This is a genomic window from Moritella sp., from assembly GCF_013215705.1.
Classification (GTDB): Bacteria; Pseudomonadota; Gammaproteobacteria; order Enterobacterales; family Moritellaceae; genus Moritella.
On sequence record NZ_JABSQR010000019.1, the window covers coordinates 1 to 106,254 of the forward strand.

76 protein-coding genes, 4 tRNA genes, 2 rRNA genes and 1 riboswitch are annotated in these 106,254 nt (G+C 41.4%); of the genes, 24 read left to right on the forward strand and 58 right to left on the reverse strand.

Annotation, left to right across the window (positions count from 1 at the left end; genetic code table 11):
- Nucleotides 1-445: 445 nt before the first annotated feature.
- The 4 genes from HRT96_RS13530 to prlC all read right to left on the reverse strand — a co-directional run bounded on the left by HRT96_RS13530 (nt 446) and on the right by prlC (nt 7,416).
- The gene (locus tag HRT96_RS13530) at nt 446-1,156 is read right to left on the reverse strand and encodes a PAS domain-containing protein (protein ID WP_293157591.1); all 711 of its coding nucleotides are present in this window, start codon (nt 1,154-1,156) and stop codon (nt 446-448) included.
- Nucleotides 1,157-1,299: 143 nt separating this feature from the next.
- Nucleotides 1,300-2,064 (reverse strand): class I SAM-dependent methyltransferase, encoded by a 765-nt coding sequence (locus HRT96_RS13535; RefSeq protein WP_293157594.1) that lies wholly within the window; start codon nt 2,062-2,064, stop codon nt 1,300-1,302.
- Between the two features lie 112 nt (nt 2,065-2,176).
- Nucleotides 2,177-5,161 carry an EAL domain-containing protein gene (locus tag HRT96_RS13540; RefSeq protein WP_293157597.1) on the reverse strand — a complete coding sequence of 995 codons (2,985 nt, stop codon included), beginning with the start codon at nt 5,159-5,161 and terminating at the stop codon, nt 2,177-2,179.
- A gap of 215 nt (nt 5,162-5,376) precedes the next feature.
- A complete protein-coding gene (prlC, locus tag HRT96_RS13545; RefSeq protein WP_293157599.1) occupies nt 5,377-7,416 on the reverse strand; it encodes an oligopeptidase A in 2,040 nt (679 codons plus the stop codon).
- Nucleotides 7,417-7,671: 255 nt separating this feature from the next.
- Here prlC and gorA point away from each other — a divergent pair, with 255 nt between their 5' ends.
- From gorA to HRT96_RS13590, 9 genes are all read left to right on the forward strand, one after another.
- Nucleotides 7,672-9,027: a glutathione-disulfide reductase gene (gorA, locus tag HRT96_RS13550; RefSeq protein WP_293157601.1), complete on the forward strand. Its 1,356-nt coding sequence runs from the start codon at nt 7,672-7,674 to the stop codon at nt 9,025-9,027.
- A 241-nt stretch (nt 9,028-9,268) separates the two neighbouring features.
- Complete coding sequence (locus tag HRT96_RS13555; protein WP_293157604.1) at nt 9,269-11,293, forward strand: methyl-accepting chemotaxis protein; 2,025 nt, start codon at nt 9,269-9,271, stop codon at nt 11,291-11,293.
- Nucleotides 11,294-11,469: 176 nt separating this feature from the next.
- Nucleotides 11,470-12,375: a DMT family transporter gene (locus tag HRT96_RS13560; protein WP_293157607.1), complete on the forward strand. Its 906-nt coding sequence runs from the start codon at nt 11,470-11,472 to the stop codon at nt 12,373-12,375.
- Between the two features lie 235 nt (nt 12,376-12,610).
- Nucleotides 12,611-14,401, forward strand: coding sequence for an aminopeptidase P family protein (locus tag HRT96_RS13565; RefSeq protein ID WP_293157610.1), 1,791 nt, complete (start codon nt 12,611-12,613; stop codon nt 14,399-14,401).
- A 108-nt stretch (nt 14,402-14,509) separates the two neighbouring features.
- The gene (locus tag HRT96_RS13570) at nt 14,510-15,391 is read left to right on the forward strand and encodes a Dyp-type peroxidase (protein ID WP_293157613.1); all 882 of its coding nucleotides are present in this window, start codon (nt 14,510-14,512) and stop codon (nt 15,389-15,391) included.
- Between the two features lie 26 nt (nt 15,392-15,417).
- Nucleotides 15,418-15,954: a dihydrofolate reductase family protein gene (locus HRT96_RS13575; protein ID WP_293157616.1), complete on the forward strand. Its 537-nt coding sequence runs from the start codon at nt 15,418-15,420 to the stop codon at nt 15,952-15,954.
- A 241-nt stretch (nt 15,955-16,195) separates the two neighbouring features.
- The gene (locus tag HRT96_RS13580) at nt 16,196-16,651 is read left to right on the forward strand and encodes a hypothetical protein (RefSeq protein ID WP_293157619.1); all 456 of its coding nucleotides are present in this window, start codon (nt 16,196-16,198) and stop codon (nt 16,649-16,651) included.
- Nucleotides 16,652-16,665: 14 nt separating this feature from the next.
- Nucleotides 16,666-17,175, forward strand: a complete 510-nt coding sequence (locus HRT96_RS13585) for a copper chaperone PCu(A)C (RefSeq protein WP_293157622.1) — start codon at nt 16,666-16,668, stop codon at nt 17,173-17,175.
- Between the two features lie 19 nt (nt 17,176-17,194).
- Nucleotides 17,195-17,845 (forward strand): SCO family protein, encoded by a 651-nt coding sequence (locus HRT96_RS13590; protein WP_293157625.1) that lies wholly within the window; start codon nt 17,195-17,197, stop codon nt 17,843-17,845.
- 17 nt (nt 17,846-17,862) lie between these two features.
- Here the strand turns inward: HRT96_RS13590 and HRT96_RS13595 are convergent, their stop codons facing one another.
- Nucleotides 17,863-18,321 (reverse strand): Lrp/AsnC family transcriptional regulator, encoded by a 459-nt coding sequence (locus HRT96_RS13595; RefSeq protein WP_293157628.1) that lies wholly within the window; start codon nt 18,319-18,321, stop codon nt 17,863-17,865.
- Nucleotides 18,322-18,538: 217 nt separating this feature from the next.
- Between HRT96_RS13595 and HRT96_RS13600 the strand changes: the two genes are divergently transcribed.
- Both HRT96_RS13600 and HRT96_RS13605 read left to right on the forward strand, forming a co-directional pair.
- Nucleotides 18,539-20,320 (forward strand): ATP-binding protein, encoded by a 1,782-nt coding sequence (locus HRT96_RS13600; protein WP_293157631.1) that lies wholly within the window; start codon nt 18,539-18,541, stop codon nt 20,318-20,320.
- A gap of 52 nt (nt 20,321-20,372) precedes the next feature.
- Nucleotides 20,373-21,725, forward strand: a complete 1,353-nt coding sequence (locus HRT96_RS13605) for a sigma-54 dependent transcriptional regulator (RefSeq protein ID WP_293157634.1) — start codon at nt 20,373-20,375, stop codon at nt 21,723-21,725.
- A 93-nt stretch (nt 21,726-21,818) separates the two neighbouring features.
- Here HRT96_RS13605 and HRT96_RS13610 read toward each other — a convergent pair whose 3' ends face one another.
- Genes HRT96_RS13610 through HRT96_RS13620 form a run of 3 tightly spaced genes read right to left on the reverse strand, consistent with a single transcriptional unit; the run spans nt 21,819 to nt 24,869 of the window.
- Nucleotides 21,819-23,180 carry a TRAP transporter large permease gene (locus HRT96_RS13610; protein WP_293157637.1) on the reverse strand — a complete coding sequence of 454 codons (1,362 nt, stop codon included), beginning with the start codon at nt 23,178-23,180 and terminating at the stop codon, nt 21,819-21,821.
- Nucleotides 23,181-23,183: 3 nt separating this feature from the next.
- The gene (locus HRT96_RS13615; protein WP_293157640.1) at nt 23,184-23,807 is read right to left on the reverse strand and encodes a TRAP transporter small permease; all 624 of its coding nucleotides are present in this window, start codon (nt 23,805-23,807) and stop codon (nt 23,184-23,186) included.
- A gap of 54 nt (nt 23,808-23,861) precedes the next feature.
- Complete coding sequence (locus HRT96_RS13620) at nt 23,862-24,869, reverse strand: DctP family TRAP transporter solute-binding subunit (RefSeq protein ID WP_293157643.1); 1,008 nt, start codon at nt 24,867-24,869, stop codon at nt 23,862-23,864.
- A gap of 461 nt (nt 24,870-25,330) precedes the next feature.
- On the opposite strand from HRT96_RS13620, the gene HRT96_RS13625 reads away from it, so the two are divergent.
- Nucleotides 25,331-26,251, forward strand: coding sequence for an EamA family transporter (locus tag HRT96_RS13625; protein WP_293157646.1), 921 nt, complete (start codon nt 25,331-25,333; stop codon nt 26,249-26,251).
- Nucleotides 26,252-26,313: 62 nt separating this feature from the next.
- On the opposite strand, the gene thiH is transcribed toward HRT96_RS13625, so the two are convergent.
- The 20 genes from thiH to murB form a co-directional block, all read right to left on the reverse strand.
- Nucleotides 26,314-27,435 (reverse strand): 2-iminoacetate synthase ThiH, encoded by a 1,122-nt coding sequence (gene thiH, locus HRT96_RS13630; RefSeq protein ID WP_293157649.1) that lies wholly within the window; start codon nt 27,433-27,435, stop codon nt 26,314-26,316.
- A 23-nt stretch (nt 27,436-27,458) separates the two neighbouring features.
- The gene (locus tag HRT96_RS13635) at nt 27,459-28,268 is read right to left on the reverse strand and encodes a thiazole synthase (protein ID WP_293157652.1); all 810 of its coding nucleotides are present in this window, start codon (nt 28,266-28,268) and stop codon (nt 27,459-27,461) included.
- Complete coding sequence (gene thiS / locus HRT96_RS13640) at nt 28,269-28,466, reverse strand: sulfur carrier protein ThiS (RefSeq protein ID WP_293157655.1); 198 nt, start codon at nt 28,464-28,466, stop codon at nt 28,269-28,271.
- 102 nt (nt 28,467-28,568) lie between these two features.
- Nucleotides 28,569-29,339, reverse strand: a complete 771-nt coding sequence (locus HRT96_RS13645; RefSeq protein WP_293157658.1) for a HesA/MoeB/ThiF family protein — start codon at nt 29,337-29,339, stop codon at nt 28,569-28,571.
- A 1-nt stretch (nt 29,340) separates the two neighbouring features.
- Nucleotides 29,341-30,816 (reverse strand): thiamine phosphate synthase, encoded by a 1,476-nt coding sequence (gene thiE / locus HRT96_RS13650; RefSeq protein WP_293157661.1) that lies wholly within the window; start codon nt 30,814-30,816, stop codon nt 29,341-29,343.
- A gap of 7 nt (nt 30,817-30,823) precedes the next feature.
- A complete protein-coding gene (thiC, locus tag HRT96_RS13655; protein WP_293157664.1) occupies nt 30,824-32,842 on the reverse strand; it encodes a phosphomethylpyrimidine synthase ThiC in 2,019 nt (672 codons plus the stop codon).
- Nucleotides 32,843-32,973: 131 nt separating this feature from the next.
- Nucleotides 32,974-33,075: riboswitch (TPP riboswitch) on the reverse strand.
- Between the two features lie 322 nt (nt 33,076-33,397).
- Nucleotides 33,398-37,681: a DNA-directed RNA polymerase subunit beta' gene (gene rpoC / locus HRT96_RS13660; protein ID WP_293157667.1), complete on the reverse strand. Its 4,284-nt coding sequence runs from the start codon at nt 37,679-37,681 to the stop codon at nt 33,398-33,400.
- A gap of 100 nt (nt 37,682-37,781) precedes the next feature.
- On the reverse strand, nt 37,782-41,819 hold the full coding sequence (rpoB, locus tag HRT96_RS13665) for a DNA-directed RNA polymerase subunit beta (protein ID WP_293157671.1): 4,038 nt from the start codon (nt 41,817-41,819) through the stop codon (nt 37,782-37,784).
- Nucleotides 41,820-42,052: 233 nt separating this feature from the next.
- Nucleotides 42,053-42,418 (reverse strand): 50S ribosomal protein L7/L12, encoded by a 366-nt coding sequence (gene rplL, locus HRT96_RS13670; protein ID WP_067048316.1) that lies wholly within the window; start codon nt 42,416-42,418, stop codon nt 42,053-42,055.
- 47 nt (nt 42,419-42,465) lie between these two features.
- Nucleotides 42,466-42,969 (reverse strand): 50S ribosomal protein L10, encoded by a 504-nt coding sequence (gene rplJ, locus HRT96_RS13675; RefSeq protein ID WP_293157675.1) that lies wholly within the window; start codon nt 42,967-42,969, stop codon nt 42,466-42,468.
- 371 nt (nt 42,970-43,340) lie between these two features.
- Entirely contained in the window at nt 43,341-44,039 is a 699-nt protein-coding gene (gene rplA / locus HRT96_RS13680) for a 50S ribosomal protein L1 (protein WP_293157678.1), read from the reverse strand.
- An 8-nt stretch (nt 44,040-44,047) separates the two neighbouring features.
- Nucleotides 44,048-44,476 carry a 50S ribosomal protein L11 gene (rplK, locus tag HRT96_RS13685; RefSeq protein ID WP_067048320.1) on the reverse strand — a complete coding sequence of 143 codons (429 nt, stop codon included), beginning with the start codon at nt 44,474-44,476 and terminating at the stop codon, nt 44,048-44,050.
- Nucleotides 44,477-44,661: 185 nt separating this feature from the next.
- Entirely contained in the window at nt 44,662-45,204 is a 543-nt protein-coding gene (gene nusG, locus HRT96_RS13690; protein ID WP_067048322.1) for a transcription termination/antitermination protein NusG, read from the reverse strand.
- 4 nt (nt 45,205-45,208) lie between these two features.
- The gene (gene secE, locus HRT96_RS13695; RefSeq protein ID WP_019442535.1) at nt 45,209-45,586 is read right to left on the reverse strand and encodes a preprotein translocase subunit SecE; all 378 of its coding nucleotides are present in this window, start codon (nt 45,584-45,586) and stop codon (nt 45,209-45,211) included.
- A 331-nt stretch (nt 45,587-45,917) separates the two neighbouring features.
- Nucleotides 45,918-45,993, reverse strand: a tRNA-Thr gene (locus tag HRT96_RS13700).
- Between the two features lie 5 nt (nt 45,994-45,998).
- Nucleotides 45,999-46,073, reverse strand: a tRNA-Gly gene (locus HRT96_RS13705).
- A 19-nt stretch (nt 46,074-46,092) separates the two neighbouring features.
- Nucleotides 46,093-46,177, reverse strand: a tRNA-Tyr gene (locus HRT96_RS13710).
- Nucleotides 46,178-46,205: 28 nt separating this feature from the next.
- A tRNA-Thr gene (locus HRT96_RS13715) sits at nt 46,206-46,281 on the reverse strand.
- A 149-nt stretch (nt 46,282-46,430) separates the two neighbouring features.
- Nucleotides 46,431-47,390, reverse strand: a complete 960-nt coding sequence (gene birA, locus HRT96_RS13720; protein ID WP_293157686.1) for a bifunctional biotin--[acetyl-CoA-carboxylase] ligase/biotin operon repressor BirA — start codon at nt 47,388-47,390, stop codon at nt 46,431-46,433.
- Nucleotide 47,391: 1 nt separating this feature from the next.
- On the reverse strand, nt 47,392-48,441 hold the full coding sequence (murB, locus tag HRT96_RS13725; RefSeq protein ID WP_293157689.1) for a UDP-N-acetylmuramate dehydrogenase: 1,050 nt from the start codon (nt 48,439-48,441) through the stop codon (nt 47,392-47,394).
- A 65-nt stretch (nt 48,442-48,506) separates the two neighbouring features.
- On the opposite strand from murB, the gene HRT96_RS13730 reads away from it, so the two are divergent.
- Entirely contained in the window at nt 48,507-48,947 is a 441-nt protein-coding gene (locus HRT96_RS13730; protein ID WP_293157692.1) for a GNAT family N-acetyltransferase, read from the forward strand.
- A gap of 66 nt (nt 48,948-49,013) precedes the next feature.
- Nucleotides 49,014-50,072: a 3-deoxy-7-phosphoheptulonate synthase gene (locus HRT96_RS13735; RefSeq protein WP_293157695.1), complete on the forward strand. Its 1,059-nt coding sequence runs from the start codon at nt 49,014-49,016 to the stop codon at nt 50,070-50,072.
- A 378-nt stretch (nt 50,073-50,450) separates the two neighbouring features.
- Here HRT96_RS13735 and glpX read toward each other — a convergent pair whose 3' ends face one another.
- The 3 genes from glpX to HRT96_RS13750 all read right to left on the reverse strand — a co-directional run bounded on the left by glpX (nt 50,451) and on the right by HRT96_RS13750 (nt 54,196).
- Nucleotides 50,451-51,467, reverse strand: coding sequence for a class II fructose-bisphosphatase (gene glpX, locus HRT96_RS13740; RefSeq protein WP_293157698.1), 1,017 nt, complete (start codon nt 51,465-51,467; stop codon nt 50,451-50,453).
- A 120-nt stretch (nt 51,468-51,587) separates the two neighbouring features.
- On the reverse strand, nt 51,588-53,504 hold the full coding sequence (locus tag HRT96_RS13745) for an MOSC N-terminal beta barrel domain-containing protein (protein WP_293157701.1): 1,917 nt from the start codon (nt 53,502-53,504) through the stop codon (nt 51,588-51,590).
- A gap of 47 nt (nt 53,505-53,551) precedes the next feature.
- Nucleotides 53,552-54,196, reverse strand: a complete 645-nt coding sequence (locus HRT96_RS13750) for a lysoplasmalogenase (RefSeq protein ID WP_293157704.1) — start codon at nt 54,194-54,196, stop codon at nt 53,552-53,554.
- A 208-nt stretch (nt 54,197-54,404) separates the two neighbouring features.
- Between HRT96_RS13750 and HRT96_RS13755 the strand changes: the two genes are divergently transcribed.
- Nucleotides 54,405-54,551: a hypothetical protein gene (locus HRT96_RS13755; protein WP_174216931.1), complete on the forward strand. Its 147-nt coding sequence runs from the start codon at nt 54,405-54,407 to the stop codon at nt 54,549-54,551.
- 35 nt (nt 54,552-54,586) lie between these two features.
- On the opposite strand, the gene HRT96_RS13760 is transcribed toward HRT96_RS13755, so the two are convergent.
- The gene (locus tag HRT96_RS13760; RefSeq protein ID WP_293157707.1) at nt 54,587-56,209 is read right to left on the reverse strand and encodes an ATP-binding protein; all 1,623 of its coding nucleotides are present in this window, start codon (nt 56,207-56,209) and stop codon (nt 54,587-54,589) included.
- 269 nt (nt 56,210-56,478) lie between these two features.
- On the opposite strand from HRT96_RS13760, the gene HRT96_RS13765 reads away from it, so the two are divergent.
- Both HRT96_RS13765 and HRT96_RS13770 read left to right on the forward strand, forming a co-directional pair.
- Nucleotides 56,479-57,861: a DEAD/DEAH box helicase gene (locus tag HRT96_RS13765; RefSeq protein WP_293157710.1), complete on the forward strand. Its 1,383-nt coding sequence runs from the start codon at nt 56,479-56,481 to the stop codon at nt 57,859-57,861.
- A gap of 122 nt (nt 57,862-57,983) precedes the next feature.
- Nucleotides 57,984-58,895: a DUF808 domain-containing protein gene (locus tag HRT96_RS13770; protein WP_293157713.1), complete on the forward strand. Its 912-nt coding sequence runs from the start codon at nt 57,984-57,986 to the stop codon at nt 58,893-58,895.
- Nucleotides 58,896-58,992: 97 nt separating this feature from the next.
- On the opposite strand, the gene HRT96_RS13775 is transcribed toward HRT96_RS13770, so the two are convergent.
- The 7 genes from HRT96_RS13775 to HRT96_RS13805 all read right to left on the reverse strand — a co-directional run bounded on the left by HRT96_RS13775 (nt 58,993) and on the right by HRT96_RS13805 (nt 67,864).
- The gene (locus HRT96_RS13775) at nt 58,993-59,529 is read right to left on the reverse strand and encodes a YaeQ family protein (protein ID WP_293157799.1); all 537 of its coding nucleotides are present in this window, start codon (nt 59,527-59,529) and stop codon (nt 58,993-58,995) included.
- A 171-nt stretch (nt 59,530-59,700) separates the two neighbouring features.
- Nucleotides 59,701-62,214 carry a trimethylamine-N-oxide reductase TorA gene (gene torA, locus HRT96_RS13780; RefSeq protein ID WP_293157716.1) on the reverse strand — a complete coding sequence of 838 codons (2,514 nt, stop codon included), beginning with the start codon at nt 62,212-62,214 and terminating at the stop codon, nt 59,701-59,703.
- A gap of 13 nt (nt 62,215-62,227) precedes the next feature.
- Nucleotides 62,228-63,421: a pentaheme c-type cytochrome TorC gene (gene torC / locus HRT96_RS13785; protein ID WP_293157719.1), complete on the reverse strand. Its 1,194-nt coding sequence runs from the start codon at nt 63,419-63,421 to the stop codon at nt 62,228-62,230.
- 31 nt (nt 63,422-63,452) lie between these two features.
- Nucleotides 63,453-63,617, reverse strand: a complete 165-nt coding sequence (locus HRT96_RS13790) for a napE protein (protein WP_293157721.1) — start codon at nt 63,615-63,617, stop codon at nt 63,453-63,455.
- Nucleotides 63,618-64,184: 567 nt separating this feature from the next.
- The gene (msrQ, locus tag HRT96_RS13795) at nt 64,185-64,763 is read right to left on the reverse strand and encodes a protein-methionine-sulfoxide reductase heme-binding subunit MsrQ (protein WP_293157723.1); all 579 of its coding nucleotides are present in this window, start codon (nt 64,761-64,763) and stop codon (nt 64,185-64,187) included.
- Between the two features lie 2 nt (nt 64,764-64,765).
- Nucleotides 64,766-65,788: a protein-methionine-sulfoxide reductase catalytic subunit MsrP gene (gene msrP, locus HRT96_RS13800; protein ID WP_293157726.1), complete on the reverse strand. Its 1,023-nt coding sequence runs from the start codon at nt 65,786-65,788 to the stop codon at nt 64,766-64,768.
- Nucleotides 65,789-65,914: 126 nt separating this feature from the next.
- The gene (locus HRT96_RS13805) at nt 65,915-67,864 is read right to left on the reverse strand and encodes a DNA topoisomerase III (protein WP_293157729.1); all 1,950 of its coding nucleotides are present in this window, start codon (nt 67,862-67,864) and stop codon (nt 65,915-65,917) included.
- A 267-nt stretch (nt 67,865-68,131) separates the two neighbouring features.
- On the opposite strand from HRT96_RS13805, the gene HRT96_RS13810 reads away from it, so the two are divergent.
- Both HRT96_RS13810 and HRT96_RS13815 read left to right on the forward strand, forming a co-directional pair.
- A complete protein-coding gene (locus HRT96_RS13810; protein ID WP_293157732.1) occupies nt 68,132-70,630 on the forward strand; it encodes a hypothetical protein in 2,499 nt (832 codons plus the stop codon).
- Between the two features lie 3 nt (nt 70,631-70,633).
- Complete coding sequence (locus tag HRT96_RS13815; protein WP_293157735.1) at nt 70,634-71,638, forward strand: endo alpha-1,4 polygalactosaminidase; 1,005 nt, start codon at nt 70,634-70,636, stop codon at nt 71,636-71,638.
- Here the strand turns inward: HRT96_RS13815 and pelG are convergent.
- The 8 genes from pelG to HRT96_RS13855 form a co-directional block, all read right to left on the reverse strand.
- A complete protein-coding gene (gene pelG / locus HRT96_RS13820; RefSeq protein ID WP_293157738.1) occupies nt 71,633-73,003 on the reverse strand; it encodes an exopolysaccharide Pel transporter PelG in 1,371 nt (456 codons plus the stop codon). The two genes, HRT96_RS13815 and pelG, sit on opposite strands and share 6 nt — an antisense overlap.
- Complete coding sequence (gene pelF, locus HRT96_RS13825; RefSeq protein ID WP_293157741.1) at nt 72,984-74,498, reverse strand: GT4 family glycosyltransferase PelF; 1,515 nt, start codon at nt 74,496-74,498, stop codon at nt 72,984-72,986. The genes pelG and pelF overlap by 20 nt, the downstream gene beginning before the upstream one ends.
- Nucleotides 74,495-75,463, reverse strand: coding sequence for a hypothetical protein (locus tag HRT96_RS13830; protein WP_293157744.1), 969 nt, complete (start codon nt 75,461-75,463; stop codon nt 74,495-74,497). Before HRT96_RS13830 ends, pelF begins: the two co-directional genes overlap by 4 nt.
- Nucleotides 75,426-76,763 carry a PelD GGDEF domain-containing protein gene (locus tag HRT96_RS13835; RefSeq protein ID WP_293157747.1) on the reverse strand — a complete coding sequence of 446 codons (1,338 nt, stop codon included), beginning with the start codon at nt 76,761-76,763 and terminating at the stop codon, nt 75,426-75,428. Before HRT96_RS13835 ends, HRT96_RS13830 begins: the two co-directional genes overlap by 38 nt.
- A gap of 12 nt (nt 76,764-76,775) precedes the next feature.
- The gene (locus HRT96_RS13840) at nt 76,776-77,306 is read right to left on the reverse strand and encodes a hypothetical protein (RefSeq protein WP_293157750.1); all 531 of its coding nucleotides are present in this window, start codon (nt 77,304-77,306) and stop codon (nt 76,776-76,778) included.
- Between the two features lie 14 nt (nt 77,307-77,320).
- Nucleotides 77,321-80,587: a tetratricopeptide repeat protein gene (locus tag HRT96_RS13845; RefSeq protein WP_293157753.1), complete on the reverse strand. Its 3,267-nt coding sequence runs from the start codon at nt 80,585-80,587 to the stop codon at nt 77,321-77,323.
- A 62-nt stretch (nt 80,588-80,649) separates the two neighbouring features.
- On the reverse strand, nt 80,650-83,421 hold the full coding sequence (locus HRT96_RS13850) for an endo alpha-1,4 polygalactosaminidase (protein ID WP_293157756.1): 2,772 nt from the start codon (nt 83,419-83,421) through the stop codon (nt 80,650-80,652).
- A 401-nt stretch (nt 83,422-83,822) separates the two neighbouring features.
- A complete protein-coding gene (locus HRT96_RS13855; protein ID WP_293157759.1) occupies nt 83,823-84,293 on the reverse strand; it encodes a hypothetical protein in 471 nt (156 codons plus the stop codon).
- Between the two features lie 97 nt (nt 84,294-84,390).
- Between HRT96_RS13855 and HRT96_RS13860 the strand changes: the two genes are divergently transcribed.
- The gene (locus tag HRT96_RS13860) at nt 84,391-85,221 is read left to right on the forward strand and encodes an NAD(P)H-binding protein (protein ID WP_293157762.1); all 831 of its coding nucleotides are present in this window, start codon (nt 84,391-84,393) and stop codon (nt 85,219-85,221) included.
- Here HRT96_RS13860 and HRT96_RS13865 read toward each other — a convergent pair.
- A complete protein-coding gene (locus tag HRT96_RS13865; protein ID WP_293157765.1) occupies nt 85,202-85,567 on the reverse strand; it encodes a nitrous oxide-stimulated promoter family protein in 366 nt (121 codons plus the stop codon). The genes HRT96_RS13860 and HRT96_RS13865 overlap by 20 nt on opposite strands.
- A gap of 215 nt (nt 85,568-85,782) precedes the next feature.
- Complete coding sequence (locus HRT96_RS13870; protein WP_293157768.1) at nt 85,783-87,822, reverse strand: protein-disulfide reductase DsbD domain-containing protein; 2,040 nt, start codon at nt 87,820-87,822, stop codon at nt 85,783-85,785.
- Between the two features lie 215 nt (nt 87,823-88,037).
- Between HRT96_RS13870 and HRT96_RS13875 the strand changes: the two genes are divergently transcribed.
- Together HRT96_RS13875 and HRT96_RS13880 are read left to right on the forward strand one after the other, a co-directional pair.
- Entirely contained in the window at nt 88,038-88,427 is a 390-nt protein-coding gene (locus tag HRT96_RS13875; protein WP_293157771.1) for a SirB2 family protein, read from the forward strand.
- Nucleotides 88,428-88,436: 9 nt separating this feature from the next.
- Nucleotides 88,437-88,946 carry a tellurite resistance protein gene (locus HRT96_RS13880; RefSeq protein ID WP_293157774.1) on the forward strand — a complete coding sequence of 170 codons (510 nt, stop codon included), beginning with the start codon at nt 88,437-88,439 and terminating at the stop codon, nt 88,944-88,946.
- Nucleotides 88,947-89,006: 60 nt separating this feature from the next.
- On the opposite strand, the gene rplY is transcribed toward HRT96_RS13880, so the two are convergent.
- On the reverse strand, nt 89,007-89,294 hold the full coding sequence (rplY, locus tag HRT96_RS13885; protein ID WP_006032712.1) for a 50S ribosomal protein L25: 288 nt from the start codon (nt 89,292-89,294) through the stop codon (nt 89,007-89,009).
- A 517-nt stretch (nt 89,295-89,811) separates the two neighbouring features.
- Here rplY and HRT96_RS13890 point away from each other — a divergent pair.
- A complete protein-coding gene (locus HRT96_RS13890) occupies nt 89,812-91,500 on the forward strand; it encodes a DUF342 domain-containing protein (protein ID WP_293157778.1) in 1,689 nt (562 codons plus the stop codon).
- A gap of 99 nt (nt 91,501-91,599) precedes the next feature.
- On the opposite strand, the gene HRT96_RS13895 is transcribed toward HRT96_RS13890, so the two are convergent.
- Entirely contained in the window at nt 91,600-92,835 is a 1,236-nt protein-coding gene (locus HRT96_RS13895; protein ID WP_293157781.1) for a cystathionine gamma-synthase family protein, read from the reverse strand.
- Between the two features lie 97 nt (nt 92,836-92,932).
- Nucleotides 92,933-93,394 carry a transcriptional regulator AsnC gene (asnC, locus tag HRT96_RS13900; RefSeq protein WP_006032709.1) on the reverse strand — a complete coding sequence of 154 codons (462 nt, stop codon included), beginning with the start codon at nt 93,392-93,394 and terminating at the stop codon, nt 92,933-92,935.
- A gap of 271 nt (nt 93,395-93,665) precedes the next feature.
- Between asnC and miaA the strand changes: the two genes are divergently transcribed.
- Nucleotides 93,666-94,589 (forward strand): tRNA (adenosine(37)-N6)-dimethylallyltransferase MiaA, encoded by a 924-nt coding sequence (miaA, locus tag HRT96_RS13905; RefSeq protein ID WP_293157784.1) that lies wholly within the window; start codon nt 93,666-93,668, stop codon nt 94,587-94,589.
- A 96-nt stretch (nt 94,590-94,685) separates the two neighbouring features.
- On the opposite strand, the gene HRT96_RS13910 is transcribed toward miaA, so the two are convergent.
- The 6 genes from HRT96_RS13910 to HRT96_RS13935 all read right to left on the reverse strand — a co-directional run.
- Complete coding sequence (locus tag HRT96_RS13910) at nt 94,686-95,921, reverse strand: dicarboxylate/amino acid:cation symporter (RefSeq protein ID WP_293157787.1); 1,236 nt, start codon at nt 95,919-95,921, stop codon at nt 94,686-94,688.
- A gap of 187 nt (nt 95,922-96,108) precedes the next feature.
- On the reverse strand, nt 96,109-98,136 hold the full coding sequence (recD, locus tag HRT96_RS13915) for an exodeoxyribonuclease V subunit alpha (protein WP_293157790.1): 2,028 nt from the start codon (nt 98,134-98,136) through the stop codon (nt 96,109-96,111).
- Nucleotides 98,133-101,705 (reverse strand): exodeoxyribonuclease V subunit beta, encoded by a 3,573-nt coding sequence (gene recB / locus HRT96_RS13920; protein ID WP_293157793.1) that lies wholly within the window; start codon nt 101,703-101,705, stop codon nt 98,133-98,135. Before recB ends, recD begins: the two co-directional genes overlap by 4 nt.
- Nucleotides 101,705-105,097 (reverse strand): exodeoxyribonuclease V subunit gamma, encoded by a 3,393-nt coding sequence (gene recC / locus HRT96_RS13925; RefSeq protein WP_293157796.1) that lies wholly within the window; start codon nt 105,095-105,097, stop codon nt 101,705-101,707. The genes recB and recC overlap by 1 nt, the downstream gene beginning before the upstream one ends.
- Before the next feature lie 346 nt (nt 105,098-105,443).
- Nucleotides 105,444-105,559, reverse strand: a 5S ribosomal RNA gene (gene rrf, locus HRT96_RS13930).
- Nucleotides 105,560-105,697: 138 nt separating this feature from the next.
- A 23S ribosomal RNA gene (locus HRT96_RS13935) occupies nt 105,698-106,254 on the reverse strand; the annotation flags it as partial.

Genomic DNA, 106,254 nt, shown 5'->3' on the forward strand with positions numbered 1-106,254 from the left:
ATTACATTGATATAATATTTGGTCATTATATCTCTGCAAGTGCTCACACAGATTGCTTGAATAAATTGTTAAAGAGCGTTGACCTTGACGTCTCGCGTCGTAGTCAGGCTGCGTATAATACGGCAACCAGCTTTGAAGTCAAGAACATATTTGAACTTTCTTTCAAGAGGTTTAAAGCGAAACATTCGAATCCCTTAAACACCTTTACTTAGCGGCTGTTGCCGTGTCAGTGAGGTCGCATTATAGAGATCTTCACTTGGTTGGCAAGTTTTATATGTCGCATTAATTCATAATGGTTGATCTGTATGATAATACTACACACGGTGTGTATTAAGTGTCGGATAACAAAACCAAAGTAAAAAAAAGGTGATTATTTATACAATAATCACCTTCTACAACGCGTATATACATCTTCTTTATATACACAATCTAAATGTATGGCTTATTACAGCTCTGCTTCATCCGATTTTATTTGGCGTATATATAAGTACACAGTATGTTTCGAAATATTAAGTTTATCAGCAACCATGTTGATCGCATCTTTAATATCAAAAATACCTTGCTGATGTAATGATATAACGATGTGCTTATTTTTAGCATTATTCGCGATATCAGTACGATTGTTAATATCAGTAATTGTTTCTTCTACAGAGCGGTCAACCAACTCTTCGACTGTTGTCGCAAAATTCTCAGAAGATAGTTCAGTCTCTCTTGCTTCAGGCGTAGGTAAAAGCTCCTGAACAAAATCAATAAACGATGCACCAATATTAATGTTAATACAAATTAAGCCAATAGTTTTTTCTGAACGGTTTTTGATTGCGATCGTCATAGAGCGCATCATTTGGCCATCTTTCGTCTGCGTAAAATACGCTTTAGAACATTGCTTATTTTGTGCAGATATATCTTGTAGCATCTTAAGTGCTAAATCGGTAATAGGTGAACCTTCAACACGACCTGTATTAAAACCATTCTCAATCTTAATAACAGAACGATCTACACTTTCTAATGAGTGTAGGATCACTTCACATTGCTTACCAAATAAAGCAGCAATACCTTCGATAACACCATCATATGATCTTAAAAGACGATGATCTTCATCTGTAAACGTATATGAACTTGTCAATTCATTCTCAATACTATCTAGTTCAAGTAGCACAACTATCCCTCGTCTATAGTTAGGCCCATTGGGGTCGCCAAGTTAGCATAGCTAAACATTAAAAACCTTGAGCCTGACTCCATATATTATATTAAAATAAAATATCTACCCGATATTAATAACTACCTAGCAAACAAAATGAGTTATTTCATTGCTTGCTTTATATAAACATCAAAGCGATTTTTTTTTGTTTCAATTGCCATACTTGGTTCCGCATTTGCGATATGTTCAGCATAATCAGGACGTTTAACAACAACACGCTTCGTTGCAACACGCATTGCCGGTTCAAACAAACCATCTGCATCTAAATCTGCGCCAACTAATGATTGAAATACGCGCATTTCTTTTTTCACTAACGCTGATTTCTTCTTATGTGGGTACATAGGATCAAGGTAAACCACATCAGGAGAAATGCCCAAACCTTCTAACTCGGATAAACTAGATGCAAACACCAATTTTAATCGTGTTGCAATCCAACTACCTATTTCTTCATCTTGCTCTGCACGCTTTAATCCATCTTCTAGTAATGCCGCAACGATAGGTGAACGTTCCAACATCGTCACGTTACAGCCTAAAGATGCTAATACAAATGCATCGCGTCCTAAACCGGCGGTGCCATCAAGTACTGACGGTGTCACGCCTGATTTTAAACCCACTGCTTTTGCAATCGCTTGCCCTTTACCACCGCCGTATTTACGACGATGATTCACGGCGCCACCAGCAAAATCAACATACACAGCGCCGAGTTTCGGTTCATCGAGTTTAAATAACTCAAGGCCCTTATTCGAATATACTAATTGAAATTGAGCATCGGCCATAGGTTCAAGAGAAAATCCCCACTGTTTAGCAAGTCCTGCAATGTGGTCAGAAAAGAGTGGTTCTGTTGTGATTATTTGTATGCTGTTCATGTAAGCCTGATAAGATAAGATTTAATTATTCGGGTTAGAATGCCTATATTAGCAAAAAATTCGAATACAACCTAAATTCAGTTGATGATAAAATGAAGATAGTGAAGGTTATTTAAAAAACGCTTTTATTTTGAGTGATAAACTCGAGTAGCTCATGCAATGGAATAGGACGACACAATAGAAAGCCCTGTGAATAGTCACTTTGTTTCTCTCGTAAGTAACTTAATTGCGCTTGTGTTTCCACGCCCTCGGTGACGACTTTCATCCCTAGATTATGCACAATAGTAATGATGCCATCTAACAATAAGTTATCTTGTTGGTTCTCTGGAATATTCATTATAAAACTACGATCAATTTTAACAATATCCGCAGGCAAACTACGGAGATAATTTAATGATGAATAACCAGTACCAAAATCATCGATCGCGATTTTTACACCCGCTTGTTTTAACGCATTAATACGTTGCATATACTGACCGTCCATATCCATCAGTAAACTTTCGGTGATCTCCATAGTTACCGAGCCATAAGGCAGGTTATGTGAAGATATCACCTTCAACCATTCTGACGCTTGCATATCAATCGTCTTAAATTCCAAACTGGAACGATTAATACTCATTTCCATATACGGAAAGCCTGCTTCATGCAATATGTTCAGATCACAACATGCCTGATCGAGTACATATTCGCCCAAGCTTTGGATAAGTCCGCCCTCTTCAGCAAGCGGAATAAACTCAGCGGGTGAAATAAAACCTCTATCCGGATGCAGCCAACGAACTAAAGCTTCTAGTTTATCTATTTTACCCGTAACGTTATCAACAATAGGTTGATAATAAACGTCAAGACTACCGTGTTTTATTGCTTCCGCTAATTCAACAACGGTTTGATGTTTAAGGATCGCAGCATCACTTAACGCCTGTGTAAAAGAGACACATTGATTACGACCTTTACGCTTGGCTTCAAATATTGCTTGTTCTGCACTTTGCATTAATGCTTCGACCGATAACCCATCTTCAGGGTACATAGTAATACCGACCGATGCGGTTATATAACGCTGCTGATTTGAGAGTTGATAAGCTTGCGCAAATACACCTTGTAACTGTTTCGCATAAACTTCTGCTTGGCGCTTATTGACCACATCAGGGATAATGAAGGCGAATTCATCTCCATCAATACGGGCAAGAAAATCACTATCTCTACTACGGTATTTTAGTCGTTCAGTCGTCTCTTTTAATAAGCGATCACCAGCCATGAAATCTTCTGAATTATTTATTGATTTGAAGTCATCAAGATCAATGTAAATGATGGCAAATTTTTGGTCATGTTTAGCTGATTTATCGATAATATGACGCATCTCAGCACTAAAATATTGGCGGTTAGGTAAACCGGTCAGCGTATCAAAGTTAGACTGGGTAATAATCTGCTGTTCTGTTTTCTTGTCTTCGGTCACATCACTAAAAACGGCAAAGAAATATTTAAGCTTATCGCCTTCTTTAATACTCGACAGAGTCACTTGTTGTGCAAATATCTCGCCAGCACGGTTACGACTCCAGATAACACCTTTCCATTCATTGTGCTTTAGCAATGCTTCGGCTATATCATGATAGAACTGTTCATCATGGACACCTGATCGTAATAAATCATGCGTACGCCCTATCGCATCTTCGGCGCTATAACCTGTGATAGTTTCAAATGCCGGATTAACATCAATAATTTTTTCATTGGCATCACACAACATAATGCCTTCAGCACTGTGTCTGTATACACTTTCAATAATAGACAGACGTTGCCGATTATCTTGTTCTTCAGTGATATCTTGAATGGTATTCATAAAATACTGAATATTATTAGCATTATCTCTTATCGCTGTCACCGTTAACTTCGTCCATAATATACTGCCGTCACGATGACGATAGCGTGTATTAAGGGTAAAGTTATTACGCTTATTGGCATATATTTCTTGATAGTACTCTTCAAACTGTTCTTTATCTTCATCAAAATATAAGTGTAAGCTACTGGTATTCAACGTACCTTGCTCACGTAAACGATGAAAATCTTCCAATTCATAACCAAACATGTGACATGCTTGTTTATTTACCCATTTAATTTCACGATTAGCATTAAGTTTAATTAATCCTACCGGTGTTGTGGCTAAAACAGTTTCAAGAATACGCTCTTGCGCTGATGCTCTTTTCTTGGTTAATTCTTCAGCTGTAATATCCTTACTGATGCAATCAAGGCGATACACTTTCCCTCTTTCATCGGCAATAGGATAGATATCACTTTGGATACGCTTGGAATTTCCCTTTAATGTGGTGATATTAAAAATAGTGCGTATCGAGGTTGTTGAGTTTGATGCCATCGCAGATTGAAAATCACGTAATACACTAGGTTTATCAAAAAAATCAACCAAGGCTAATAACGCATCAAATTGATTAATCTCTTTGACGTTATCCGTTTCAATAATATTCGCCACAGAGTCAGAGCATTCTAATCTATCTTGCTCTATAAAATAGCTCCAACTGCTTAATCGACCTTTGGCTATATTGTCTTCCAACCACAAAGTATACGCACTCAACTCCGCTGGCATATCGGAAGTAGTAGCCGTTATCGGTAGCATGTTAATTTGTTTAGGTTGGAGTTCTCTTTCTAAAAAACCAGACACTAACCGGATTAAATTTAATTCGAGTTTATGTTTAGACAGTTTACGAGGGAAAAATGCAGATAAAATACCAATAGCTCTTCCGCATGAATCATTAAGGCGGATACCTAAATAAGCTTCAGCGTGCCATTCATGTAATTGCGTTTGTTCTGGAAATCGAGGTACTAAACCTTGCTCATATTCAGCATAGCCATGTTGATAAGCTGCAAAACAAGGCATGGATTTAAAATCGATAACAACATCAGCATCAAGAACACCTTGTTGTAGACAAGACAAAATAGATAAGTCAAAAGTTTGAGGACAAACAGTCGCGACATAAAGCGTATCAATACGCAGTAATGACGCTAAATTAGTCAGAAAAAAATCAAGATGATTAGTTTCCAACAATTGTGTCGTATCAATATTTATATCACTAAGTGTGAGAGTTTCAACCATACATCCTTATCCACAAATTCGATTAGTTTAGCTGCAGTAGATTGATATCCTTTTCAATTATTACCATAGCTCATCTAAAACTATGGTAATACTTTAGCACTAAAAATAAAGTGGTAAATATCACGCGGAGATAATACACAATTTACCACTATTTTAAAATCAAAACCGAACGATAACCTCTACAACCTATCAGTTATAGCAAGTTATCCATTGCGTTAGCTAATGCCAGAATGATTTAATAACGCATACGTGCTTGGTTTACGTCCGCGGAACTTCACAAATAATGACATTGGCGTATCGCTACCGCCACGTTCAAGTACGCAACGCATAAAGTCACGACCTGTCTCGGCATTAAAAATACCTTCGTCTTCAAAACGAGAGAATGCGTCAGCGGATAACACTTCAGCCCATTTATAGCTGTAATAACCGGCTGCATAACCACCAGCAAAAATATGTGAAAAACCATTTTGGAAACGATTAAATTCTGGTGCCGATAATACCGATACCTTGTCTCTTACCGAATTTAATACCGATTGAATATTTGAACCTTGCGCGGGGTTATATTCCATGTGCATACGGAAATCAAATAAGCCCAATTCAATTTGGCGTAACATGCCCATTGCTGAGTTAAAGTTCTTCGCGGCTAATAGTTTGTCTAACATAGCTTGTGGTAATGGTTCATCGGTTTCGTAATGACCCGAAATAAACGCCAGTGCTTCTTCTTGCCAGCACCAGTTTTCCATAAACTGACTTGGTAGTTCAACAGCATCCCAAGGCACACCGTTAATACCCGATACCGCAGCCGGGATCACTTTAGTTAACATGTGATGCAAACCATGGCCAAATTCATGGAATAACGTGGTCACTTCATTATGGGTAAATAGCGCAGGTTTATCACCCACCGGTTTATTAAAGTTACAGGTTAAGTAAGCAACAGGTTTTTGTAATTCGCCATCGGCTTTAATACGATGCGTTAGGCAATCATTCATCCAAGCACCGCCACGTTTATGTTCACGCGCGTACAAATCCAGATAAAAACTACCGCGTAACTCGCCCTCGTCATCAAATATCTCAAAGAAACGCACATCTTTGTGCCAAGACTCTACACCAAGCTCTTCGATAATATTTAGGCCAAATAAACGCTTAACCACTTCGAACATGCCTTTGACAACGCGATCTTCAGGAAAATACGGACGTAGTTCTTCATCAGAGATGGTGTATTTAGCTTGTTTTAACTTTTCAGCATAAAATGTCAGATCCCATGCTTCTAATTTTTGCGCCATAAAGTTATCTTTGGCAAAAGCTTGGATTTCAGCTAATTCAACTTCTGCTTGAGAAAACGACTTATCGGCAAGGTCAGATAAAAATTCTATTACTTGCGCTGGTGTTTCGGCCATTTTAGTGGCTAATGATTTTTCGGCAAAGTGAGCAAAGCCTAATAATTCCGCAAGCTCATGACGCAGTGCAATGATCTCGTCCATTATCGCCGAATTATCCCATTTACCTGCATTTGGACCAACATCCGATGCACGAGTACAGAATGCTTCGTATACTTCACGGCGTAATTCTCGATTTTCAGAATACATCATCACCGGTAAGTAGCTTGGGAAATCTAAGGTAAATAGATAACCCGTTAATGACTTACTTTCTGCCGTTGCTTTGGCGGCTGCTTTTGCAGACTCTGGTAAACCGATAAGCAGAGCTTCGTCAGTGATCTCTTTCTGCCAACCTAACGTGGCATCCATGACATTATTACTAAATGTTGATGTTAACTGAGATAAACGTTTACTGATTTCACCATAACGCTGTTTGTCATTATCAACTAAATCAATCCCAGATAATCTAAAATCACGCAGTGCATTGGTGATCACTTTTTGCTGCGCTGTTGATAACGTGGCGAATTCACTGCTGTCATGTAAACGCTGATACGCTAAAAACAAAGCTTGGTTCTGCCCAACCTTAGTTTGGTATTCAGACAGTAATGGTAAGCAAGCATCATGGGCTTCACGTAATTCATCACCGCTCACCACTGCATTTAAGTGGCCAATAGGCGACCAAACACGTCCTAACCGATCATCACTTTCTTCTAAAGGCGCAACCAAATTAGCCCAAGTAACAGTATCTTCATTCGCTAATACGTTAACAATAACCGCTTCACAATCGGCAATTGCCTGCGTTACGGCAGGCACAATATGCTCGGGTTTAATACTCGCAAATGGGGGTAAACCTGTCATAGTCAAAAGTGGGTTAGTCATAGAGTCATCCTATTTATAATGATATTAATTAGTTAATGCGGCTATAAAATGATAATTTCAAGTATAGCGAGTAAATATCGGGAAACGCTTTACGCATAACATTTTGCATTGATAGGTAAAAGTAATGGCCGTGAATGGCTTTACCTACTAATAATATCTGTCAATTCAGTTTAAACTGTGTAATTAACTTTATTAAAAACAAGGCATGAACTTAGACATATAATAAGTTCATCTCCTCAATTAAGGACTATAAATATGTCACAGCATTTTGATTATATTGCCATTGGTGGTGGTAGCGGCGGTATTGCATCTGCAAACAGAGCGTCAATGTACGGTAAAAAAGTGGCCATCATCGAAGCCAATGCGCTGGGCGGCACTTGTGTTAATGTTGGTTGCGTACCGAAAAAAGTGATGTGGCATGGCGCTCAGATCGCCGAAGCAATGCACCTTTATGCAAAAGACTATGGCTTTGATGTTGAAAATAAAGGCCTTGATTGGGGTAAATTAGTTGCTGCTCGCGAAGCTTACATTGGTCGCATTCACACCTCTTATGACAATGTACTGGGCAACAACAAGGTTACTGTGATCAAAGGTTTTGCTACCTTTGTAGATAAAAACACAGTAAGCGTAAATGGTGAAACGTACACCGCCGATCATATCCTGATCGCAACTGGTGGCGCACCAACAATTCCGAATGTACCTGGCGCTGAGCACGGTATTGATTCAAATGGTTTCTTTGAGTTAACAGAACAACCAAAACGCGTTGCAGTTATCGGTGCCGGTTATATTGCGGTTGAACTCGCAGGCGTATTACACGGACTCGGCAGCGAAACACATTTATTTGTGCGTAAAGAATCGCCACTGCGTAGCTTTGATCCAATTTTGATTGATACGCTGGTTGAGGTAATGAATACCACAGGTCCAAAATTACATACCCATTCAGTACCCAAAGAAGTCGTGAAAGAAGCAGATGGCTCTATCACCTTACATCTTGAGAATGGCGAATCACAAAATGTTGATACCCTAATCTGGGCTATCGGTCGTCATCCTTCAACAGACAAAATAAACCTTGCAGTAACGGGCGTTGAAACCGATGACCGTGGTTACATCAAAGTAGATGAATACCAAAACACCAATGTTGATGGCATCTATTGTGTGGGTGATATCATGGCAGGTGGTGTTGAGCTAACACCTGTCGCTGTTAAAGCGGGCCGTCAATTGTCAGAACGCTTATTTAACGGTAAAACCACCGCTAAAATGGATTACAACCTGATCCCTACCGTGGTATTTAGCCACCCACCGATTGGTACTATCGGTTTAACAGAAGCAGAAGCCATTGCCCAGTACGGCGAAGACAACGTAAAAGTATACCAATCTGGTTTTACTGCTATGTATACCGCAATTACTTCAAACCGCCAGCCTTGTAAAATGAAATTGGTTTGTGCCGGTGAAGAAGAAACCGTTGTCGGTCTACACGGCATTGGCTTTGCTGCTGACGAAATGATCCAAGGTTTTGGTGTCGCGATGAAAATGGGCGCAACCAAAGCAGATTTCGATAGCGTCGTTGCCATCCACCCGACTGGCTCAGAAGAATTTGTGACAATGCGCTAGATCTAACTCGTATTCTGGTGTGCATATAATTGCTATGCGCACCAACTTTCCCTCTTTCATTTCAATAATATTCTTTATCTCGCTATAGAGATCACGAAACGACACCTTCCTTGTTAAATACGTACACAAAATACTTAACATTCATTCAACAACTAGATATATTACTCATGCTTTGGCATTAGTCATTTAACCATACTTAGAAGACTAACTATTCACTCACCATATTGATAAGGATATTTTTATGGGCACATTATTACAACCAATCACCTACCTGATTAGTCGATTATCATTTCAGAAAAAGTTTGGATTAGTTGTCTTGCTACTTGCTACACCGATTGTATTTTTTTCATTTACAATTATCTCGCAAACCCAAAAAGATATTGCTTTTGCAGAATCAGAACTGCAAGGTTATCAACTACTGCAAGCCTTACCAGAGGTTGCCAACAAGCTGATTGATTATCGCCATTTGCTCAGTGTAGAAGTCGCAGAGCTCGAACCAGGTGATGACAAAATACAACAAGCACAAGTGCTCGCAGAAAACACCTTCAATCAATATTACCGCAGCTATACCGCGGCAACTGGATTACAATTATCGGCGTTTGATAAGATCACGACCGATTGGCAACAACTCAAAGCAGACAGTGATTTTTTATTACCAGAAGAGATTTTCTACGCTATCGATTTGATGTTAGAAAACCTGCGTATCGGTACCCGTGAGATCAACAGCGAAAGTAAATTATTGTTTGATTCACAGCTCAGTAGCTATTACCTGATTAATTTAACCCAAAGTCAGTTGCCAAAATTAACCGATTTCGCTTATCAAGTAACAGACAAAGCCGCTGAAACAGCCGCGTTTGCCGCGTTTACAGCCAACAGCTTCGATGATTTAAGTCGCCGCATTGATCAACTTAGTATTATCTTTTCTGCAGCCGACAATGATGTGCAAGTATTAGTGGCAATTAATCCTGATTATCGCAACACCTTAATCACACCTCTCGATCAGATAAAAACCACCATGGCAACCCTCGAAGACCTACTCGACCGCCAGTTAATCAATACCGTATCCGCCGAGATCAAAATTGATCCAAATACCCTTTATCGTTTGGGTGAAGCGTTACGGATCAAAATCAATAATTTGTATCAAGTTGCCTTTCACACGCTCGGTAATGAAATAACCGTTAGACTCAGTGAAAAAAACAGCGAGCTAAATATTTTTTACACCATACTGATCGTCTTATTCGTGGTTTGTGTGGTGATCTTATTAAGTATTTATATCTCACTAACAGAGACTCTTCGCAGTATCAGTCAAGTCGCCCAAAATGTATCAAATGGCGACCTGTCGCAAAATGTGAAGATTGTCAGCAATGACGAACTGGCTATTATTGCCCAACACTTCAACAGCACCATTGATGGCATGCGCACGTTAGTCAAGCAACTCAATAGCAGTGCCGTTGATGTGCATAGTTCAGTCCAGGACATTAAAGATAAAACCAACTCAGCAGAAACCACCATTACTGCACAACAAACGGAAACCCATCAAATAGCGGCGGCAATAAAACTGATGGCGGCCACATCAACGGAGATGGCCATTAATGCCAATGATGCAACCTGTGCCACACGTGATGCAGAACGGGCTGTTTTAGAAGGTAAACAAGTTGTTGACCAAACGATCATCGCCATTAATGCCATTGCTTCAGAGGTACAAACATCAAGTGAAACCATCCAGAAACTGGAAAATCATTGCACCGATATTGGGGGTGTGGTTGAAGTGATCAGGAGTATTGCCGACCAGACTAATTTGTTAGCACTCAATGCTGCGATTGAAGCTGCCAGAGCCGGAGAGCAAGGTCGAGGTTTTGCCGTGGTAGCCGATGAAGTGAGAACGCTAGCAAGCCGTACACAGCAATCGACGAATGAGATCCAAGTGATGATTGAGCGTGTCCAAGCTGGCGCGAAAGAATCCGTAAAAGTGATGGCCATAGGTAGAGAGCAAGCCAACATGGGCGTAATGCAGGCCAAAGAAGCCTCAAATACTTTTGAAGCCATTACCTTATCCGTCGATAAGATCGTTTCACTCAATAACCAAATAGCCAGTGCGATTGAAGAACAAAGTCTCGCCGCAGAAGAAATAGAGCGTAATGTCAGTAATGTATCAGCGGGAGCAGACTCTGCTCGCGCGGTCGCGACAGGAGCGACCCAGTCCGCACATAACTTGTTAACCGTGGCAGATAAATTATCGGAAGTAGCCGAGGAATACGTTTTTTAAAATCACCGTATTAGCACTCTTGGATTAAGTAAAGTGGTGGCTTGAGCGTGTTTTTATTGCTTTAAGCTACCACTTATTTATTTGAATATAATTTTCCAGCATGAAACACTAGATCTGAATAAACTTGCCGATTACACTGCTAACACGCATTTTCCTCCCCCTCGAAATTGGTACTCATGAAAAATCAAAAAAAGGCAATGCTGTTCGGCTTGATAGCGGTATTACTCTGGTCCACGGTGGCCTCTGCATTTAAAATTACCCTTAGCCATTTTGCGCCAATTCAAATGGTTTTAATTGCCTCACTGACCAGTATCGTTTTATTACTGGGAATTGCCTACCAACAAAAAAAACTGCACCTACTCAAGCAATACTTTATCAAACAACCGTTGTTCTATTTAACGCTTGGGATAATTAATCCATTTCTCTATTATTTAGTGTTGTTTAAGGCTTATGACTTATTGCCCGCATCACAAGCGCAAGCATTAAATTACACTTGGGCAATCACCCTCACATTATTGTCAGTGCCTTTCTTAGGGCAGAAGATCCGGAAAAAAGACTGGGTGGCTATCTTATTCAGCTATACCGGGGCACTAATCATTGCCACTAAAGGTGATCTGTTAGGGCTGAATTTTGAAAGTCCACTTGGGGTGGCACTGGCATTATTAAGCACCTTGATTTGGGCCAGTTATTGGATCGTTAATGCCAGGAATAACAATGATCCTATCGTTAGTTTATTACTTGGATTTTTATTAAGTCTCCCGTTTACCTTCGTCGCTACCGCATTACTCGCTGATTTTAATTTTGACTCCATAGAGGGGATCCTTGGTGCGATTTATATCGGTTTTTTTGAAATGGGTATTTCATTTATATTGTGGTTAATGGCCATTAAATTAGCGACGAATACCGCGCAAGTCAGTAATCTTATCTTTATCTCGCCGTTTATATCACTCTTCTTACTCAGTCGAATTGTGGGTGAAGAGATCCACCCATCAACCTTTATCGGCTTAGTGACCATTATCGTGGGGCTCGTGATCCAACAAATTAACTGGCGTAAAAAACGTCGTACCGTAACAGCGAAATAATAGCGACACTCGGTGGCTGATAACCAAGTTCAGCCACCAGCAACGTTAAATGAAGCAGTAAATAGTGACTTAATCGCAATTTAATTACTGAAAATATCACAATCCCCATTACCTCCTCTTGCATATCTAAAGCCTAACAGGTTAATGTTTCAGTATTATCTCTTTCTATAACCAGAACATGAACCTATAAAATGCAGAATATCGCGTCAGGTGACATGACAAACCGGACAGCAAGATGCCTCAAGCAATAGAACAGAAATTAGCAGCAATACGTGCACATATGGATGCCGCAAACTTAGACGCATTTATCGTTCCCCGCGCAGATGAATACCTTGGCGAGTATGTACCAGCACATAACGAACGTTTATTATGGTGCAGTGACTTTACCGGCTCTGCAGGCACAGTCATCATTTTAAAAGACCGCGCCGCCATTTTTACCGATGGTCGTTATACTATTCAGGTTAAGCAGCAAGTTAATGGCGAGTGTTTTGAGTTTTATCATCTTATCGACACACCACATGTTGCTTGGTTAAGTGAACAACTGTCCGCTAATGCCAATGTCGGTTATGACGCCAAAGTACATAATTTAAATTGGCATAACGCCAGCAAAAATACCTTAGCAGATAAACAAATAAACTTAGTGGCAGTCGATGCTAACCCAATTGATTTAAGCTGGTCAGATAGACCGACACCAACAGAAAATGTAGGCCTGTTACTCGACGAGCAATACACAGGTCAATCCAGTTTAAAAAAACGCCAACAGATCGGCGTTGATATCGCCAAGCAAGGTGCTGATGCAGTTATTATCAGCGCGTTAGATTCTATTGCTTGGTTATTAAATATCCGAGGTAAAGACATTCATTGTTTCTGCGTGATCTTAGGCAGTGCGGTATTACGTAAAGATGGTTCCATGACGTTCTTCACCAATCCAGCGAAGATCCCGGCAGGTTTCCAGGAACACGTTGGCGCAGGTGTCGAGATTGTTGATGAAGCACAAGCAACAGCCACTTACCAAGCCCTAGGTGAGCAACAACTGCAGGTATTGGCCGATCCAGAAGCATCAAATGCATTTAGCCAGTTAACCGCACAACAAGCTGGTGCCACCCTAATTGCTGGCAATGATCCAGTCGCATTACCAAAAGCGTGTAAAAATGCCGTTGAACTTGCGGGTATGCGTGCCTCACATATTCGTGATGGAGCTTCTGAAGTACGCTTCCTAAATTGGCTAGAAACAGAAGTAGCCGCGGGCCGTTTGCATGATGAAGCCTATCTGTCTGACAAACTGACAAATTTCCGCGCATCGAACGAGAACTTCGTTGAATTAAGTTTTGACACTATTTCGGCTGCTGGTGCTAACGCCGCAATGTGCCACTACAATCATAACAATGGTGTACCAGCACAGTTACCAATGGACAGCATTTACTTAGTTGACTCTGGAGCCCAATATCTTGATGGCACAACCGATATCACCCGTACCGTTGCGATTGGGTCACCAAGTGCCGAACACAAAAAAATGTTCACCCTGGTATTAAAAGGTCATATCGCACTGGCTAAAATGAAGTTCCCAGCAGGCACTAACGGTGGTCAGTTGGATTCACTGGCGCGTCAATTTTTATGGCAACAAGGTTATGACTATGACCACGGAACTGGACACGGTGTTGGCTGCTTCTTGAATGTACACGAAGGTCCACACCGTATTGGTAAGAACTCGAACGGCGTAGCATTAGAGCCAGGCATGGTGGTATCCAATGAGCCGGGTTACTACAAACAAGATGAATACGGCATCCGTTGTGAGAATCTAATTTATGTGGTTGCTAAAGATAATGGCCATGATGGTAAAGTATTTTACGAATTTGAAACATTAACACTGGTTCCTTTTGATTTGCATCTGATAGATCAACAACGACTCTCACAAGACGAAGTAAACTGGATCAATGCTTATCACACGCAAGTACGTGCCGCATTATCACCATTGTTAACCGGTGCTGATTTACACTGGTTATCTCAGGCTACACGCACTATTTAAGTTTATACCCAAGCTAGTCTCTGATATAGCATCTTGAAGTAACTTGGGTATATATATTCTATAACCAATCTAAGCGATTAGATTGGTTATGCATTAAAAGGAGTTGGCATGACCCAACCACAAAACGCTATTTTTAACGAACAAAGTCAAAGCTACCATCATTTAGAGTACAAATTTAAAGACGATGTTTATTTAGCAAACATTCAGAGTGCACTGCAAACGGCACTATGCAAACGAACCGCTGACATGAACATTGTTGTTGCTTTTGGTCGTAACGCCACCAATACCCTATTACCTGATTTACAACTTAACGCATTTGACGACTTTACCGAGATAGCGAGTCCGCATGGAAAAAAAGCCATCGCTAGTCAAGGTGATGTCATGTTTTGGATCCACAGCGACAATGCCAGCCATACCTTAGAGCAAGCATTTCATATCCAATCAGCGCTAAGTAAAATTGCCGATAACCAGTTGGATATTTCCGGGTTCCAGTACCATAAAAACCGTGATTTAATTGGTTTTGTTGATGGCACAGCCAATCCCAAAGAAGATGCGCGCCAATTAGCCTCACTGATCCCCGAAGGTCAGCCAGGCGTGGGTGGTAGCTTCGTGTTATCACAAAAATGGGTACATGATTTAGCAAGCTTCAATGCGATGCCAGTACCGGAACAAGAAGCAGTTGTAGGCCGTACCAAAGAAGATGATATCGAGTTATCCGGCGATGCGATGCCAGCGAATTCACACGTTAGCCGTACCGACGTATCGGGCATGAAAATATACCGTCGTAGTTCACCTTATGGTAACGCATCCGAACACGGACTATACTTTTTAGCATTCGCATGTGAACAATTACGCTTTACCACTCAACTACAACGTATGTACGGAATACCTGATGGCATCACTGATAGACTCATTGATTATTCAGATGCAGTAACAGGATCATACTGGTTTGCCCCTTCTCAAACAGAACTAGATACATTGATGAATTAACTTACATACAACCGGGAGCGATGATTATGTCTAACGTAATTTTGTATATAGCGACTAGCCTTGATGGCTATATTGCCAAAATGGACCATGACATTTCATGGCTCTCAAATGTAGAAGTAAAAGGTGAGGATTATGGCTATCGAGATTTTTTCGATGGTATCAGTGCCGTCATTATGGGTAACACATCCTTTCAGGTCATCAAAGATTTTGATGATTGGCCATACGCCGACAAGCAATGCTTTGTCGCTTCTCACTCACCCGATATTACCCCGAATGATAACGTTACTTTTATTACCGATCCTGCAGCAACGATCAAACAATTAAAAGCCAGCTCGAAGGGGAATATTTGGTTACTTGGGGGCGCAAACTTGGCCGATTCCTTATTACGTCTTGATCTTGTAGATGAATTAATGTTGTCCACCATTCCTATCTTACTCGGCAACGGTATACGTTTATTTAACGCCCCCCTACCAGAACTAGGGGTCACACTATTATCCTCTCAATCCTATCGGTCGGGACTGATACAAACACATTATAAGATAATCAAGAACAACAAAAATTAATGATAAATACTCACGCTATCAATACGGTTGATGCCAAAAATATAGTTAACGGCATCGCCTTGCTTCGGGCTAACAATCTTTCCCTCCCTTTAAATACCGTCAAAACAAGTGCTAACCTACGCTTTCCTATATTTACAGTTTATCTACATCAAAAAATAAAGTAATATTATGTTATTCATCGTTTTATTATAAAACGAATATCCTTTTTCGAATCTAATTATAAGTATAAGAGTCTTTATCCATGTCTAAATGGTTAACAGCTGGTGTGAGTATTATCTCTATCGCCGTAGTCGGTTATTTCAACGTCTTCTATCAGCCCCAGCAGGATCTCAACCGCATTCAATTACCACTGCAGCAAGACTGTCGTGTTAATCAACAAGAATGTCAGGTTCAGTTAACGCCAGAACAAACAATTTCGCTGTCGATCACACCATTCAATGCAAAGCCGATGACGCCATTATCGATAAATTTAAACGGCACTCGCATTGATAATGCCAGCATTACGATTAACGGGATGAATATGAGCATGCCCGGCTTTCCTACCGCACTGAATGCGATTGAGAAGGATAAATACCACGCTGAGACAGCGCTAGCGATCTGCGTATTAGGTGAAATGTTATGGCAAGCAGATTTAACCATCACAGTTGCTGGTCAACCTTATTTGATACCGTTTCAATTTACCACGACGACTAATTAACTCAGGACAAAATAATGCAAAAATCAATAATAACCACACTGATCGCGACTGCTATCTTTTCCGCAGCACCGACGTTTGCAGCTGAAAAAACTAACATCATGATCATGGATGCCTGGGTTCGTGCAGCGCCATCATCAGCAAAAGTGCAAGCCGCTTTTTTCAACGTGATGAATCACAATAATAAACCAATCGTGATCACCAATGTTGAAGCACAAGGTTTTGGCCGTAGCGAGCTGCATTTATCTGGCAAAAAAGACGGCATGATGACAATGCAAAAGCAGCAGCAAATAACGATCCCTGCAAACACTATTTTTCAGTTTAAGCCGGGTGGCTACCATGTGATGTTATTAGAACCAAGCAAGATCGCAGCGCCGGGTGAAGTGGTTAATGTATCGTTTACGTTATTAAATGGTGAAACAATCACTGCTAAAATGCCTGTTAAGCGTGACAACAGTCAAGCTAAAATGGATCACAACAAAATGGATCATAGCAAAATGGACCACGCGAATATGAAACATAATTAGTTTCGACAAAGGGACTCGAATGAAAAAATCTAAGGCTATCATCGCTGCGGGTATTATCGGCCTTAGCGCGCTTGGCGCTCTGGTTGCCAATAATATGCAACAGCCAAGTTTACCGACATTCACGACAGCTTACGCACAACCTCAGCAAGTAACCCTGCCAGATGTCGTTCTCGGCAATAATCAAGTACACACTAGTGCCTTGTTTAAAGATAAATGGTCATTAGTATTCTTCGGTTATGCTAGCTGCCCAGACGTTTGTCCGACCGAGCTATACAATCTCAATAATATTGCAAGCATCATGACTGCGGCTGGTAAAACCATGCCACAAGTGGTCTTTATCTCTGTCGACCCACAACGAGATAGTAATGAGATGCTGACCACGTACGCGCAATTTTATAACGATGAATTCATCGGGATCACAGGTGAAACCAGCGAGATAGATAAATTAGTGGCTAGCTTTGGGGTTATTTATCAAAAAACGTTTTTAGCTAATAATGGTCAGTATGTCTCTGTGCCTTACAGTAGTCCAATTCCAGAAGACCAGCGTGAAAGCTATTTGATTAACCATTCTTCTCGATTATATTTAGTTAATCCAGCAGGAAAGTATGTAGCGGCATTTGCACCGCCCCATAGCGCGAGAAAAATAGCGGCAGACCTGCTTAAGTTATAATAATGCAGAGCTCGTTATTAAGAGATCGGTAATTGCGTCGTATTTTTTAACCTTTCCATGGCAAAGGACGAAGTCACATCGGTTAAACCATCGACACAATTAACCAATCGTTTATAAAACACATCAAATGCCGCCATGTCTTTTACTAATACCTTCATCATGTAATCGTATTCTCCGGCCATACGATAAAACTCGATCACTTCAGCAAACTCATTGACACTAACAACAAATTTCTTAAACCAACTATCACTGTGATTTTGAGTTTTGATATTAACAAAGGCGGTCAGTGCGAGGCCGAGTTTTTGCTCATTAAGTAAAGCCACACGGCGTAAAATATAGCCATTATCTTCTAAACGTTTTAATCGTTTCCAGCAAGGTGAGACCGTTAAACTTACTTTGTCGGCAAGATCAGCAATTGACAGCGATGCATCGCGCTGCAACAAATCTAAAATCAATTTATCCTTCGAATCTAACATAGTGAAGTAATTCCTTTCTTTAAAAATCCAATTAAGGACATTCTAATCTCAACCATCGTGCTTGGTAAATAGTTTCGGGGATAGTTGCGGTACACGTAGGATAAACCGCTTAATAAATAGATAAAATAACACTAGAATAAGTACCTGGCTCGCACTCTGGCCGCCATTGATTGGAAATTTAACCATGTTACGTTATTGTATGCCTAGAGGTGTAATAATGTTAATAACACGAAAGTTTTTGATTGCTTGTTATCTCATCAGTGTAATTATTTTATCCACCTGGGTTTGGCGATCCGGTTACGCTAAATTAGTCAGCCAAAGCAATCAGCAATTAGATATTTTTGCGGCTCACTTACAAAGTCAATTACAACGCTTTGACGCGATCCCCAGATTACTGTTCGATCAAAAATTAGTGGTAGCAAGCTTACAAGATACCGACAACGCGCAACTGCAAGCAAAAACCAATCGTTATTTAAACCATGTTAACAATACCATTAGCGCGTCAGATACTTATCTTATCGATCTTAATGGCACCACCATCGCCGCCAATAACTGGCGCGATGAACAAACCTTCATAGGTAAAAACTTTGCTTTCCGTCCTTACTTTCAGCAAGCCGTTAGCGGACAACAAGGCCGCTATTTTGCGTTAGGCACGACATCGGGACAACGCGGGTATTATTTTTCCTCTCCCGTTATCAACGCAGATAAAATTATTGGTGTTGTCGTGGTGAAAATGGATCTATCAAAAATTGAAAAAGAGTGGACCGGCAAACAAGCTCACTTTATGGTGACGGATGATGACAATATTATTTTCATCTCGAATACCCAGTCATGGCTGCTGCATAGTTTAACGCCGCTGAGTACCGAAAAACGACACCAAATAACGCGTAGCCGCCGTTATGGTGACAAGGCAATAGCCGCCCTAAATTTCTCAGGTCCGCTCGAGGATAACCCCACACTATTACAGCTAACGACAAGTAAACCGTTTGCGACTAATTATCTTTCCATCAGTAAATATATGCCCGCAGCGGGCTGGACGGTAAGAGTATTCGCCCCATTAACCGCGATCTTCATCGATATTGCTATTGGCATGGTATTACTGTCACTCGTTTTTTGGTTGCTCAATTTACGCTTAAGATTATCCATGCATAAACGTCAGCGCGACCAGGACAAAGAAGTACAGCGCATCAAAACCAAGCACAAATTAGAACAAGAAGTTAAACGCCGCACCGCAGATCTAAATAACGAGATCATTGAACGGCAGAAAATGGAACAAACCCTGCGTGATACCCAAAAAGAACTGATCCAGACCGCTAAGTTAGCGGTATTGGGTCAGCTGTCAGCGAGCATCAGTCATGAATTAAATAACCCACTCGCCGCCATCCGTAGTTATGCCGATAATGCTTTGGTATTTTTACAACGCGAACAACATCAGTCAACTCAAGATAATCTCCAACGCATTATTCATTTAACTGAGCGCATGGCAAAAATAAGTTCACAGTTAAAATTTTTCGCCCGTAAATCCAGCGGTGAATTGCACACAGTGCCACTGCGGAATGTGATTAACATGGCCGTCGAGTTAGTCAAACCACAATTAAAAAATAACCAGATCAGTATTACTGTGGATGACGCCAACATTGATGTTCAGGTTAATGTCGACCAGGTACAGTTAGAGCAAGTGCTGGTGAATTTATTATCCAATGCCATGCAAGCGGTTGAAGACGCCAGTGAAAAAAACATTCATATTATTTTGTGCCGACATCAAGAGCAAGTCATTGTCCAAGTTGATGATTCAGGCTCAGGCATAAACCCAGCAAATTTACCGCAACTGTTTGATCCATTTTTTACCACCAAGGACACAGGTCTCGGTCTGGGTTTATCTATATCCCACAAAATAATGCGTAATATGCACGGCAATATTAAAGCAGAAAACCGCCCTAATTCCGGAGCCAGATTCAGCCTTAGCTTGCCTATCGCAGTAATCACCGAGCTAGCATAAAACAATGACAGTGCCATCACAGCGCTATTACAAGACAAGCATAGGATAAATAATGAGTCAGGTTTTTTTTATTGATGACGAAGAAGATCTACGGTTCGCTAATCAGCAAACCCTAGAACTTGCTGGAATTAGCGTAACCTGTTTTGCCGATGCTGAATCAGCGCTCACTCAGCTAGCGGTAGAAACACCTTTAGTGGTGATCACGGATATCCGTTTACCCGGTTTATCTGGTCATAAATTATTGCTAAAACTGATGCAACAAGACCCTAGCCTACCGGTTATTTTAATTACTGGGCACGGTGATATTTCACTTGCGGTACAAGCGATGCAGGATGGGGCTTATGATTTCATTGAGAAGCCATTTGCCTCAGTACGACTCACAGAATCGGTAAAACGCGCTATCGAAAAACGCATGTTAACCGAAGAAAACAAAACCTTAAAAAAAGCCCTGCAAGCCAAAGAAACACTGGGTCCTCGGATCATAGGTACCACTCAAGCGATTGTAGAATTACGTGAAATGATTACCCAAATTGCTGATACTCCTGCCGATATTCTATTATTTGGGGAGACAGGTACCGGTAAAGAACTCGTGGCCCGTTCGCTGCATGAACAAAGTAGCCGTCGAACCCATAATTTTGTCGCCATCAATTGCGGCGCAGTACCAGAAAACCTCATTGAAAGTGAATTATTTGGTCATGAAAAAGGCGCTTTTTCGGGTGCATCAGGCAGGCGTATTGGCAAATTTGAATATGCCCAAGGCGGCACTTTATTTCTCGATGAAATAGAGTCAATGCCCATGCAGGCGCAAATAAAACTATTACGTATCTTACAAGAACGTACCCTCGAACGCCTTGGCTCGAATAAAGAAATACCACTGGATATTCGTATTATTGCAGCCACTAAAGTCGATCTAAAACAAGCAGCCAACACCGGGGTATTTCGCCAAGATCTGTATTATCGCCTTAATATAGTAACCCTAAACTTACCACCGCTGCGCCAACGTTTCGATGATATTCAAAGCCTGTTCCATCATTTCTTATTGGTTGCTGCTGCCCGGTATAGTAAAGCCGCCCCAGCATTACCACCTCAAGATGTACAAACATTGCTTGCGCATGATTGGCCAGGTAATGTGCGTGAGTTAAGGAACGCTGCCGAGCGCTATATATTGCTGGGTAAACTCACCGGTCTAAACTCGGTTAACGAAGTCCAAGTAACATTGACGAAAAACTTATCCGAGCAAGTTGAAGCCTTCGAGAAAATTCTGATTGAACAAGCGCTAACAAGCTGTAATGGCAGTATAAAAGACACGATGCATCAGCTTAACTTAGCGCGTAAAACCTTGTATGACAAAATGCAAAAGCATCAAATCGATAAACAAGCTTTTAAAGAACAGGCTGTTAAATAACGATCTATGCAGCAATAACCTGTAAAAAAGCACAACTAAAAATGGCCAGCATAGGCTGGCCATTTTGTTATTACCTTAGTACTGACTGACACCTTAACGAATTATCAATTCAGGTCCCATCATCAAGGTTGGTAACCACGTTGATATCCAAGGTACATACGTCACCATGATTAAGAATACTAACATCAATGCCACCCACGGCATCACCGCTTTCACCACTTGCAGCATCGACATATTGGCGACACCCGAGGTAACAAACAGATTCAAGCCCACGGGCGGTGTGATCATGCCAATTTCCATATTCACCACCATAATGATACCAAGATGGATCGGATCAATACCGAGTTCTAATGCAATCGGAAATACCAAGGGCGCGACAATAATCAACAAACCCGATGGTTCCATAAACTGACCACCAATCAAGAGTAAAACATTCACCACGATCAAAAATGTAATAGGTCCAAGACCGGCACTTAACATGGTTTCAGTGATCATTTGTGGAATACGTTCTTCGGTTAATACATGCTTCAAAATTAATGCATTAGCAACAATGAACAACAACATGATGGTCATTTTACCGGCATCAAATAAACTTTTCTTGGTATCTGGATGACATAATACGTGCAGTGATTTAACGATCACCGATTGACTGCTTTTCTTATCGGCAAAAGGCCCCATGTCTTTATACACAAAGTTAGCAATCACAAACGCATACACAGCAGCAACTGCCGCCGCTTCTGTCGGCGTAAAGATACCGCCGTAAATACCACCGAGAATAATAACAATTAACATCAACCCCCACGATGCATCCTTCGCTGAACGAAAAACTTCACTCCAACCAACAAACGGTTGCGCGGGTAATTTTTTAACTTTCGCGGTAATAAAAATCGCGATAATAAGCATCAGTCCCGCTAGCATTCCCGGAACTACACCCGCTAAAAACATGCGGCCAACAGATACATCCGTAGCGGCGGCATACACCACCATCACAATGGAAGGCGGAATTAAGATGCCTAAGGTACCAGCATTACAAATAACCCCGGCAGCAAACTCTTTGCTGTAGCCATTTTTAACCATACCTGCGATAACTAAACTACCGATAGCGACAACCGTTGCTGGTGATGAACCAGACAACGCTGCGAACATCATACACGCGACCACAGAAGCAATCGCTAAACCGCCAGGGAACCAGCCAACGATAGCAATGGCAAAACGAATGATGCGCTGAGCAACACCACCAGTGGACATAAAGGTCGAGGCCAAAATGAAAAACGGGATCGCCAATAAGGTGTAGTGGCCAGCAAACGCATTAAATAATGTTTGTGCAACAGATGCTAAGCTAGCATCGGAATTAACCAGCAAAAACAGGATACTTGATAAACCAAGTGACACCGCAATTGGCACACCGAACATCATGAACCCGATGATCATCAATAACAATACAACTAAAACCATAACTTAATCCTTGTTATCTTCTTGTTCTAATACCGCCAACGCTTCTTCAGCTTCGTGACTTGCGATCACACGGTCAATTTTATTAGTAAGCACTTGCCATAACAGCTGTGCAAACCTAAATGTCAGCAATGCAGTACCTAGCGGTAAGGAAAAATAAGGAATAAAACGAGGTAATTTTTCATAACGTTCTCCCTCATTAAACCAATCGGAAAGGAACTGTAAGAATTCTGGCATCGGAATATCATCGGTTTCATACCATGCTTGATCAGTAATAAACGGATACCAATAATTCCACGATCCGATCAATAACAACACAGAGAAAAGTAAGCACGCACTTACTGCGATAACGGCATAAATTTTACGTAATTTCACTGACGCTATATTAATTAAAATATCAACGCCGATATGAGAATGTTTTTTTACCCCGTACGAAGCCCCCACTAACACTAACCAAGCAAATAAAAATACGGTTAATTCTAACGCCCATAAAATATTGCCATTAAATAAATACCGAAACACCACATTGGCAAAAGTGAGCAAGGTCATCACACCTAATGACAGGGCAATATTCAGCTCTTCAAGGTTGTCGGTGACACGCCCTAAGCGCGTCCATAATCCATTATTCATACTGGTTCCCTTCGATTAGCTTAACGCGGCATAAATCACTTATGCCGCTTGGTATTATGATTTATTCGACGCTAATGCTTTCTGGATCAAGTCACTACCAATATCTTTCTCGAACTTAGACCAAACAGGTTGTAGCTTAGTAACCCAAGCTTGACGTTGTTCTGGCGTTAACGTACGTACAACGCCACCAGCCGCGATAATATTATTTCTATTTTCATTATTAATACGCGCAGATTCGGCATTACGTGTTGCAGTTACCTCTACAATAATTTGACGCAGTTGCACTTTTACATCGTTCGGTAATTTAGCCCACCAGCGGTTTGACGTAACCAATAGATAATCAAGAATACCGTGATTGGTTTCGGTTACACCGTCCTGAACTTCGAAGAATTTTTTGCCATAGGTATTCGACCAAGTATTCTCCTGACCATCAATAACGTTGGTTTGTAGACCGCCGTATACTTCTTTGAATGACATTTTTTGTGGGTTAGCTCCAAGCTGCTCAAACTGCGCAACCAGTACATCAGATGCCTGAACTCGGAATTTCAAACCTTGGGCATCTTCAGGAGAAATAAGTGGACGGTTAGCTGACATTTGCTTCATGCCATTATGCCAAAATGCTAAGCCCTGCAATCCACGGCGGCGCATTGAATTTTTCAATTTCTCACCGGATTCAGAGTTTTGAAAACGATCAACAGCATCAACGTCATCAAACAGGAAAGGTAAATCAAAAATGCGGAATTTTTTGGTGACTTTCTCAAATTTAGACAGTGACGGTGCCGCTAATTGCACATCACCGCTTAATAATGCTTCAAGCACTTTATTATCATCGTAAAGTGTTGAGTTAGGGAAAACTTGCATACAAGCTTTACCATTCATCTCTTTATTTACTCGTTCCTCAAGTAATGACGCAGCAATACCTTTCGGGTGCTTACTCGTATTCGTCACATGACTAAATTTAATTACGATCTCACCCGGATCACACGCACCTGAAGAGGCTTGAGCCGTAAAAGTGGTCATGCTCGCCAGTACTATCGATATTGCCGTAGCGTATTTAAACATAATAATCTCCATATAATTATAACGTTGTTAACCAAGAAAAAACCGCCCAATTAACAGTGTGATAACCATATAGCAACCATTAGTCCACATTTTAATTTTAAAATAAAAACCCTAAACAACAACATCTTAACAAAGGCGTAGCACTAAGCACATGCTGAAAATGGGTGTGTTCTCACCCATGATAAAGATGGGTTTGGGGTAAATACCGCCAATCTAACCTTGAATTTGAACTGTCGATAAGTTTAACCAGTCTACGAACGTTTTATTGCAAAAAATGCGATATTGAAAAATAAATACAGTGATAAAAATAGGTAGTAAACCAATTATTTTCACAATTTAATATATATGGAGTATTTATTACCTGTTTAATATTGTTTTAAAAGGAAATAGGAAAGCATATACCTCAACAAAAGGCATAGAATTATCGTATTGAATATCCCAGCTTATATAGAGATCATCTTATGAATACAAAACTCGTCGCCACATTATTATTTGCATCTGTATGTTTGATCTGGGGTACTACCTGGATGGCAATGGAAATTGCAGTACATTCAATACCACCAATTACAGCAACAGGATTACGCTTTGCATTAGCTGCACCGCTATTAATTTTAGCTGCTCGCAAGCTCAATATCCCGTTGATGTTCCCTAAAGGTAAAAAACTTGAATTTGCGTTAATCAGTGTGTTTTATTTTGCTGCACCATTTACCTTAATGATTTTTGGTGAGCAATATATTTCATCAGGCTTAGCATCAATTATTTTTGCCACTATGCCGGTTGTAGTATTAGCGTTTGCGGTATTAGTACACCGCCAAAAAGTACACATTCATCAGGTCGCTGGTCTTGCCATTGCTTTGTTCAGCTTAATTACAATTATTAGTAATGAGATGGGCGTGAGTGCCAATGGTAGCCTGATTGGTGTTGGTGCATTAGTGCTAGCCGTATTAATGCATGCGACGATTTATACCAGTGTACAAACGCGTTGTCAGGGTATTCACGTACTGACGTATAATGCACTACCGTGTCTTGTTGCTGCAGTACTATTATTGACTGTTGGCGTATTCACAGAGCAACCAGACTTTAGCACATTCACATCAACATCTTGGTTATCGGTTATTTACCTTGGCGTTATTGCTGGTATTGGCGGCATCATGGCTTACTTCCAATTAAATAAAGTAGCAAGTCCGTTTCAAGCATCAATCTGTTTTCTTGTGTTCCCTGTTATCGCGCTTGGCCTAGACAGTGTAATCAACGGCAGAACGATTAGCCACGAATCATTAATCATGATGATAATGCTAACGGCAGGTGTTTTACTGTGTAAATTACCGATTGAATTAATCAGTAAACGTTTCGCGAGAACAGCGGTAAACGTAGAAAAGTAATAATCATCACTAAATAATAAACATAGGCTGTATTCACATTCGTAAGCGCAGCCTATGTTCCGTTATTTCAGTGCCGTTAACGACCGGTCCCAATCTTTCCAAACCACTTCTAAGCCCATGGTTTTGACTAGCTCTGCCATTTCACTTGGTGAACGGTCATCATCAATTTCAAACTGCTCTAAAGCTTTCTCTGTATCGTCAGAATAACCACCGGGTTGGGTTTTCGAACCCGCACTGATAGTCGTTATGCCCAAGGGAATAACATTGTCACGAAAATGCTCGGACTCTCGAGTCGATAACGATAATTCCACATCCGGATTAAACAATCTATAAGCACAAATCAACTGTACTAATTGGCGATCATTCATAATCGACTTCGGCTGAAATGCACCTTCACACGGTCTTAAACGTGGGAAAGAAATTGAATACTTGGTTTGCCAATAACGTTTTTGCAAATAATCTAAATGCGCAGCAACATGGAAACAGTCGGTACGCCATTCATCCAAGCCAATTAATGCACCTAGCCCCATTTTATGAATACCGGCTTTGCCTAACCGGTCTGGAGTTTCAATTCGATATTTAAAATCGGACTTCTTACCTTTGAGATGGTGCTCGGCATACGTCCGGGGATGATACGTTTCTTGATACACTAAGACTGAATCTAACCCCAATTCTTTTAGTTCTTCATAATCGGCTTGTTCTAATGGCTGCACTTCCAAGGATAAATGCGAGAACTGCGATTTCAATTCATTAAATACCTGACGAAAATACGGCATCCCCACTTTACGTTCCGACTCACCCGCCACTAATAACAAATGATCAAAACCCATTTTTTTAATCGCTCGCGCTTCACTGTTTAACTGCTTCATATCCAGCGTAGTACGACGAATTTTGTTATGCATCGAAAAACCACAATAGGTACAAATATTAGAGCACATATTAGAAAGGTATAACGGCACATAGAATTGGATAGTATTACCAAAACGTTGGCGAGTTAACTGGACACTACGTTGGGCCATCTGCTCTAAATAAGGTTCTGCCGCAGGTGAAATTAAGGCTTGAAAGTCATCCAGATCGAGTCGAGACTTCGATAATGCTCGTTCAACATCTGCTGCCGTTTTGGCATAAATAGATAAGCGAATATCATCCCAATCTAATTTTTGTAATTGCTCGTAAAAGCTCATATTTAACCCTTAAATTGGCGTTATTACAGATCTAAAAATGCCGTCAATGGACTAGAAGCAACCGCAGTCTGCGCCTGACTACCTAACCCAGCTAAATAAGCTTGGCGACCAGCTTGCACGGCTAACGCAAATGCTTGACTCATTGCCACTGGATCTTTAGCCACCGCAATCGCAGTATTAACCAGTACCGCATCCGCGCCCATTTCCATGGCTAACGCCGCATGTGAGGGCGCGCCAATCCCGGCATCAACAATCACAGGGACTGTCGATTGCTCAATAATAATCTCTAAGAACTCTGCCGTGAGAATACCTTTGTTTGAACCAATCGGCGCACCTAATGGCATGACGGCAGCAGTACCTACGGCTTCCAGACGCTTACACAATACCGGGTCGGCATGAATGTATGGCAACACATGGAAACCATCTCGCGCTAATTGTTCTGTGGCCTTTAAAGTTTCAATAGGATCAGGTAGTAAATATTTAGGATCCGGATGAATTTCTAATTTAATCCAATTGGTTTGCAATGCTTCACGTGCTAATTGCGCAGCATATACCGCTTCTTTGGCATTACGCGCACCAGATGTATTGGGTAATAAGTGCATGCCTGCTGCAATCAAAGGCTTAAGAATATCATCCTCTTGATTAGCTAAATCAATGCGTTTTAATGCCATTGTCACTAACTGGGATTGAGATGCAATCAAGGCAGCAGCCATTATGTTTTGATCGCTAAACTTCCCCGTACCGGTAAACAACCGTGATGAAAAGGTTTTATCGGCAATGATAAGCTCATCGCTTGGTAATAAGAATGCTGGGTTTAACGTTGTTACTGACATTTAGCCTCCTGCAATAGCTTGAAATAAAGTCACTTGATCATTTTCTGACAACTGAAAATCTCCCCATTTTTGACGTGTTATAATGGCTTGGTTCACCGCTACCGCAATGCCTTTTCCCGGCTGTTCTAATACTGTCAATAATGACGTAATAGTCGTCACCGCGAGGTTGTGTATTTCATCGTTAATGATTAATTTCATCTTATCTTCCTGTCCCTCAAATCCAAATATTAAGCCATGAGGTTATTTAATTAACGGCTTAGTTTTACTATTTATATTCAGCACTTATATTTCATATTGGTATTAGCGACCTGCACACACAGCGCAGTCGGGATCTTTCATGACTGAGAGGTGCTGCCATTGCAAGGTTTTACCATCAAAACGCATTAACCGATTTAGTGAAGACAGCGGCATGCCGGTTAAATATTTAATCGCTTCCAATGCCTGCAAAGAACCAATAACCCCGACCAACGGCCCAAGCACACCCGAAGTACTGCAATTATTGACTTCCACTGTATCTTCGAAAGGATATAAACAGTGGTAACATGCCGAATCAGCTTGTTGGGCGTTAAACGCGATCAGTTGCCCTTCCATGCGAATACCCGCCCCGATTATTAACGGTAGTTTCTGGGTCACACAGATCTTGTTTATCGCTTGCCTAGTCGGCATGTTATCGCTGCAATCAATGACTAAATCAATTCGGGTCAACATGTCTGCCATTTCATTGTTCGCACTATCGAGGGTTAACCGCTGTGCGATCGTGGTGACATTCACATGGGGATTAAGCTGCGCTAACGAGGCTTTTGCCGCGCTAACCTTAGTTTGCTTTAACTGCTGCTGCGTAAAAATAATTTGTCGTTGCAGATTACTTAACTCAACATGATCATCATCGGCTAAAACTAAATGGCCAACACCAGCAGCAGCCAAATACAGAGCAACAGGCGCACCAAGGCCACCCACACCGACAATCAATACGTTGGCATTGCGCAATGCTAATTGTCCCTGTTCGCCGATGTCACCAAGCAGTAAGTGCGCGCTATAACGCATATATTCCTGATCACTTAATCCGGTCATATCAACAACTCACAGAGGTTAAGGATGATTGCGGTTCAACGATCGCCAATAAATCGGCAATGGCTTGCTTATAATCGTCAGCACAAGTGATCGCCGTGACCACGGCGACACTACCCACCCCTGTCGCAGCAACTTGCGGTGCACGCGCGATGCTAATACCGCCGATGGCCACTAAAGGATAATCCTGCATTAAGTCAGCATAACGCTGTAAACGTCGTAATCCCTGCGGTTTTGATGGCATGACTTTGGTGACTGTCGGATAGATATGACCGAGGGCGATATAACTCGGTTTTATCTGATGGGCACGTAATATTTCATAATAACCATGTGTGCTCAGACCTAATTTCAATCCTGCCTTTTTGATTGCCACAAAATCAGCGATGAGCATATCTTCTTGACCTAAATGCACGCCATAAGCACCATGTTCAATCGCTAATTGCCAGTAATCATTGATAAACAACCGTGCTTGATATTGACGGCCTAATGCCACAGCCGCTTTAATATCATCAACCACCTCGGTTGGGGTTTTATCTTTAATGCGTAATTGCAGGGTCTTCACCCCTTGCTGCAATACTTTTTCTAACCATGCCACTGTATCCACCACCGGATACAGTCCGAGTCTGTTCGTATCACAAGGCGCAAAATCATAAGCCAATTGCATTTGCTGTGCTAAGCCCAGTTGATCGCCCAATCCTGTGTTCGGTAATACAACCTGTGGGAAATCACGGCGATCGGTAGGCCATGCGTCTGCGATTTGATTTAAGTAAGCTCTGGCTACCACCAATGCATCATCAATGGGATAATCTTGGGCGATCACCGTTGCCAATGCCGAAGAAAACATACCACTGTTTTCATCTTTGCTTGGTGGCGTTAATGTCGCGCTTGCTGACGATAATAAGATTTCATGTTGTCCGTCAATATAAACATCGAGGGCGATAGATTGCGGCTTATTATCATGATGGCAATTAACAGTAAGCGCTTTCGCACAAACTCCTTTGACACCGACACTCAGTAGTGTGTTGATCGCTTGTTTCGTCGCACTGAATAACTTCGCAGCGTCAGTTCCGCCTTGCTCTTGCGGTAGGATCAATACATCCACGATCGGTAATAAGCGTATTTTAATCGTATTAATCAGCACTGTGTCTGTCGATTCAGCCTTTGCCATATCGGATAATGAAATGGATAACGGCTCATAGATAACACTGAGTTCTGGATGTAGTTGCTTATAAGCTTGTAAAAAACCAGCTAATATCTCCACATGCGAGGTTGTCGCTATCACCCCTATTTTAATGGCAGATGCCACAGGTGCGGCAGTCAATATCGCTAACTCAGCAGCAAAATCAGTATCAGATAACAGTGTCGTCGATACATGATAACCACTCCCACCCAACGCATTAATGGTATTAATATCGGCTTGAGTAGCAGCATTATCGCGAGCATCAAGGCTCGCGATAGTCCAAATAATGGCTTGAGTCATTAAGTTATTATTCCACGTTCTCAGTTGTAGATTCAGGCACACGACCATTTACCGCATCATGTGTTGGTGGCAGGTATAATTCAGCACCGTGCTTTTTAAATTCTTCCGACATCATCTGCATTCCCGCTTGAGCATCAATGACAACCACTTCATCGAGCAATTGAATACTGATTTTTTCTTGCTCGGCAGTGTAATCACGGACATCTTGTGAGATCTTCATTGAACAGAATTTTGGTCCACACATAGAACAGAAATGCGCAACTTTACCGGATTCTTGGGGGATATTTTCATCGTGATAAGCGCGTGCAGTATCAGGGTCTAATGCCAGATTAAATTGATCATTCCAACGGAATTCAAAACGCGCTTTCGACATGGCATTGTCACGGATTTGAGCACCCGGGAAACCTTTCGCTAAATCAGCCGCATGCGCAGAGATCTTATAGGTGATCATGCCTTGCTTAACGTCTTCTTTATTCGGCAAACCTAAATGTTCTTTGGGTGTCACATAACACAACATGGCACAACCGTACCAGCCGATTTGTGCCGCACCAATACCCGAAGTAAAATGATCGTAACCAGGAGCAATATCAGTCGTCAATGGACCTAAGGTATAGAAAGGCGCTTCATGACAAATATCGAGTTGCTTTTCAACATTCACTTTAATCATGTGCATTGGGATATGACCGGGGCCTTCGATAATAACTTGTACGTCTTGCTCCCACGCCACTTTCGTTAACTCACCTAAGGTTGCTAATTCAGCAAATTGGGCTTCATCATTGGCATCAGCTGCACAACCTGGACGCATGCCATCACCTAACGACAGAGATACATCGTAGGCTTTACAAATCGCGCAGATCTCTTCGAAATGGTCATAAGCAAAGTTTTCTTTATGATGGGTCAAACACCATTTCGCCATGATCGAACCACCACGTGACACGATCCCGGTAAGGCGTTTTGCCGTCATTGGTACATAACGCAACAATACACCCGCATGAATAGTGAAGTAATCAACGCCCTGCTCTGCTTGTTCGATCAAGGTATCGCGGAATACTTCCCAAGTAAGATCTTCAGCGATCCCATTTACCTTCTCTAACGCCTGATAGATCGGCACTGTACCGATTGGCACCGGTGAATTACGCAGGATCCACTCACGAGTCTCATGAATATTACGGCCTGTGGATAAGTCCATTACCGTGTCAGCACCCCAGCGTGTCGCCCACACTAGCTTCTCGACTTCTTCTTCAATCGACGATGTCACCGACGAATTACCAATATTGGCGTTTACTTTAACTAAGAAGTTACGACCGATGATCATCGGCTCAGATTCTGGATGATTGATGTTGGCAGGGATGATCGCACGACCACGCGCCACTTCATCACGGACAAATTCAGGCGTGATCTTTTCCGGAATACTGGCGCCAAAATCATTACCTGCATGCTGTTTTAATAACAGCTCATTATGGATCAACTCTCGACCCATGTTTTCACGGATCGCGATGTATTCCATTTCCGGGGTGATGATGCCTTTACGGGCATAATGCATCTGGGTAACGTTTTGACCGCCAATGGCTTTGAGTGGTTTTGGTAGATGTTCAAAACGGATATGATCAATACCGTCATCAGCAAGACGTTGCTGAGCAAAGTGCGACGTCACTATTTCTAATGCTTCAACGTCGTTACGCTCTGCGATCCATCCCTGTCTTAATTTTGGTAAACCTTGATGTACGTTTATTTCAATCGCAGGATCAGTATAGGCACCTGATGTATCGTAGATTGGAATCGATTCATTTTGCTCATAAATCGGATCGTCTTTACTGCCAGCAACTAACGTCTCATCAAGATTAATCTTGCGCATCGCGACTTGGATATCGTCACGGCTACCTGTGAGATGAAATTTTTCTGAATTAGGAAACGGTTGGCAACTGAGATTGTTAATAAACTCTTGGGCATTTTCGCGATTTTCACGACGTGTAGGTTTTTTTGTTTTGCTGGTTTGGTTAACATTGGTAGTAGACATAGCATTCATTCCTTTCTAATAAGATGATTGCTTGTCGTTGAGTATGTGTGGAGAGTAGTGATACAGATATGGTGATTGTTTATGTTATCAAAGCCGCCTTAAAATCCCTCTGGCAAACCTAGAATCGCACTCACATTATTGTATTAATCACTCTTGTTTCCTTACGCAGGTATTAGCCTGATCAGGTTCCACGGATCCCATATTTAAATGGTCTCAGCCCTAAAGCACTCCGACAAGATGCACGAGTATAGACTAAAATGTGAAGTGGAAACAAGAGTAACCGTGATTAATCCTCTCTTTCTACTGGTTTTGTACAGGTCATATCTGACAACGAAGGTCGATCTGCAGAGCCATTAATACTGATTGCGCATTGTTGATGATAGTCAGTAAAGTAACTAATAAGCATTTTCAACAGGCATAAAAAAATCCCCAAGACTATCGAAATAGTATTGGGGATTTGTGTTAGCTGTAAAAGACTACAACTTTATCTACTCAATATAAAAGGAAAAGTATCAGTGGGTCTGTGACTCTTCCTTTTTACTTTAATTGCATTCAGCAAATCAATTAAAGGTTATTTAGTAGGTTCGCTAAGTTCTGTTCAGCTTCATCAGTCGTAATTTCTTGCATTACTTCTTCTACTTTACCAGCACGTTTTTTCGCACGATCTTGGTGATAAGAGAAGCCTGTACCTGCAGGAATTAGACGACCAACGATAACGTTCTCTTTCAGACCACGAAGGTCATCAATCTTACCATGAACAGCAGCGTCGGTTAGAACACGTGTTGTTTCTTGGAACGATGCAGCTGAGATAAATGATTCAGTTGCAAGAGACGCTTTAGTAATACCCATAAGGATGTGCTGATACACGGCTGGTTGCTTGCCTTCAGCTACTAGCTGACGGTTAGCAATTTTCAGACGTGAAACTTCAGCTTGCTCACCTTCTAGGAAGTGACTATCACCAGCAGAGATTACGTTAGCTTTACGTAGCATTTGACGAACGATAGTTTCAATGTGCTTATCGTTAATCTTTACACCTTGTAAACGGTATACTTCTTGAACTTCGTTCGCGATATAGTTCGCAACATGGCTAATACCACGTAGACGTAAGATATCGTGTGCTGATTCAGGACCATCGGCGATAACTTCGCCTTTATTGACCTTCTCACCTTCGAACACGTTCAAGTGACGCCATTTATGGATCATCTCTTCGTAAGCTTCAGCACCATCAGTCGGTGTGATAACTAGACGACGTTTACCTTTAGTTTCTTTACCGAAACTAATAGTACCTGAGATTTCCGCTAAGATAGCAGCATCTTTAGGCTGACGAGCTTCGAACAGATCCGCTACGCGTGGTAAACCACCCGTAATATCACGTGTTTTCGAGCTTTCTTGAGGAATACGCGCTAACGCTTCACCAATAGTCACTAATGCGCCATCTTCTAAGTTAACGATTGCATTTGAAGGTAAGAAGTATTGTGCAACAACTTCAGTACCAGGAATGAATAAATCATTACCTGCTGCATCAACAAGCTTAACCATAGGACGTAAATCTTTACCAGCGGCAACACGTGCTGCAGGATCCAGAATTACCGTGCTAGATAGACCCGTTAGATCATCCGTTTGCTTAGTAACCGTAATACTCTCAATTAAGTCAACAAACTTAATTTGACCAGCCACCTCAGTGATGATTGGATGAGTATGCGGGTCCCAGTTAGCAATAATGTCACCAGATACAACAGCTGCGCCGTCTTTATATTCAACAACAGAACCGTAAGGTAATTTATGGCTTTCTTTAGTACGACCGTTTTCATCAATAATCGTAATTTCTGATGAACGTGACGTAATAACCAGCTTGCCTTCTACATTCTCAACGTATTTCTCGTTGTGGAATTTAATCGTACCCGTGTTTTTAACTTGGATATTATTTTCTGCAGAGGCTCTCGATGCCGCACCACCAATGTGGAATGTACGCATCGTTAACTGTGTACCAGGTTCACCAATTGATTGTGCTGCAACAACACCAACGGCTTCACCTTGACCAACCATAACACCACGTGCTAAATCACGACCGTAACAAGCTGCACAAACACCGAAGTCATTGTCACAAGTAATTACAGAACGTACTTTCATTTGATCAACTGAGTGCTCTTCTAAGAAATCACAAAGTTTTTCGTCAAGCAATGTATTACGTGGCAATATTACTTCACCAGTACTTGGATTCACAACATCTTCAGCAACAACACGACCAAGAACACGATCGCGTAGTGGTTCAACAACATCACCACCTTCAATATGAGGAGTAATGATTAGACCATTTTCAGTACCACAATCAATCTCGTTAATCACAAGATCTTGTGCAACGTCAACAAGACGACGAGTTAGGTAACCCGAGTTTGCTGTTTTAAGTGCTGTATCGGCTAGACCTTTACGTGCACCATGCGTTGAGATGAAGTACTGAAGTACGTTTAGACCTTCACGGAAGTTGGCAGTAATTGGTGTTTCAATGATCGAACCATCTGGTTTCGCCATCAGACCACGCATACCCGCTAACTGACGAATCTGAGCGGCACTACCACGAGCACCAGAGTCGGCCATCATGTAAATACTGTTGAATGATTTCTGTGTCTCAGTATCACCTAAAGAGTTCACTCTAGTTTCCGTAGACAAGTTATCCATCATTGCTTTTGAGATGTGCTCATTGGCACGCGCCCAAATATCAATCACTTTATTGTAACGCTCACCCGCAGTAACAAGACCAGACTGGAATTGTTCTTGGATTTGAGTTACTTCAACTTCAGCTGCTTCAATTAGCGTTTTCTTCGCATCCGGAATAACCATGTCATCGATACCAACTGATGCACCAGAAAGCGCAGCATAATGGAAACCGGTGTACATTATTTGGTCAGCGAAAACAACAGTATCTTTCGGACCTAATAGACGGTAACAGTCATTCAGTAGCTTACCAATCTGCTTTTTACCTAACGCTTCGTTAGATACTTTCAGGAACCAGTTAGCTGGATTCGCTGCAAGTTTAGCTTCTTCTTCAGCAGATAAAGTTTTGATCGGATCAATTAATGCGTATGGTAGACCCTTAGGTGCTACTAAAGAAAGAATCGCACGACCAACAGTGGTGTTTTTCAGTTCAGTGCGAACTGTAACTTCACCAGTGTCTTCATCTTTAAGATGTTCCGTAATACGTACTTTAACACGTGCATGTAGTTCAACTAGGTGGCTACGATAAAGCTTTTCAGCTTCTTCAGGGCTACCTAGTACCATGCCTTCACCCTTAGCGCCAACGCCAGAACGAGTCATGTAGTAAAGACCTAATACAACGTCTTGAGAAGGTACGATAACCGGTTCACCATTCGCAGGTGAAAGAATGTTATTCGTAGACATCATCAGTGTACGCGCTTCCAATTGAGCTTCAATTGTTAACGGTACGTGTACAGCCATCTGATCGCCATCGAAATCGGCGTTGTATGCAGAACATACTAATGGGTGTAACTGAATCGCTTTACCTTCAATTAGAACAGGTTCGAATGCTTGAATACCAAGTCTGTGCAGTGTTGGTGCACGGTTAAGCATTACTGGATGTTCGCGGATCACGCCGTCTAGGATATCCCAAACTTCAGGGCCTTCACGTTCAACCATTTTCTTAGCGGCTTTAATCGTTGTTGCAAAACCAAGTGATTCTAATTTACCGTAGATGAATGGTTTGAATAACTCAAGTGCCATTTTCTTAGGTAAACCACATTGGTGTAAGCGTAACGTTGGACCAACTGTAATTACAGAACGACCAGAGTAATCTACACGTTTACCGAGTAGATTCTGACGGAAACGACCTTGTTTACCCTTGATCATATCAGCAAGAGATTTAAGAGGACGTTTGTTAGAACCTGTAATCGCACGACCACGACGACCATTATCTAATAGCGCATCAACAGATTCTTGTAACATACGTTTTTCGTTACGTACGATAATATCTGGAGCAGCTAAGTCTAATAGACGTTTTAGACGGTTGTTACGGTTGATCACACGACGGTAAAGGTCGTTTAGATCAGAAGTAGCAAAACGACCACCATCTAGTGGTACTAATGGACGAAGATCTGGCGGTAATACCGGCAGTACGTTCATGATCATCCACTCTGGTTTGTTACCAGAGATAGCGAATGCTTCCATTAATTTAAGACGTTTAGTGATCTTCTTACGTTTAGTTTCAGAGTTTGTAGTCTCTAATTCTTCACGCATTTCTTCAATGTCTTGGGTTAGGTTTAGATCTTGTAACAAAGAAAGTACAGCTTCAGCACCCATCTTCGCATCAAATTCATCACCCCATTCTTCTAGGTTGTCAAGATACTGCTCTTCAGTCAGCATCATGCCACGCTCTAGCGAAGTCATACCTGGTTCGATAACAACATATGATTCGAAGTAAAGAATACGTTCGATATCACGCAGTGTCATGTCTAGTAATAGACCGATACGAGACGGTAATGATTTCAAGAACCAAATGTGTGCAACAGGAGACGCTAATTCGATGTGGCCCATACGGTCACGACGAACTTTAGTTTGCGTTACTTCTACGCCACATTTTTCACAGATAACACCACGGTGTTTCAGACGCTTATATTTTCCGCAAAGACATTCGTAATCTTTTACTGGGCCGAAAATACGCGCACAGAATAAACCGTCACGTTCTGGTTTGAAGGTACGGTAGTTGATGGTTTCTGGCTTTTTAACTTCACCAAAAGACCAAGAACGGATCTGCTCAGGTGATGCTAGACCAATCTTGATACCATCGAACTCTTCGGTCTTACCTTGCTGTTTTAGAAACTTTAATAAGTCTTTCACGTTTTTCTCCACTGGGAGTGAAAACTACGCAGCCTCAACTCACAGAATGAGTCGAGGCGCAATGCTAATTCAAAAGTTTGAATAATCTCTTAATAAGAGCTTATTTCTTACCTTTGTTTTCATCTAGTTCGATGTTGATACCCAATGAGCGGATCTCTTTCAACAATACGTTGAATGATTCAGGCATACCTGGGTCCATACGATGATCGCCGTCTACGATGCTCTTATACATCTTAGTACGACCGTTCACGTCATCAGACTTAACAGTTAGCATCTCTTGTAGAGTATATGCTGCACCGTATGCTTCCAGAGCCCATACTTCCATCTCACCGAAACGCTGACCACCGAACTGAGCTTTACCACCCAGCGGCTGCTGAGTAACTAGGCTGTAAGAACCGGTAGAACGTGCATGCATCTTGTCATCAACCAAGTGATTCAGTTTCAGCATGTACATGTAACCAACGGTAACTGGACGTTCGAATAGATCACCAGTACGGCCATCGTATAACTCTAATTGACCAGATTCTGGTAAATCAGCTAGTCTCAGCATTTCTTTGATTTCAGCTTCTGCAGCACCATCAAACGCCGGTGTTGCCATTGGCAGACCTTTACGTAAGTTGTGCGCAAGAACACGAACTTCCTCGTCAGAGTAAGTTGATAAATCAACTTTCTGATGCGAATCACCGATGTCGTATGCTTTTTGCATAAACTCACGGATCTTAGCAAGATCTTGTTGCTCTTTGATCATGTTATCGATTTTAGTACCGATACCACGAGCAGCAAGACCCAAGTGAACTTCAAGTACCTGACCGATGTTCATACGCGATGGTACACCCAGCGGGTTCAGTACGATATCAACTGGCTCACCAAACTTATCGTGCGGCATGTCTTCAATAGGCACGATTGTTGAAATCACACCTTTGTTACCATGACGACCGGCCATTTTATCACCCGGTTGGATACGACGTTTAACAGCTAGATATACTTTAACGATCTTAAGTACACCTGGTGCTAGGTCATCACCTTGGGTAATTTTACGGCGTTTGATATCAAACTTAGAATCAAAGTCAGCTCTTAGCTCATCATGTTGCTTCGCTAAGCTTTCTAATTGAGTCTGTTGTTCTTCATCAACAAGAACCATCTCTAACCATTGACCACGAGAAATAGCAGTAAGTTGCTCTTCTGTTTTGCCAGCAGCTAATAGTAAGTTTTTAACGCGACCGAATAAGCTCTCTTCGAAGATAGATAATTCTTCAGTTAAGTCTTTTTTCGCTTCACGTAATTGCATCTGCTCGATGTCTTGTGCACGTTTATCTTTATCTACGCCATCACGGGTAAATACTTGCACGTCAATTACAGTACCGTAAACAGAGTTAGGTACACGTAATGAACTGTCTTTTACATCAGACGCTTTTTCACCGAAGATAGCTCGTAGAAGCTTTTCTTCAGGCGTTAATTGTGTTTCACCTTTAGGGGTTACTTTACCTACCAGGATATCACCCGGCTTAACTTCAGCACCAACATAAACGATACCAGACTCATCTAGCTTAGATAATGCGCTTTCACCCACGTTAGGGATATCCGCAGTGATCTCTTCGCTACCAAGTTTAGTATCACGAGCAATCGATGATAACTCTTGAATGTGGATAGTCGTTAGACGATCTTCTTTTACAACACGTTCAGATACAAGAATTGAATCTTCGAAGTTGTAACCATTCCAAGGCATGAATGCGATACGCATGTTTTGGCCAAGTGCTAATTCACCTAGGTCTGTTGAAGGACCGTCAGCAAGCACGTCACCTTTAACCACAGCTTCACCAGTTAATACTGTTGGGCGTTGGTTAATACATGTGTTTTGGTTCGAACGTGTGTACTTAGTTAGCGTGTAGATATCAATACCCGCTTCACCTGGTACCAGTTCTTCTTCGTTAACTTTAACGATGATACGACTTGCATCAGCATAGTCGATTGAACCGCCACGTAGCGCAACAACAGTTACACCAGAATCGATTGCTACCGCGCGTTCAATACCAGTACCTACTAATGGCTTATCAGCGTTTAGTGTTGGTACGGCTTGACGTTGCATGTTCGCACCCATCAATGCACGGTTAGCATCATCGTGTTCTAGGAACGGAATTAGCGATGCCGCCACAGAAATAATTTGCTGTGGAGATACGTCCATATACTGGATGTTATCCGCTGACATAAAGGTAGTTTCACCTTTATGACGACATGGGATAAATTCATCTTGTAACATACCGTTTGTATCGATAGTCGCGTTAGCCTGTGCTACTGCATACAGACCTTCTTCGATAGCCGAAAGGTATTGAACGTCATTAGTGACTTTACCGTTGATTACTTTACGGAATGGCGTTTCTAAGAAACCATAATCGTTAGTACGGGCAAATACAGCTAGTGAGTTAATTAGACCAATGTTTGGTCCCTCTGGAGTCTCAATCGGACATAAACGACCGTAGTGAGTTGGATGTACGTCACGTACCTCAAAACCAGCACGTTCACGTGTTAGACCACCAGGCCCTAAAGCAGAAATACGACGTTTGTGCGTCACTTCTGACAATGGGTTATTTTGATCCATAAACTGAGACAGTTGTGATGAACCAAAGAACTCTTTAATCGCAGCTGAAATCGGCTTAGCATTGATTAAATCTTGTGGCATTACTGCATCAAGATCACCAAGACTTAGACGTTCACGAACAGCACGTTCTACACGAACTAAACCAACACGGAATTGGTTTTCTGCCATTTCGCCAACTGAACGAATACGACGGTTACCAAGGTGATCGATATCATCAACCTCGCCTTTACCGTTACGGATATTAATCAAAGTTTTCATCACTTCAACAATATCTTCTTTATTCAGGATGCCAGAGCCAGTATCTTCTTCGCGGCCAATACGGCGGTTGAACTTCATACGACCAACAGTAGATAGGTCATAACGTTCTTCTGCGAAGAATAGATTATTAAATAATCCTTCTGCCGCTTCACGCGTTGGTGGTTCACCAGGACGCATCATGCGGTAGATTTCAACTAACGCTTCAAGTTTGTTAGTAGTTGAGTCAACACGTAATGTGTCAGACATGTAACTACCTACATCAAGGTCGTTCGTATAAAGAACATCAATTACCTTGATACCAGCTTGAGACAATTCAGCCACAGACTCGAGTGTTAGTTCAGCATTCGCTGCAACAATCACTTCGCCTGTTTCTTCATTGATATAATCTTTAGAAGCTACTTTACCAGCGATATACTCTAATGGTACTTCGATTTCGGTTATGCCGGCTTTTTCAAATTTCTTGATATGACGAGCAGTAATACGACGACCATTTTCAACGTATACTTCACCGTTAGCAACGATGTCAAATACAGCTGTTTCGCCACGTAGGCGTTCCGGCAGTAGTTCCATCAATATCTTGCCATCTTTCACTTCAAAACGTGTAGTGTCGAAGAAGATTGCTAAGATTTCTTCCGTCGTAAACTCAAGTGCACGAAGAATAATTGATGATGGTAATTTACGTCGACGGTCAATACGAACGAATAAGCAATCTTTCGGATCGAATTCAAAGTCTAACCATGAACCACGGTAAGGAATAACGCGTGCGTTATATAGTACTTTACCTGATGAATGAGTTTTACCTTTGTCGTGATCGAAGAATACACCAGGACTACGGTGTAACTGAGATACGATTACACGCTCTGTACCATTAATAACAAAAGTACCAGTATGAGTCATTAATGGGATTTCGCCCATGTAGACTTCTTGTTCTTTGATATCTTTAATAGTACCTGCTGGTGCATCACGATCGTATAATACAAGACGTAATTTAACACGCAGCGGTGCAGAATAAGTAATACCTCGGGTTTGACATTCTTTAACTTCAAATACGGGTTCACCTAAACGGTACGATACATATTGAAGTTCAGAAGTTCCAGAGTAACTTTTAATAGGGAACACGCTACGGAATGCTGCTTCCAGGCCGTATTCACCTGTGTGATCCATTTCTAAAAACTTTTTAAAAGAGCTCGTTTGGATAGCCAACATTTGCGGCTTAGCCACAACTGGTGCACTTTTACCAAAGTCTTTACGGATACGTTTTTTTTCGGTATTAGAGTAAACCATTTGGTTCCTCAGCTCGCTGATAAGTGACCCACTCTGCCCTGAATAAGGACAGCTCTAACAACATCATTATATGTTTTTTATCCTGTCTCGACCAAATGAATTGGGCTAAACAGTGCGCAGAATTTTGGTTGAAATGATGTGAAATATCCAAACATCCTATAGCGCAAAAAGGCCGGCGATTAAAGAATCACCAGCCAATGCCTTATGAGGGCAATAATCTATTTAAGAATAGACTATTTGATCTCAACAGTACAACCAGCTTCTTCTAGAACTTTCTTAAGTTCTTCAGCTTCAGCTTTTTCTACAGCTTCTTTAACAGCTACAGGTGCAGATTCAACAACACCTTTAGCTTCTTTAAGGCCTAGACCTGTAGCAGCACGTACAGCTTTAATAGCTTTAACTTTGTTTTCGCCGAAAGAAGCAAGAATTACGTCGAATTCTGTTTGCTCTTCTTCAGCAGCAGCAGCAGCGCCGCCAGCAACAACTGCAGCAGCAGCTGATACGCCGAATTTTTCTTCCATTGCTTCGATTAATTCAACAACTTCCATAACAGAAAGTTCAGCAATTGCGTCGATGATTTGGTCTTTAGTAATAGACATGTGTCATTCCTAGTATTGTAAAATTTATTTTAGACAAAGCAGCTAAATTAAGCAGCTTCTTGCTCTTTTTGATCGCGTAAAGCAGCCAATGTACGTACAAGTTTGCCAGCTGATGCTTCTTTCATAGTCATCATTAACTGAGCAATTGCTTCGTCGTATGTTGGTAGTGTTGCTAGTTTATCAATGTTTTCTGCACCGATAAATTCGCCTTCAAATGCTAACGCTTTAACTGTGAAAGATTCTTCTTGTGCAGCGAAGTCTTTTAATAGACGAGCTGCAGCACCTGGGTGCTCATTAGAGAATGCGATCAGAGTTGGACCGGTAAATACTTCGCTAAGGCACTCAAATTCAGTACCTTCAACAGCACGCTTCATAAGAGTGTTACGTACTACACGGATGTAGACGCCATTCTCACGAGCTAGCTTGCGAAGACCAGTCATTGCACCTACAGTAACGCCACGTGAATCAGCAACTACTGCAGAAAGCGCAGCCTTGGCAGCTTCGTTGACTTCAGCAACAATTGCTTTTTTGTCGTCGAGACCTAATGCCATGGTCTATACTCCTGGATAAAACCGATAAAATCGGTATTAAAAATTTCCGACCAATATCTTGCCTTAGCAGTCACATCAGTCGAACCATTACGGCTTGGATTCCAGAAAAAATAAATTCTTCAGAGGTCCTGCACCATCTACGTAGGAAAGATCAAGTATTAACTAAAATAGCCGATCATGATTAAGTCATTCTTACAGAGTAAGCACAACTCCTACGGTCTTGGACGGAAGCAAGTAACACTAAGTATTAAACTTGATGTACCTACTTCAACCCACATTTTTTGCTCATCGGTTAATATTAATAAATTAGTATTAACCGACCAGCTAAATTTAAGGAACCAAATTATACTAAATAATTTCGTTCCTGTAAATTATTTAGTCTCTACAGTTGCAACATCAACAGTTAGACCAGCACCCATCGTAGTAGATAGGCTGATCTTCTTGATGAATTGACCTTTAGCAGAAGCAGGCTTCGACTTAGTCAATGCTTTAAGTAGAGCTTCAAGGTTTTCTTTGATGTTACTAGCTTCAAAATCCACTTTACCGATAGTAGTGTGGATGATGCCAGCTTTGTCGTTACGGTAACGAACTTGACCAGACTTAGCATTTTTAACTGCAGTCGCAACGTCAGGAGTTACTGTACCAACTTTAGGGTTTGGCATTAAACCACGTGGACCTAGGATTTGACCTAGTTGACCAACAACACGCATAGCGTCTGGAGATGCGATAACAACATCAAAGTTAAGCTCACCGGCTTTAACTTGTGCAGCTAGATCTTCCATACCTACGATGTCAGCGCCAGCAGCTTTAGCCGCTTCCGCGTTAGCACCTTGTGTAAATACTGCAACACGTACGTCACGACCAGTACCGTGTGGTAGCACAGTAGCGCCACGAACGTTTTGGTCAGATTTACGTGAATCAATACCTAAATTGATAGAAACGTCGATGCTTTCTTTGAATTTAGCAGATGCTAATTCTTTAAGAAGTTCAACTGCTTCAGTGATTTCATATTGCTTAGTTACTTCCACTTTTTCGCGGATAGTACGCATACGTTTAGAAAGTTTAGCCATGTTCAGTATTATCCTTCTACGTTCAAGCCCATTGAGCGAGCTGTTCCAGCAATAGTGCGAACCATTGCATCTAGATCAGCGCCCGTAAGGTCTGGTTGTTTAGTGTTTGAAATCTCTTCCAGCTGAGCGCGAGTAACAGTACCCACTTTATCAGTGTTAGGACGACCAGAACCAGACTTGATACCTGCCGCTTTCTTAAGTAAGAAAGATGCTGGAGAAGTCTTTGTAACGAACGTAAACGAACGATCAGAATAAACTGTGATAACAACTGGAGTAGGTGAACCCTTCTCTACAGAATCTGTTTTTGCGTTAAACGCTTTACAGAATTCCATGATGTTAACACCGTGTTGACCTAGTGCAGGACCAACTGGTGGACTAGGATTCGCCATACCAGCTGAAACTTGCAGCTTAATATATGCAGTAACTTTTTTAGCCATTTTAATTTACCTTAAATATGGGTGCGAACGCTGTATCCGACATGAATACTAGCTTCCCGAAAAACAAGGGCAGCGAATTATAGATATAATCGCTGCCCTTGCCAAGCATTTTGTTGAAGTTTCATTCAATAAAACGCAATCTTTATTGTTTTGAACTTTACCATTAACCTAATAGGTTAATGGTATTAGCCTTTTTCTACTTGACCGAAATCTAATTCAACCGGTGTAGAACGACCGAAGATCAATACAGAAACTTTTAAGCGACTTTTTTCATAGTCAACTTCTTCAACCACACCATTAAAGTCAGCAAATGGGCCGTCAGATACACGAACCACTTCACCCACTTCAAATAACGTTTTAGGACGCGGCTTATCAATCGCGTCCTGAAGACGGTTAAGAATGCGGTCAGCTTCTTTTTGGGTGATTGGAGCTGGACGCTCTTTAGTACCACCAATGAAACCAAGTACACGCGGTAAACTGCTTACCAAGTGCCATGATTCATCGTTCATTACCATTTGAACTAAAACGTAACCAGGAAAGAACTTACGTTCACTCTTGCGACGTTGACCGGCACGCATTTCAACAACTTCTTCCGTTGGAACAAGTATGTCGCCGAAATATTCTTCCATTTCGTGGATCTTAATATGTTCAAGTAATGTTTTTTGAACACGACCTTCAAAACCGGAAAAGGCTTGAACTACGTACCATCTCATTTTCTGTTCAGACATGAACTTATACCTTTACATCTGTGATAAATGCAACTACACGAACTAGAATACCATCTAGTCCCCATAGCACTAACGCCATAATAGCGGTAACAACTAATACGATAAGTGTAGTTTGGATCGCCTCTTGGCGCGTAGGCCAAACTACTTTACGTACTTCTGTTCTTGATTCAGATGCAAATTCAAGCGCATTGCGCCCTTTACTTGTCTGCAATGCAATGCCACCAGCAATAACAGCGGCAATAATTACAGCAACTGCGCGGATTAACACTGATTCTTCACTAAAAATATTGTTACCAATAACTGTGCCAATTAGAATTATCGCAACTAGTACCCATTTTACGGTTTCTAGTGCTTTTCCTTGGTTTTCAGTATTTGAAGTCATACTACTAACCTGTACCTTAAGACAAAAAAATCCGCTGTTACACGGTGATGGCAGTGGCAGGAGGAAGAGAATCGAACTCACAAACATCAGTTTGGAGACCGCCTTTCTACCAATTTGAGCTACCCCTACAAACGGAGCACCTAATTATAGGGGCTTTCATTTTTCATGCAAGTCATTCGTAAATAATTATGAATAATATTTGAATTACAAATAGCTTAAATAGATTATGATTAAATTTGTTTTTGATTTTTTTTAACGTGTGGTTATTTTTAAGGCGTAGTCATTTGATATGAAGAATAAACAGAAGAAGAAAACAATTAACCTGAAAAAATGGTGCTGATACCCAGAATCGAACTGGGGACCTCATCCTTACCAAGGATGCGCTCTACCGACTGAGCCATATCAGCGAATTTGGAGCGGGCGGCGGGAATCGAACCCGCATTATCAGCTTGGAAGGCTGGAGTAATAGCCATTATACGACGCCCGCATGCGTCTTGAATACAAAGTGGTGGAGGGAGAAGGATTCGAACCTTCGAAGGCTGAGCCGTCAGATTTACAGTCTGATCCCTTTGGCCACTCGGGAACCCCTCCACATATTGTACTTCAGTAACGAGTTAAATGGTGCCGACTGCCGGAGTCGAACTGGCGACCTACTGATTACAAGTCAGTTGCTCTACCTACTGAGCTAAGTCGGCGGCGTCACTTAACGAGGAGGGATATTAGAGTAAGCCCCTACCTCTTGCAACCTTAATCGATAAAAACCAGTTTTTTTTTATTTACATGGCGAATTATTAGCCATTTCGACTAAGCTTCGACTCGAAAACATGAATAAAATCCATTTTGGTTATATTTCAGCGCGTCGCAATGATACTTCACCACCAACGAATGGGCTAATAACACCGTCAATTTCTAACAATAATGCGCCACTATGATCGATCCCTTTCGCGATACCGTATTTTTTCTTGTTACCTATAGTCAATACCACAGGGCTATCTCTAAACGCATCACAACAATTCCACTCTTCAACAAAGTGTCCAAAACCAAACGACTCGAAATCAGTCAAAATTTTGATTAAGTGAGTTAAATAAGACGTCGCTAATGCATTACGATCAAGCGAGTGCGGTAATTGTTGATTGATATCAGTCCAAGCTTGGTCTATCTCTAGCCCTGCTTGCAATGGCATATTAACGTTAAGCCCCAAGCCGATGACTAAATGGCATTCACCACCAGCAGTAGCAATGATTTCGACCAGTACACCTGCAATCTTTTTACCATCCACATACACATCGTTCGGCCATTTCAATTGGGTATTAACAATACCCAGGTCGGTGAGTGTGCGTGCAACAGCAATGCCGATGACTAAACTTAAACCGGAGGCAGCTTGGATCCCAGCATCTAAACTCCAGTAAGTACTGGTATAAAGGTGCGAGCCATAAGGTGACACCCATTTTTTACCACGGCGTCCGCGCCCGGCAGTCTGATATTCGGCAAAGCAGCTGTGGCCTTTCTGTAATAACGCGGCTTTATCTAATAAATGCTGATTGGTCGAGCCTAGCACTTGATGGCTCTCGACAGTCACACCACTCCCTGCAGCAATCTGCTCAGCATCGAGTAATTGCAGCGGAGCAGATAGTTTATAACCTTTACCTGTCACCTTAAATACATCTAGGCCTATTGTTTCTAGTACCTTGATCTGCTTACTCACGGCCATGCGGCTTACACCGAGCGTTGCACCTAACGCTTCACCCGAATGAAACTCACCATCAGCAAGTAAGCGAATAAGTTGCTGCCGTGAAGTCGTCATATTAACCACGACACACCTCCGCTAAGTTAGTCTCTCCGTCACGCCCCATAAATCTAACCTCATGCTGTAATTCAACACCAAAGCGTGTCTGCACTGTAGTTTGGATATGTTTCGCTAACGCGACAATATCACCCGCTGTCGCAGTTCCCGTATTGACAATAACCAGCGCTTGCTCGGTATGTACTTGCGCGCCACCTTGTTGATAACCTTTTAGTGCACATTGGTCTATCAACCAACCCGCGGCTAATTTTATATCACCACCGGCTGGATAATGCGGGATATTGGGATGCAGGGCGACGATTGCGTTAAATTGTGCTTTATTGATGATCGGGTTCTTAAAGAAACTGCCCGCATTACCCAGTTTATTGGGATCGGGTAGTTTTTGTTGACGCGTCAGGCAAACCTGTTTAAAGATCGCCAATGCCGAGGTTTTATCCCCTAAACTCGCTAACGGGCCATAATTTATTTTGGCAATCCAAGGTTTGTGTAATTTAATACCGACAGCGGTGATCACGGCGCTATTTTTAAGTTCACCTTTAAAAATACTGTCTCGGTAGCCAAATTGACATTCTGCTGGTGCATACCGATGTACCGTTAGAGTCTCAATATCAAGTACATCAACATAATCGCAGACATCCTTCAATTCAACACCATAAGCACCAATGTTTTGTACTGGCGCGGCACCGACGACTCCCGGGATCAACGCTAGATTTTCTAATCCATCATAACCTTGAGCCAATGTCCATTGCACAAATTCATGCCAATTTTCACCAGCTGCTACGTGTAAGTACACCGCATCCTCAGCCGCTTCATTCACTGTGATACCCGTTAAGAAAATACGAATAACGAGTCCATCAAAGTCATCACAAAATAACAAATTACTGCCGCCACCCAGAATTAAGCGCTGGGGCGCGGGGAGTTGCAGCGCTAACTTAAGCTCACTTAACGTCGTCACTGTGACGAACTGCGAGGCATAAGCATCAACTCCAAAACTGGTATAGGGTTTTAAATTGTGATTTTTTAGTATTTGCATGAAATAATTAACACTCATAAGGCATAATTCCCTGCAGATAGTAACGTATCTGCAGGCAAAACCGAATAATAAAAGGTCACGAGATGCAGTTTCAATGGTTAAATAAAATAGAGAACCCGCTAGTTAAGCCCTTCTATAAGCAATACCTACCCTATTCAAGACCCAATAAAGCCGAGCATATTGCCGTTTTAAAAGATAATAGAAAACAGGGCAATACCATTATCGCCTGCGCGAGACTGCGCCCTATCGGTGAGTTATCTTTATTAACAGGGATGTTGGTATCGCCCGACTACCGTGGTCAACAACTCGGTCATCAATTATTACGCGATATGCGCCCGCACTTTGAGAATAATAAGACCTTTACTTTTGCCCTGCCTCATCTTGAACACTTTTATCGTCAGCATGATTTTTATCCCACAGCGCAAGCGCCAAACGATATCCAACAGCGTTTTTTAGCCTATCAAAAACAAGGAAAAACACTGCTGTTATTAGGCTTTGATGATTCTAATCAAGCTGACATCTGATTATCTTTATAATAATATGAAATTACGTTAAGCTGATCACAGCCCATAATTAGATTAATAGACATCATGACAATTAAAACAGACGAACTTAGAACTACCTATATCGACCAGGTGATCACTCCAAGTCAACTGGTTAAAGAGTTTCCATTATCTGATAATGCCGCACAGCAGATCATCAACAGTCGTCGTGAAATCGAAGCGATTATTGCAGGCAAAGATAACCGCCTGCTGGTTATCATTGGCCCTTGCTCAATTCATGATACTAGCGCCGCCTTAGATTACGCTCGCCGTCTAAAACCATTGCAAGAACAGTACAAAGACAGCTTAGTCATTGCAATGCGTGTGTACTTTGAAAAACCACGTACCATTGTGGGCTGGAAGGGTTTGATCAGCGACCCTGATTTAAACGGTAAATACCAAGCGAATAAAGGCTTACGTTTAGCTCGTAAACTGTTAGTTGATATCAGTGAAATCGGCTTACCAATCGCTACCGAATTTTTAGACATGGTCAACGGTCAATACATTGCGGACTTAATTAGCTGGGGTGCCATTGGCGCGAGAACCACCGAAAGCCAAGTGCACCGTGAAATGGCATCCGCGTTATCTTGTCCTGTGGGTTTCAAAAACGGTACTGATGGTAATACCAAAATTGCCATTGATGCAGTACGTGCAGCACAAGTATCACATATATTCTACTCGCCCGATAAAGATGGTTTCATGACGGTATACCAAACCCACGGTAATCCATTTGGTCATGTGATTTTACGTGGTGGTAAAGAGCCGAACTATGACAAATCACACATCGACGTGGCGACCAAAGCATTAAGTGATGCAGGTTTAACACCGTCTGTCGTGGTTGATTTTAGTCACGGTAATAGCCAAAAGCTCCACACCAATCAGCTACTTGTTGCTGAAGATGTGATGGCGCAAATGCGTACCGGTAGTATGCAGATTTCAGGTATTATGGCTGAAAGTTTTATCGAAGAAGGCAACCAAGCCGTTGTAGCTGGCAAACCGCTTGTTTATGGTAAGAGTATTACCGATGCTTGCCTCCATTGGCAAGATACTGAAAAATTACTGGCAGACCTTGCCCAAGCAGCAAGTGATCGCATCGCCATCGTATAAGCTCAGTACTATACCCATGGCCATTCAAAATGCTAATTCAGAGGCCAGCTTGAACACCAGAATAAGGCGCAATATGCAGAGAATGGTTATTCCCTTTTCAAATATTGCAACGCAGTGCTGGTTTTCAAGCTGGTCTCCCGCAGGGCAAGGCGAGAGGTAACCATCTTCGGTGTTATGAAGTCTTGATTTAGAATAACTAGATCATCAACTTCATGCCTTGAATCTGGTCACCTCTCGACTTGCTGATTTCTGCATTTTGAATGGTCATGGGTATATAATAGAATCAGTATTACATATAGACCATGCTAAAAAGCCGCGTTCATCACGCGGCTTTTTGTTATCTCATCAATCACGCTTCTAATTTTATAAAATGATGTATTATAAAATGATTTTTTGTAAATCTGCACTTTTTCGGTTAAGCATATGCGTTGATTGAATACGACGAATGGTGCCCGACTTACCACTAATAACCAAAGTTTCCGTCGTGGCAATATTACCTTTACGTTGCACACCTTCCACCAGATCGCCTTTAGTGATCCCTGTTGCGGCAAAAATTACATTATCTGTTTTCGCTAATCTATCCAATGGTAAGATCTCACCCACCACCAAACCGAGCGCCTGACAACGTGAAATTTCAATTTCACCTGCCGCGCGGTTTTCAGGAGTATCTCCTTTGACATCATGGCGTGCTAATAATCGCGCTTGCATGTTGCCACCCATTGCCCGAATAGCCGCGGCTGAAATTACCCCTTCTGGCGCACCACCGATACAATACATCATATCGACGTCACTATCTGGCATGCAGCACAAGATAGATGCGGCAACATCACCATCAGCTAATGCAAATACCCGTACGCCCATGGCTTGCATGGCTTTAATTTTATTATCGTGACGAGGTTTGGCTAACGTAACAACGGTTAACTCACGAATATCTTTATTCAATACTTTAGCAACATTACGAATATTGTCTTCCAGCGATAAACTTAAATCAATGGCGTCTTTAGCGCCTGGGCCAACCACTAATTTTTCCATATACATGTCAGGTGCTTTTAGAAATGCGCCTTGTTCACCGACAGCCAATACGGCCACAGCATTAGATTGCCCCATTGCCGTCATCCGCGTACCTTCAATCGGATCAACGGCAATATCAACTGCGTCAGCGCCGGCTATTTGGGTGCCGACTTTCTCACCGATATACAGCATTGGCGCTTCATCGATTTCGCCTTCACCAATAACAATTTCACCATCAATGTCGATTTTATTTAGCATCACACGCATGGCTTCAACAGCAGCTCCATCAGCAATATTCTTATCACCGCGGCCTAACCATTTATAACCAGCAAGAGCAGCGGCTTCAACAACACGCGAAAATTCAATGGCAAGTGTACGATTCATCTCTTAATTCCTATATATAAATAGGTACACTTTAAAGTACCACCTACTTAATTACAATTTGAGAGTCTTAATATTTAAATCTAATATCTAAAACTAAGCACTCCCAATACAACAGCATCATTATGCGCTAATCACCACATCCGTTTGTGGAATGCAGCTACACGCTAATATCTTCTTCGCCTTTTTACCATCATCCGTCAATGCATGGTCGGCAAGCACGCGCACTTCACCGGACTCTAACGTCACTCGGCAAACGCCACAATAACCCGCACGGCAGTTATAGGGAATGTTGACACCATTTTTTTCAGCTTGTTCTAATAACGTGGTTTTGTTATCACCAACAAAACTGGTATCCCAACTATCCAATAAGATAGTCACTGGTTTACCTGGGGTATCAGAATGTTTATGATCGCCAAAACTCTCTTGGAACTGCTGGTCAGCAGGCACATTCAATGCCGTGAGTGCAGTCGCCATTGTCGTCATAAAGGTTTCTGGACCACAGACATACGCAGAGCGGTCGCTAATATCACGCACCACATCAGCCAACATTTGCTGATCAACACGTCCTCTTAAACCACTCCAATCGCTGTGGATACTTTCCCCCGTCAGAGTCAGTACCAAGCGCATATTGGTATGTTGACGAGTCAGTAACTGTAACTCATCAAGGGCAATCAAATCCGCAGAGGTTTTAGCACTGTAGAAGAACACGATGTCTTTATCACATTCAGTATCCGCATAATAACGCGCCATCGATAACATCGGGGTGATGCCACTCCCCGCTGACAGCAGTAATAACTTGTGCGTCGTCGCAGTAAACGCATGGAAAGCGCCACGTGGTGATGACGCCCCTAAACGACTGCCAACCGTTAAATTGTCATTCAACCAATTCGATGCTTTACCATCAGGTACGCGTTTTACCGTAATAGCTAATAAATCAGGTCTGCTTGGTGAAGATGACAAGGTATAGTTGCGCATCACCAGATCCTGACCAATTTTTAAATTAAGGGTAATAAATTGACCGGGTTTATAATTTAATAACGCGGCAGGTTCAACACGAAAACGAAAAGTTTTAGTATCTGGCGTTTCATCAATAACCGCGACACAACATAGCTGTCGGGTTTCACCTTTACCCCATAAGGTTTTGGCTTGTTGCACTGCGGGGTGTTTCACTATCGCTTTGGGCGCTGATACCACGGATTTCTGTTTAGGTCGATGGTCGGCATAAAACTTCGGCTGGTGATACTCCAATACTTCGATACTGTCGCCAAGCTTAATCTCGGCCGTATTATGACTAATCAAATTTTGGCCGAAATCAATCCGACCATCATTATCTTTACGGAATAAATTCAATGTTTTAAGCGGTTCTTTGTCGTCAGCAAAACGGGTTTCACCAGGACTCAAGGTTGTAAAAATACAGCGCTCACAAGCTTTAACTAATTCAAATTCAGCATCACCAATTTTGATCCGTTTCCAAGTATCTTCAGCAAAAGGCTCACAACCCGTGACCACCAAATTAGTCCGAAATTGACGCATGTCTATTGCTCGCGAGGTGCTACGGTTTAGTTCATCGAGGGAGGCTTGTGAGATTAATAACAGCGGGTAACCATCAGCAAAACCGACTTGTTTATCAACGTTAGCAACTTGGCGTGACGATTTGTCGCCAAAATAAAGTAACTGGCAGTCAACGCCCAAAAACTTAGTTAACCATCGATTCATGTCATCACTGCAGCGTTGCCCTTGAATAGCCGTCCCCCAAACAGTGACATCCGTATAATCTTGTTGCAGCTCTTTAAAGATGAAAGCAATCGGGGGCATGTGTGGCGCAGAAAGCATAATACCTTGCGCAGAAACTTCAATCTTGATGGTCGATATTTTAGGTTGAGTTCGACCGGTAATAAAGTGTCCTTGCATGTCACTAATAATAAAGCGGCGATCATGCTCTAAGCCCATTTCACTGACTTGAGAATGCGTTAAGTTAATTGCTTTTGCCGATTTTAATGGATAAATAGCAAGTGCTGATAATTTTATTTTAGCCACGAATTAATTCCCTTACTGTAACGACGTTAACACCTTCAGATAACTGGTCATATAACTGAGAGCGCAATAAAATACTGAGCAAGATAATAGCTTACAATAATAACGCCATAAGCACTATGGAACTGTTTTTTAAATCTATCGAATGCCAGGGTCGCATCTGAACACAAAAATACTAGCGCACCAATAAAAGCATAAAGACTGGCGGTATTATCCAAGCTAAAGTAACGTTCGCCACTGATCCACGCCATGACCACGATGATACTCATATACACAAAAACAGGCACTTTCATTGCCGCTAACGATGGCCATAGTATGGTTAAATACACCATTGCTATGATGGTTAAGGGCAAGATAAGCGCCCAAGAATAACTCAGTTCAACGTGCATCGAGAACGCAATAATATACGTAAGGTGAGCTACCAAAAAACTCAATAAACCGGGAATAAATCTATCTTTGGGTAACATAAGAAATATATCGCCCAAGGTTGAGAGCAATAAACCCAGTAAGATCAGCCAGACATAATCATTAAGTTCAGGCGCTAGATACCAACACAGTGCAGTGATCGCAAGTGTCGTGACGGGCTTGAATACATAGAATAACCATTTTCGGTCTTGGTAAGCACCATACAGATGCAGCAATGCACACACAGAAATAATCACAGAGCTCATCATTAACGTCGTTGTAAGTTCCATTTTGACTCTTCCATTGCATCGAATAAATACTCGATTCTGAGTCATTTCCATCATCACATACAAGTATTAAAATGCGATATATGTGCGCGGGTTAACACTTACAAACATAACAACCTGTAATATTACTAAAATAGTAGACAGAAATTAGCGAACTAGTCTAATTTATTCACTCATAAAACTTCTCATAGCACGGATGGAGATTATCACCATGGAACAGCAACAAGCATTACACAATCATCTTATCGCGATTGAAATGTATATTTGCCATTTAGGTAAAACATTTGAAGAAGCTTGTGAAGAACTGGATCTTGATATTACTGACCAGCTTGCCCTAAAAAGCATGATGGTGGCATAGGTAAGCCGTAAATAGCTGAAAATGCTCGGATAACGCTATTCTTCTGAACCGGTTTTAATTTTTTTATTGATCGGTAATACTACATCGGAGAGTGGCATTTCAAAACCGAGCACACGTACAGTCTCGTCAATTAAGGCTTGTTTGGATATCGGTTTATTAATACAGCCTTGCATCTCTGCATGTTTGCACTTCACTAAATCAAACTTAGCCGTATCTTCAGCCAGTGCAATGATGGGGGTGTTATTATTATCACTGCTACCAGAACGCAGCACTTTCGAGGTCGCAATTTCATCAGTCCCCGGTATCTGCATATAAATAACATCAAACTTATACTTAGGAATAAGTTCTAGTGCTTCTAAACCTGTATTTGCGGTAAATACCTGCATGTGTAGTTGCATCATCGTTTGCTGAAAGACAATCTGATTGATCTTATTATCCTCAACCAATAATACTTTTAATCCCGCTAATTTATCAACGGCGAGATCATTGCTGCCGACAATATGCTGGGTTCGTAATTGATAAGCTCGAGGTAATCTTAAATTTATTTTAAACTGTGCGCCGTCGCCTAATGTGCTGTCGACTTGTAAGCACCCATGCATCAAATTAATGAGACGTGAACACGTCGGTAAGCTTAACCCCCCGCTTGGCAAATTATTTGATTTATGATGATAAGCCTGTTGCTTGCTATCAAATAAATCCGCCAGTTTAGTCGCTGGTATGCCGATACCAGTATCACTGATAGTAAATACCAGTTCCGCCATTTCATCCTGCTCATTCGTGCCATCAACATTTGTACAATCAACTTTAAGCTCAACAAATCCTCTATCAGTAAATTTCAACGCATTGGCAACTAAATTTATTAAGACTTGCTGAAGACGAACAGGATCACCAATATAGAAACGATGTAAATTCTCGTTATAATTCAAGCTAAAACGTACGCGTAAGTTATGACAGATTAATGGACGAAGCGAGGTATAAACTTGATCAAGTATGGCTAATAAGTCAAACCGTACTTTTCCTAACTCTAAATTCCCTGACTCTATTTTAGAATAATCAGCAACATCGTTAAGCACCATCTGCATGTGATTGGCTGAGTGTTTCATTAATTTCAAATATTCCATCGACTTCATGCCTTGCTGCATTTCACACAATAACTCCGCAGTGCCTAAAATACTATTCATTGGCGTTCGAATGTCATTCGTTAAGCTCTCGACAAACTGTTGTTTTGACTTCGCCAAAAGCAATTTATTTACCTTAGGTTCAGTCATGGTTTGAAGCTGCGAATTTAATAACTCCACCACCCCATCTAACTCAATATAAGGCGAACTAAATCGTTCATAATGATGGTCATTATTCGTCGTTACCGCTTGGCATCTTTGTTGCAGAACCGCCAACGGCTGAGAAACTAATTTGTGTAGTACGAGCTTGGAGATAACCAGTGCGGCAAGTAATAGCGGTAATACCACAAGCAGTATATTGACTTTAAGCGTCGTCAATAACTCGGAGTGTAGTGGTGCGGCTTGTTGACTCAGCACTTCAATAGTAATAAATATACTGGCAATCACCGCGGCTAGCATAACGAGCAGTAGCGTTCGTATTTTGTTAAATAACGAAGATTGTAAAATGACTTTACCTGAATCAACCTTGTTTGCCCGCATAGCATATATCCTTCTCTTTCCTATTTAATAAATTTAGCCAATATTGTCAAAATTGCTGCAATAACTCCTATTTTTTCGCGAATAGCAAATCTGTAATGCGCTTTTAAAAGGGATAATCATTTATTTCTGCGAGCATGTTCCGTTTATGCTGTACAATAGTAACGAGTGACTAGAAAATAGGCTTGGAATTTGAGCTGTGCTCCTATATAGTTCTCGCCCCTAAATAATTTCTAGCAATTATTTTTATTCTATTTTAAGAGGTAGCTTCTTTGCGCTTTCAAGATTTCGGTATCGATCCACGTTTAATCAGTTCAATCGAGCATTTAGGATTTGAACAAGCAACAGAGGTGCAGGAAGCAGCTATTCCACTTATTTTAGGTGGCTGTGACATCATGGCTACATCGCAAACGGGTAGTGGTAAAACCATTGCTTATGGTCTGCCAATATTACAACGTATGTTAAAGCAACGTCGTTTCGAACACCGCGCGGTACGTGCAGTGATCTTAGCGCCAACGCGTGAGCTTGCGATCCAAGTACATGCAAACATGAAGCATTTAGGCATGAGCCTGGATTATCAAATCCAATTGATTATTGGTCGTGAATCATTTCAGCACCAAGAAAAATTACTGCGTAAAAACCCAGAAGTATTAATTGCGACACCAGGCCGTCTGCTTGATCATATCCGTGAAAAATCAATTTCACTGGAGCACTTAGAATTCTTAGTGCTGGATGAAGCTGACCGTATGTTAGACATGGGTTTCCGTGATGACGTATCTGCTATTTCAAACAGCGCGCCAAACGTAAAACGTCAAACAATGTTGTTCTCGGCAACACTCGAGCACGTTGACGTCGCTAATATTTGTAATCAAGTATTACGTGCACCAGAACGTATCGAGATTAACCGCTCGAACGATCAACACGAGAAGATTGAGCAACGTCTATTTTTCTCTGACAACCTGACGCACAAAGAAGAACAGCTAGTTCATCTGGTTAAAAATGAAGACTATCGCCAACTGCTTATCTTCACCGCAACAAAGTTAGATACAGAACGTCTGGCAAAACTATTAATGGATAACGATATCGATGCCACTTCGATTCACGGTGACATGTTACAAAATCAACGTAAGCGTACATTGGAAGATTTCCGTCGTGGACGTGTTGGAGTATTAGTAGCAACAGACGTTGCCGCGCGTGGTCTTGATATTCGTACATTAAGCCATGTGATCAACTTTGATTTACCGATTAACCCTGAAGACTTTATCCACCGTACTGGTCGTACTGGTCGTGCAGGCGCAACAGGTATTGCAATCTCACTCGTAAGTCCAAAAGATTGGACTTCATTTGGGAAGATCCAAAGCTACTTAAAAGTTAAACTGCCTTGCACTATGTTAGAAGGTTTTGAAGCTAAATTTAAAGGCTTTAAACCAAAACCAGCGAAGAAACGTTTACCAGTAAGTAATAAAGGTCGTCCGGCTAAACTGGCGCGTAAAGGTGATAAAAACGCACCGAAACAAAAGCAGAATACGGCACCGAAACAAGATAAGAAACAAGGGATGCGCGATTCAATGGCAAGTGCCGTGGATGGTGGTTTCGCACCGATGAAGAGAAAGCCAAGAGCTGAAATCATCGACGATGGTCACGAAGAAGATTAATCCTAAAAACCTGCTCCCGAGCAGGTTTTTTTATTTATACTGGTTGTCTCTTTTTGTTTATCCAGTTTTTATAAGGCTTGTTATGAAACTGATTAACCAATTTAGCTCATAGGAGAGCAACCATGGCAGGATTAAGTTTAATCGCCCTACTCGATGATATTGCATCGGTACTGGATGATGTAGCACTGATGACCAAAGTCGCCGCAAAGAAGACGGCTGGTGTATTAGGTGATGATCTCGCACTTAATGCTCAGCAAGTGTCAGGCGTGAGTGCTGACCGTGAACTCCCCGTTGTTTGGAAAGTGGCTAAAGGTTCTTTTAAGAACAAAGCGATCTTAGTACCTGCCGCCCTACTCATAAGCGCTATTGCACCGTGGTTAATTACCCCATTATTACTTATCGGTGGCTTGTTTTTATGCTTTGAAGGTGCCGAGAAACTCCATCATGCTAAATCCACATCCGCTCATGAAGATAACAGCGATGATGATGCATTAGCGGGACTATCCGTTGAAGAATTTGAAGATAAAAAAGTCAAAGGCGCAATTAGAACAGACTTCATTTTGTCTGCCGAGATTATTGTTATTGCCTTGGGCACAGTACAAATACAATCCTTAACAACCCAGTTAACCGTGGTAAGTTTAATCGCCGTATTAATGACCGTCGGTGTTTATGGTCTTGTTGGCGCGATCGTCAAAATGGATGATGTCGGTTTATATCTCGTTAATAACAGCCAAGCAAAAAGTATTAGACACTATCTCGGTAATGGGCTACTGACTTTCGCGCCAAAACTAATGCGTTCATTAGCAGTGATCGGGACAATTGCAATGTTTCTTGTTGGCGGCAGTATTGTCATTCACAGTATTCCAGGCTCTCACGATATTATCCACACACTACTGACGATGTTACCTGATGCATTAGCGTATAATACTATTGTGACCGGAGTGACAGCGGTGTTGATTGATGGCTTAGTGGGGTTACTGGCAGGTTTTATTGTGTTGATGGTGGTGACGGGTATAAAAAAAATAAGAACTTAACTACATAAACAGCATGAGTAACGATAATGAGGACACCAACATACATCAGCGTCACCGTCGTTACTCATCAGTCAATATTCGTATTAAACGTTAAGGCTTAACACCAAACTTCAGGTTTAATCACAATACTGGTCTCGCCAGATAACACTTGAATATCTCCATCTTGGATCATCAATTGTAGCTCCATATTACGGCTATATAACTGCGCCATTTTCTCTGCAGTTTCATCATTAATAAACTGAATAGATAAGTTATCTGCGCTGTATTTTAGCTTCTTAAACCATAATGCTGCACTGCGATCGCCATAGGTATAAATCGTCGCTTTCTGTGCCTGGTTGCTGGCTTTTTTCAGCCGTTTTTCTGATGGCTGACCTAAATCAATCCACTGCTCAATCACACCAATATCAGATTTAAACCAGATATCCGGTTCTTCATCTTCGCCTAAGCCTTTAGTAAAGCTTAAACGCGCTTCAGCATCAACATTTAGCATCCAAGCAAGTAGACGTAACATCAGACGATTATCGGTCTCAGATGGATGCTGAGCCAGCGTCAGGGGAATATCATTAAGATAAACATGATTATCAAGATCAACGATTGATACTTTTGCTTTTAAAATTGTTGCTGTTAATGCCATGGACGTCACTAATAAAAGGAATATGACAGGCATGATACACCAGTCTTTAGATCAAGAAAGCTCAGGTCAAAAAAAAAGCCTAATAATCGCAAATTGCTTTCACAATCTGCCAACTATTAGGCTTTACCGGACCGGTTTAACGATCTATTTAATTAGTGTTTTACAACATCATTAAACGATTTCGATTGGACCACCGAAGGCATTAACGGCCGGAGCTTTACCTTTGAATTTCTCAAACTCTACCTGACATGTATTTGCCGAGGTTGCTTGCGCAAGTTCAGAGGTACCCACATCCATTGTTAAGTTGTTTGGATCGCCATAAGTACAAAGTGAGCCGATACTTTCGTCTTCAGGGCTATACCAAGCACCCTCTTCAATACGAATCACACTCACCGGGTAGTTATCATCAATGACGGCACCTGCTAGTAGCTGACCACGGTCGTTAAATACACGCACGATGTCGCCGTCTTTAATACCACGTTTCTTCGCGTCTACAGAGTTCATGTAAACGGGTTCACGACCTTGCACTGTGTACGTTGCACGGAATTTTTCTGATTCACACATTTGTGAATGCAGGCGTTTATTCGGGTGACAAGACTGCATCCATACAGGGAATTCAGCTGATTTAGGACCACCGTGTGAACGTTCTGTTTTCTCGAACCACATAGGGTGGCCTTTACAGTGCTCATAACCAAAACGCGCAATCTTACGGCTGTAAATTTCAATGAAACCAGATGGTGTACCCAGTGCATTAACTTCAGGATCTTCACGGAAGTCGGCATGACGCGTCCAGTTTTCACCGTCACCAAAGTGGAAGTAACCTTCTTTCCAGAATTCATGGAAGTCAGGCATATCCCATTTACCAACATTCGCATCTTTTGATTTGTTATATAGCTTTTCTAACCACTGAACTTCACTCTTACCTTGAGTATACTCTTTACTCTTACCCCAACGTTTCGTTAGTTCAGTAAAGATCTCAAAGTCAGTTTTAGATTGGAATAGCGGGTCAACGAGTTTCTTCATACCCAGTAAACCTTTGGCACGGTATGAACCATAGATATCTAAATCGTTACGTTCGTACTGCGTACAAGCTGGTAATACGATATCAGAAAAACGACACGTTGCTGTCCAGTTATAATCAATCGCGATCACAGTTTCCAGTTTCTGGAATGCCACTTTCATGTTGTTGCGATCTTGATGACGATGCCAAGGGTTACAACCCGTGAATACCATCATTTTGATATCAGGGAAGGTGATTTTTGAACCATTGGCTTCAATCACTTTGCCTGGATTTTGCAGCGCATCAACAAAGCGTGCTACAGGGATCGTAGAACTTGCGCCTTTGAAGTCTTTACTTTCGTGACGTGGTTTTTGGCCTGAATCAGGGTTACGTGGGAATGCACCCGCACCAACTGCACCAGAAGTAGGAACACCAATAGAGCTATAGTGATGACCATAGCTGATGCCACCGCCAGGTAAGCCAATTTGACCAATCATGGCAGCTAATACCGCGCCCATCCAATAGGGTTGTTCACCATGTTCCTGACGTTGAATCGACCAGCCAAATAATAATTGAGTACGACCGTTAGTAATTAAACGAGCGAAGTCACGGATGTCATCAGGCGATACACCACAAATTTCGCTCGCCCATTCCGGGGTTTTCTCAACTTTATCTTCTGTTTCACCCTGCACGTATTTCAAGAATTCGTCAAAACCAAGTGCATAAGTATCTAAGAATTTCTTATCATGTAGATCTTCTTTTACCATAGTATGTGCTACAGCAAGCATGAAGGGTACATCGGTATGTGGATTGATGTATCGGTGTTCATTACCTAAGAAGTTTTGCGTTTTGTTCTTAACCGGATCAACACTGATCACGCGGATTTTCTTTTCAGCAACTTTATCTCTTAGCGCTTCCAGATATTCAAAACTATCATGAGTTTCACAGTTCCAACCTACTTGTAGGTTTTTCACTGGATCCGTTGCCCATAAGATAATAGTTTTACTATTATCTAGAATTAACTGCCATGATGTACCCGGTGCATATACTTCTGTAGAACCAAGTACATAAGGCAGAATTGTTTGACCGGCACCCGTTGAGTAATCGCCAACATCTTTTACTGATGCACCGTGCATTGCGATGGCACGCGCCATGTGGCTACCACAGCTATGTAGTTGACCTGTTGCACGCCAACCGTTAGCACCTGTATGTAGACCTGATGGGCCATACGTATTCTGAACACGTTCTAATTCTTCGTAGAACATATCTAACGCTTGATCCCAAGTAACACGGATGAAGCGATTATCACCACGTTGTTTTGTATCACTCTTCTCACGGTTCAGATACCAATCTAAACGAACCATAGGGTAACGAACACGTGATGGACTATAGATAATTCCTTCAATGCCTTGCAGCATGTCCGTTGGATATTTATCTAACTCAAAGGCTTTAACTTCTGTAACCTTGCCGCCGTGGATTTTAGCGCGGAATGCCCCCCAGTGCGAACCAGTTAACTTCCATTCAGCACGCTCAGCTATTGTCGCTGCGCTTGCTGTTTTTGGTACTAATAAACTAGGACCAATCACCGCCACTGCTGATGTCGCCATCATACCTTTTAGAAAAGAGCGACGACTGACAGATACATTTTCATTTTTAGACTTTTTGTCTTTATTAAACATAGTCATACTTCTCTTTGAATTAGTGAGCATCTTTGCTGTAATCTGATGAATGGTTTTGTAGATATTTCAAGATAACATCGTGTGTATCACCATCTAAGTTCACAAAACCTTGCATGCCAGCAAACATACCAACCCAAGTATTTGCATCAAAATGAGCTTCTGCTGGTTGGGTATGACAAACACTACAGGTGGTTTGGTAAGCCTCTTTCGCGTAATCCCAAATGTTTTGTAGATTTTCTTCATAACCTTTTTTATCAACCCATAATGTGAACGTTACTTGTTCCCAAGGTAGACCCGTTAAATCATCTTCTTTCTTATCACCACGAACGAATAGCGATTCATCTTGTGATGCTTCTTTTGATAATGTGGCTTGCACAATGTTTTTAGCAAAATCAAAGTACAGTACGCGACCGTAACCTTTGGCTTTATGCCACGTCACTAGTTCAACTTGCAGACGTTTACCAGACTCCGCGATAACTTTAAACTTAGTCGCAGGTGTTAATACACCTAGGTACTCAGGTTCTTTAGCATCTATATAAAGTGGTGTTTGCACCAGAGAATAGTACTCTTTACCAATTTCAAATGAGTGACCTTCCAGGTTTCTCGCCATTTTACCCAGTTCACTGATTGCAGATGAATCCATTTCAGGTAGGTGGTGGGCAATACCTTTATGACAATCAAGGCAAGATTGATCACGCTCTGCCGCTTTACGCATTTGAACTTGCGCACGTTCAGACATTTTGGTGAAATCCATGCTCTTATAGTCATGACAGTTACGACATTCGAGTGAACCATTGGCTTTGAATCGAGCCCATTCGTTTTGCGCTAAATGTAAACGCTTAGATTCGAATTTTTCTTTAGTATTCACCGTACCTAACAACCAACCAAATACATCTTTACTGGCACGCGCTTTGGCAGCCATTTTGTCAGACCATTTGTGTGGAACGTGACAATCAGGGCAAGTAGCACGGACACCACTACGGTTTGACCAGTGGATCGTACTTTGAATTTCTTGATAGTTATTTTCTCTCATACTGTGACAAGAAATACAAAATGCTTCGGTATTGGTCGCTTCTAAAGCAGTATTGAAACCACCCCAAAAAATAACGCCGGCAATAAAAGCACCACAAGTCACAACACCTAAAGAGATATGTTTACTTGGTTTATTAAACACACGCCAAGAGCGAGCGATTATAGAGAATAATTTTTTCATTACTGTAATACCTGGATAATGATTAATTTGATTAATGCGTAGGTAGGCCAAAAAGGATATGACTCATCCAAATGACAAAGCCATAACCAAATACACTAATGGTGGCTAGGATTGGAAATAAAAATACGGTTAAGAAGAGAAATAACTTCCACTCACCTTTTTTTTCGGCACCTGAACTGCTTGTCTGTTGTTTCATTTTAATTCCTGCAACAATGATGATCTAAGAAATAAGGGGTGATTATAGCGTTTAGAACAGTGTAAAGTAAGGTAACGAAGAAAAAACTGTAACAGATCAAAGAAAACTTAATTCTAAAAATGCTTTATAAAACAACGCTTAATTGCGTCAATTTGTGTCATTTTGTGTCATTTTGTGTCATTTTATATAAAACAACCATGGGGATGTGACAACTTGTGAAGAGTTATGTCTAATTGCGTCAACTTATGTCAGGTGGCCACAAATGATCTCATCACATAATAATTAACCCGTACTTCTCTCTCGCATCAGGCCGTGATATACCACTACATTAGTTTAAAAACGCCAAAATATCTATGCACTGGAAGATTATGTTTTCTTAAAAAGTGTAACTATATATGATATATGTAAAACACTTTTACTGGGTGGTAATAATGTTTTGCTCAGGAGAAGTTTGTATTTTTTGTTTTTGGCGACGTAAATTAGAGGCGTGTAAGGTCGGTTAATCGCCAAAGATCAGAACTTTATAGTGTCATAAAAAACCGTAAATATTGCCTAGTAACTTTATCACTACTTTCTTCTTTGTGACAGCAATAACACCACTAATAGAACGTATATGCTAGGTTCTATCCACCCGGATTTGACTGAAAGATAGTAATGAACAGGGGTTAAAATAGCGGCGAGATAAATGAAATTGTGCAATTTTTGCCAATTCCGCTGCATTTTTCGACGCACCCACAGCGGAGAGGTCAGTGCTAATAATAGTAAGATCACAAACGCGATCATGCCAAGCCAAATATACGGTCTTTTTATCAGCTCTTGAAGAAATAAACCGAGATCCCACCCCAAATCAAGCCAGACAAAAGCAACTAAATGTAAACTTGCATAAAAGAAACAGTATAAACCGACCAGACGGCGCGTCGAAATTAACAAGCCTTCTTTATAACGCTTTGCTAAAGGTGAAATAACCAAGGTGGCGAGTAATAAATTTAACGCACCTTTACCTAAAAAGTGGATCACTGCTTGCACAGGGTCGCCACCCAATGCATCAGCATCAATGGCTAGCCCTAAATATACTAACGGCATAATGCCCAGTACATGAATATAGGCCTTAAGGTACGGCAACCGTTTGTAAGTTAGCATTGCCATAATTAAATGTACCTTTTCAAATCCATACCACGATACAAGTCAGCGACTTCTTCAGCGTAACCATTAAAAGGTAAGGTTTCTATGCGTTTAGAACTAAAAATGCTGCCACTACCGATGCGACGTTCAGATGCTTGACTCCAACGCGGATGATCGACTGTAGGATTAACATTGGCATAAAATCCATATTCACCAGCAGCAAGACGATTCCACGTCGTTGGAGGCTCTTTTTCTAACAAGTGAATTTTAACGATTGATTTGATGCCTTTAAAACCATACTTCCACGGCACAACCAAGCGGATAGGCGCGCCATTTTGCGGCGCTAGGGTTTTACCAAACGTACCCACAGACAACATAGTTAACGGATGCATAGCTTCATCCATACGCAATCCTTCAACATAGGGCCAATCCAGACTACCGCCTAAATAAGAAGATGCTTGTCCCGGCATTTGTTCCGGATCATATAAGGTTTCAAACGCGACATATTTGGCTTTTGAGGTTGGATTGGCTTTTTTAATAATTTCAGCTAATGAAAAACCCGTCCACGGGATAACCATCGACCACGCTTCCACACAACGCATACGGTAAATCCGTTCTTCCAAATCTGCCACTTTAAATAAATCATCGTAGCCGAAAGTAATTTCTTTTTCCACCGCACCGGTGATCGTCAACGTCCATGGCTCAACTTTAAAGTTCTGCGCATTTTTTTGTGGATCTGTTTTCGCCGTGCCAAACTCATAAAAGTTATTATGTGACAGTACTTTTTTTTCAGGCGTCCAGATCTCACCATCGGCATAATCTTTACTGCCAATGAGTGTCAATGGCGATTGCACAAACGCCTGACTGTTAGCTTTTTTCTTACCGCTATCAAAAATATCAAAGATACTCGCTTGCGCTGGACTCGCAGCGGCCAAACCTACACCAGCAAGGCCTAATTGTTTGAGGAATTGTCGACGTTGCTGATAAACAGGTTCAGCAATAATATCATTTTCACTTGCTTGAGATTTTTTTTTACATTTAATAATCATTCCGTTACCTGCTTGGTTAACTTCCCATATAGTAATCATGAGCTATTTAAGCAAATTGTTCATCACAGAATTATCACAATAGCGGCACAATCTTATATAAATACAGTCTCAGTTCTCACGTTGCTTTTATGATTTTTTATAAGACCGTTTTTTTGTCGGTTTTTTCTTAAAACGGCCACCAGCAGGCTTACTACTAGATAGACCGCGTAAGCCATCCGGTAGCGTTGCTTTAGCCTGCTCAATCATGCCTCCTAGCTGCTGTAATAAACCGCCCATAAAATGCTGGTAGCTGGCTTCTTTTTTACTGATACCATCAAGTACAGATTCCCATTGCGCCGTCATATCCGGTAAGGTTGCCGATTCAGGTAAGGCATTAATCAAGCCTTTACCCGCATCCGTGGATAAAATAAGTTTGTTATTACGCACTAGGAAGTTACGTCTAAATAACAGTTCAATAATGCCTGCCCGCGTAGCTTCGGTGCCTAGCCCATCGGTGTCTTTTAAGATCTTACGGATCTCACGGTCTTTGACATAACGGGAGATCCCAGTCATCGCCGCAAGTAAAGTGGCATCACTAAAATGTTTCGGTGGTTGGGTTTGTTTTTCAACACACTCAGCGTGTTGACATAACACCTGTTCACCTCTTTTAATAGTCGGTAATTGCGCGGCCAATTCTTTCTCAGCTTCAGTTTGTTTGGCATTACTCGCTGCTGATTTCGGAAATAATATTTTCCAGCCTTGTTTTAAGGTCATTTTGGCTTTCGCGATGAACAAACCACCAGCGATAGTTATCTCTGCAACCGTGTCTGCGTATTCATAAGGCGGGTAAAACTGACATAAATATTGCCTTGCGACTAATTCATAAATGTTTTTTTCACTGCTGTTAAGACGCTCTACACTACTGCTTTTTTCGGTGGGGATAATGGCATGATGAGCCTCAATTTTACTGTCATTCCAGGCTTTACTCCGTAAACTTTGATCGGCATTGACCGCAGCTTGCTGCAATGATGCACTGGTTTTGGCTATTGCGCTAATCACACCACCACGGTGCCCGTAATGTTCCTTGGGTAAATAACGACTGTCTGAACGTGGATAAGTAATGAGTTTATGCCGTTCGTACAATGCTTGGCAGGTATCTAATACTTGCTGTGCACTCATACCAAAACGTTTCGCTCCATCAATTTGCAGTGACGATAAATTATATGGCAGTGGCGCTGCTTGTTGTTTATTTTTCTTTTCCAACTTAGTGACTTCGCCCGTTTGACCCTGGACGCGACTGACCACGTTTTCGGCCAGTTTTTTTACCAGTACTCGACCGTCTTCATCCATATACGGACGACAAGCTTCACTCGGTTTCCACTTGGCAGTGAACATCTCTTGCTGCTGGGTTTGTAAATGCGCCAACACTTCATAAAAAGGTTTACTGACAAAGTTAGCGATCTCAATATCACGTCTCACCACTAAACCCAAAATAGGGGTTTGTACGCGCCCTACTGATAATACCCCTTGGTAACCTACTTTTTGACCTTGCAAAGTATAAGCGCGGGTCATGTTCATGCCATATAACCAGTCGGCACGTGAGCGCGCTAATGCCGACACCGATAAAGGAATAAAGTCACTGTTAGGTTGCAGATTATTCAGCGCTTTTGTCACTGCAGCGGGGTTGAGATCACTGATCAATAAACGTTGGGCAGTATTTTTCTTTTTCGCCGGCGTTTTAAGAAATTCAATCACCTCATCCACCAGTAATTGCCCTTCTCGATCCGGATCGCCGGCATGCACAAGACTGGTGGCTTTTTTTACCAGACCTCTTAATACGGTCAGTTGTTTACTGGTGTTGGGTTTTTTCTTCAGTTGCCAGGTTTCAGGCACAATCGGCAGGTGTTCTAAACGCCATTTTTTAAACGCGTCATCATAGGCATCCGGCTCTGCTTGTTCGAGCAAATGGCCAATACACCAAGACACCACATCACCGTTACCAACTTCAATATAACCTTGTTGTTTCTTGTGTGGTTTAGGTAATACGTCGGCAATAGCACGGCCAAGGCTGGGTTTTTCGGCAATATAAAGTTTCATGATGTGAATAATTACGGACTGTATGAATAAACAGTTAATGTAGCGAATTTTGCTATCTAAGTCTATGGGGACGCTAGGTAATAGAAAAATATGCAGACACTAAACCTTACAAGCGTAGATGATAATATATTAAAATGCCACAAAACGGCATTTTACACTATTAATTTTCATGTCTACACTTAAAAATGTTATTTAAAACGCAATTCTCAACACTTAATAACACTTACTTACCGTCACCTATTTTTAAACATTGAACGGAGTAACATCATGCGACTAAGTAAGGTGCGAACCATTATACCAAGCAAGATTAACTTGTTATCCATTATGTTCTTATTATACCTGTTCGCGGCCAGTGCCACACCAATTGTACAATTGAAACTACTGGTTATTACCACTGGATCTGCCGAACAAGATCAGGGGCTTGATTTAATCGATGATATGCTCGATGAAATGGGTGTGCCCTACGATGTCCTTGATGCAACACAGACAACGCTAACAACCGATTTGTTAGTGACAAATAGCCAAGGTAACTACAACGGCATTATTTTAACCGATAGCTCGTTATATAATTGGGGTAGTGGCAGTGTCAATGGCTCTGCATTTACATTAGACGAATGGAAAATATTACACGCTTACGAACGCGACTATCAGGTACGCGAATCGGTATTATCAGGCTACCCAATGTCAGGAGAATATTTCCGCGTCACTTATGATTTAGATTATGGTATGGATATGACCTCTATGTCCGCTGGTTTTGCCTTTACCGGGGTTTGGCAACTAACCAATAACAATGACATATTTGAATACGTCAATAAGACCAGCCACCTCCCAATTACCGATTACACCATAGCAACACATCCAAACTTTGACCCCGATGGACCCGTTGTCACCCCGCTACTCACCGATAAAGCATCAGGTAAAATAATGATATCGACGCTGGTATATGCTGACGGCCGCCAAGTGTTATTTTCAAGTATCAGCAATGCCTGGTATTTGCTTTATTCACAAGTATTAAACTACGAGTTTTTAAACTTTGCCACACAGGGGGTATTTATTGGTTCTAGGTATATTTACCTTGCCGCCCACATAGATGATGTATTCATTCATGATGAACTATGGAACCCAGAAACAAATACCACAACAGAAGAGAAACGTTACCGTAATAGTGCCCACGACATCGAAAATATCGTCAGTGCTAATAATAAATTTAAGAATAAATACCACAACCAGAAAAGCTTCAAACTCGATCTTGCCTTTAATGGTTCGGGCGCAGCACAAGTATTACCCAGTCCTGAGTCCTTGGATGCGGTCATCGCATTATCAATAAATTCAGTAACACCGAATAGCAATCTCAGCAGTGATCATAAATTCAAGGTTACAACGTCGACAACGAAACAAGAGCGGGGATTATTGCAATTCGACTATCCCAGTGAAATCATTAATCTTGTAGCCTCTGCCACACTAACATTAACCTCCGAAACAGTCATCGGTAGCACAGGTCAAAGTAAAGGTAATATCTGCCTAATAACAGAAACATGGACAAGCCAAGCAACCTGGAATAACAGAAATGATGGCAACAATTGGCAAACAATGGGCGGCTCATTCGCCCCTGATCATTGTATCCCTTATACCGTGAATCAAAATCAGATAAACATTGATGTAACGGCATTAATCAACCACTGGAAAACCACCGATTCATTTACTTTTTCGTTAATAGTCATCGCAACGAGTGGCGCAGACATTGAGATATATAACAGCAACACAGATATAGAAAGCCGACATCCACAAGTAAATATCGCCTTCAGTACCAATGAACCTCTCACTGATGCGATTGTCAGACATAAAGATAGTTTTCGCTTTTTGAACCATACCTTTAGCCATAGAGATATGTATAAGAGTTCAAGGGCCACTTATAATATTGCGTTTCAAGAAATTAATGACAATATCGGAGTATGGCAACGGTTAGGGTTTCCAGAATTCACCACCGCGACTCAAACCCTAGTGACAGGTAATCATTCCGGCTTAGAGGATTCTGAGGGGTCCAACCAAGCATCATCGATATTTGTTGATTACCCTGAAGGTCGTAACCCGGCATTATTTGAGAGTATGATGGACCTAGGTATTCGTTATATGGCATCAGATATCTCCCGTCCAAATCAAGATATTCCTTCTTATGTCCCAGAGACAAATATTTTACTACTGCCCCGTTATCCAACCTCTTTATTTTATAACGTCACTACACCAGAGGAGTTAACAGACGAATACAATTATATCTTCTATGAGCGCCACATTGATGCAGGTGATAACCCCTGCACAATTTCTGGTGCTATTTGTCAACCTCGCAGCTACAACGAGATCTTAGCGGCCGAAGCACAAACAACCTTCAGACATATGCTGACCTTCCGCCCTTGGCCCCATTACTTCCATGCAACGAATCTACACGATTATGGTAACGGAGATAGCCTGCAATATGATTGGTTATATGCAGTAACAGATTACTTTAATCAGTTACTCAACTTACCGATCATAAATATGGATTATTACAGCATAGGCGTTATGGTCGAAGAAAAGTTAGCCGCACAAAAAGCAAACCTACGAGGCACTTGGGATCGTAATAATAATACCGTGTCCTTAATCGCCGATGACGCAATCAAAGGCAGAATGACAGGGATTGCAGGCGGTAATTTTTACGGTGGACAACATCTCATCACGACCGATATCAATAATCACGGCCGTACTTTAATTGTTGATCAAGCTAATGAGTAAACCATGAAAAATTTTCTTCTATATCTGCTAGCGGCCTTAATGCTAATCGGCTTTGGTAGCTGCTCTAGTGATGATAATTCATCAGATAATCATCAGGGAACAGAAATACCAGCGCCCAAACCGGATCCTGAGCCCGAACCTAAGCCTGAGCCTAAGCCTGAGCCAAAGCCTGAGCCAAAGCCTGAGCCAAAACCTGAGCCAAAACCTGAGCCAAAACCTGACCCAAAACCTGAACCAAAACCTGAACCAAAGCCGGAGCCGGAGCCGGAGCCGGAGCTTCCATCATGGTATCAGCCAGCGGTCATGTCAACTTGGCAATGGCAGTTACAAGGTAGTCTTAATACTAGTTATAATGTGGATATTTATGATATTGATTTGTTTGATACCAGTATGCAGCAGATCGCGGAACTACACAGTCAAAACAAAAAGGTCATTTGCTATTTCTCTGCAGGCACCTACGAAGATTGGCGTAATGATGCAAGTCTATTCACCTCGTCCGATCTCGGTAACCCACTTGATGAATGGGAGGGCGAGCGCTGGATCGATGTTCGCTCTGACAATGTCCGAAACATTATGAAAGAACGGCTAATCTTAGCGCAGAATAAAGGCTGTGATGGTGTTGAGCCAGACAATGTCGATGGTTATACTAATAATCCAGGTCTAGATTTCAGCGCCGTAGATCAACTCGACTATAATATTTGGATGGCAAACGAAGCCCACCAACAAGCATTATCTATCGGCCTTAAAAATAATTTAGACCAAGTCAACGATCTGGTATCACATTATGATTTTGCTGTTAATGAGCAATGCTTTCAATATAACGAATGCGCAATACTCAGCCCTTTCATCGACGCCGGAAAACCTGTCTTTAATGCTGAATATCAGAAAAAATACATTAATGACCAAGATGTGCGTAATGAATTATGCTTAGATGCCAACAACATGCAATTTAGCACCTTAATATTACCCCTTGCGCTTAATGATAATTATAGAGAGAGTTGTTTATGAACGCTGTAACATAAAGGTTTGATACTCTAAGTCAGAAAATTGTTTATCTAATACAATAAAGCCAATGATCGTGGTTAACAGCATGGTCAATGTAAAGCCATAACCATAAAATAGCGGTCCTAATTCAATACTTATGTGAGCCAAAATAAAATTACTCAACGCCATAAACACAGTTAATGCCAAGGCGGCATAACGTTTATCAAGGTAATACATAATATTTAGGATCGCCATGACTAATACTTGAAAGCTAACCCCAATCAGGTCAACATAAAGTAAATGTAAATAGGCAAGATTAATATTCAGAGCAATAAGGATATCTTCAGCCCAGAGCATTAACAGAACAAGCGTCATGCCTTGTACTTTAAATATTTCATAAATACTGTGTCGACATGCCAATACCATTTTATCTTTTAATCGATAAATATCACTTAACGTGCCCCCATCCCGAACCGCATCATAAAATTTCAAACACGCTTGTGAAAAATCCGTTTCCATTCGCATAATAAACACGGCCATGCCTGGCACAATCGCCAGGTAAGCAATAAAAATGGGCAAGTCATAAATATAAGACGCATTAAAAATACTAAATACTTTATGCGATGTTTCTTCTCGACTCCAAAATACAAATTTATCTAGCCATACCCCTAAATTATAAAATAAACCACAAAATAGCAGTGAATAAAATACTTTACCAGGTTGTAAAAAATCAAATGAAATTAATTGTTTGGCTGGATAATTCCGCACTATATGATAAAGAAAAATAAACGTCAGTAATGCCTGACATAACGTAAAAATACTAATTAACCCCGTCAGACCATAAGCAGGCACAGTCATACATAACCCAATCATCAAGCCATAACACATCAGCATCGTCATAAATACGCGGTAATATTCTTTGGTACCGCTCAATAAAATCAGTATAAGCCACTGGTTGCAAAGAATAATAAAAGCTGAAAATATAATAACTTTAGTCAACGGATTAATCTCTGAGGCCATCGCTAAAACAGCGCCAGCAAGCACTGCCGACAATAACGTCATCACTAACATAGCACCTAATAAATTAGGAACAATACGATTTTCTTGCTTAAGGTAAATCAAATCAGAAATGAAACGTGTTAATAACAATTGGAACAAACCACTAATAATCAACGATCCCGCCATTAAATAGGTGACAAGTATCAAAAATTGCCTGAGCACATAAGATTGAAACTCGCCCAAACTCACAATGCCAATCATCAATAATGCCAAAATAGACAATACCCAAGGACCTGAACTGATTACACCGGCGAGGCCATAGGCCTCAACAATGGATAATAACGTCTTTTTTTTCAGTATTTTTCTTAACTCAAAGCCGATACCCGCCATCAACAGCTCCTCTATATAAGCGTCGATACAAATCATACATCAACGTCTGATCATAATATTTTGCCACCCTTATTTTGCCGATATCACCCGTTTTTCGCCATATGCCAGCATCGGATAATAAATTAACAATCGCATTAGTACCTTCTGAAGGGTTCGCGATTGGAATTATGGCACCACACGATCCCAAACTCGCATCTTCGCCAGCGGCACCATCAAGGATCTCACGACAAGCGCCTACTTCAGTCGCAATACAAGGGATTCCAGATGCCATTGCTTCAAGCAACACCAGAGGTTGAGCTTCACTAATCGATGTCAGCATCATAATGCCAAGCTCTGGCATTATCTCAGCAACATCTTTACTGCCTAACATTTTAACTTTGCCTTCCAACCCTAAACTTTCAATTAATAGCTGGCACTCATGGGCATACGCTTTATTCTCTTCCGCCGGACCAATAATCCAACCTTCAATCGTGGGGATTTTTTTGGCAACACCACAGATAGTGCGTATAAACGTTTTAATATCTTTAATTGGTACCACCCGACCAACTAAACCAACAACCATAGGTGGAGAGCTAGGACGACGAACATAGGCCTTGGTAAAACGCTCCACATCAATACCATTGGCAATTACTTGCGTTTTATCATTATCCGCACCATCTTCATGCTGCCGCTGTCGGTTCCCTTCAAACAGCGCAACAATACGATCTGCTTGATGATAGGCAGATACACCAAGCTGTTCAAAAAAACGTATCCAGGTTTGTCTGGTGGCATCCATATCTTTGTGCATACTGACATCAATCAAGTTATGTTTATCTTTTATCCAACTGGCTTGTGATAAATCTATTTTTCGCTCTTTAGTATAAATACCATGCTCAGTAAGCAAAAATGGACGATTACTTTTCTGGCGACAGAGTGCACCTAAAAACCCTGCGTATCCTGTTGATACACTGTGATAGACCCGCGCATTAGGTAATGACTGAGAGATACTTGCTAACACAAATAGGGGCTGATAAATATTTCGATAAGTCCAAAAATAATCGACAAAAGATTGGTTCGCATCCTGTTGAAAATAATGATTGGTAAGCACTTCCCATGATGCACGACTATTAAGAAAATCGGTCAAGGTTAATCTATTTTTTTGGCCGATAAAATCAGCGATATTACTTAATAACTCACTCGGTATCGGTTCTCCACGTTGATCAAAAAAAGATAAAAAATACTGCCATGATTGAAATAGATTGGGTGAGCCAGCGGTTGGTGTTGGCATCACTTTATCGTCAGCCGCTAATAAATAATGAATTTCAAAACCGACAACATTATCGGGAAGTTCATATGCAGGCTCGTCATATAATTCCGGCGAACTGCCAAGAAAAATAATATGAAAAGAAAATTCAGGTAACCCCTTAATGATCTGATGCATCCAGGTTGATACCCCACCACGTACATAAGGATAAGTACCTTCCAACAATAAACAAATATCAACCTCTTTGGTCATAGCCAGTACTCCCTCAGTTGCTGTAACCGGCCTTTTTTGAATGCAGGTAATTGCGCCATGTAATATTTGGTTAACTCATAATTTCCAAGTGCAAAACTTGCCTCTGCTAAATAAGGGATAACTTGTTCTTTTAATAAACCAGCATCAAATGCTTGAGTTAGATATATCAACGCTTGTTTTGGATCTGATTGCGCCAACATAATACGACCAAGCAACAGATTACTTGCTGCATTTTCAACAAGTTGATTAGAGCGCATAAGATAAATAGAGGCTTGTTCGAGGTAATGTGCACATAACACACTTTCAGCTAAACCGAGGTAACATAACTCCCAGTATTGCTGAGCAATATTAAATGCGAGGCTAGGCTCTTGATAATGTGTGAATTGCGCCTTTAGCAATGAAATCGAAAGATTAATTTTAGCTTCTATCGTTTCTAATGACGAATAAGAAAATAATCGTACATCGTCTGATAAATCTTTTAACGCCAATTGTAACAGCGGTATAGCCTGCTGCTGAGGTAAATAACAAACAGCATTCACCGCTTGTAACCGCCGAACAGGATCAAGATCATGCGTTAATATTTCACGTAATCCGCCAATACTGGTTCGCGAAGATCTAAACTCATCAGATTCGTTCACGAGTGAGGGCCGCTCACATTCAACCCAGGTAACCTCTGCAGGTGTATTTAATCGATATAAACCCAACAATAATGAAAATATACCCCCGATCATGCCAAAAAGCGGGATAAAAAACGAAAAACAAAATAAAAACAAACCAGTATGTAATATCGGAAACTTATAACGATGTGGTAACAGTAACCAGGTTCCACACGTAAAAATAATGCTCGCGGTTCCATGCACAGCGATATAATAGGCCCAGTTAAACCACGAAAAATCAGCACCAAATAAGATATGAAAACTGAATAACTCAGCTGTTAGCACGACTAGGAACAAGCATGCGATCATTATTTGGCCCCCATATTTTAATTATGCTATCAATATCATGCTTACTGTCTTCAAAAGAAAAAGGGCCAATAATATCAATATCATTGCAGTGTTCGCCCAAGGCATTAAATAATATTTGTTGCATTCGGGTGATAAATAGCTGGCTATCAGTGGCCGTTGTTAATGGTAACAACACCATCAAGCATAATTTTTTATTGGGCGGTTGATATGTCCAGTAGACGTCACTACCTCGACGGTGATTTGTTAATGCATCGAGTTCGTCCGGGTTCTTCCCCGTGTGATCATGAAAAATAATTAAACTACTATCGAGGGCATATTCGCGACTATTGTAATGTGCTCGTTGCACATAACGCATAAATAAATCATCTTGATGCGTCGCTAATACCGGTGTTAATAATTCATCACTTAATAAATCAGCCGCATTATCCGCAATCAGAGACAGCAACACGACATTAGCAGGGGTTAATAAAAAGAATTTAACACTCTCAGCTAATACCACAGCCTGCAATACGCCAGCAGTATCTACAAGAGGAATACATAACTGATAGCATGACTCATGCTGAGCATGAAATGTAACAGGTGAAAGTAGTTTTTTGTTCACCAGCATATCTTGTAACATACAATCATTAATATTAAGCGTATGACTATCGCCTAATACGGCATGAGGTTGCGCCTCAACTTCATTATTCGTCACCTTATAAATACCAGCAACATGTATACCGCCAACATGGGCGAACAAGGCTAACAACGGCTCGCCAATATGCGCGAGACGTCGCTCGCTATATTGTAGGGCGATACGCTGCAATGAATTTATTTCCGCGCGCAGACTAGCAGGCTGTCCCGCGTTACGTAATTCCAATTGATCATGGGACACTTTGAGCAGATGATAGTTTTTAGTAAAACTAGTCAATTCCTGCTGCATATGTTTATGCTCAATTCCATATTTATCAATGCTACGCTGCCAGTGATCTCGAAATTCCCCAGCTATCATGACAACAAAAAAAGTACCTACAATTAGCGAAAAAGGAAATAATGGCAACATGCCTCCGTCTTTCATTATCGATACTAATACTGCAGTCATACCAAGTGTACAGATGAAACCTTTAGCAAACCCGTAGCGCAATGCAATAAGGAGTGGTCCTAATAGCGGCCAAAAAAAATGATTAGCCTCTACCCCTGCGGGTAATGAATAAAAATAGATCCAGCTAGTTGCAGAAATAGCCGTGATAATAATGATCTCTATCCAAACAAAGTTATCACCTTGAAAAGGTTTTATAAAAATATCCAGTAATTTATTCATAGGCAAGTCCGACTACTCTGTAGTGGCAGCAGGGGCAAAATTGAGCCCATTAACTAACGTTTCAACAACGACGATCCCTGCGCCACTGACGCTTTCTCTCCCCCAACCAACACGACTACCGCTCGCTCGCCACAAGGACTGTTTATTGGTTGCGTTTTTAACTTCTAGTGTCAATCCGACTGCAGGCTCGGCATCTAAGCCATTTTTATAATGCCACTCTTCGACAGAACCGGTAATTATATAATCGGCGGGGTATGTGGCTAACCATGCTTCAGCGTGTTTATACTTCGAGGTCTGATCGAGAATATCGGTTAAACTCTTGAGCGGTGTTTTTGGATAGATCACCGCATTAATGCCTTTACGATATAGCTGAGAACTTAATATCTGCTCCGCTTTTTCTGCTGCGAGCGGTGTACTCGAGTTATTTTGTAACGGCATAATAACCCATACAGCAGAGGCATTTAGTAACGGACTATCAGGTGCGTTATAAGTTGAACACGCCGATAGCGTTAATATCATGGTGAAAATTAATGTCAATTTCATTCAAATCCCCTTTATTAAAAAGAATAAAAGTAACCAACAGATATTTCCAATGACTGCTCGCCGTTACGATCATGGCTTTGCCAATCAAGATGAAAATAGAGTTCATCGTTGCCAATAATAGGCCACCCGAGCCCCAGACCTAACAACAGTTCAGGCTCTGAAGTAACAAAGTTATAACCAACGGCAGTATCTAACCAGTAACGGGGTTGCGCTAAGCCATTGAACTGCCTTAGCTGTTCAGGAACGCCAGTCGCCCCTCTATATAACCGCTGACCTATCGCTAACCGTTGATAACTTGAACTAATAAAGTCACTACTGGTTATTTGCTGCGTACCTTGCAACCAGTCCGAAATACCAAGCAGGGGCCCTGAATTTAAATCTGTGTCATGCATACTATAATCAGCATATACCTGCCATGCAGGTGAGCTAAAAAACAACTGTTCAGCGACACGTAATGAGCCACTCCAACCAGTGCCTATCTCATCATCAAAACGGGTCGACATTTGGTGATAGCCTAACGTTAATGCCATATTAGTACGATTGCTGGGCTGATAATAAAGTCCAGCATTAACCACATCATCACTGCCTGCAAGTGCCAATGCTTGACTAGCACGTATATCATTGTTTAACCCTGCGCCTAATTCTGCCCGCCACATCCGATCAAACTGATGAATATAATTTACATTAAAACCAAGACGTTGATCGCCAAAACCGTCTGCTATATCCACCCCAAATAACCATTCATTACGGTTAAATTGATAGCGTATAAGCCCACTTAAACGAAACTCATCATCAATACTGCTATCAGAAAAAATGCCTGATGGCTCTGCCGTTTGGTAATAACTACTGAGTTGCCAATCTCCGTGTTTAAGCAGTTGATAATAATCGAGCTGTAAGGTATTTATATCCCACGTAGTATTGGCTATGTATTGGCCTCGCCATGCAGAGCGACCATGCATCACGGTAATATAGCCATCTTTACCACTATCATCTTGATTGCCCCGGGAAGGCTGGGATAGTGAGGTGTACTCTTTGCCATATTGGTATGATGCTGTCGTTAGTGTGTCAAGCTGCACCTGACCTTGCTCATTCGTCGAATTTTCCAAAAAGTAATCCGCTAATGAAGTACGCTGCTGCCAAAACCGGATCGTATCGCGATTACCGGAAAGCTGCTGATATTGAAAAAATTGCGCGACTGAATTTACACTTGGGTTTAACAATGCCCGTGATGTGGTCAGCACAGCAGCGGCGGCATCACCCGCAACCAACTCTAATAACGAGTATTCGGGTACATAATCACTTGGTAACCTATCAAGTGTCTGTGACAGATTTTCGGCAAAATAACGGCGTAATTTATAAGCATGTTCGTATAACTTTAACTCTTCTAGTAATGAAGCATAGTGGATCAATACCGTAATATCCGTCTTATCCGTTTTATCATTGGTGATTAAATATTTTCGATACCACATATCAGCATGTTGGCGATTAGCGAGCTGTTGTGTTAGCACCGCAAAGGTCAGCTCAAATTCCGGATTATCCCTTAATACAATACCGTATGTATCATACAGTTCACGCATCGTATTAACGTCTTGGATCTCAATAGCCCACCATATATAGCTGTTTATCGTTGGGGTAAATAAATGTTCTGAGTTCAGTGATAACCGAAAGAAATGATGCGCATCTTTATATTGCTGTTGCTGAACAGCATACATAGCTCGGTAATAATAGACATCGGCTCGATCTTTCATCGCGTCATTTTGTAATGCGAGCGCCATCAACGCTTTCAAACCAAAATCATGCTTCACCGTGCGATCAGAACGAGAACCAGCCGAGACCTCAGACTGATAGGCAATATTGATCGCTTCCAGCAGCAAGGCTTGATTTTCAGTTTTAGCATATAACTGCACGAGTGTGGGGATATCTTGTTCGGTAAAGGGGCTGTGCAACTGGATATAACGATATACATCTATGTTGTGAACCGAGCGCTTCATCAATGCTTCCTGACTTGCTAATGCCAACGGTTTTTGACTCAATTCCCATGATAAAAATGCCACCATGCGTAAATATTCATCATCCGCATTCAGCCAATTAACAGGCTCAACGAGCACTCTTAGCGCATCCTTTGGCTGATTAAGCATAATATAGGCTTCAGCAAACCGTACAGCCTCAGAGAACCCTAATGAACGATACTTTCTGAGTTGCTGATAAAGTTTGATCATGCGAGAATATTCATTGCTATAGCTATACAAACGGGCAAGTTCCATTATCAAGTCCGTATCATCAGGGTGTTTACGCATTAACTTTTTGACACTTAATACCGTCACTGCTGTGCCTTTTGATTTTTCTAATGCGTTTAACCACTCTGTATATTCATCCGGTAATAATCGGTCTATATTGGCTAGTTCATCATAAAATTGTCCTTCATGATAGATATCGCCTAACGCTTTAGCCTCTTCGATCGCATCACGTAATTGTGGTCCCGAAGGATATTTGTCAACCAGCAATAAACTTATTTCAAATGCTTTAGTTATGTCTCCCTGCCAGCGATAAATGTTATGCAGGCTAAGTAAGTCATCTTTGATTTGTTGTTTATTGTGCGGACTATTGGCCTTAACATTCGCCGCTATACCACTTTTATCATACGTCAAACCAAGGCTTTCAGAGAGCAGCGCTAACGCTGTCGTATAATCGGAAATTTGTAATGCCAACGAGATCAACTCGTCATAGCTTGTTTCATCACTACCTAAGTGTGGTTTCAATATAGTTAATGCGTGTATAGGCATGTTCAATGAAAGTGCTAGGTCAGCAAACCTGCGGGCTAATAGCACGTTGGGAATGTGGTTGGTATTATCAAACAACAGCTCAATTTTACTAATTGCATAGGCATTTAACAGGGGGTTTTCAGAGTATGCCCCCGCCATAACAGCATCTAAATAAAGCGCATGAGCATGCCAGTCTTGGTTACTTTCAGCGCCGTTCAGCAGCGGTTCAATGACATCAATTGCCCCTCGAACATTCCCTAATTGATGAATATTTTTCGCTATCAGCAATTTTATTTGTCGATTATCAGGTTCCCTGTCTAACAACACAGCCAAAAATGACAAGGATATTTCAGGGGATGTCGAACGCGAAATTAGTGTCAGTAATGTCGCTTTCGTCGGGGCAATTAACCATAACGCATAGACTGCGGATAGCACGAGCAAAGTGAGCGGGCCAAGTGCTAAGATCCGAATACGTGATCGGTTTTTTTTGGGGGTTACTTCGTTAGAACTACTTTTCATAATAGACCTTATTTATCTAACATCTGTTATTTATCTAACATCCCTTACTGAGTTAACGTCCCTTATTTACAATATATTGAGCCAGAGAATTGCCCTGACTGTGACGATTTTAAAACCAATGTTTTATCCGCCAATCGTGATAATTTTAATGGTTTATTCACCTGAACGGTACAGTGGCTGGCATTGGCAATTTCCAACTGGAATGGTACATAACTGTGAAATCCCCAGTTAATATTATTACCGTTTTCAACCCATTTAGTCAGTATCCCGTTGGCGCTGGATAATCGTACTTTTTGATGATTTTTGTCTGAAAGTGTCAGCAGTGTTCGAGGTGAGATTAAGGTAATGTATTTACCATCAGGTCCATTATTCCAACCTGCTATATTGCTCTGTTTTATAACCGGAAAACCGAGTTCATTAGCTAATCTAATACTCCGTATACCGGTGGAGTTCACCAACCAACGACCGTCTAAGGTTTTCGCTAAACTGGTTTCATACAGTTGTCTTGCTCTTGCAGAATACTCACTGATATATAAAGGGTTCACTTTTTGGGCCAGCGCCCAATCATAAACGTTAATCAGGCTATTTAATGACGCAGGGTAAGCGCCTGAATACATATGATAATAAATACTAATGGATTTTAAGCGACGTGGATGACCTAACAAATAAAACGTTTCAATTGTTCTCTCGTAACCATCATGGTTTTCACTCCATAAATTGGTATACAAATTTTCATTTAATACCGGCGCATAAACTTGCACACTAGAAGGATACCAAACGATCGTGGGAGACACGTTTGACCAATCATGATCACCGACCACTGCAAAGGTATTGCCGCCGTTTAAATTAAATAATCCCGCATTATCAGCCATAGCGAGTGTCGCTTCATCAGGGTCTGCTTTCCCTGACCATAAGATAACGTTCACTTTTTTGCCTTTGGGGGCTAGCGTCTCCCTAATGTAACGAATTGAACCCAGTACTTCTTGTTCATAATCAAGCTCGTAATTTGGGATCGGTAAATGTTCACCGTATTTTTTAGTGACCACTTTATGACTGTTATCCCAAAAAAATGGATGACTAAAGGTATGTGACGCAATTTCGATGTGTGGTAATTTAAAAATATCTCGGGCTATTGCTTCGAGTTTCGGGCTTTGTTTTGGATGTAAGCCACGCATGCCAACTTCCCCTTCAATTACCGACACGGTTTGCGGAAAGGTATAAGGCTTAAACACATGATCACGCAATACTTCGGCGGTATAAGGGTTACCCGGAAACCAACCTTTAGATAAAAAACCATCGCCATCAACATGGCTGGTTAAAATCCGCAGACCCGATTCGGTCGTTACATCTGGCGCAGGAATAACAGGTAATTTCAGCGTTAATTTAAGTAGCTTAAAAGGATCAAGCAGCCACTTTTCTTTATGGTTAGCTAAGTTAGATACCGGTAATGGTGCCATAATCGCCCCACCCCAGTCGGCACTGAAAAATAAGGTCGATGTGTTATTATGCGCATCCGCAACCGTCACATACTGCTTCAATCCATCACTCTCGACTTGCCAGCGAGGATGCGAGTCAAACTCACTGAACAACAGAGGATAACGATCTTCAAGCCATTTTTTGCCCTTGGTAATCCTTATTTCACCCTCAAGCTGCCCGTTTAAACGTATGCCTAATTTAGCCAGTAATGCTTTATCCGTTGGTAATGAACTGATAAATAAGATTGGCCAACGATATAATTCTTGCATTAACCACTGCGATAGTTTGGGATATTGAGTATAGACAGCTTGATCTAACCAAATAACGGCACCGGCATATTTACTGGTATCAACATGACTAAAATCAAGTATATTAATATCTTTACAGTCAAGCACATAACCTTGATATTCAATTGGCATCGACACTAAACGATGACAATATGAATCAACTTTACGTTCGTTTTTCCCATTATATAAACCAAATATCCGCTTAGGTATAGGTTCAATCGTACTAACCCCAAACTCATACAATAATCCATCACTGACATAAGGTGTGTAGCCAGCACGAATCAATCGCTTCGCAAGTTTAATTTGTGCTTTACGTGAACGCGTCGGTAAATAATCAATAACGATGGCTTCAATGCCTTGCGCTTTAACCGCATCGAGTTGGTCTTGTAACCAGCGACTGTCACTCTCCTCGACAGGATGATATATACCTTTTATCGGGTCATAACTCTGCCACAATGATTCTGCTGCAACCGCTTCAATCGGTTTTTCAAGTTGCGGTACAATGGCAAAACCACGATTAAGGATCAGCTTAGGTTGCGGCGTTAACTGCTGAAAACGTCGAACAATATTAATTAAGGCATCTTGCTGTTCTTGCTGCGCAACACCCTGCGCAAATAACATGTAGCTATCGAGTGTATCTAAAAATAAGCCATCAAAACCTTTATCTAAATACACTTGTGCTTGCTGGAGTAAATGGGATTGCCAAATGGGGTCGGTGAGGTCCATGGCGTAACTCTGCCAGGTGGTATTTTCAGTCATGGCTGCATTGCGTAATGATGCGGGCAATTGAGCATTGGCAAATTCACCAACGCTGATATAAGCAAATACCCTCGTTTGTGCAAGATGCAGGGTTTTAAGTTGTTTTTCGCTGATAAGAACAGGGTTAACCACGACACGGTCATAGCTCATCAGCTCACGAACAGAATCAATGGCATTGTAGTAAAAAACGATAGATTTAGGTTGTTCAACGGCGTTAGAAAATGTGACTACATCTGCAAGTGAATTAGCGTGAGCATTTGCGCTTAAAAAACACCATATAATAAATGGTTTTATATACCTTATTAATCGCATAGATAACCTTAATTGTAACAAATACACAAGTTCACAATTCGCTGCAAATACCGCTCAGACAGATAATGATGTGGTTAAATTGTGTTTTTTGATGTTATATTTCGGTTATCCATGACCAAAAAGCATATTTGATTAAATGATAGATGCAAATTTTATATCTGCCAACGACGCAGAAACAAAATCAGTCAATTCTATAAATATGTACTTTTAAGCGCTTGAATTACTTATTTGGAGAAGGTTAAAAAAAATATATAAATATTGGACGGCGCTGAGATAACGAGGCAGGAGGTATCAATGTGCGCCTTTATTTTTACGACACGCAACATTTATACCCAAGCTACTGCAAGATGCTAGCCTCCCGTAGGGCAAACCGAATGAAGATAGCTTGGGTCTATATTTACTTACACGATTGCGCGGCCTAAATATTCAACTAAGGCTTCAGAAAGGTTTAACCATTCATCTTCAGGCACATATGCACTTGGATCATCTTCATCATAGTCACCAAATTCTTCCCAATACACTTCACGTACTGCACACGCAAAGTCATTGTTTAATTCAGCCATCTCGGCAATGCTACCAAACCAAATAATATGGCGTAAATCAACCGTTAACTCATTCACGTTTTCGATCCATTCCGCATCTGAGTACGCTTGCTGTTGCAGTACTTTAAAGCGCTGTTTCGCAGCATGAACTAACGCGCCATCCATTTCGCCGGTGTCGGCCAAAATAGCCAGATACTCATCATAAATAAACTCAATGGCCTGTGCACGGCTATTACACCAGTGTAGCTTAGTGCCTCTGCTGCCTAATACGGATGCATTGTAAGAATCATCAATATGCACGATAGCCCAGCTATCTGTAGATCTACTCATGGTTTTCTCTTTAGTTTATGTAACGACAGATTATCAATCGCTATTATAACCAAAAATCGTTACGCTTGTATCTAACTAGATAATACAGGCAACGGATATGAGCACAAATAAACAACCGAAGATTGCAATCATAGGCGCGGGCTGGTTAGGTAAACCGCTAGCACGACAGTTATTATCGCAAGACTATCCGCTTACAGTCAGTTGTAGCCATACAGAAAAAGCAGCAAGTTTAGTTGTTCAAGGTATCCCAGCAGTAAGCGCCACCCTTAGCGATGAACCACAAGGGGATTGGGCAAGCTTGTTAAGTAATAAGGATATTGCCATTTGTCTACTACCAGCCAGTAGAGGTAATCATGCCAGCGCCCCATTAGCGGTACAAATAGAGCAGTTGTTAGCACTACTCAAAGAATACCAAGTGGGAAAATTAATCTTTATTAGCTCCACCAGCATTTACCACAAAACAGACCAAGCATTGACCGAAACATCCCCCTTAAATTCAAGCAGTACTGTGTATGCGGCAGAACAGTTAATTCAGCAACAACAAAATATTGATTGCACCATTATCCGCTTTGCAGGGCTTATTAGCGAAGATAGAAATCCAACGCGAAGTTTATCGAAAAAGAGCACCGACGGACATATCTTTGACGCGGGAGAATCGCCAGTAAACCTGATTCATAAACATGATGCAGTTGGGGTCATTGAGCAAGTGATCAAACAACAATGTTGGGGAGAAGTATTCAATGCCTGTTGCGATCACCATGCCAGCAGACAAGATTTCTATCAGCAAGCGGCCAAACAACTCGGTATTACCATGCCCAGCTTTACCGCCGAGAACAGCAAACCACATTGCATCATTGCCAACGAGAAGTTAAAGCAACGATTAAACTACCAATTTAGCCACCCGTCAGCTACAGATTTAGTAACTTAGGCTTTGGCATTTGGCTTGGTTTGAGACTATCAAAACAATATAACGACATGAGAATAGGATGACGAAACCAAATGCGCAGGCGACCCCAACGAGAAATAGTCTTTACTTGTTTGGTGACAACAGGGGTATAACATACAGCAGTGCAGGTTGCACAGGTGGGTTTTTCTATACCACTTTCACAAAATGCCAGTTTACGCGCAGTCATTTGTTGTAAACGTTCGCACTCACGACACACTTTACCTTGGTAAACATGATGCTGTTTACAGTACATAGTGATCATTGCATTTTGCAGGCGCATTTCACGGTTTAAACGTGGCTGCGCTAAAGTTTCAGTAACTGTTTTCATCGTATATCTATTTTATTTTTCGCCAATCTAACGATTTAATACATTCGTTAATCACTTGGTTCAACAATAAAATGAGTCTTGTATAAATTCAGAAGAGCGCAATTAGAACAGCAAAATAATCGAACTGCAAGACAAAAAACCATGCGTTTAGTTTGCATTCGTTTTTTGCCCTGCCCCAATTTTTAATGCCGTAATAACACAACAATATGTCTGAATTACTGTCCAGCCTGTACCAATGCGATAGTGACGGCATCTTTGGTTAATAACTCCGGTAACAACTTCCCTTGTGGTAATGCCGGACCAAACACCTGATTAAATGGAATTGCATAACGACCATGGCGTTTTAAATACGCTTCAATTTGACTATCCGGTTTAGTCCAATCTCCTTTCATCGCCACCACGTTATCCGCATTTAAACGGGCGATAATATCACTACGTTGCAGCACTGCACGTTCATTCACCACACAGGTAATACACCAATCTGCGGTAATATCGATAAACACGGTTTTTCCTTCCGCTACATATCCCGCAATTTTTTCTGGCTCAAATACCTGCCAATGAATTTCTGATCCAGACTGAATATCATTACGCTGTAATAACGTCTCTGATTCAGGCGACCAAATAATGGTATTCGCCAACAGCAGATATAGTGCCAATGTCGTGACCAGTGATTTAGGCCCAGGTTTCACGATCAAGAGTATCACCATGGCACAAATAATGATGCTAAAAACAACCCACAACATCATGCTTAGATGTGCTTGCAGTAGCCAAATCAGCCACACTAACGTAGCGCACAATAAGGCCGCTAAAAACTGACGAAAGCGCACCATCCACAGACCCGGCTTTGGCATCACGTTCACGCTATTTGGCCACATCGCGATAAGTAAATATGGCAGAGATAAACCCAAGGCTAAACCACTAAATATCACCATAATCTGCCAGCTTGAACCAGCTAAGGCAAAGGCAACCGCGGTACCTAAAAAAGGCGCAGAGCAAGGCGTTGCTAATAACACCGCAAAGATACCTTGATAAAAATGCCCCTTATTAGAGCCAGACAACCTATCCATTAAACTTTGTGGTAACTGCACATCAAATTTATCCAATAGATTTAATGCAAATAACAGTAATACCGGGATCATGATCAATAAAAATGTGGCCGACTGGAATTGCACTCCCCAACCAAAACCAATACCAAAGTACTTTAAGCCTATAAAGAGTAATGCCAGTAACCAAAACGCCACAAAAATACCAGCAGCGCTTAATAAAAAGTTAACCCGTCGTTGCGCACTCGATTCACTGACCGATTCGACCACACCTAATAATTTAATCGACAATACCGGTAATACACACGGCATTAAATTAAGAATCAAACCACCAACAACCGCCAGCAGCAACATGTATATCCAACTTGGTAAGGTTTGTTCAATCACGGTGGGTTTAATGGTATCTGTAAATGTAATGCCCCCGTGTGCATTGGTTAGCGTCACTTTTAACGCTTGTTGAGGATCTAAACGAGCAGGCGTGCCCGCCATGTCTTCAACCCGTATAATTAACCGCGTCACCCCATCTTGCTGGCTTATTTGCGGCTGACTAAATAAAGTAAAATCCACCCCTTCAACGAAACCATCAAGCACTGGCGTGGTTAGCCCTGCCACTTCAATTAATAATTGCGATGATGCACTGTCCCAGCCAAACTGCTGGATAGAGGCCGACGTAGCACTAATATCCACCGGGACATTGGCGACGTAAGGCTGTAGCTGCGCACTTGAGGCTTTATCAATACTGCTTGCGGTCGCGGGGAGATTTAAGACCAGATCCACTTGCGCACGAATGCACACTTCACGACACACTAACATGGTAGTTTTAGCTTGTAACGCTAACGCTTTACTGGGATCAATAATACTCACTTGCAGAGGATAAATAACTTCGTGTTTGTAACCATACGTCTCAACGTCATACACCATCATGCGCTGCGGTACCGGCCATAACCATTCAACACCCGCTAAATTTTCAGATCCTTGCCAGTCAATACTCGGGGGAGCCCCGGCTAGCCCAGGTGAACTCCAATAGGTTTTCCACTCATCATCTAAGGTTATTTTTAAGCCCATAGACAATATCGTGGCACCATTAACGCCGTTCGCCGTGGATAATAACTGCGCACTAGCCACTGTCGCCGCAGGATCAAACGCAGTTGCACTTTGCTCGGCATAAACGAAAGAAGAAAGTAATAGGCAGATTAAAATATAAAATCGCATTCAATAAGTTCCCAATTTTGACACTACACCTATCTTAAGTCAGCAGCCTTAAGATATAAAATTAAAAATGTATGTATACCTCATTCATTATCTAACCCCGCCATAATTAGATATACTTCTCGCGAAGACGTCACTAACACGCGTATTAAGGTGGATACTAAATCCCCCCCCCTTAATCGATTTAATCACATTACTTTTTACAATGGGCAATTAAAATGGATTACGCATTTGTTAAACACATGCACATGGGCATGGCTTACCTTAGTATCACTTTCTTTATTTTTCGTTCAATTTTGTCGGTCACAGAATCTGCATTATTACAGCATAAGGTAATCAAAATATTACCGCACATCATTGATACGCTAGTTATTTTATTAGCGGGTCACTTAATGATGACAATCCAACAATATCCGTTTGCTGATGCTTGGTTAACCGCAAAGTTAATCGCCCTTATCGCTTATATTATAGTGGGAACCATTGCCATTAAACGCGGTAAGACAGCTATCATACGTTTATGGGCAAGTGTAGCTGCGATAGCAATTTTTGCTTATATTCTGGGTGTCGCAAAAAGTCATGATGTGATGTCGTGGTTAGCACTCGCTTAAGGGGTTTATATGACAGCATCGGCACTATTACAACAATACAGCACCTTGTTCCAGCCGTCAGGTAAACCGGTATTGGATTTAGCCTGTGGCGCCGGTCGCAATGGTTTGTACCTGCATCAACAGCAGATACCGACTATTTTTTCCGATCAAAACCAGACTGCATTAACCAGTATAGCGGCTGTATCGGGTGTGAGTACCGAGCAATGCTGGCAAATTGACTTTGAAAATGGTGAACAACAATTACCCGCTAATCACTATCAAGGTATAGTGGTGTTTCGATATTTACATCGACCACTCATTGACGCTATCAAGCAAGCGGTATGTTCTGGTGGTATCGTGATCTATGAAACGTTCACTGTCGAAAACAGACAATTTGGTCGACCTAATCGTGATGCATTTCTATTACAGTTGGGGGAATTAAAAGCGATGTTCAGTGACTGGGAATGTTTGCATTATTTTGAAGGGATTGAACGAGATCCTGACCGCGCTATTGCACAGATAGTCTGTAAAAAACCATAAAAAAAGCGCCATGTCGAATCATCAACATGGCGCTCTTATCACAAGTATAACAATCCGATATTAAGCGCGGATGAAATCAATGTGTTGAACTTTTGGCTTGAACGCGTGGCGTTGCATAGCTTTAACTGTAACAGCCATTTCAGTACCGTCAACTACAAGCGTAATAACTGAAGAGAAGAACTCTTCGTTACGTTGTGCGTTGTTAACAACATCGTGCTCTAATTCGATAGAGATAGCTTCTTCGCCTTTACCGTAGATTACAGCAGGGAATTTGTTAGCGTGACGTAGGCGGCGGCTCGCACCTTTCCCAAGGTCTGAACGTACTTGTGCTTCAAAAGTGAAAGACATAATCTTTTCCTAATATAAGTAGTAATATTTAGATCTGGACTGAATCCAGATAAGTAAGCGTCTTTTAACTGCTGCCTGCGACCGGGCAACAACAGTATAATTAACGGGTGCGGATAATACCATGCCAGCCTTATCACAACAAGTAAATGCACATAACTAAAAGCATCAGGATTCATTGAGCATTGAAGAAAGAAGAAAGAGGAAAGAGTCGTTCTATAAACGCAAACATCGCATTTTACTATCTTGGCTCGCTATTTTTGTAAGTAAGTGATGAACAAGTATCAACTACATTATTCAGAAAACACATTATAATATATCAACCAACAGCTATAACCTTCGCCTTAACCAGAGTTAAAAACCAACGTATCACCACATGACAATACAATGAATCGATTTGTTAAAAAAGTCAGTTTAAGATCACTAAACCGAGTATTTCAATACGTTAATACTACTTTTGGCTGAGTTTATACTGCTATAATCGAGAAACGATTTCCCCCTAATAATTTTAGGAACTTGTATGCTGGACGCAGAATTAATTAGGTTAAGCGAAGACCATAATCAAGTCGAAATTCGTCTGGTCCCAAATACACACGCGCCACTAACAGTTCCGAATTTACTTGGCTTACTCCATGTTGAGCCTTTCAATCAATTATCCCCTATTCTTGCGAATCTTGAAGAAGCCGTCGCCCAAATAAATAAACTAACGGGTAAATCCGCAGGTGCTGAAGAGTTTTTATTTATTTTAGCAGAGCGACATAACGGTAAGATTGAAATCTTACTGAACAAAGATAACATGCAAGCGGAAGTAAATTTAACCGCGGGCTGGGGCGATCATCAAATTGCACTTGCTGATATTTTAGATGAACTAAATAACAATAATATCCATATCGGTATTGATAAGCAAAAGATCACCGAACAACTAAAACAACTCTCAATACTCGCTCCCGGTGAACACGTTAAGATTATTGTTGCTGAAGGTCAGCTCCCTATTCATGGTAAAAATGCCGAATTAAAACGTCAAGTATCATTGGCCCGAGAACGTTTATTACAACCGAAAGTCAAAACGGATGGTAATGTTGATATGCGTAATCTGGGTGAAATAAACATGGTACAGGTGAACGATGTATTAATCGAAAAAATACCCGCTGATGATGGCACCAAAGGGTTTGATCTACTCGGTAAAGAACTGTTACCAAAATCAGGTAAAGACACCAAGCTACAAGCGGGTCCAGGCACCTGTATCGACCCTAACAATCCATTAAGATTACTTGCCACCATGACAGGTCAAGCAGTCGAGGTCAGGGACGTATTGCAAATTGATGATATGCTGACAATTAAAAATGTTGATGTCGGCACAGGTCATATTGAGTTTAAAGGCAGCATCCTGATCACAGGTAACGTTGATGCCGAAATGATCGTTAAAAGTAGTGGTGATATCACCGTGATGGGATTTGTTGATTCCGCAACCCTAGAAGCCAAAGGCGATATTATTGTCAACAAAGGTATTTTAGGACGGCAATTAACCAATAAAAATAACAATTACAATCATCAACTCGCTACCAAAATTAGTGCTCAAGGGCAAATACGCGCTCAATTCGTACAATACTCAGAACTAACCGCGACCGGGGACATCACCATCACCAAGCAGTTACTGCACAGTGTTACCCATACTAAAGGGAAACTTACCGTAAGCGATGGTTTTAACCGCCATGGTGATATCGTGGGCGGCACTGTTAATGCAAATAATGGTATTAACGTGGTCAGCATTGGCGCCACATCAGGTACAAAAACTGAAATTTTTTGCGCAATGCAAGAAGACAAGGTCCGGGTTCAAGTACAAGACCGGAGCGAAAAATTAAAGACCTTAGTTGAACAAGACAACTCACTGTGGATTAAGATTAATAATCTACCACCCAAAGAACAATGGAAACACGATCACGGTGTCGTTACTAAAATAAAAGAAATGTTGTATGAAAAAAATAGATTCAACCAGCAACGCTTTGATGATGAGGTGGAGTTACAGCAGTTGCAACTTGAGCTAGAGCAATACTACCAAGAACATCACATTAACGTCGGGAAATGTATTTTTGATAATGTAACCTTACATATCGGCTCAGCAACAACAATAACTCAGCGTGAATACGGTCCTTGTCGAGTGATCCATAAAGATAAGCAAATTGACTTTGATTATAGCAAGTACGACTAGGTAACGATAAATAATTCATATCAATTAATACCATCATAAACAAAAAGGCCTAAGTGATCACTTAGGCCTTTCTTTCAATATAGTTCAAACTTAACAGATTTAAAGACTGGCTAATGCTTGAGTAAAATCAGCCAGTAAATCATCGGTATCTTCAATACCAATCGAACAACGGATCATGCTTTCACTGATACCCGACTCTTGACGTGCCGCGAGACCGATTTCATGGAAAATAGTCGGTGCGACAGGCAGTGCTAAGCTACGGTTATCACCTAAATGCGTGGCACTAATCACCAATTTCAATTCATTCAAAAATTGGCAGCAATCCAAGCCTTCTTTCAAATCTAAGCTTAACATAGCCCCTGATGCAGAAAATAATGATTTAGCACGGACATATTCAGGATGCGATTCTAAACCTGGATAATAAACACGTTCAACTTTTGGATGATTCTCTAACATTAATGCTAAAGCCAGTGCCGAACTTGACGATTGTTTTATACGCAGCGCCATTGTTTCTGAGCCTAGCGCTAATTGGCCAGCCGCTTCAGAACTAAGGCAGGCGCCCATGTCACGCAGACCTTTCTTCTTCATTTGCGTATAACCCCACATAGCCGGATCACCTTTACGGTACGCTTCGAAGATATTTGGATATTGTGACCAATCAAATAACCCAGTATCAGTGACAGAACCACCGATAACATTACCGTGACCACCAAAGTACTTGGATAGTGACGTCACAATAAGATGACATTTCACCGCTTTAGGCTGGAATAAATAGGCTGATGTTAAGGTATTATCAACAACATATAGTAAACCTTTGGCATCACATAACTCGCCGATTTCGGCTAAGTCACAAACTTGGGTCGCCGGATTAGCAATTGTTTCTACAAACACCATTTTGGTATTGGCTTGGCAAGCTGCAGCAACGTTAGCCACATCTGTCGCATCAACAAGTGTCACTTCAATGCCAAAACTTTTTAAGGTACCAAATACACTTGAGGTATTACCAAATAAGAAACGGCTGGCAACAATATGATCGCCACCTTTTAATAAAGTCAAAAATACCGCGACAATCGCCGCCATACCAGAGCTAAAACATAATGATGCTTTACCCTGCTCCATTTCGCAGATCATGTTTTGTAACATATCAATCGTTGGCGTCGCTTGACGAGCATAGGCTTGGCCAGCTTGGCGGCCTTGGAAGATATCGATAAGATCGTGAATGTCATCATAACCGTAAGTTGCAGAGTTATAAATGGGTGCATGAATAGCCCCAAACTCTAAATTTTGGTTGTGATCATGATGAACTAAATGAGTCGTGAATCCCTGCTCTTTCATTGTTATTCCTTCATACAACAAATTGACGTTAACCTCATTATTGATCAGGATGAGGTTAACTTATAGCATTTATGTCATTTATAATTAGCGGTGAAGGTTATGGGTGAACACCACGACTAATTGGGTTTTGTAATGAGATCAATGTTTCGGTCGATTGTACTTCTTCAATCTGTTGAATTTTATCAATCAGTACTTTTTGTAGTTCATCAATCGAGCGCGTCATCAACTTAACAAAAATATTGTAATTACCCGTTGTGTAATACGCTTCAACAACTTCATCTAACGCTTTTAATTGCGCCAACGCAGAAGGGTAATCCTTTGCGCTTTTTAGATTAATACCAATAAAACAACACACGTCGTAACCAAGCTTTTTCGGGCAAACTTCAACTTTAGTGCCAAGAATCACACCTGTTGTTTTCATTTTTTCGACACGAACATGAATAGTACCCGCACTTACGTTAAACTTTTTCGCCAGTTCAGCATAAGGTACACGCGCGTTAACCATGAGTGCATTAAGGATTTTTTTATCTAATTCATCAAGATTAGCATTAAGCGACATTACAACTTTTCCGATCATAAGTAACAATTCAAGAAGTCGATTATAACGCTAAAACCCTAATCATCTAGCGTATAATTTGAATAATCTTGAAAAAATACCACCTTTTTGACTGCATAACTGAGATTTATCCAATATTCCATTAATTAACCTTTGAATTTCATCTAAATTAAAATAAGTTTCACGACAAAGTGAAAAAGACTATTGGTCACATAGCAAGCTTGAGTTACCATTTCGGCCTGCACACAGCACAATTTTTCATTCAGGTAATTTAATGTCTCAACAACAATACAATCTTATCGTCGTACTCGGCGCGACCGCATCGGGGAAAACACGTTTAGGTGTCGATCTGGCGAAACAATTAAACGGGGAAGTGATCTCGGGTGATTCTCGACAGGTATATACTGGTTTAGATATTGGATCAGGCAAAGACTTAGCTGAATATGGCGAGATACCTTATCATTTAATTGATATTATCGAACCCGGTAAAGAATATAACGCCTTTCAATTTCAACGCGATTTCTTCAAGGTATTTAAAGACATTAACCAACGCGGTAAATTACCCCTCCTTGTCGGCGGTACCGGCTTATACATAGATGCGGTGGTTGCTGGTTATGAATTTGTGCAAGTGGATAAAAACATTAGCCAGCGTGAACAGTTTGCCAACATGGCACTCGAAGCCGTACAACAAATCTTACTTGAGTTAGACAGCGATGCATATCAAGCAGCCGATATTACCGTACGACCACGCTTATACCGCGCCATTGAAATAGCCCAGCATGCAACATCGCTAACCACGCCTGCGGTTAAAACCCCTTTACCTGATATCAAACCGCTTTATTTTGGCATTAAATGGGAACGCAGTGTATTACGCCAACGTATTACCCTACGTTTAAAAGAGCGCTTAGAAAACGGCATGATAGAAGAAGTGAAAGGCTTGTTAGCGCAAGGTGTCACACATGAAAAACTAGAATATTTTGGCCTTGAATATCGCTTTGTCAGTCAGTATGTTGCGGGTAAGATTAGTTATGAAGACATGTTTGATAAACTCAATGTCGCGATCCATAAATACGCCAAACGCCAAGATACTTGGTTTAGAAGGATGGAACGTAACGGAGCTAAAATACATTGGTTGGATGGCACCAAAGATATCAATGAACAAGCTCAACATGTACTGAGTCAATTTAATCAAGTCTAACTAGATATTAACTATAAATTCCAAACATAAAAAAGCCACACCGAACGGGTGTGGCTTTTTATTTTATTCATTTGAATATGTAGTCCTAAATCTTTATTATTTAGTTACTTGATGTTCAGGGTTATATTTATCCATCACCACGGCACAAACCGCATCACCGGTAATATTCAATGCAGTACGCACCATGTCAAAGATACGGTCTAACGCGAATAATAGTGGTAAACCTTCGATTGGAATGCCCGCCGCCAATAATACTGCAACAACAAGGAAAGACGGTCCAGGAACACCCGCTTGACCAATCGCACCTAATGTCGATGTGAAGATAATCGCAGCATAAGCCGCCATCCCTAATTCAACATTAAACATTTGTGCAAAGAACACGGCGACTAGCCCGTAATAAATAGCATTACCACTCATGTTGATCGTCGCACCTAACGGCAATACAAACGATGCCGTTGAGTTAGCAATGTTCAATTCTTTTTCACATACTTCCAATGTCACTGGCAATGTCGCCATTGATGACGCTGTCGATAATGCTAACGCTTGTGGTTTCTTCATCGCAGACATGAATTTTAGTACTGGCGTATCAGAGAAGAATTTCACAACAAGTGGATAGAAAATAAAGCCATAGATAATAATCGCAGCAATATAAACAACAAATAGTTTCATTACCACAGCTAGCGCACTAAAACCAAACGTACCAACCGATTCCGCCATCAGACCAAATACACCAATTGGGGCAATAATCATCACGCAGTTAATCATCCACACGAATGCATCGATAATGGTATTTAAGCCATCCATAATTGGTTTGGCACGTTTACGTTCAACTTTCGTTAATGCAATACCAAAGAAGATACTGAATACTAAAATTTGGAGAATGTTACCACTGCTTAACGCACTAAATACGTTAGTTGGGATCATGCCAATAATAGTATCAAATACACCCGGCAGTGTACCCTGCTCAGCAGTTACGACGGCTAAACCTACACCATGTTGAGAAAAATCAACACCAGCGCCGGGTTCAAATACGGTACCCATGACTAACGCAAGTGCCACAGCAATCGCAGACGTCAACATGAAGAATACAAATGTACCCACACCGATTTTACCGGCAGAAGGACTATCACCTAGATTCGCCGCACCCGCAATAATCGATACTGCAACAAGTGGGATCACTAACATTTTGATCAGATTAATGAACAAGGCACCCAATGGCGCAAAAATGGCAGCGCCTTCACCCATAAAGGCACCAACCGCAGTACCGATAATCATAGCGACTACAACTTGAAATCCAATATTTTTAACTAGACTTTTTTTATCCTTAAGCAAAACACTCTCCTAACAAGGCTTTAAGCAATATATTATACGTTGACGAAAAAACGCGGCGAAGATAACACAGTAAGTTGACCATAAACGTGATCAAACGCTAACTTTTTAACTGTATACTTGCAATATCGATAACAAAGCACTGCCTTTTTAGGATAAATGATAATTAAGGGTCTAAATCTCAGATCCATCAATCTTGATTAAGTAATGCCATTAATCCACTCACCCGTTCCGTACGTAATTTAATCGCTTTTTTCAGTACCGTGACGTTGGTAAATATGTCTAGCTTCTCTTTTGCACGGGTAATACCGGTATAAACCAGCTCTCTGGTTAGCACCGGATTAAAGCGATTTGGTAGTATCATTACCGTATGTCTAAATTCAGAACCCTGCGATTTATGGATGGTCATCGCAAAGACCGTTTGATGTGGCGGCAATCTGCTTGGTAGAAAAGACTGCACATTACCATCCGCCATTTCAAAATAAACCCGCATACGATCATCGTCATCTTGCATGCAAATGCCAATGTCACCATTGTATAAACCGAGGCCATGGTCGTTATTGGTGATCATAATCGGTCTACCCGCATACCATTCAGACTGATGTTTACGGATCTTACGCGCCGACTGTAACGCCTTTTCGATACGCTGATTTAAACCATGTACACCAAAGTCACCCTCTCTGATCGCCGTTAGAATCTGAAAATCATTAAAACTACGTAATATCGATTTAGCTTCGTCATCGCTCGGTGATACCACCACCTTAGCAAGGTAATCTTGATAACCTTGCTTCGCCATTGTAATTAGCGCGTCGTAGGTTTCGGTAGACAACGGATGCAAGTGAATATCATCGTGCTGATTTTCCCAAACACGATCAAACTCATTCAGATCACCTCGATTCACCGCGCCAGCTAAACAGCCAATACCGGATTCCGCATCAAAACGATAACTCTTACGTAATAAACACAAACTGTCATAAATCGCGGTTGCATCAGAGGCCTGATATTGACTCAGTTCATAGTCAGTGATCTTCGACAGCCAGTTAATCTGCTCTACCGAATAACCGGATTCAGCATAGGCACAAATATCTGCCAATACCGACCCCGCTTCTACCGAGGCAAGCTGATCTTTATCGCCCAACAATATCAACCGCGCATGCGGTGGTAATGCCGCTAACAATTTTGCCATCAAGGGTAAGTCAACCATCGAGGCTTCATCAACCACCAATACATCAAGATGTAAGGGGTTTTCTTTATGATGGCGAAATGCTTGTCTATTCGGGATAACACCTAATAACCTATGTATCGTACCCGCTTGCTCGGGGATGAGATCCGCGACGCTAACGTGTAAATCGAGTTTACCTTTGGCACCCGCAATCGATTCAGTTAACCGTGCAGCTGCTTTACCAGTTGGCGCTACAAGTTTAATGGTTAACGCTTGTTGCGCTAATAATCCCTGTTCGATTAATAACGCTAATAACTTGGTTACTGTGGTGGTTTTACCTGTACCTGGCCCCCCTGAGATAACGGAAAAATGACGAGTAGCAGCAACGGCCACCGATAATTTTTGCCAATTTAAACAGTATGCTTCAGGTATTAAACTATCCAATGCATGTAACTCTTGGGCATTTTTAGCCGTGAGTAATACCTGCTCCACATCCTGCCAACTAATCCGGCCTTTCTTCACCACATCGAGATATTTCGCCACAAATGCTTGCGCACTAAAGTTCGCTTCTCGTTCTTTCGCTAAAATAGGAAATAGAAAACCATAATCACGCTTGAACAAACGATTTAGACTGGCGCTTAAATCCGGTTGCTGACTTTGTTTTGCTAAGTCTTTTAATTGCTGCGCTACTTGTAGCTCGTAAGCCCAGTAGCGCTGTAAATATAATTTATTGGCATCGTTCACAAACTGTAATGGTGCCGACTCACCAACCACCACCGAATTTGCTAATAATGTCGGCCAAGTAGTGCTACGACTCGGTACTTCAGCCAGTAATAGATGTGAACGGGTTACATTCAAATCAAATAACGCACTAGTGTCTATATTTTTTAAATCAATACAGACATGCCCTTTTCCCAGTTGATAACTGGTTAAGCAGGCTAATAAAATAATAGCGGGATCAGATTCATAATTACTGATAAAACGAGCAAACTGGTAATCCAATTGACGAATTTTATTTTCGTTGGCTAATTCTTTGAGACATTGAAGTACACTCATGATGCGAGTTCTCCTAAAAATAAATCATCTAACTGCATAACAAAATCAAGTGATGGTTTGGTGAAGAAGACGCCGTATTCAGCCGCAGTTTCGACTTGCATGCCACGTAAGAACAAATAATAAACGCCACCGAAATGTTGCTCATAGTTGTAATCTGAAATACGTGAACGTAAGAAACGGTGTAACGCTAAGGTATACAGTTGGTACTGCAGTTCATATCTATGCTCAATCATCACCTGATTAATCGCACCAAAGGTATAATCCGCTTGGCTGTCACCTAAATGATTGGATTTATAATCCAGTACGTAATAACGACCTTCATAGACGAATACCAGATCGATAAACCCTTTTAGCATGCCGCTCACTTGTTGAAAATCAAGTTCACCAGCCTGTTGAGAAAGTCCATCATGCTGCTTTATCAATGAATTTAAATCATCACAATTAAGTGATGAAATCGGCATAAAGAATTCCATCTCCACTTTTTTCTGGGTTGGCGTTAACTGACGTAAACTAAAGCCATCCTGCAATGGACAATCCAGTACTTGGTTAACCAGTTCAAGTAATACTGGCAACCAAGCTAAGTCATACCCTTCGCGCTCAAGCAGTTGTAATATTTGCTCGGTAAGTATGTCTTCGTCAACATTGGAAAAATCAATGTGCTCAAACACCGTATGTAATAAGGTACCGGCCGCAGCACCACGCGGGAAACTAAAAATATCCCAACTGGCTTCTTGTTCATCTTCTTTTTCGGTATCCACTTCGGCATCAAATCCCGGCAATTCCAGTGATGCGTCATAACTAGAATGACGATTACCATGGCTATGGCGAGATAGTGCAGAATAACTCGTTACCCACCAGTTTTTACTAATCGGATTGGTCATCGTCCTAGCTTGATAAACCACAGGTGGTGCAACGATGGGTTGATAAACATCAACCGCCGCTAACGGAGGAGACACTACATCAACACAAGTCTGCTGTTCGGCAAGTTTTTCGACACAGGCTTTAAATTCAGTATCTTTGCATTCTTCACCTTGCTGTAATAAATAGCCCATCGCATTTAAGTGCATTTTGTTATGAGAGTTACCCATTTTAACCGCACCTAAGCCTAGCCAAGTTGCATAAACACCCCGCGTTAATGCCACATATAACAGCCGTAGATCTTCAGCAAGACGCTCTTGATCAGCTTGTTCTTTCGCTGACTCTAACGCCTCTTCATCATCTAAATCAAGATGTACATAAGTATGACCATCCTGATGATAAAGTGGCGTTGACGCTTGTCTTGTCGCACAAATAAACGGCAGGAATACTAAGTTATATTCCAGTCCTTTTGATTTATGGATCGTCACTACTTGTACGAGATCGGCTTCACTTTCTAAACGAACCAGCTGCTCTTGTGCATCACTATTTGGGTTTTCAATTTTTTCACCAAACCAGCGGAACAAACTATACTCGCCATCTAATTCCAAACTCGCTTCTTGCAATAATTCGCCCAAATGCAGAACATCAGTCAAACGTCTATCACCGCCCAGTCCTGAGAGCATGATCGCGGCAATATTTTGCTGATTAAGTAATAATCTTAATGCTGGTAAAAATCCTTGCCACTGTAGGGTATTTTGATATTGCTTAAATTCTGCAACGGTTTGTTCCCAGACTTTTTCATCATTACTCAGCTGGTCTAACTCAATCGCTGGTTTCTCAAAAATAGCGGTCGCTAATGCCGCTCGCAATAAACCTTCATCTTCAGGATTCAAAATAGCAGCAAAAATATGATACAACTCGCGCGCTTCACGGGTTGCGAATACACTTTCACGATTCGACATATAAACACTAGGAATAGATAAAGCATCAAGCTGCTCACGCACTAATTTAGCTTCCGCTCCCGTTCGCACAAGGATAGCAATATCACCGGCTTTTACAGCCCTACCCGCTAATATCGCGTTACCTTGCTGCGCATCAGTTAATAATGTCGCAATCTGATTAGCCGTCGCTTTGGCATAGACTTGTTGATAGAGGCCCTTGGTCATATTTTTCTGACCTTCGTCTTCGTGTAACCAAAGTTGTAACGCTGCAGGTTCAACACCATTCAATAACAAAGGTTTACTTTTACCTTGCGACTCAACAGGCTGAAAACTAATACTGTCTTCATAAATGAAAGGTTTATTGGCATGCCCAAACACACGGTTTACCGCACTGACCATCGCAGTCGAAGAACGCCAATTTTTAGCTAAGGTGTAATGATCATCAACATTTTCACGGGCTTGCATATAGGTAAAAATATCTGCACCACGGAAACTATAAATAGCTTGTTTCGGATCACCAATCATAAATAAACCAGCACCATCTTGTTTACCGTAGATAGTATTAAAAATATCGTATTGTTGCTGATCGGTATCTTGGAATTCATCAATCATGGCAACCGGATATTGGCTGCGAATACATTCAGCTAAACTCGCAGCTTGATCGCCCACTAATGCTGCAGATAATCCCGACAACAGATCATCAAAAGATAATAGCTGTGATTGATTTTTGGTTTTCATCACACGCGCACGCACGTACTCAACAGCTCTCACAATAAAACAATCTTTAAGTGATAATGGCTGCTCTAATAAGACTTCAATATCGCAGAACACTGGATGCTCTGGCGATTGTTTGCCTTTTTTAGTTTTAGCGGTTAAAGCATGCTGGGCAAATTTAACGATACTATCAGGTAAGTCATTTTGCTTAGTTTCTGATTGCGACCAACTGAGCATTTCATTTAGCCACTTTGCCACGCTAGCAACACGATAACTATTGCCATTCAAGTTACCCGCTTGAATTAATTCACAGAGATCACTGGCATTGGTAAACCATGCGTCTTTGACCTGCTGAATCGATAAAATTAATTTATCGTAACTCTGCTCAATATCATCACTGCCGGTTTTAGCAATAAACTCGATATCGGTATTAGATAAGTACCCCGAAATATCGCGCAGCAGTGCTTGTGGTGAAGGCCAAAAGCTATGCACCATATCAATCATACCGTCTTTATAACGATAGAAATGACTACGCCAAAAATCAGCAATAGCATTAAATTTCAGCTGCGATTCATCAGTAATAAATTCACTTTCAAATAATGCCCCGGACTCAAATGCATTTTGCTTCAGCATACGCTGACAAAAACCATGAATGGTATAAATAGCCGCTTCATCCATCTGCCTTTCTGCAGCCAATAATGATTTAGCACAACGCGCATAATCCTGAGCGTGGGTATCAGCCAGTAACAGATTAATCACCGGATCATCACTATAGCCAATACTAAAGGCAATGCGTGCTTGATGAATACGAGCCCGAATACGATCGCGTAATTCAGCCGTTGCCGCTTCTGTAAATGTTACTACCAATATTTGGTCGACATTTAATGCTTCGATTTGACCTTCTTTGTTATAAGCATTATCGCCGCCATGACCCAATAATAACCGCAAATATAAACTGGCAATGGTAAACGTTTTACCTGTACCGGCAGATGCTTCGATCAAACGCTCACCATAGAGAGGAAACGTCATCGCATTAAGGATATTTACGTCAGCCATTATTCAACATCCTCTAGGTATTCAAATATTGGAAATAACACCGACTCTGAAGACGCTGACATTAATGTATATACCTCATCATTTAAACGTGGAAAACTACGTTGCAGATAATCATCCGCATTTTCACCCATGCGGTTATAACCACCTTCAAAATTCAATAACGCTTCCGATCTTAATTTATAATCATCCGGCGCTGCAGTTGTACATTTAGTTTTTGCCCAACCCCAGCCAGTTTTAGGGAATAACGCCAAAGGCTGGCAGCAGCCATCGTTATAAACCTCAAATAATTGAAATAGTAATTCTCTCGCCCGAGATTGCTCAATGACTCTAAGTCGTTGCACAACTGGTTTACCCGCCGTAAGGTGGACAAGCGTTGTCGCAACCGGGTTTTTAATACTAATACAGAAACATAAATGCTCCAGCCAAACTTGCAGGTAATCCTTACCGTTAAAACCACTCGGTTTATGTCGTACTAAACCACCGTTATATATTTGTTTTAACCAACCCACTAAACGCCCTGAAACCAAAGGGATATCGACTTCGAGATCATCATTACTGTTGGTTAATAACGGCATTAATACCTGAGCAAGTTGATTGACGGTGCTCACTTCTTTATCCAGCGAGATCTGCCCAAAACGACCAAGTGGTAAACGTCCAGAGGCAACCAAGCGTTCAGTCACCACACTAATGTCGCCACCCATCAATTCAGTTTCCAACAATTGCGCTTTAAGGTGATATTTTTCTAAGTTATCAACATCAAAAGGTTCGTCATCAAGCACATCGAGACTGGCCTGATTAAAATAAACTTTTAAACGGCGGTTAAAGAAGTACTTAGTCGGATGGCGATAAAAACGTAGTAGTTCAGCTAACTCTACCTCTTGCATATCATCATTGGGGATTAACGCAGGCAGCGGTTCCGTCATAAATTGTCTTAATTCTTCAGCGGGGGCAAGCGCAGGTAGCCACTCTTTGGCAAAAGAGGTCGGTGCTTCAGGATTAAAATAACGTGCATCAAATGGCTGTAAAGCATGCTGCTGAATGAGATGTATCAATAATTTTTTCGCGGATTCATCTGGCGACAAGCCCTCATCACCGGTAATACAAAAACTTTGCTGACAATACTGTAATAATTCAGTTATTAACACAGATGGCAGACGTTCACTCTTATCGCGAATACTACTGCCAATATAGCTGATATATAATTTACTTTGGGCTGAAATCAACGCTTCCAAAAATAAATAACGGTCATCATCACGGCGACTACGATCCCCCTGTTTATGATCGTTAGCCATTAAATCAAAACCCATTGGCGGAATTGAGCGTGGATAAACACCATCATTCATACCAAGCAAACAAATAACTTTAAACGGAATTGAACGCATCGGCATTAGGGTACAGAAGTTAATTTGACCCGCGAGAAATTTTTGACTAGCACCGGCTTGTGATAACGCATTATTTAAATAATCACGTAATACTAACGGAGTGATTTGTTTGTCATAACTGGCACTTTTTAATTGCTCATCTAAATGTGAAAAAGCATCTCGAATCATTTTTATTGATTGCTCATCATCCACATCAATTTTATAAAAACTATCTATCAGCGTATTACCTAACTTGATCCAGTCTGCTATCGGTTTCGGATCTTGTAATGACGTTAGACTATCTAATAATGCTTCAATAAAGTGAGCTAATTTACCGAGTAGTTCAGCTTCGATCCCCTGCACTTCTTGATAAGGCAATATGCCTTGATAAATATCATCACCACCATAAGCGTAACCCAGCAACATACGATGTAAGCCAAATAACCAAGTATTTTGTTTCATCCCCGGTAAATCAAAACGCGTTGCATCATCTTCATCTAAACCCCAGCGAATACCAGATTCATCAATCCATTGGCGTAATCGGTTAAACTCATCCGGCGTAATAGCAAAACGCGCCAGTACCGCCGGTACTTCTAATAACGACAATAATTCAGATACGTTACAACGCGATAAAGGTAGCGCCAGTAATTGTAAAAAACTGAGTAAAATAGGATTATCATACTGCGCGCCACTATCTGAGATAGAAAACGGAATATACCGTTCATCATAACGGTCCATCGCACCAAACACCGCTTGAATATAAGGACTGTAACCATTTACATCAGGCATCATGATAACCACATCTCGGGGATTAAGATCTGGATTTTCCGAAAACATAGTGAGCAAATTATTATGTAATACTTCTATTTCTCGCATTGGACTATGACAGCTGTGCAGTTCAAGTGAAGTGTCTGCAGGATTAATAGGGAGTTTATAACGACTATCGCGTGTATTGGCATCCTGTAGTGAAACATCAAACTCTGCCATACTGCGATCAGCCAAGTCTAAAATATCGCGCTGAATACTTGCAAGTAGTCCATCATCGGTCGGTTCCACAAAAACATCTAATTCCTGACAACCAAAACCCGTCAATAACGCTAAATTATCGCGACCCAATTTACCCATAGACGCGAGTAGTGGATTACCCACTTTAAATGCGTCATCTTCATCAAAGAGAGCGCGCACAGTTTGTTCATCATCAGCACTCACCTTATCACTCATACCAAGGGTTTCATTGTTATGATTAACCATAGTACGTTGCTTTAGCAGCCATTTAGGGTCTATCAGATCACCCCAGTACAAGCGACAAGGGTTCGATAACATAAAGTGTATTTCAGTATGCATACCAAGAGCACGCAGTGCATCTAAATAACGCGGTGGTAATGCCGATACACCAAATACAAATATCCGATCAGGTAGCAGCTTGGCATCAAAAGTAGAACTATTCAGACAAGCGATAAATTGATCATATAAGTTGGCACGGTGATAATGAGATTGACCCAGAGCTGCTGTTTTAGCCACTAATTCACGCCATAATAATGGCTGCCAAGGATGCGTATCGGCATGAATATTTTCACCAGCTTCCCATTTAGCTATCCAATCTGGTCGATACACTAAATATTGGTCAAATGTGTCGGATATTTTCTGGCAAAGTTGGAATAGACGGTAATCATCTTGATCATCCGCTAGATAATGCTTTAATGATTCGAACTCAGGTAGCACTAATAACTCAGGAAGGATTAACATTAACTTCCAAGACATAGCCTCTTTATTAAATGCACTCTTGTCGGGAATGTCAGGCAATACCTTTTGGAACATTTTCCAAATAAAAGAAGCAGGTAATGGGAAGGTAATATTAGCCGAGATGCCCATCGACTTTGCCAATTCCATCTTCACCCATTGCGCCATACCTGGACTTTGAACTAAAACTTGCTCTTCGACAAAAGGGTCGGCAAGTGGATCTTTCGCAATAAAGTGAGCCATTAGCTCTTTTAAAATATCTAATTGATTCGAATGATAAAGATTAAACACGGTAACTCCAGACTGATAACCTATTGGAATTGTGGAGCATACGAACTCAGTATGCAATGTAGAAAAAACGACATGTTGGTTTTTGCGACAGAAATATGAAAACCTACTCCTAGATGAAACTAAAAGCGCAGAGATTAACGGTCTTTATCATTTAAAAGGTAAACATTGCTAACCCCAAATACACAAAAACCAGCCGTAGGCTGGTTTTTTATTGTTGTAATTTTTTATGTTCAGCAGCTTAAGCTAGTGACCTTTAATTCAATCTCACAGTGATCACGCCACTGCCTTAAATTTCAGACACAAAAAAGCCGATATCATTGCTGATATCGGCTCTCTCTAATTTGGCGCTTGGCGATGCCCTACTCTCACATGGGGAAACCCCACACTACCATCGGCGTTATTACGTTTCACTACTGAGTTCGGAATGGAATCAGGTGGTACCGCAACACTATGGTCACCAAGCAAATCTGGTTTGCTTTCTATAAGAAACTTTCGTTTCTATTGTAAATCTGAAAAGCTATAAATAAAGAAGTCTTTAAAACATAAAGTATTCAATTCTATTCTTAAGTCGATATTTCAATTAATCATACTTTAATTTGTATGGTTAAGCCTCACGGGTAATTAGTACAAGTTAGCTCAATGCCTCACAGCACTTACACACCTTGCCTATCAACGTTGTAGTCTCCAACGGCCCTTCAGGGAGCTTAAAGCTCCAGTGAGAACTCATCTCGAGGCCTGCTTCCCGCTTAGATGCTTTCAGCGGTTATCAGTTCCGAACTTAGCTACCGGGCAATGCCATTGGCATGACAACCCGAACACCAGTGGTTCGTCCACTCCGGTCCTCTCGTACTAGGAGCAGCTCCTCTCAATTCTCAAACGCCCACGGCAGATAGGGACCGAACTGTCTCACGACGTTCTAAACCCAGCTCGCGTACCACTTTAAATGGCGAACAGCCATACCCTTGGGACCAACTTCAGCCCCAGGATGTGATGAGCCGACATCGAGGTGCCAAACACCGCCGTCGATATGAACTCTTGGGCGGTATCAGCCTGTTATCCCCGGAGTACCTTTTATCCGTTGAGCGATGGCCCTTCCATTCAGAACCACCGGATCACTAAGACCTACTTTCGTACCTGCTCGACGTGGCTGTCTCCCA

Coding starts and splice junctions, on each gene's coding strand:
- HRT96_RS13605 (WP_293157634.1), top strand. CDS start 20,373: ATGAGTCAGGTTTTTTTTATTGATGACGAAGAAGATCTACGGTTCGCT.
- HRT96_RS13535 (WP_293157594.1), bottom strand. CDS start 2,064: ATGAACAGCATACAAATAATCACAACAGAACCACTCTTTTCTGACCAC.
- rplJ (WP_293157675.1), bottom strand. CDS start 42,969: ATGGCATTAGGTCTCGACGACAAAAAAGCAATTGTTGCTGAAGTCAAC.
- HRT96_RS13560 (WP_293157607.1), top strand. CDS start 11,470: ATGAAAAATCAAAAAAAGGCAATGCTGTTCGGCTTGATAGCGGTATTA.
- HRT96_RS13895 (WP_293157781.1), bottom strand. CDS start 92,835: ATGAAAGAGCAGGGATTCACGACTCATTTAGTTCATCATGATCACAAC.
- torC (WP_293157719.1), bottom strand. CDS start 63,421: ATGAAAAAATTATTCTCTATAATCGCTCGCTCTTGGCGTGTGTTTAAT.
- HRT96_RS13840 (WP_293157750.1), bottom strand. CDS start 77,306: ATGAAATTGACATTAATTTTCACCATGATATTAACGCTATCGGCGTGT.
- HRT96_RS13590 (WP_293157625.1), top strand. CDS start 17,195: ATGAAAAAATCTAAGGCTATCATCGCTGCGGGTATTATCGGCCTTAGC.
- torA (WP_293157716.1), bottom strand. CDS start 62,214: ATGACTATGTTTAATAAAGACAAAAAGTCTAAAAATGAAAATGTATCT.
- HRT96_RS13580 (WP_293157619.1), top strand. CDS start 16,196: ATGTCTAAATGGTTAACAGCTGGTGTGAGTATTATCTCTATCGCCGTA.
- pelF (WP_293157741.1), bottom strand. CDS start 74,498: ATGACCAAAGAGGTTGATATTTGTTTATTGTTGGAAGGTACTTATCCT.
- HRT96_RS13830 (WP_293157744.1), bottom strand. CDS start 75,463: ATGATCGCATGCTTGTTCCTAGTCGTGCTAACAGCTGAGTTATTCAGT.
- thiC (WP_293157664.1), bottom strand. CDS start 32,842: ATGAATGCTATGTCTACTACCAATGTTAACCAAACCAGCAAAACAAAA.
- rplA (WP_293157678.1), bottom strand. CDS start 44,039: ATGGCTAAACTTTCTAAACGTATGCGTACTATCCGCGAAAAAGTGGAA.
- birA (WP_293157686.1), bottom strand. CDS start 47,390: ATGACGACTTCACGGCAGCAACTTATTCGCTTACTTGCTGATGGTGAG.
- prlC (WP_293157599.1), bottom strand. CDS start 7,416: ATGACTAACCCACTTTTGACTATGACAGGTTTACCCCCATTTGCGAGT.
- HRT96_RS13850 (WP_293157756.1), bottom strand. CDS start 83,421: ATGCGATTAATAAGGTATATAAAACCATTTATTATATGGTGTTTTTTA.
- HRT96_RS13735 (WP_293157695.1), top strand. CDS start 49,014: ATGACAATTAAAACAGACGAACTTAGAACTACCTATATCGACCAGGTG.
- thiH (WP_293157649.1), bottom strand. CDS start 27,435: ATGAGCTTTTACGAGCAATTACAAAAATTAGATTGGGATGATATTCGC.
- rplK (WP_067048320.1), bottom strand. CDS start 44,476: ATGGCTAAAAAAGTTACTGCATATATTAAGCTGCAAGTTTCAGCTGGT.
- HRT96_RS13730 (WP_293157692.1), top strand. CDS start 48,507: ATGCAGTTTCAATGGTTAAATAAAATAGAGAACCCGCTAGTTAAGCCC.
- HRT96_RS13755 (WP_174216931.1), top strand. CDS start 54,405: ATGGAACAGCAACAAGCATTACACAATCATCTTATCGCGATTGAAATG.
- rplL (WP_067048316.1), bottom strand. CDS start 42,418: ATGTCTATTACTAAAGACCAAATCATCGACGCAATTGCTGAACTTTCT.
- HRT96_RS13860 (WP_293157762.1), top strand. CDS start 84,391: ATGAGCACAAATAAACAACCGAAGATTGCAATCATAGGCGCGGGCTGG.
- HRT96_RS13865 (WP_293157765.1), bottom strand. CDS start 85,567: ATGAAAACAGTTACTGAAACTTTAGCGCAGCCACGTTTAAACCGTGAA.
- thiS (WP_293157655.1), bottom strand. CDS start 28,466: ATGAAATTAATCATTAACGATGAAATACACAACCTCGCGGTGACGACT.
- nusG (WP_067048322.1), bottom strand. CDS start 45,204: ATGTCTGAACAGAAAATGAGATGGTACGTAGTTCAAGCCTTTTCCGGT.
- HRT96_RS13625 (WP_293157646.1), top strand. CDS start 25,331: ATGAATACAAAACTCGTCGCCACATTATTATTTGCATCTGTATGTTTG.
- HRT96_RS13620 (WP_293157643.1), bottom strand. CDS start 24,869: ATGTTTAAATACGCTACGGCAATATCGATAGTACTGGCGAGCATGACC.
- HRT96_RS13555 (WP_293157604.1), top strand. CDS start 9,269: ATGGGCACATTATTACAACCAATCACCTACCTGATTAGTCGATTATCA.
- pelG (WP_293157738.1), bottom strand. CDS start 73,003: ATGGCGGGTATCGGCTTTGAGTTAAGAAAAATACTGAAAAAAAAGACG.
- HRT96_RS13810 (WP_293157732.1), top strand. CDS start 68,132: ATGCGACTAAGTAAGGTGCGAACCATTATACCAAGCAAGATTAACTTG.
- rpoB (WP_293157671.1), bottom strand. CDS start 41,819: ATGGTTTACTCTAATACCGAAAAAAAACGTATCCGTAAAGACTTTGGT.
- HRT96_RS13565 (WP_293157610.1), top strand. CDS start 12,611: ATGCCTCAAGCAATAGAACAGAAATTAGCAGCAATACGTGCACATATG.
- HRT96_RS13750 (WP_293157704.1), bottom strand. CDS start 54,196: ATGGAACTTACAACGACGTTAATGATGAGCTCTGTGATTATTTCTGTG.
- HRT96_RS13635 (WP_293157652.1), bottom strand. CDS start 28,268: ATGTCAGTAACAACGTTAAACCCAGCATTCTTATTACCAAGCGATGAG.
- HRT96_RS13615 (WP_293157640.1), bottom strand. CDS start 23,807: ATGAATAATGGATTATGGACGCGCTTAGGGCGTGTCACCGACAACCTT.
- HRT96_RS13835 (WP_293157747.1), bottom strand. CDS start 76,763: ATGAATAAATTACTGGATATTTTTATAAAACCTTTTCAAGGTGATAAC.
- rplY (WP_006032712.1), bottom strand. CDS start 89,294: ATGTCTTTCACTTTTGAAGCACAAGTACGTTCAGACCTTGGGAAAGGT.
- HRT96_RS13880 (WP_293157774.1), top strand. CDS start 88,437: ATGACAGCATCGGCACTATTACAACAATACAGCACCTTGTTCCAGCCG.
- HRT96_RS13815 (WP_293157735.1), top strand. CDS start 70,634: ATGAAAAATTTTCTTCTATATCTGCTAGCGGCCTTAATGCTAATCGGC.
- asnC (WP_006032709.1), bottom strand. CDS start 93,394: ATGTCGCTTAATGCTAATCTTGATGAATTAGATAAAAAAATCCTTAAT.
- HRT96_RS13595 (WP_293157628.1), bottom strand. CDS start 18,321: ATGTTAGATTCGAAGGATAAATTGATTTTAGATTTGTTGCAGCGCGAT.
- gorA (WP_293157601.1), top strand. CDS start 7,672: ATGTCACAGCATTTTGATTATATTGCCATTGGTGGTGGTAGCGGCGGT.
- HRT96_RS13775 (WP_293157799.1), bottom strand. CDS start 59,529: ATGGCATTAACAGCAACAATTTTAAAAGCAAAAGTATCAATCGTTGAT.
- msrP (WP_293157726.1), bottom strand. CDS start 65,788: ATGATTATTAAATGTAAAAAAAAATCTCAAGCAAGTGAAAATGATATT.
- HRT96_RS13805 (WP_293157729.1), bottom strand. CDS start 67,864: ATGAAACTTTATATTGCCGAAAAACCCAGCCTTGGCCGTGCTATTGCC.
- recB (WP_293157793.1), bottom strand. CDS start 101,705: ATGGCTGACGTAAATATCCTTAATGCGATGACGTTTCCTCTCTATGGT.
- HRT96_RS13570 (WP_293157613.1), top strand. CDS start 14,510: ATGACCCAACCACAAAACGCTATTTTTAACGAACAAAGTCAAAGCTAC.
- HRT96_RS13870 (WP_293157768.1), bottom strand. CDS start 87,822: ATGCGATTTTATATTTTAATCTGCCTATTACTTTCTTCTTTCGTTTAT.
- HRT96_RS13610 (WP_293157637.1), bottom strand. CDS start 23,180: ATGGTTTTAGTTGTATTGTTATTGATGATCATCGGGTTCATGATGTTC.
- HRT96_RS13575 (WP_293157616.1), top strand. CDS start 15,418: ATGTCTAACGTAATTTTGTATATAGCGACTAGCCTTGATGGCTATATT.
- HRT96_RS13845 (WP_293157753.1), bottom strand. CDS start 80,587: ATGAAAAGTAGTTCTAACGAAGTAACCCCCAAAAAAAACCGATCACGT.
- HRT96_RS13585 (WP_293157622.1), top strand. CDS start 16,666: ATGCAAAAATCAATAATAACCACACTGATCGCGACTGCTATCTTTTCC.
- HRT96_RS13855 (WP_293157759.1), bottom strand. CDS start 84,293: ATGAGTAGATCTACAGATAGCTGGGCTATCGTGCATATTGATGATTCT.
- glpX (WP_293157698.1), bottom strand. CDS start 51,467: ATGAATCGTACACTTGCCATTGAATTTTCGCGTGTTGTTGAAGCCGCT.
- murB (WP_293157689.1), bottom strand. CDS start 48,441: ATGAGTGTTAATTATTTCATGCAAATACTAAAAAATCACAATTTAAAA.
- HRT96_RS13770 (WP_293157713.1), top strand. CDS start 57,984: ATGGCAGGATTAAGTTTAATCGCCCTACTCGATGATATTGCATCGGTA.
- thiE (WP_293157661.1), bottom strand. CDS start 30,816: ATGACTCAAGCCATTATTTGGACTATCGCGAGCCTTGATGCTCGCGAT.
- recD (WP_293157790.1), bottom strand. CDS start 98,136: ATGAGTGTACTTCAATGTCTCAAAGAATTAGCCAACGAAAATAAAATT.
- miaA (WP_293157784.1), top strand. CDS start 93,666: ATGTCTCAACAACAATACAATCTTATCGTCGTACTCGGCGCGACCGCA.
- HRT96_RS13600 (WP_293157631.1), top strand. CDS start 18,539: ATGTTAATAACACGAAAGTTTTTGATTGCTTGTTATCTCATCAGTGTA.
- HRT96_RS13790 (WP_293157721.1), bottom strand. CDS start 63,617: ATGAAACAACAGACAAGCAGTTCAGGTGCCGAAAAAAAAGGTGAGTGG.
- HRT96_RS13760 (WP_293157707.1), bottom strand. CDS start 56,209: ATGCGGGCAAACAAGGTTGATTCAGGTAAAGTCATTTTACAATCTTCG.
- HRT96_RS13890 (WP_293157778.1), top strand. CDS start 89,812: ATGCTGGACGCAGAATTAATTAGGTTAAGCGAAGACCATAATCAAGTC.
- msrQ (WP_293157723.1), bottom strand. CDS start 64,763: ATGGCAATGCTAACTTACAAACGGTTGCCGTACCTTAAGGCCTATATT.
- secE (WP_019442535.1), bottom strand. CDS start 45,586: ATGACTTCAAATACTGAAAACCAAGGAAAAGCACTAGAAACCGTAAAA.
- HRT96_RS13875 (WP_293157771.1), top strand. CDS start 88,038: ATGGATTACGCATTTGTTAAACACATGCACATGGGCATGGCTTACCTT.
- HRT96_RS13540 (WP_293157597.1), bottom strand. CDS start 5,161: ATGGTTGAAACTCTCACACTTAGTGATATAAATATTGATACGACACAA.
- HRT96_RS13645 (WP_293157658.1), bottom strand. CDS start 29,339: ATGACCGGATTAAGTGATCAGGAATATATGCGTTATAGCGCGCACTTA.